93 protein-coding genes and 2 pseudogenes (1 of these 95 running past the window's edge) are annotated in these 115,343 nt (G+C 62.4%); 37 read left to right on the forward strand and 58 right to left on the reverse strand.

Translation table 11 applies throughout. The features are described from left to right. The first annotated feature begins 55 nt into the window (after window positions 1-55). From hslV to DMX11_RS14180, 7 genes are all read left to right on the forward strand, one after another. Window positions 56-586 carry an ATP-dependent protease subunit HslV gene (gene hslV / locus DMX11_RS14150; protein ID WP_003249309.1) on the forward strand — a complete coding sequence of 177 codons (531 nt, stop codon included), beginning with the start codon at window positions 56-58 and terminating at the stop codon, window positions 584-586. A gap of 76 nt (window positions 587-662) precedes the next feature. Further along, window positions 663-2,006, forward strand: a complete 1,344-nt coding sequence (hslU, locus tag DMX11_RS14155; RefSeq protein ID WP_110745087.1) for an ATP-dependent protease ATPase subunit HslU — start codon at window positions 663-665, stop codon at window positions 2,004-2,006. A gap of 158 nt (window positions 2,007-2,164) precedes the next feature. Next, window positions 2,165-2,542, forward strand: a complete 378-nt coding sequence (locus DMX11_RS14160) for a gamma-butyrobetaine hydroxylase-like domain-containing protein (protein WP_110745088.1) — start codon at window positions 2,165-2,167, stop codon at window positions 2,540-2,542. Between the two features lie 268 nt (window positions 2,543-2,810). Then, complete coding sequence (phaC, locus tag DMX11_RS14165) at window positions 2,811-4,490, forward strand: class II poly(R)-hydroxyalkanoic acid synthase (RefSeq protein ID WP_110745089.1); 1,680 nt, start codon at window positions 2,811-2,813, stop codon at window positions 4,488-4,490. A 61-nt stretch (window positions 4,491-4,551) separates the two neighbouring features. After that, on the forward strand, window positions 4,552-5,403 hold the full coding sequence (gene phaZ, locus DMX11_RS14170; protein WP_110745090.1) for a poly(3-hydroxyalkanoate) depolymerase: 852 nt from the start codon (window positions 4,552-4,554) through the stop codon (window positions 5,401-5,403). Window positions 5,404-5,455: 52 nt separating this feature from the next. Continuing rightward, a complete protein-coding gene (gene phaC, locus DMX11_RS14175; RefSeq protein ID WP_110745091.1) occupies window positions 5,456-7,138 on the forward strand; it encodes a class II poly(R)-hydroxyalkanoic acid synthase in 1,683 nt (560 codons plus the stop codon). A gap of 13 nt (window positions 7,139-7,151) precedes the next feature. After that, window positions 7,152-7,766, forward strand: a complete 615-nt coding sequence (locus DMX11_RS14180; protein ID WP_110745092.1) for a TetR/AcrR family transcriptional regulator — start codon at window positions 7,152-7,154, stop codon at window positions 7,764-7,766. Between the two features lie 121 nt (window positions 7,767-7,887). Here DMX11_RS14180 and DMX11_RS14185 read toward each other — a convergent pair whose 3' ends face one another. Then, the gene (locus DMX11_RS14185; RefSeq protein ID WP_110745093.1) at window positions 7,888-8,679 is read right to left on the reverse strand and encodes a phasin family protein; all 792 of its coding nucleotides are present in this window, start codon (window positions 8,677-8,679) and stop codon (window positions 7,888-7,890) included. Between the two features lie 10 nt (window positions 8,680-8,689). Continuing rightward, window positions 8,690-9,109, reverse strand: a complete 420-nt coding sequence (locus tag DMX11_RS14190) for a phasin family protein (protein ID WP_110745094.1) — start codon at window positions 9,107-9,109, stop codon at window positions 8,690-8,692. Window positions 9,110-9,284: 175 nt separating this feature from the next. Here DMX11_RS14190 and DMX11_RS14195 point away from each other — a divergent pair, with 175 nt between their 5' ends. After that, window positions 9,285-13,979, forward strand: a complete 4,695-nt coding sequence (locus DMX11_RS14195; RefSeq protein WP_110745095.1) for a DUF6543 domain-containing protein — start codon at window positions 9,285-9,287, stop codon at window positions 13,977-13,979. Window positions 13,980-13,991: 12 nt separating this feature from the next. On the opposite strand, the gene DMX11_RS14200 is transcribed toward DMX11_RS14195, so the two are convergent. Beyond that, window positions 13,992-14,267 (reverse strand): polyhydroxyalkanoic acid system family protein, encoded by a 276-nt coding sequence (locus DMX11_RS14200; RefSeq protein WP_003249289.1) that lies wholly within the window; start codon window positions 14,265-14,267, stop codon window positions 13,992-13,994. 124 nt (window positions 14,268-14,391) lie between these two features. Here DMX11_RS14200 and ubiE point away from each other — a divergent pair, with 124 nt between their 5' ends. From ubiE to DMX11_RS26480, 12 genes and pseudogenes are all read left to right on the forward strand, one after another. Beyond that, a complete protein-coding gene (gene ubiE / locus DMX11_RS14205; RefSeq protein WP_110745096.1) occupies window positions 14,392-15,162 on the forward strand; it encodes a bifunctional demethylmenaquinone methyltransferase/2-methoxy-6-polyprenyl-1,4-benzoquinol methylase UbiE in 771 nt (256 codons plus the stop codon). Further along, the gene (locus tag DMX11_RS14210; RefSeq protein WP_110745097.1) at window positions 15,162-15,785 is read left to right on the forward strand and encodes an SCP2 domain-containing protein; all 624 of its coding nucleotides are present in this window, start codon (window positions 15,162-15,164) and stop codon (window positions 15,783-15,785) included. Before ubiE ends, DMX11_RS14210 begins: the two co-directional genes overlap by 1 nt. Further along, the gene (ubiB, locus tag DMX11_RS14215; protein ID WP_110745098.1) at window positions 15,782-17,404 is read left to right on the forward strand and encodes a ubiquinone biosynthesis regulatory protein kinase UbiB; all 1,623 of its coding nucleotides are present in this window, start codon (window positions 15,782-15,784) and stop codon (window positions 17,402-17,404) included. Before DMX11_RS14210 ends, ubiB begins: the two co-directional genes overlap by 4 nt. 72 nt (window positions 17,405-17,476) lie before the next feature. After that, a complete protein-coding gene (hisI, locus tag DMX11_RS14220; protein ID WP_064490835.1) occupies window positions 17,477-17,869 on the forward strand; it encodes a phosphoribosyl-AMP cyclohydrolase in 393 nt (130 codons plus the stop codon). A 1-nt stretch (window position 17,870) separates the two neighbouring features. Then, window positions 17,871-18,206, forward strand: a complete 336-nt coding sequence (locus DMX11_RS14225; protein ID WP_016489563.1) for a phosphoribosyl-ATP diphosphatase — start codon at window positions 17,871-17,873, stop codon at window positions 18,204-18,206. Between the two features lie 25 nt (window positions 18,207-18,231). Further along, the gene (locus tag DMX11_RS14230) at window positions 18,232-18,504 is read left to right on the forward strand and encodes a twin-arginine translocase TatA/TatE family subunit (protein ID WP_110745099.1); all 273 of its coding nucleotides are present in this window, start codon (window positions 18,232-18,234) and stop codon (window positions 18,502-18,504) included. 3 nt (window positions 18,505-18,507) lie between these two features. Continuing rightward, entirely contained in the window at window positions 18,508-18,888 is a 381-nt protein-coding gene (gene tatB, locus DMX11_RS14235) for a Sec-independent protein translocase protein TatB (protein ID WP_110745100.1), read from the forward strand. Further along, window positions 18,885-19,673 carry a twin-arginine translocase subunit TatC gene (tatC, locus tag DMX11_RS14240; protein ID WP_110745101.1) on the forward strand — a complete coding sequence of 263 codons (789 nt, stop codon included), beginning with the start codon at window positions 18,885-18,887 and terminating at the stop codon, window positions 19,671-19,673. Before tatB ends, tatC begins: the two co-directional genes overlap by 4 nt. Continuing rightward, window positions 19,670-20,377, forward strand: a complete 708-nt coding sequence (locus DMX11_RS14245) for a 16S rRNA (uracil(1498)-N(3))-methyltransferase (RefSeq protein WP_110745102.1) — start codon at window positions 19,670-19,672, stop codon at window positions 20,375-20,377. The genes tatC and DMX11_RS14245 overlap by 4 nt, the downstream gene beginning before the upstream one ends. A gap of 101 nt (window positions 20,378-20,478) precedes the next feature. Further along, complete coding sequence (locus tag DMX11_RS14250) at window positions 20,479-22,056, forward strand: methyl-accepting chemotaxis protein (RefSeq protein ID WP_110745103.1); 1,578 nt, start codon at window positions 20,479-20,481, stop codon at window positions 22,054-22,056. Window positions 22,057-22,259: 203 nt separating this feature from the next. Next, window positions 22,260-23,348, forward strand: a pseudogene (locus tag DMX11_RS26475) (methyl-accepting chemotaxis protein); the annotation flags it as partial. Between the two features lie 150 nt (window positions 23,349-23,498). Next, window positions 23,499-24,203, forward strand: a complete 705-nt coding sequence (locus DMX11_RS26480; RefSeq protein WP_371921795.1) for a methyl-accepting chemotaxis protein — start codon at window positions 23,499-23,501, stop codon at window positions 24,201-24,203. A gap of 108 nt (window positions 24,204-24,311) precedes the next feature. On the opposite strand, the gene DMX11_RS14260 is transcribed toward DMX11_RS26480, so the two are convergent. The 14 genes from DMX11_RS14260 to hutC form a co-directional block, all read right to left on the reverse strand. Further along, window positions 24,312-25,046, reverse strand: a complete 735-nt coding sequence (locus tag DMX11_RS14260) for an amino acid ABC transporter ATP-binding protein (protein ID WP_003249271.1) — start codon at window positions 25,044-25,046, stop codon at window positions 24,312-24,314. After that, a complete protein-coding gene (locus DMX11_RS14265) occupies window positions 25,039-26,001 on the reverse strand; it encodes an amino acid ABC transporter permease (protein WP_110745105.1) in 963 nt (320 codons plus the stop codon). The genes DMX11_RS14260 and DMX11_RS14265 overlap by 8 nt, the downstream gene beginning before the upstream one ends. Window positions 26,002-26,080: 79 nt before the next feature. Beyond that, window positions 26,081-26,878 carry a transporter substrate-binding domain-containing protein gene (locus DMX11_RS14270; protein WP_110745191.1) on the reverse strand — a complete coding sequence of 266 codons (798 nt, stop codon included), beginning with the start codon at window positions 26,876-26,878 and terminating at the stop codon, window positions 26,081-26,083. Between the two features lie 250 nt (window positions 26,879-27,128). After that, entirely contained in the window at window positions 27,129-29,702 is a 2,574-nt protein-coding gene (gene mdoH / locus DMX11_RS14275; protein ID WP_110745106.1) for a glucans biosynthesis glucosyltransferase MdoH, read from the reverse strand. After that, window positions 29,695-31,434 carry a glucan biosynthesis protein G gene (locus DMX11_RS14280; RefSeq protein ID WP_218278962.1) on the reverse strand — a complete coding sequence of 580 codons (1,740 nt, stop codon included), beginning with the start codon at window positions 31,432-31,434 and terminating at the stop codon, window positions 29,695-29,697. The genes mdoH and DMX11_RS14280 overlap by 8 nt, the downstream gene beginning before the upstream one ends. A gap of 263 nt (window positions 31,435-31,697) precedes the next feature. Next, a complete protein-coding gene (gene dtd, locus DMX11_RS14285) occupies window positions 31,698-32,135 on the reverse strand; it encodes a D-aminoacyl-tRNA deacylase (RefSeq protein WP_110745107.1) in 438 nt (145 codons plus the stop codon). Next, entirely contained in the window at window positions 32,132-33,103 is a 972-nt protein-coding gene (gene pip / locus DMX11_RS14290) for a prolyl aminopeptidase (protein WP_110745108.1), read from the reverse strand. Before pip ends, dtd begins: the two co-directional genes overlap by 4 nt. A 227-nt stretch (window positions 33,104-33,330) precedes the next feature. Further along, a complete protein-coding gene (gene hutG, locus DMX11_RS14295; RefSeq protein ID WP_110745109.1) occupies window positions 33,331-34,134 on the reverse strand; it encodes an N-formylglutamate deformylase in 804 nt (267 codons plus the stop codon). Between the two features lie 10 nt (window positions 34,135-34,144). After that, window positions 34,145-35,350 (reverse strand): imidazolonepropionase, encoded by a 1,206-nt coding sequence (hutI, locus tag DMX11_RS14300; protein ID WP_110745110.1) that lies wholly within the window; start codon window positions 35,348-35,350, stop codon window positions 34,145-34,147. A gap of 15 nt (window positions 35,351-35,365) precedes the next feature. Beyond that, window positions 35,366-36,769 carry an amino acid permease gene (locus DMX11_RS14305; protein ID WP_110745111.1) on the reverse strand — a complete coding sequence of 468 codons (1,404 nt, stop codon included), beginning with the start codon at window positions 36,767-36,769 and terminating at the stop codon, window positions 35,366-35,368. A gap of 149 nt (window positions 36,770-36,918) precedes the next feature. Continuing rightward, complete coding sequence (gene hutH / locus DMX11_RS14310; RefSeq protein WP_110745112.1) at window positions 36,919-38,451, reverse strand: histidine ammonia-lyase; 1,533 nt, start codon at window positions 38,449-38,451, stop codon at window positions 36,919-36,921. Between the two features lie 108 nt (window positions 38,452-38,559). Beyond that, a complete protein-coding gene (hutU, locus tag DMX11_RS14315; protein WP_110745113.1) occupies window positions 38,560-40,233 on the reverse strand; it encodes a urocanate hydratase in 1,674 nt (557 codons plus the stop codon). 394 nt (window positions 40,234-40,627) lie between these two features. Then, window positions 40,628-41,200 carry a HutD family protein gene (locus DMX11_RS14320; protein WP_110745114.1) on the reverse strand — a complete coding sequence of 191 codons (573 nt, stop codon included), beginning with the start codon at window positions 41,198-41,200 and terminating at the stop codon, window positions 40,628-40,630. Beyond that, window positions 41,197-41,907, reverse strand: a complete 711-nt coding sequence (gene hutC, locus DMX11_RS14325; protein ID WP_177410746.1) for a histidine utilization repressor — start codon at window positions 41,905-41,907, stop codon at window positions 41,197-41,199. Before hutC ends, DMX11_RS14320 begins: the two co-directional genes overlap by 4 nt. Window positions 41,908-42,052: 145 nt before the next feature. Here hutC and DMX11_RS14330 point away from each other — a divergent pair, with 145 nt between their 5' ends. Next, the gene (locus DMX11_RS14330) at window positions 42,053-43,417 is read left to right on the forward strand and encodes a formimidoylglutamate deiminase (protein WP_110745116.1); all 1,365 of its coding nucleotides are present in this window, start codon (window positions 42,053-42,055) and stop codon (window positions 43,415-43,417) included. Between the two features lie 72 nt (window positions 43,418-43,489). On the opposite strand, the gene DMX11_RS14335 is transcribed toward DMX11_RS14330, so the two are convergent. The 5 genes from DMX11_RS14335 to DMX11_RS14355 form a co-directional block, all read right to left on the reverse strand. Continuing rightward, a complete protein-coding gene (locus DMX11_RS14335) occupies window positions 43,490-44,062 on the reverse strand; it encodes a lipocalin family protein (RefSeq protein WP_110745117.1) in 573 nt (190 codons plus the stop codon). Next, a complete protein-coding gene (gene bamE / locus DMX11_RS14340; protein WP_110745118.1) occupies window positions 44,059-44,313 on the reverse strand; it encodes an outer membrane protein assembly factor BamE in 255 nt (84 codons plus the stop codon). Before bamE ends, DMX11_RS14335 begins: the two co-directional genes overlap by 4 nt. 227 nt (window positions 44,314-44,540) lie before the next feature. Beyond that, the gene (locus tag DMX11_RS14345; RefSeq protein ID WP_110745119.1) at window positions 44,541-45,137 is read right to left on the reverse strand and encodes a DUF924 family protein; all 597 of its coding nucleotides are present in this window, start codon (window positions 45,135-45,137) and stop codon (window positions 44,541-44,543) included. Window positions 45,138-45,140: 3 nt separating this feature from the next. Continuing rightward, window positions 45,141-46,151, reverse strand: a complete 1,011-nt coding sequence (locus tag DMX11_RS14350) for a class 1 fructose-bisphosphatase (protein WP_110745120.1) — start codon at window positions 46,149-46,151, stop codon at window positions 45,141-45,143. 272 nt (window positions 46,152-46,423) lie between these two features. After that, window positions 46,424-48,874 (reverse strand): glycogen/starch/alpha-glucan phosphorylase, encoded by a 2,451-nt coding sequence (locus DMX11_RS14355; RefSeq protein WP_110745121.1) that lies wholly within the window; start codon window positions 48,872-48,874, stop codon window positions 46,424-46,426. A 184-nt stretch (window positions 48,875-49,058) separates the two neighbouring features. On the opposite strand from DMX11_RS14355, the gene DMX11_RS14360 reads away from it, so the two are divergent. Next, on the forward strand, window positions 49,059-49,463 hold the full coding sequence (locus tag DMX11_RS14360) for a YkgJ family cysteine cluster protein (RefSeq protein ID WP_003249225.1): 405 nt from the start codon (window positions 49,059-49,061) through the stop codon (window positions 49,461-49,463). Between the two features lie 108 nt (window positions 49,464-49,571). On the opposite strand, the gene typA is transcribed toward DMX11_RS14360, so the two are convergent. Both typA and thiI read right to left on the reverse strand, forming a co-directional pair. After that, window positions 49,572-51,392 carry a translational GTPase TypA gene (gene typA, locus DMX11_RS14365; RefSeq protein ID WP_027921032.1) on the reverse strand — a complete coding sequence of 607 codons (1,821 nt, stop codon included), beginning with the start codon at window positions 51,390-51,392 and terminating at the stop codon, window positions 49,572-49,574. A gap of 128 nt (window positions 51,393-51,520) precedes the next feature. Then, the gene (gene thiI / locus DMX11_RS14370) at window positions 51,521-52,975 is read right to left on the reverse strand and encodes a tRNA uracil 4-sulfurtransferase ThiI (RefSeq protein WP_110745122.1); all 1,455 of its coding nucleotides are present in this window, start codon (window positions 52,973-52,975) and stop codon (window positions 51,521-51,523) included. Between the two features lie 618 nt (window positions 52,976-53,593). Here thiI and glnA point away from each other — a divergent pair. The 3 genes from glnA to ntrC all read left to right on the forward strand — a co-directional run bounded on the left by glnA (window position 53,594) and on the right by ntrC (window position 57,882). After that, the gene (gene glnA, locus DMX11_RS14375) at window positions 53,594-55,000 is read left to right on the forward strand and encodes a type I glutamate--ammonia ligase (protein WP_110745123.1); all 1,407 of its coding nucleotides are present in this window, start codon (window positions 53,594-53,596) and stop codon (window positions 54,998-55,000) included. Between the two features lie 363 nt (window positions 55,001-55,363). Beyond that, window positions 55,364-56,449, forward strand: a complete 1,086-nt coding sequence (gene glnL, locus DMX11_RS14380) for a nitrogen regulation protein NR(II) (RefSeq protein WP_110745124.1) — start codon at window positions 55,364-55,366, stop codon at window positions 56,447-56,449. Beyond that, window positions 56,446-57,882: a nitrogen regulation protein NR(I) gene (ntrC, locus tag DMX11_RS14385; RefSeq protein WP_110745125.1), complete on the forward strand. Its 1,437-nt coding sequence runs from the start codon at window positions 56,446-56,448 to the stop codon at window positions 57,880-57,882. The genes glnL and ntrC overlap by 4 nt, the downstream gene beginning before the upstream one ends. A gap of 366 nt (window positions 57,883-58,248) precedes the next feature. On the opposite strand, the gene DMX11_RS14390 is transcribed toward ntrC, so the two are convergent. After that, the gene (locus DMX11_RS14390) at window positions 58,249-58,686 is read right to left on the reverse strand and encodes a hypothetical protein (RefSeq protein ID WP_110745126.1); all 438 of its coding nucleotides are present in this window, start codon (window positions 58,684-58,686) and stop codon (window positions 58,249-58,251) included. Between DMX11_RS14390 and trmL the strand changes: the two genes are divergently transcribed. After that, window positions 58,685-59,146: a tRNA (uridine(34)/cytosine(34)/5-carboxymethylaminomethyluridine(34)-2'-O)-methyltransferase TrmL gene (trmL, locus tag DMX11_RS14395; RefSeq protein ID WP_110745127.1), complete on the forward strand. Its 462-nt coding sequence runs from the start codon at window positions 58,685-58,687 to the stop codon at window positions 59,144-59,146. The genes DMX11_RS14390 and trmL overlap by 2 nt on opposite strands. 63 nt (window positions 59,147-59,209) lie before the next feature. Here trmL and secB read toward each other — a convergent pair whose 3' ends face one another. From secB to DMX11_RS14410, 3 genes are read right to left on the reverse strand one after another with little or no spacing between them, the layout of a single operon-like run. Next, window positions 59,210-59,695 (reverse strand): protein-export chaperone SecB, encoded by a 486-nt coding sequence (secB, locus tag DMX11_RS14400; RefSeq protein WP_110745128.1) that lies wholly within the window; start codon window positions 59,693-59,695, stop codon window positions 59,210-59,212. 39 nt (window positions 59,696-59,734) lie between these two features. Then, window positions 59,735-59,989: a glutaredoxin 3 gene (gene grxC / locus DMX11_RS14405; protein ID WP_003249204.1), complete on the reverse strand. Its 255-nt coding sequence runs from the start codon at window positions 59,987-59,989 to the stop codon at window positions 59,735-59,737. Between the two features lies 1 nt (window position 59,990). Next, window positions 59,991-60,404: a rhodanese-like domain-containing protein gene (locus DMX11_RS14410; protein ID WP_110745129.1), complete on the reverse strand. Its 414-nt coding sequence runs from the start codon at window positions 60,402-60,404 to the stop codon at window positions 59,991-59,993. A gap of 207 nt (window positions 60,405-60,611) precedes the next feature. Between DMX11_RS14410 and gpmI the strand changes: the two genes are divergently transcribed. The 4 genes from gpmI (at window position 60,612) to DMX11_RS14430 (ending at window position 65,775) form a co-directional block, all read left to right on the forward strand. Next, window positions 60,612-62,147, forward strand: a complete 1,536-nt coding sequence (gpmI, locus tag DMX11_RS14415; RefSeq protein WP_110745130.1) for a 2,3-bisphosphoglycerate-independent phosphoglycerate mutase — start codon at window positions 60,612-60,614, stop codon at window positions 62,145-62,147. A gap of 140 nt (window positions 62,148-62,287) precedes the next feature. After that, window positions 62,288-63,604, forward strand: a complete 1,317-nt coding sequence (locus tag DMX11_RS14420; RefSeq protein ID WP_110745131.1) for a murein hydrolase activator EnvC — start codon at window positions 62,288-62,290, stop codon at window positions 63,602-63,604. A gap of 78 nt (window positions 63,605-63,682) precedes the next feature. Then, on the forward strand, window positions 63,683-64,999 hold the full coding sequence (locus DMX11_RS14425; RefSeq protein WP_110745132.1) for a S41 family peptidase: 1,317 nt from the start codon (window positions 63,683-63,685) through the stop codon (window positions 64,997-64,999). An 8-nt stretch (window positions 65,000-65,007) separates the two neighbouring features. Continuing rightward, window positions 65,008-65,775: a divergent polysaccharide deacetylase family protein gene (locus DMX11_RS14430; RefSeq protein WP_110745133.1), complete on the forward strand. Its 768-nt coding sequence runs from the start codon at window positions 65,008-65,010 to the stop codon at window positions 65,773-65,775. Window positions 65,776-65,819: 44 nt separating this feature from the next. Here the strand turns inward: DMX11_RS14430 and DMX11_RS14435 are convergent, their stop codons facing one another. The 3 genes and pseudogenes from DMX11_RS14435 to DMX11_RS14440 all read right to left on the reverse strand — a co-directional run bounded on the left by DMX11_RS14435 (window position 65,820) and on the right by DMX11_RS14440 (window position 72,569). After that, window positions 65,820-70,505 carry a dermonecrotic toxin domain-containing protein gene (locus DMX11_RS14435; protein ID WP_110745134.1) on the reverse strand — a complete coding sequence of 1,562 codons (4,686 nt, stop codon included), beginning with the start codon at window positions 70,503-70,505 and terminating at the stop codon, window positions 65,820-65,822. Window positions 70,506-70,622: 117 nt separating this feature from the next. Continuing rightward, complete coding sequence (locus DMX11_RS26050; protein WP_172830944.1) at window positions 70,623-71,087, reverse strand: hypothetical protein; 465 nt, start codon at window positions 71,085-71,087, stop codon at window positions 70,623-70,625. Then, window positions 71,035-72,569, reverse strand: a pseudogene (locus DMX11_RS14440) (BCCT family transporter). Before DMX11_RS14440 ends, DMX11_RS26050 begins: the two are co-directional and overlap by 53 nt. Before the next feature lie 532 nt (window positions 72,570-73,101). On the opposite strand from DMX11_RS14440, the gene betI reads away from it, so the two are divergent. The 3 genes from betI to betA all read left to right on the forward strand — a co-directional run bounded on the left by betI (window position 73,102) and on the right by betA (window position 77,045). Continuing rightward, window positions 73,102-73,758 carry a transcriptional regulator BetI gene (gene betI / locus DMX11_RS14445; protein WP_110745136.1) on the forward strand — a complete coding sequence of 219 codons (657 nt, stop codon included), beginning with the start codon at window positions 73,102-73,104 and terminating at the stop codon, window positions 73,756-73,758. A 39-nt stretch (window positions 73,759-73,797) separates the two neighbouring features. Continuing rightward, a complete protein-coding gene (gene betB / locus DMX11_RS14450) occupies window positions 73,798-75,270 on the forward strand; it encodes a betaine-aldehyde dehydrogenase (protein WP_110745137.1) in 1,473 nt (490 codons plus the stop codon). Between the two features lie 77 nt (window positions 75,271-75,347). Beyond that, on the forward strand, window positions 75,348-77,045 hold the full coding sequence (gene betA / locus DMX11_RS14455; RefSeq protein WP_110745138.1) for a choline dehydrogenase: 1,698 nt from the start codon (window positions 75,348-75,350) through the stop codon (window positions 77,043-77,045). A 42-nt stretch (window positions 77,046-77,087) separates the two neighbouring features. Here the strand turns inward: betA and DMX11_RS14460 are convergent, their stop codons facing one another. After that, complete coding sequence (locus tag DMX11_RS14460) at window positions 77,088-79,238, reverse strand: dermonecrotic toxin domain-containing protein (RefSeq protein WP_110745139.1); 2,151 nt, start codon at window positions 79,236-79,238, stop codon at window positions 77,088-77,090. A 177-nt stretch (window positions 79,239-79,415) separates the two neighbouring features. Here DMX11_RS14460 and DMX11_RS14465 point away from each other — a divergent pair, with 177 nt between their 5' ends. The 3 genes from DMX11_RS14465 (at window position 79,416) to selO (ending at window position 86,089) form a co-directional block, all read left to right on the forward strand. Then, window positions 79,416-81,158 (forward strand): potassium/proton antiporter, encoded by a 1,743-nt coding sequence (locus DMX11_RS14465; RefSeq protein WP_110745140.1) that lies wholly within the window; start codon window positions 79,416-79,418, stop codon window positions 81,156-81,158. 35 nt (window positions 81,159-81,193) lie between these two features. Beyond that, a complete protein-coding gene (mscK, locus tag DMX11_RS14470) occupies window positions 81,194-84,502 on the forward strand; it encodes a mechanosensitive channel MscK (protein ID WP_110745141.1) in 3,309 nt (1,102 codons plus the stop codon). Between the two features lie 126 nt (window positions 84,503-84,628). Then, on the forward strand, window positions 84,629-86,089 hold the full coding sequence (selO, locus tag DMX11_RS14475; protein WP_110745142.1) for a protein adenylyltransferase SelO: 1,461 nt from the start codon (window positions 84,629-84,631) through the stop codon (window positions 86,087-86,089). A gap of 352 nt (window positions 86,090-86,441) precedes the next feature. Here the strand turns inward: selO and DMX11_RS14480 are convergent, their stop codons facing one another. Both DMX11_RS14480 and DMX11_RS14485 read right to left on the reverse strand, forming a co-directional pair. Further along, window positions 86,442-87,215 (reverse strand): ParA family protein, encoded by a 774-nt coding sequence (locus DMX11_RS14480; protein WP_110745143.1) that lies wholly within the window; start codon window positions 87,213-87,215, stop codon window positions 86,442-86,444. A 92-nt stretch (window positions 87,216-87,307) separates the two neighbouring features. After that, window positions 87,308-88,201, reverse strand: coding sequence for a LysR family transcriptional regulator (locus DMX11_RS14485; protein ID WP_110745144.1), 894 nt, complete (start codon window positions 88,199-88,201; stop codon window positions 87,308-87,310). Between the two features lie 164 nt (window positions 88,202-88,365). Between DMX11_RS14485 and DMX11_RS14490 the strand changes: the two genes are divergently transcribed. Then, window positions 88,366-89,553 carry an MFS transporter gene (locus DMX11_RS14490; protein WP_256590619.1) on the forward strand — a complete coding sequence of 396 codons (1,188 nt, stop codon included), beginning with the start codon at window positions 88,366-88,368 and terminating at the stop codon, window positions 89,551-89,553. Between the two features lie 36 nt (window positions 89,554-89,589). Here the strand turns inward: DMX11_RS14490 and DMX11_RS14495 are convergent, their stop codons facing one another. The 24 genes from DMX11_RS14495 to pilM form a co-directional block, all read right to left on the reverse strand. Further along, window positions 89,590-89,937 (reverse strand): YgiW/YdeI family stress tolerance OB fold protein, encoded by a 348-nt coding sequence (locus DMX11_RS14495; RefSeq protein ID WP_110745146.1) that lies wholly within the window; start codon window positions 89,935-89,937, stop codon window positions 89,590-89,592. A 70-nt stretch (window positions 89,938-90,007) separates the two neighbouring features. Continuing rightward, window positions 90,008-90,478 carry a type II secretion system protein GspM gene (gene gspM, locus DMX11_RS14500; RefSeq protein ID WP_110745147.1) on the reverse strand — a complete coding sequence of 157 codons (471 nt, stop codon included), beginning with the start codon at window positions 90,476-90,478 and terminating at the stop codon, window positions 90,008-90,010. Then, a complete protein-coding gene (gene gspL, locus DMX11_RS14505; protein ID WP_110745148.1) occupies window positions 90,475-91,584 on the reverse strand; it encodes a type II secretion system protein GspL in 1,110 nt (369 codons plus the stop codon). The genes gspM and gspL overlap by 4 nt, the downstream gene beginning before the upstream one ends. Then, window positions 91,577-92,383 (reverse strand): general secretion pathway protein GspK, encoded by an 807-nt coding sequence (locus DMX11_RS14510; RefSeq protein ID WP_146230361.1) that lies wholly within the window; start codon window positions 92,381-92,383, stop codon window positions 91,577-91,579. The genes gspL and DMX11_RS14510 overlap by 8 nt, the downstream gene beginning before the upstream one ends. A 47-nt stretch (window positions 92,384-92,430) precedes the next feature. Next, window positions 92,431-93,021, reverse strand: a complete 591-nt coding sequence (locus DMX11_RS14515; RefSeq protein WP_110745150.1) for a type II secretion system protein GspJ — start codon at window positions 93,019-93,021, stop codon at window positions 92,431-92,433. Next, window positions 93,008-93,391, reverse strand: coding sequence for a type II secretion system minor pseudopilin GspI (gspI, locus tag DMX11_RS14520; protein WP_110745151.1), 384 nt, complete (start codon window positions 93,389-93,391; stop codon window positions 93,008-93,010). Before gspI ends, DMX11_RS14515 begins: the two co-directional genes overlap by 14 nt. Continuing rightward, entirely contained in the window at window positions 93,369-93,833 is a 465-nt protein-coding gene (locus DMX11_RS14525) for a prepilin-type N-terminal cleavage/methylation domain-containing protein (protein WP_110745152.1), read from the reverse strand. The genes gspI and DMX11_RS14525 overlap by 23 nt, the downstream gene beginning before the upstream one ends. Continuing rightward, window positions 93,830-94,276: a type II secretion system major pseudopilin GspG gene (gene gspG, locus DMX11_RS14530; RefSeq protein WP_110745153.1), complete on the reverse strand. Its 447-nt coding sequence runs from the start codon at window positions 94,274-94,276 to the stop codon at window positions 93,830-93,832. The genes DMX11_RS14525 and gspG overlap by 4 nt, the downstream gene beginning before the upstream one ends. 1 nt (window position 94,277) lies before the next feature. Then, window positions 94,278-95,483, reverse strand: coding sequence for a type II secretion system inner membrane protein GspF (gene gspF, locus DMX11_RS14535; protein ID WP_110745154.1), 1,206 nt, complete (start codon window positions 95,481-95,483; stop codon window positions 94,278-94,280). 1 nt (window position 95,484) lies between these two features. Next, complete coding sequence (gene gspE, locus DMX11_RS14540; protein ID WP_110745155.1) at window positions 95,485-96,948, reverse strand: type II secretion system ATPase GspE; 1,464 nt, start codon at window positions 96,946-96,948, stop codon at window positions 95,485-95,487. Beyond that, window positions 96,945-98,786 carry a type II secretion system secretin GspD gene (gspD, locus tag DMX11_RS14545; protein WP_110745156.1) on the reverse strand — a complete coding sequence of 614 codons (1,842 nt, stop codon included), beginning with the start codon at window positions 98,784-98,786 and terminating at the stop codon, window positions 96,945-96,947. Before gspD ends, gspE begins: the two co-directional genes overlap by 4 nt. Next, window positions 98,783-99,271, reverse strand: coding sequence for a hypothetical protein (locus DMX11_RS14550; protein ID WP_177410744.1), 489 nt, complete (start codon window positions 99,269-99,271; stop codon window positions 98,783-98,785). Before DMX11_RS14550 ends, gspD begins: the two co-directional genes overlap by 4 nt. 5 nt (window positions 99,272-99,276) lie before the next feature. After that, window positions 99,277-99,789 (reverse strand): cytochrome b/b6 domain-containing protein, encoded by a 513-nt coding sequence (locus DMX11_RS14555; RefSeq protein WP_110745157.1) that lies wholly within the window; start codon window positions 99,787-99,789, stop codon window positions 99,277-99,279. 49 nt (window positions 99,790-99,838) lie between these two features. Next, window positions 99,839-101,302 carry an N-acetylglucosamine-binding protein GbpA gene (gene gbpA, locus DMX11_RS14560; protein WP_256590618.1) on the reverse strand — a complete coding sequence of 488 codons (1,464 nt, stop codon included), beginning with the start codon at window positions 101,300-101,302 and terminating at the stop codon, window positions 99,839-99,841. A gap of 172 nt (window positions 101,303-101,474) precedes the next feature. Then, window positions 101,475-102,539, reverse strand: coding sequence for a uroporphyrinogen decarboxylase (gene hemE / locus DMX11_RS14565; protein WP_110745159.1), 1,065 nt, complete (start codon window positions 102,537-102,539; stop codon window positions 101,475-101,477). A gap of 194 nt (window positions 102,540-102,733) precedes the next feature. Further along, window positions 102,734-104,152, reverse strand: a complete 1,419-nt coding sequence (locus tag DMX11_RS14570) for an FAD-dependent oxidoreductase (protein WP_003249156.1) — start codon at window positions 104,150-104,152, stop codon at window positions 102,734-102,736. A 106-nt stretch (window positions 104,153-104,258) separates the two neighbouring features. Continuing rightward, the gene (gene gltB, locus DMX11_RS14575; RefSeq protein ID WP_110745160.1) at window positions 104,259-108,704 is read right to left on the reverse strand and encodes a glutamate synthase large subunit; all 4,446 of its coding nucleotides are present in this window, start codon (window positions 108,702-108,704) and stop codon (window positions 104,259-104,261) included. A 374-nt stretch (window positions 108,705-109,078) separates the two neighbouring features. After that, on the reverse strand, window positions 109,079-110,692 hold the full coding sequence (locus tag DMX11_RS14580) for an AAA family ATPase (protein WP_110745161.1): 1,614 nt from the start codon (window positions 110,690-110,692) through the stop codon (window positions 109,079-109,081). Window positions 110,693-110,707: 15 nt separating this feature from the next. After that, on the reverse strand, window positions 110,708-111,805 hold the full coding sequence (gene aroB, locus DMX11_RS14585) for a 3-dehydroquinate synthase (protein ID WP_110745162.1): 1,098 nt from the start codon (window positions 111,803-111,805) through the stop codon (window positions 110,708-110,710). A 97-nt stretch (window positions 111,806-111,902) separates the two neighbouring features. Further along, complete coding sequence (aroK, locus tag DMX11_RS14590; RefSeq protein ID WP_003249147.1) at window positions 111,903-112,421, reverse strand: shikimate kinase AroK; 519 nt, start codon at window positions 112,419-112,421, stop codon at window positions 111,903-111,905. Between the two features lie 4 nt (window positions 112,422-112,425). Then, window positions 112,426-113,688, reverse strand: a complete 1,263-nt coding sequence (locus DMX11_RS14595) for a type IV pilus secretin PilQ (protein ID WP_110745163.1) — start codon at window positions 113,686-113,688, stop codon at window positions 112,426-112,428. Next, window positions 113,612-114,613: a pilus assembly protein PilP gene (locus DMX11_RS14600; RefSeq protein ID WP_110745164.1), complete on the reverse strand. Its 1,002-nt coding sequence runs from the start codon at window positions 114,611-114,613 to the stop codon at window positions 113,612-113,614. Before DMX11_RS14600 ends, DMX11_RS14595 begins: the two co-directional genes overlap by 77 nt. Window positions 114,614-114,624: 11 nt before the next feature. Beyond that, window positions 114,625-115,161: a PilN domain-containing protein gene (locus DMX11_RS14605; RefSeq protein WP_110745165.1), complete on the reverse strand. Its 537-nt coding sequence runs from the start codon at window positions 115,159-115,161 to the stop codon at window positions 114,625-114,627. After that, on the reverse strand, window positions 115,158-115,343 hold the 3' end of the coding sequence (gene pilM / locus DMX11_RS14610) for a type IV pilus biogenesis protein PilM (protein WP_110745166.1). The gene runs 696 nt beyond the window's last position; only the last 186 of its 882 coding nucleotides appear in the window; the start codon falls outside the window, past its right edge; it ends in the stop codon at window positions 115,158-115,160. Before pilM ends, DMX11_RS14605 begins: the two co-directional genes overlap by 4 nt.

Here is a 115,343-nt window from a genome sequence, read left to right on the forward strand (position 1 = left end):
CCCCCATATGAGTCTGCATCAGGCACTTTCGCCCCGCTGCGTGGAGACTCTCCCCTTGACCACCATCGTTTCTGTCCGCCGTAACGGCAAAGTCGTCATGGGCGGCGACGGCCAGGTATCTCTCGGCAACACCGTGATGAAAGGCAACGCCAAGAAAGTCCGCCGCCTGTACCACGGCCAGGTCATCGCAGGCTTTGCCGGTGCCACCGCCGACGCCTTCACCCTGTTCGAGCGCTTTGAAGGCCAGCTTGAGAAACACCAGGGTCACCTCGTCCGCGCCGCCGTCGAGCTGGCCAAGGAATGGCGTACCGACCGTTCCCTGAGCCGCCTGGAAGCCATGCTGGCTGTGGCCAACAAAGACGCATCGCTGATCATCACCGGCAACGGTGACGTGGTCGAACCTGAAGACGGCCTGATCGCCATGGGTTCCGGTGGCGCCTATGCCCAGGCTGCAGCCCGCGCCCTGCTGAACAAGACCGATCTCTCGGCCCGTGAAATCGCCGAAACCGCCCTGAACATCGCTGGCGACATCTGCGTGTTCACCAACCACAACCTGACCATCGAGGAGCAGGACCTGGCCGACTGATTCAGCTGTTCTGGCGCCCCATCCCGGTGACGGGGCTTTTCCACGCTGACTCACCTGCCCAAGGACCATTTTCATCATGTCCATGACCCCCCGCGAGATTGTCCACGAACTCAACCGCCACATCATCGGCCAGGACGACGCCAAGCGCGCCGTGGCCATTGCCCTGCGCAACCGCTGGCGGCGCATGCAGCTGCCAGCCGAGCTGCGTGCCGAAGTCACCCCGAAGAACATCCTGATGATTGGCCCTACCGGTGTCGGCAAGACTGAAATCGCCCGCCGCCTGGCCAAGCTGGCCAACGCGCCGTTCCTCAAGGTCGAAGCCACCAAGTTCACCGAAGTGGGCTACGTTGGCCGTGACGTCGAGTCGATCATCCGTGACCTGGCCGATGCCGCACTGAAGATGCTGCGCGAGCAGGAGATCATCCGCGTGCGCCACCGCGCCGAAGACGCTGCCGAAGACCGCATCCTCGACGCCTTGCTGCCGCAGGCCCGCGTCACCAGCTTCAGCGAAGAAGCCGCGCAGACCAGCAGCGACTCCAACACCCGCCAGCTGTTCCGCAAGCGCCTGCGCGAAGGCCAGCTGGACGACAAGGAAATCGAGATCGAAGTGGCCGATGCCGTAGGTGTGGAAATTGCCGCACCGCCAGGCATGGAAGAAATGACCAACCAGCTGCAAAGCCTGTTTGCCAACATGGGCAAAGGCAAGCGCAAGGCGCGCAAGCTGAAGGTGAAAGAAGCGCTGAAGATGGTTCGCGATGAAGAAGCGAGCCGCCTGGTCAACGAGGAAGAACTCAAGGCCAAGGCCCTGGAAGCGGTCGAGCAGCACGGCATCGTGTTCATCGACGAAATCGACAAGGTTGCCAAACGCGGCAACGTTGGCGGCGCCGATGTGTCCCGTGAAGGCGTGCAGCGTGACCTGCTGCCGCTGATCGAAGGCTGCACCGTCAATACCAAACTGGGCATGGTCAAGACCGACCACATCCTGTTCATTGCCTCGGGTGCGTTCCACCTGAGCAAGCCAAGCGATCTGGTGCCCGAGCTGCAAGGCCGCCTGCCGATTCGCGTGGAGCTCAAGGCACTGACCCCGGAAGACTTCGAGCGCATCCTGCAAGAGCCGCATGCATCACTGACCGAACAGTATCAGGCGTTGCTGAAGACCGAAGGCCTGAACATCGAGTTTGTCGCCGACGGCATCAAGCGTCTGGCCGAAATTGCCTACCAGGTCAACGAAAAAACCGAAAACATCGGCGCCCGCCGCCTGCACACCCTGCTCGAGCGCTTGCTGGAAGAGGTGTCGTTCAGTGCCGGTGACCTGGCCAGCACCCATGACGAAGCGCCGATCCAGATCGACGCGGCGTATGTGAACAGCCACCTGGGTGAGCTGGCGCAGAACGAAGACCTGTCGCGTTACATCTTGTAAGACCGGTTTCGCGGACAAGCCCGCGCCTGCACACGTCACCCCATCCCTTGGGCCTGCGGTGATCGGTGCAGGCGCGGGCTTGTCCGCGAAGAGGCCCCTTGAATCCCTCCACCATAAGCTGGAAGCTGTGCTTCATCAGCTCCCGAGAGATTCTGCCCATGGCCCGCCTGCCCACCGCCATCAACCTGCACAAAGCCTCGAAAACCCTCACCCTTACGTACGCCCCCGGCGAGGTCTACACCCTGCCCGCCGAATTCCTGCGCGTGCACTCCCCCTCCGCCGAGGTCCAAGGCCACGGCAACCCGATCCTCCAGTTCGGCAAGATCAACGTCGGCCTTAGTGGCCTTGAACCCGCCGGCCAATATGCACTGAAACTGACCTTCGACGACGGCCATGACAGCGGTCTGTTCACCTGGGAATACCTCGAGCAGCTGTGTTTGCGCCAGCAACAGCTGTGGGCCGAATACCTCGACGAGCTGCACAAGGCCGGAAAATCGCGCGATCCGGCCGAATCGGTTGTCAAACTCATGCTCTAGCGCAAGCCCTGCGGGGTTTAGAGCGCATTTTCTAAATACATCTGTTTGAATGACTTACAGACAGCCCAGTGACGGGCTGTCTTGCGCATTACATGAAAGTCGGGTAACCAATGGGTATGGCAAGATCCCTGCATCAACTTGCAGGCAGTCAGAGCCCCAGCAGCACCGCTGTTCCTTATCACTGGTCACCCGAGTAGCAGTACCGGGCTCAGGGCTGTGCGCCCGCCACAGCAACCGGTACTCGTCTCAGGACAACGGAGCGTCGTAGATGAGTAACAAGAACAACGATGAGCTGCAGCGACAGGCCTCGGAAAACACGCTGGGGCTGAACCCGGTCATCGGCATTCGCCGCAAGGACCTGTTGAGCTCGGCACGTACCGTGCTGCGCCAGGCCGTGCGCCAACCGCTTCACAGCGCCAAGCATGTGGCCCACTTTGGCCTGGAGCTGAAGAACGTGTTGCTGGGCAAGTCCAGCCTGGCCCCGGAAAGCGACGACCGTCGCTTCAATGACCCGGCCTGGAGCAACAACCCCCTGTACCGTCGCTACCTGCAAACCTACCTGGCCTGGCGCAAGGAGCTGCAGGACTGGATCGGCAGCAGCGACCTCTCTCCCCAGGACATCAGCCGCGGCCAGTTCGTCATCAACCTGATGACCGAGGCCATGGCACCGACCAACACCCTGTCCAACCCGGCAGCGGTCAAGCGCTTCTTCGAAACCGGCGGCAAGAGCCTGCTTGACGGCCTGTCGAACCTGGCCAAGGACATGGTCAACAACGGTGGCATGCCCAGCCAGGTCAACATGGACGCGTTCGAAGTGGGCAAGAACCTGGGCACCAGCGAAGGTGCAGTGGTGTACCGCAACGATGTACTGGAGCTGATCCAGTACAGCCCCATCACCGAACAGGTGCACGCCCGCCCGCTGCTGGTGGTGCCACCGCAGATCAACAAATTCTACGTGTTCGACCTGAGCCCGGAGAAAAGCCTCGCCCGCTATTGCCTGCGCTCGCAGCAGCAAACCTTCATCATCAGCTGGCGCAACCCGACCAAGGCCCAGCGCGAGTGGGGCCTGTCCACCTACATAGACGCGCTCAAGGAAGCGGTCGACGCGGTGCTGGCGATTACCGGCAGCAAGGACCTGAACATGCTCGGTGCCTGCTCCGGCGGCATCACCTGCACCGCGCTGGTGGGCCACTATGCCGCCATTGGCGAACACAAGGTCAATGCCCTGACCCTGCTGGTTAGCGTGCTGGACACCACGGTGGACACCCAAGTGGCACTGTTCGTCGACGAACAGACCCTGGAGGCGGCCAAGCGCCATTCCTACCAGGCGGGCGTGCTGGAAGGCAGCGAGATGGCCAAGGTGTTCGCCTGGATGCGCCCCAACGACCTGATCTGGAATTACTGGGTCAACAACTACCTGCTGGGCAACGAGCCGCCAGTGTTCGACATCCTGTTCTGGAACAACGACACCACACGCCTGCCGGCCGCCTTTCATGGCGACCTGATCGAAATGTTCAAGAGCAACCCGCTGACCCGCGCAGACGCCCTGGAAGTGTGCGGCACACCCATCGACCTGAAGAAAGTTCAGTGTGACATTTTCAGCGTTGCCGGCACCGCCGACCATATCACCCCCTGGCAGTCGTGCTACCGCTCGGCGCACCTGTTCGGCGGCAAGATCGAATTCGTGTTGTCCAACAGCGGCCATATCCAGAGCATTCTCAACCCGCCGGGTAACCCCAAGGCGCGCTTCATGACCGGTGCCGATCGCCCGGGCGACCCAGTGGCCTGGCAGGAAAATGCCACCAAACACGCCGACTCCTGGTGGCTGCACTGGCAAAGCTGGCTGTCCGAGCGTGCCGGCGAGCTGAAAAAGGCGCCAACCCGCCTGGGTAACCGTGCCTATGCCGCTGGTGAAGCCGCACCGGGCACCTACGTTCACGAGCGTTGAGTTGCAGCGCCGTGGCGGCCTGCGGGCGCCACGGTGTACATTTCACCCAAGAGTCACGCGCATGCCGCAACCCTATATCTTCAGGACCGTCGAGCTGGACGACCAGTCCATTCGTACCGCCGTCCGCCCGGGCAAGCCGCACCTGACGCCGTTGCTGATCTTCAACGGCATCGGCGCCAACCTGGAGCTGGTGTTTCCGTTCATCGAAGCACTGGATCCGGACCTGGAAGTGATCGCCTTCGATGTACCCGGGGTCGGAGGCTCATCCACGCCACGCCGCCCGTACCGCTTCCCCGGGCTGGCCAAGCTGACGGCACGCATGCTCGACTACCTCGACTACGGCCAGGTGAATGTCATCGGTGTCTCCTGGGGCGGCGCCCTGGCCCAGCAGTTCGCCCACGACTACCCCGAGCGCTGCAAGAAGCTGGTGCTGGCTGCCACTGCCGCTGGTGCGGTGATGGTGCCCGGCAAGCCCAAGGTGCTGTGGATGATGGCCAGCCCAAGGCGCTACGTGCAGCCATCGCATGTCATCCGCATTGCACCGATGATCTATGGCGGCGGCTTCCGGCGTGACCCGGACCTGGCCATGCACCATGCCGCCAAGGTGCGCTCTGGCGGCAAGCTGGGCTATTACTGGCAGCTGTTTGCCGGGCTGGGCTGGACCAGCATCCACTGGCTACACAAGATCCAGCAACCAACCCTGGTACTGGCCGGCGACGACGACCCGCTGATCCCGCTGATCAACATGCGCCTGCTGGCCTGGCGGATTCCCAATGCCCAGCTACATATTATCGACGACGGCCATTTGTTCTTGATTACCCGGGCCGAGGCCGTCGCCCCGATCATCATGAAGTTCCTCCAACAAGAACGTCAGCGCGCAGTCATGCACCCTCGCCCGGCATCGGGCGTATAGGAGCGGGCTTGCCCGCGAAGCGGCGCCATGGCCAGAACGAGGGAGTGTTGCCATGAAAGACAAACCGGCCAAAGGATCGACTACGCTCCCCGCCACCAGTATGAACGTGCAGAACGCCATGCTCGGCCTGCGCGGCCGCGACCTGCTTTCCACACTGCGCAATGTCGGCCGCCACGGCCTGCGCCACCCGCTGCACACGGCCCATCATCTGCTGGCCCTTGGCGGGCAACTGGGCCGGGTGATGCTGGGCGACACGCCCTACCAGCCGAACCCACGTGACGCGCGCTTCAGTGACCCGACCTGGAGCCAGAACCCTTTCTACCGCCGCGGCCTGCAGGCCTACCTGGCGTGGCAGAAGCAGACCCGCCAGTGGATCGACGAAAGCCACCTGCACGACGATGATCGCGCACGCGCGCACTTCCTGTTCAACCTGATCAACGATGCGCTGGCACCCAGCAACTCGCTGCTCAACCCACTGGCGGTCAAAGAGCTGTTCAACACCGGTGGTCAGAGCCTGGTGCGTGGCGTAGCGCACCTGCTCGACGACCTGCGTCACAACGATGGCCTTCCACGGCAGGTCGACGAGCGTGCCTTCGAAGTGGGCGGCAACCTGGCAGCGACCCCGGGCGCGGTGGTGTTTCGCAACGAACTGCTGGAGCTGATCCAGTACAAGCCGATGAGCGAAAAACAGCACGCTCGCCCGTTGCTGGTCGTGCCGCCGCAAATCAACAAGTTCTACATCTTCGACCTGAGCACGACCAACAGCTTCGTCCAGTACATGCTCAAGAACGGCCTGCAGGTGTTCATGGTCAGCTGGCGCAACCCTGATCCGCGCCACCGTGAATGGGGCCTGTCCAGCTATGTGCAGGCCCTGGAAGAAGCGCTGAATGCCTGCCGCAGCATCAGCGGCAACCGCGACCCCAATCTGATGGGCGCCTGTGCTGGCGGCCTGACCATGGCGGCCCTGCAAGGCCACCTGCAAGCCAGGAAACAGTTGCGTCGGGTGCGCAGTGCGACCTATCTGGTCAGCCTGCTGGACAGCAAATTCGAAAGCCCCGCCAGCCTGTTCGCCGATGAGCAGACGATCGAAGCCGCCAAGCGCCGCTCGTATCAACGCGGCGTACTGGACGGCGCCGAAGTGGCGCGGATCTTTGCCTGGATGCGGCCCAACGACCTGATCTGGAACTATTGGGTCAACAACTACCTGCTCGGCAAGACACCGCCGGCCTTCGACATCCTCTACTGGAATGCCGACAGCACTCGCCTGCCTGCCGCGCTGCATGGCGATCTGCTGGAGTTCTTCAAGCTGAACCCGTTGACCTACCCGGCCGGGCTTGAAGTGTGCGGCACGCCGATCGACCTTCAGCAAGTCAACCTGGACAGTTTTACCGTGGCCGGCAGCAACGACCACATCACGCCGTGGGACGCGGTGTACCGCTCGGCCTTGCTGCTGGGCGGCGAACGGCGTTTCGTGCTGGCCAACAGCGGGCATATCCAGAGCATCATCAACCCGCCCGGCAACCCCAAGGCCTACTACCTGGCCAACCCCAGGCTGAGCAGCGACCCGCGTGCGTGGTTCCATGACGCCAAGCGCAGCGAAGGCAGCTGGTGGCCGCTGTGGCTGGAGTGGATCACCCCGCGTTCAGGCCCGCTCAAGGCACCACGGACGGAGCTGGGCAACGCCACCTACCCACCGCTAGGCCCCGCGCCAGGCACCTATGTCCTGAGCCAATGAGCATGCTGACTGGATGAAGACCCGCGACCGTATCCTCGAGTGCGCCCTGCAACTGTTCAACCAACAGGGCGAGCCGAACGTTTCCACCCTGGAGATTGCCAACGAACTGGGCATCAGCCCAGGCAACCTGTACTACCACTTCCACGGCAAGGAGCCGTTGGTGCTGGGGCTGTTCGAGCGTTTCGAGGAGGCACTGATGCCTCTGCTCGATCCGCCTCTGGAGGTGCGCCTGGACGCTGAGGATTACTGGCTGTTCCTGCACCTGATCGTCGAGCGCATGGCGCAATACCGGTTTCTGTTCCAGGACCTGTCGAACCTGACCGGGCGCCTGCCCAAGCTGGCGCGGGGCATGCGCAGCCTGATCAATGCGCTCAAGCGTACGCTGGCGGCGTTGCTGGCCAGCCTCAAGAGCCAGGGGCTGGTGGAGAGTGACACCCCGGCGCTGGGGCAACTGGTGGAACAGATCACCCTGACCCTGATGTTCTCGCTGGATTACCAGCGGGTGTTGGGGCGCGAGGGGGATGTGGGGATTGTGGTGTACCAAGTGATGATGCTGGTGGCACCGCATCTTCAGGCTCAGGCCCGGGCGGCGGCGGAGCAATTGGCTGTGCGGTATCTGGAGGGGTAGGCCGGTTGATTCGGCGCTGGGGCCTTCGCGGGCATGCCCGCTCCCACAGTGCCTGCGCTGACCTGCTGATCTGCGCTGTGACTGTGGGAGCGGGCAAGCCCGCGAAGAAGGCGACGCGGTATCAGATCAGGGTACCGGTGCCGTTTGGTGCCGACGGAGCGCTGCTGGCCGGGGCAGTGGCAGGTGTCGGTGCTGCGGCAGTGGCCGGTGCGGCGCTGGCCGCAGGGGCTGCGGGTTTTGCGGCTGCTGGTTTGGCCGGTGCTTTCTTCACCGCAGGTTTCTTCGCTGCCGCTGGCTTGGCCGCCGCAGGCTTGGCGGCGGCAGGTTTGGCGGCAGCAGGTTTGGCCGCCGGCTTGGCAGCAGGTTTGGCCGCTGCCGTTTTAGCTGCAGGCTTGGCCGCCGCGGTTTTGGCCGCTGGCTTGGCTGCCGCTGCCTTGGCCAGCGGTTTGGCCGCAGTCTTGCTGGCTGCAGGCTTGGCCGCAGCGGCGCGCGACGAGATCGGCGTAACCGAAGCACCGGTCAGTTTCTCGATCTGCTTGGTCAGGCTGTCGACCTGCTGGTGCAGAGCCTTGATCTCGTTGCGGCTCGGCACGCCAAGGCGCGAGATGGCGCTGTTAAGGCGCTTGTCGAAGGCTTCTTCAAGTTCGCTCCACTTGCCCAGCGCACGGTCCTTCACGCCTGACACCCGCGAAGTGGTCGAAGACTTGGCAGTCTCGGCAACATCTTCAGCCGTCTTTTTCGCCTGCTTCTCGGCCTTCTCGCCATCCTTCACCAGCGAGTCGAACAGCTTCGGGCCGTCCTGGTCGATCTTCGAATAGATACCCAGCCCCGCCAGCCAGATCTTGCGGGAGTATTTCTCGATCCCGCCGACCCAGGAGCTGCCTTCTTTTTCGGTGTTCTTCTTGCCAGCCATCCTGCTCTCCTTATGGTTTGTGCGCGACGCGCTCAAGCAGCTCATGCAACTGTTCAAGCTTGATCGACAACGCCTCAACGTCATGTTTAGACGGAATACCCAGGCGATTCAAGGCGCGACCGACCCGTGCGTCGAAAGCTTTTTCGATCTTGTCGAGTTGAATTTCTACCTTGCCGCGTACGCGGCTGACTTCCTCGGCGGCTTCATCGAGCTGGTTGTTGGCAGCATCGAGCTCTTTGTCGATGCGCTTCTTGCCCCGCTTCTCGACCCCCTCGCCGGCCTTGACCAGCTCCTGGAAGTAGTCGGAGCCTTCCTGGCCGACGCGGGCGTAGGCGCCGATACCGGCCAACCAGATCTTGCGCGCGTAGCCGCGCACCTCACCAAGCGTGCCCAGGGCTTCGTCTTTTTTCTTCACATTCACTTTGGCCATGCTGTGTACCTCATGCTCATGAGTGGTGGAAAACCGCCCATTGAGGCTGGGCTTGAGCATAAGGTAGGGGCAGGATTTAGAATCTTCACCCTAAGATCGCCACACTGATGTATCTACCGCAGTGGCTGCAGGCCGGCATCCCAGAATTCTGCTCCCTTTTACTGGAGTCTTCGCCATGCCTCAGTCACCGACCTCGTCGGCTACATCGTTCAGGCAACGGGTAGCGATGCAGTTCGCCAACCGCCCAAGCTTGCGCGAGGTCATTGCCGCCGCTGGCTTCGACGCACTCGTCGCACGCTATCCGTGGATCCGCAAGAACCACCCAGAACTGCAATCGATAAAAAACTTTAGCATCCTGCCTGGCCAGGATGAAGAACCAGCAGCACAACCAGGCAACCTGGTCGACACCTTGCTTGAGCATTTCCTCACGGGCCATCCCATGGCACTCAAGCCCACGGACCAGTTCAGCCTGAACCCGCCGGCCATCTTTCGTCCTCAGAACGATGCGCCGACCATCGACATTCGCATGACCGACCTGAACACGGATTACGACAATGTCCTGGCGACCCTCTGCGAGACATTTCAGCAGGCACAGGTCAGTTTCTGGAACAGCCGCGAGGGTGACTCGGATGTGACCCGTCTGCACTGGATGCAGCAGATGCTGAAGGCCGCACTGCTCGGCACGCTCGAGCGCCAAGGCCTGGACGGTGACCAGAAGGCCTTGCTGTACGCCATGCTCGCTCAATCCGACACGTCGGCCAACGTGCAGGGTGTGCAAGCCTCACTCGGCAACCCGGGCAACACGGTTCATGTGGTATTGCCGGACCTGCTCATCACGGGCAAAAAAGAGGCGCGCGACCTGATTTTGTGGTGCAAGCCCTCTGGCACCGTACGTGGCTTCACCGGGCTCGCGGACTTTGCAGTCGCCCTGCGCGACGAGCTCTCCGAGCGCCATGTGTTCGACACGATGTCCTGGGCCAGCACGGCCCTGGCCGAAGACCCATTCGGCTATCAGGCCAGGCAACTGCTCAACGCCATGCTGCAACAGATTGACCGCGTACAACTTGATGCAATCGAACGGACAAGCGATCTGGAAGAGTCCTTCAGCCTGCTGAGCGATCCTTCATCGACATTCCCGGCATCCTTCAAGCTCGAGCAATCGACACCCGCGATCACCCTCCCTGACTGGCTGGAAAACGCCACGCCGACGGATCGGTTCCAGTACCACATGGCGTTGCTGGATCTGTCGGCACAGCAAATGCTGGTAAAGGGTGAGTCATCCCTGGATGGGATCGAAGACTTGCAGCAGTACACGGTTCGCCGTCTACGCGAGCAAATGCGCAATGACCACCCGGCCGAGCCGCCTTACCACCCTGACCAGGTGCAGATCACCGTTTCGCAAGTGGTGCAGGTGTCGTCCGAGGGGCCGGCGAGGCTTGAGTACCTGAAAACCATCAGCCTGACCGAACTGGCCATTTCACGCCTGCCCTTGGGCAGCGGCCAGGTAACCTCAGCCATCCAACTGACCGATCAACAGGCGCTGAGCAGCTGGATGGACCTTGACTACGTCGATGCGCTGATCGTTGCCGTGGATGTCGGTGGCCAGTATCCGTCCTTTGTCCACGACCAGTTGCAAAGGGGCAATGACACCGACAAACACCGCCAGCGGTTCGCCGAAGAATGGCGTGCAGCCTTGCTGCTGAGCGCGCTACAGGCCAAGATCGGTGGCCGGCTGAGCGAGCGAACCTGGCAGGTCGTTGCAGACTTTTGCCGCCGTGAAGCCCACGCCAGCACATCGCTGAGCGTGGCTCCGCTGTCATTCAACAGTGTCCCGGATGGCCCGAAGGCCAACCGGGTGCATGGCATGTTCGTCATCCACGTACCCGCCACAGAGGCCTGGATACTCTACCGGCCCATGAACGCCGCGCAGGCTGTCAGGCAGTTCGACAGCCAAGGGCACTTGATGGCAGCAATCCGGACTGAGCAGCGCCTGCAGCAGGACATTCTCGCCTGGATGGATGACGACGCCCGCCCCATTTATGCCAATGATGGCTTCACCCATCCGCACTTGCACAGTGGCCTGACTGAACTGGCGCACTTTCTGGGGCACGGTTCCGAGCTGACCGCTGAAGCGATCGAACGCCTGAGGGCACCTGCCACTTTGGCCTTCACGCCACCGTCCGGCGACCTGGACAGGTCGATGTTTCAGGCCAGGGCCGACGTGCTTCTGTTACTGGCTTCACGCCAAAGCACCTCGAATGCCCAACAACGCTGGGCGATGGTCGTGCAATTCGCGTGGCTGGCATTCAACACGGTCACACCGCTGCTGCGAGGGCCGGCAGGCGTGGTGGCCTGGCTCGTGGCAGCCCTGCTCAGCATCAAGGATGACCTGACAGCCTTGACCGAAGGAAGCAGCGGAGAAAAGGTGCTCGCCACCGCTGACCTACTGTTGAACCTGGCCATGCTGCTGGCCCACGGTTCCAGCCCCCACATCGAACCTGAGCTGGCGCTTCAGCCCAGGCCACGGCGTGGCTCAGGCGCGACCGCAACGCAGCAACCTGAGCAAAAAACCTGGCAAGCACCCATCGAGCAACCGAAGCCTGCAGCGCTCAACGTCAGCCAATGGGGCCGCGATCAGCGGCTCGGCAACCTGCCCCGCGACGCCCGTGCCACCCTCGACACGCTACGCGCCCATGTCAGCCTGAACGAACAAAGTGCGCTGACCACCGGCCGCATGCGCGGCCTGTACAAGGTGGACGACCGCTACTACGTAAAACTGCAGGATGTCGCCTATGAAGTTGAGGAGAGCTGGAGGGGCATGCGCATAATTGGCCCGGACGTCACCCAGAGTGAATGGTCGCAAACCTGGGGGGCGGAGCCTGACGGTTACTATATTGTCGGCCGCGAACGCAGCCGCGGTCCGTGGTTGGCGCGCTGGAACGGCGAATGGATGCTGGACCTGCATATGCCAGGCGGCATGCCAAAAACAGCCAAGGCGTTGATCGATGAAAAAAAGCAGGCCTTCAAGCAGATGCAGGAACGCCGAGTGGCGAATGACCGAGAACTCACCCGCACAGAAACGTTGGTCGAGCGCTGTCTTGAGCGGGTGAAACCGTATGACGAGGCACACTCGGCATTCGACCAGGCTCTGAACGATTACCCCGGTGTCGCCCCGGACGACCTGCCGGAAGATATGCAGATACGGCGGCAGGCACTACGAACCCTGCGCAACGAGGCACGGGACAACCTGGATTTACTGGCACGCACTTATGAAAAACAGGCCGGGCTGATAAAGGACCACATGCAGCTGTACGCCCGCATGAGCGACCCGAAATATGCCAGGTTCGATCCCAAGGGCGCAGCATCCTATGCCCGCGGCCAGTGGTCGGAACAGTTGTTGACCGCCGACGTGCAACAATTCCGCCGCCTGCTTGAAATGAATGACTACGACACACTCAAAAACCAGTCGCGTCAGCTTCAGCAACTGGAGTTCGGCCAGCAACAGGCAGCGCTGTATCTGGAGTACAGCAAGAAGGTCGAGGCAGCTTTGGGTGTCCATAGACGCATTTTCAACGTCAGCCAACGGCTTGACCAGGACCTCAGCGAGGCTCTGGCAGATGGGCAGATCCAGTTCCCGGGCAAACGCAAGTTGCTCGATCACATCATCAACACCCGACGATACTCGACACTCATCGTTCGAGCCCAGATCTTGAGCGACTTGCATCAGTTGGTGGTGAAGCGAGACCAGCTGACCGCGGAAAACTTCGAATCCACCCTGCTCTTGCAAGAGACCTTGCGCAGCAAACAACTCCACCAAGCGCTACTGAGCCACGACAGCCTGGCCGCTGCCCACCTGGAGCCGCAAGCGCAGAAGGAACCGCTGGAGAGCGCGCTGAGTGAATACAAACTGTCACGGAGCAATGCCGAATATGTGCTATCACGTGATCTTCCGGCAATAGACAGCAGCAGGCTAAATGAATACATCGCTGAACTGAATGCACTGATAACACTGGCCGAGAATGACCTTGCCCATGCTTCCGCTGCGGCGGATACGCAGGAGGCAGTGTTCGAGCCGCCATTGACGCACAAGGTGCGTCCAGTGAGACGCAAAATAATCCGCACCACTCGCGGCAGATCACTGGTCGTCGAGCAGACCGAGGAAGGCAGCGAAGCCGTGCAGATCGATCCGACGACAGGACAGACCATTGCGCGCTATCAGCCTGAAGGTGATCGCTGGAAAGCTGTAACGCAAAGCCCGCCAAAACCCGACTACGCTCGCCTGGGCCGCATGGGCGACGACCTTTTGGCTCAGCAGAATACCAGGGTCGCCCACGCCACCCGTCACCTGAAAGGCCCTAACGCCCTGGCAGACCAGCTTGATTTCTACATGCAGGACATGACCAAAACTGCCGGGGACTTGCGTGACGGCCCGAGTCAATGGCATTCACTCGCCACGAGGCTGGATCAGGCGATTGACGAGGTACAGGCAGAAAAGAAGCGGCTCTTGACCATCGCCTACCTTGGCACCCTGCAGCCGGATAGCAAAGCCTTGCGTTTCCTGGTGGAGGCGGGCGAAATCGAGATCAAGCTCACCCGACGCCGCAAGAAGCTCAAGGCCAACGACTTTCTGGATGTGTATGACGTTTATCGCCTGCAACCCAGGCAGAAGCTCTGGGAAGCGCATTTCCACTACACCACTGCCAATGCCGATGCCCGGCGCTTCGCCAAAGGCCATTTGAAGTTCCCGGACGCCATGAGTCGCGACGAGCGCTTGGAACGTGCACTGGCCCCAGCAGAGCGCAATGACATCTATCGAGGTGATCTACGCCTGGAGCAGATCGACGACCTGATCCCGTTCCCCGACAACTGACGGCAGCGGGCGTCAGGCCAGGGCCTTGTCCAGCGCCCGTTCGATCTCACCCTTGATGGTGCCGCTCATCATCGACAGCATCATGCCCAGCTTCAATTCGACGCGGATGCTGTCGTCGCCAATGTGCACGCTGCCATTGGCGCCACTGCGCGCCACATCGACCCGGTCACCGTTCCAGGTGGCCTTGAGGTCATATTCGCGGCTGAGCTTGTCGACCAACGCTTCGGCTTTGGCGCGGGCGGCATCGCGGCCTAGGGAGTGTTTACGTTCGACGCTGATCTGGGTCATGCGGGCGTTCCTGGAAATGTAGACATAATGGGCATTATGCCCGCGCCCGCCCCCTGGCACACCCCGCCAAGACAAATCCGCCCGTTCGCCCTAGAATGGCAGTAATTTTTTCCGGTGAAGCGATATGAACGACCAGCGCAAAGGCGAACACGCCGAACCCACCACCCATTTCGGCTACCAGGACGTGCCTGAAAGCCAGAAGGCGAAGAAAGTCGCCGAAGTGTTCCACTCGGTGGCCGCCAAATACGACCTGATGAACGACGTGCTGTCTGGCGGCATGCACCGCCTGTGGAAGCGCTTTACCATCGAGCTGTCGGGCGTACGCAGCGGCAACCGCGTGCTGGACATCGCCGGCGGTACCGGTGACCTGGCCGCCAAGTTCTCGCGCCTGGTAGGCCCGACCGGGCAGGTGGTGCTGGCCGACATCAACGATTCGATGCTCAAGGTTGGTCGTGACCGCCTGCTGGACCGCGGCGTGGCCGGCAACATCGAGTTCGTTCAGGCTGACGCCGAAAAGCTGCCGTTTCCAGACAACCACTTCGACTGCGTGACCATCGCTTTCGGCCTGCGCAACGTCACCCACAAGGACGCCGCCATCCGTTCGATGCTGCGCGTGCTCAAGCCCGGTGGCCGCCTGTTGATCCTGGAATTCTCCAAGCCGACCAACAAGCTGATGTCCAAGGCCTACGACGCCTACTCGTTCGCCTTCATGCCGCTGGCCGGCAAGCTGATCACCAATGACGCCGAGAGCTACCGTTACCTGGCCGAGTCGATCCGCATGCACCCCGATCAGGAAACCCTGAAAAGCATGATGGTCGAGGCCGGTTTCGACCGCGTCACCTACCACAACATGACCAGCGGCATCGTAGCCGTGCACCGGGGGATCAAGCCCTGATGCTGCTGGCCGGGCTGCTCGCCAGCGTCGAACATGGCCTGAATCGCGTCCTGCGCATGGACAGCACGGCCTTGCCGCGGCTGGCCGCGCTTGAGGGCAAGGTCATCGAGATCGACTGCCGCCAACCGGCCCTGCAGGTATTCATCCTGCCCGATGAAGAGGGCCTGATGCTGGCCGCCCATTGGGAGGGCGAGGTCGACTGCAGCCTGCGCGCCCCTGCGGGTAGCCTGGCGCAGCTGGCCTTGGTCAAGGACAAGACCGCTGTGCTGCACAGCCCGCAGGTCGAGCTACACGGCGACAGCGCCGTACTGCTCGACCTGTTCGGCGTGCTACAGGACCTGGAGCTGGACTGGGAACACGAGCTGCAACGCTGGCTTGGCCCGGTCCCCACGGCGATGCTGGCCGGCCATATCCGCCTGCGCGCTCGCTGGACTCGCCAAGGCCTGGCACGTTTCAGCCAGAACCTGTCCGAATACCTGGCCGAAGAATCCCGTACCCTTGTCGGCAAGCGCGAAGCGGAAGCCGCCTTCAGCGAGCTCGATGCCTTGAAGCTTGATACAGAACGCCTCGAAGCGCGCCTCAAGCGCCTCTCCCGATCCCTAGATACCAGCGATAACGCATGAAGCTGCTCGCCGTCCGACGTCTTTTTCGCATCCAGCGTGTGGTGATCCGCTACCGCCTCGATGACCTGCTGTTCGAACAACCCCTGCTGCCTTGGTGGCTGGCCAGCGTACGCCTGCTGATGCCGTGGCGCTGGCTGCCACGCAAGCCCACCGAACTCAGCCGTGGCGCACGCCTGCGTCTGGCGCTGCAGGACTTGGGGCCGATCTTCATCAAGTTCGGCCAGCTGCTGTCCACCCGCCGCGACCTGCTGCCACCCGACATCGCCGACGAGCTGATGCTGTTGCAAGACCGCGTGCCACCGTTCGACCCGAAAAAAGCCGTGGCCTTGATCGAGGAACAGCTCGGGGCGAAGGTCGGCGAGGTGTTCAGCCGCTTCGACGTCGAACCGCTGGCCTCGGCCTCGGTGGCACAGGTGCATGCCGCACGCCTGAAAACCGGCGAAGAGGTGGTGGTCAAGGTGGTGCGCCCGGGCCTGAAGCCGGTCATTGCCCAGGACCTGGCCTGGCTGTTCCTGATCGCCAAGGCTGCCGAACGCGCCTCGGCGGATGCCCGTCGCCTGCACCCGGTAGACATCGTCGGCGACTACGAAAAAACCATTTACGACGAGCTCGACCTGCTGCGCGAGGCTGCCAACGCCAGCCAGCTGCGGCGCAACTTCGAAGACTCCGAGCTGATGTACGTGCCCCAGGTGTACTGGGACCTGTGCCGCCCCAAGGTGCTGGTGATGGAGCGCATCTACGGCGTACCGGTGACCGACATGGCTACCTTGGCCGACCAGCGCACCGACATGAAGCTGCTGGCCGAGCGCGGCGTGGAAGTGTTCTTCACCCAGGTGTTCCGCGACAGCTTCTTCCATGCCGACATGCACCCCGGCAACATCTTCGTCAGCACGGTCAAGCCGTGGAGCCCGCAGTATATTGCCATCGACTGCGGCATCGTCGGCAGTCTCACCGCCGAGGACCAGGACTACCTGGCGCGCAACCTGTTTGCCTTCTTCAAGCGTGACTACCGCCGCGTCGCCCAGTTGCACATCGACTCGGGCTGGGTACCGGCAAACACCAAGGTGAACGAGTTCGAAGCAGCGATTCGTACCGTGTGCGAGCCGATCTTTGAAAAACCGTTAAAGGATATTTCTTTCGGCCAGGTGCTGATGCGTCTGTTCCAGACCGCACGGCGCTTCAACATGGAAGTGCAGCCACAGTTGGTGTTGCTGCAGAAAACCCTGCTCAACATCGAAGGCCTGGGTCGTCAGCTGTACCCCGACCTGGACCTGTGGAGCACCGCCAAGCCGTACCTCGAACGCTGGATGCGCGACCGCTACAGCCCCAAGGCCGTGTTCGGCAACCTGCACAGCCAAGTAGAACAACTGCCACACCTGGCCGGCATGACCCGCGACCTGCTCGAACGCCTGTCGCAGCCTCACCTGCACGATCCACAACTGCCGGAGCGCCGTCGTCAGGGCGACCGCTGGGCGCTGCGCCTGCTGGGCGCAGGCCTGCTGGGCGGTGGCGCAGTTCTAGCCGCAGGCGCTGCCGAAACCGCCAGCCTGGCCGCCCCGGCTGCCTGGCCAGCCTGGCTGATGCTGGCTGCGGGCCTTTACCTGATCGTGCGCCAATAGCCAGCCGCGCCTGTGGCTGGCACACTAGCGCAAATGGCCCGGTACAGGAGCGGGCCCGCTTTGGAGTCGACGATGAAAGACTGGCTGGACGAGATCAAGTGGAACAGCGATGGCCTGGTACCGGCGATCGCCCAGGACCACAAGACCGGACGCGTGCTGATGATGGCCTGGATGAACCGCGAATCGCTGGCCCTGACCGCCGCCGAGCAACGCGCCATCTATTGGTCGCGTTCGCGTGGCAAGCTGTGGCGCAAGGGCGAGGAATCCGGGCATGTGCAGAAACTGCATGAGCTGCGCCTGGACTGCGACGCCGATGTGATCATCCTGATGGTCGAGCAACTGGGTCATATCGCCTGCCATACCGGCCGTGAAAGCTGCTTCTATCGCGTCTTCGAAGACGGCCAGTGGAAAATCGTCGACCCGGTCTTGAAGGACCCGGATGCCATCTACAGCGCAGGACACTGACATGAGCGACACCCTCAACCGCCTGGCCGAAGTGCTTGAAGAACGCAAGCAAGCGGCACCTGACAGCTCTTACGTGGCCAGCCTGTACCACAAGGGCCTGAACAAGATTCTTGAAAAGCTTGGCGAGGAGTCGGTCGAAACGATCATTGCCGCCAAGGATGCCGCAGTCAGCAAGGATTACAGCGATGTCATCTACGAAACTGCCGACCTGTGGTTTCATAGCCTGGTGATGCTCAGCGCGCTGGGCCAGCATCCACAAGCCGTACTCGATGAGCTGGATCGCCGTTTCGGGCTGTCCGGGCACGATGAAAAGGCCGCTCGCCAGCCTTCGGCTTGAGCACAACGCATTCTAGGAGAGCACCATGGGTATTTTTGACTGGAAACACTGGATTGTCCTGCTGGTCGTCGTGGTTCTGGTGTTCGGCACCAAGAAACTGAAGAACTTCGGCAGCGACCTGGGCGAATCGATCAAGGGCTTCCGCAAGGCCATGAACGAAGAAGAGAGCAAGCCGGCCGAGCAGACTCCGCCGCCTGTCCAACCAGTGCCGCCGGTGCAGAACACCGCCCAGCCGCAGCAAGGCCACACCATCGAAGGCCAGGCCCAGACGGTCCAAGAGCCGCAGCGGAAAGACTGACCCATGTTCGGCATCAGTTTCAGCGAGCTGCTGCTCGTCGGCCTGGTCGCCCTGCTGGTGCTCGGTCCCGAGCGCCTGCCGGGTGCCGCCCGCACGGCTGGCCTGTGGATCGGGCGGCTCAAGCGCAGCTTCAACAGCATCAAGATGGAGGTCGAGCGCGAGATCGGTGCCGACGATATCCGCCGCCAGCTGCATAATGAGCACATCCTGCAGATGGAAGAGGAAGCCAAGCGCATCCTCAACCCGCTAGCGCCACCCGCACAGCCGCCAGTGACCACGGCCAGTGTGCAGCCACCTGCCGGGCTCGAAACCAGGCCGGTTGTCGAGCCAGCTGCCACCCCGGCCGCTTCTTCTGAACCGCCTCAACCGCCGCGAGCCCCATGAGCGAGAACCCGGAACACGACCAGCCAATGCCGCTGGTTTCGCACCTGACCGAACTGCGCACCCGCCTGCTGCGCTGCGTTGCTGTCATTTTCCTGATTTTTGCCGGGCTGTTCTCATTCGCCCAGCAGATCTACACCTTGGTCTCCGCCCCGCTGCGCGATCACTTGCCGGCCAATGCAACGATGATCGCCACCGACGTGGCCTCGCCGTTCCTCACGCCGTTCAAGCTGACCATGATCGTGGCGCTGTTCCTGGCCATCCCGTTCATCCTCCAGCAAATCTGGGGCTTTATCGCCCCCGGGCTGTACCGCCACGAGAAGCGCATTGCCATCCCGCTACTCGTGTCGAGCATCCTGCTGTTCTACGCCGGCATGGCCTTTGCCTATTTCCTGGTGTTCCCGCTGATGTTCAAGTTCTTCGCCGCTGCCACGCCGGCAGGCGTAGCGATGATGACCGACATCGCCAACTACCTCGACTTCGTGATGACGCTGTTCTTCGCCTTCGGCGTGGCTTTCGAAATCCCGGTAGCGGTCGTACTGCTGGTGTGGATCGGCGTGGTCGACGTGAAATATCTCAAAAAGATCCGCCCCTATGTGATCATCGGCTGCTTCGTGGTCGGCATGATCCTTACCCCGCCGGACATCTTCTCGCAGACGTTGCTGGCCGTGCCCATGTGGCTGCTGTTCGAGATCGGCGTACTGTGTGGCAGCCTGATCCGCAAGCGCAGCGCCCACGACGAAACCGCCGACGACCATAACGACCAGCCACCAGCGACCCAACCGTGAACCTGTTGCTTCTTGAAGAGGCCGACTTCGTCTCGGCCGACCGTGTCGTTCTTGCCGATCGGCGCTTCACCCACATGCAGGAAATCCACCGCGTGGCAGTGGGCGACAACCTGCGCGTGGGCCGCATCAATGGCCTGATGGGCAAGGCCACGGTGCTGCGCCTGGAAAAGCACGAAGCCGAACTGGAAGTGGCCTTCGACCAGCAGCCACCGGCCAAGCTGCCGCTGACCCTGGTGCTGGCGGTACCACGCCCGAAAATGCTGCGTCGACTGTTCCAGACCGTGGCTACCCTCGGCGTATCACGGCTGATTCTGGTGAACAGCTACAAGGTCGAGAAAAGCTTCTGGCAAACACCTTTTCTGCACCCCGAGAGCATTCGCGAAAACCTGATCCTCGGCCTGGAGCAGGCACGTGATACGGTGCTGCCCGAGGTAGTCATCGAGAAACGCTTCAAGCCGTTCGTCGAAGACCGCCTGCCTGCCATCGCCGCCGGCACCCTGGGCCTGGTTGGCCACCCCGGCCCCTACCCCGCCTGCCCGCGTGCAGTGGACCAACCCGTGACCTTGGCCATCGGCCCCGAGGGCGGCTGGATACCCTATGAAATCGAGCTGCTGGGCAAAGCTGGCCTGGCACCGGTACAACTGGGCGATCGCATCCTGCGGGTAGAGACCGCCGTCACCGCGTTGCTTTCGCGTATTTTCTGACGCAAACACCCTTTTTCCGCCCATCAAGTTTCCTACTCCCAAGCCGATGGCCTTGGCAACACAACAACTATTTGTGCTGCCAAGCCGCCGGGGAGTCGTACATGTATCAATGGTTAGCCCAATCGATGGGCAATGTGAGCGTCAATCGCAAACTGGGGCTGGGCTTTGGCCTGGTGCTGCTGTTGACCCTGGCCATTACCCTTACGGGGTGGATGGGTATGGATAGCATCATTGATCGAGGTGACAAGCTGGGCAATATCTCGGTGATTCATCAGTACACCCAGGAATTGCGCATTGCCCGCCAACACTACGAACGCAACCGTGGCAATGCAGCCGTAGCAGAGCTGGAAAAGGCGTTGAACAACCTTGAGCGCCAGGTCCAGTTGATGCTTGGCCAGATCGAAAAAACCGAGGACCAGCAACGCCTTCGGCAGCAAATGACAGCGGTAAGCGGATATCGGCAGGCTTTCGCTGACCTCAAGCAATCTGCGGCGGATCCCGACGCCACAGAGCAAGCCCTGCGGCGCATGGCCGAACAAGGCACGGTGCTGCTGCAAACCAGCCAGGCGATGACCACCTCACAAACCGAAGTGCGCGATGCTGGCGCAGCCAACGCCAAGACCCTGCTGGCTGCGGCTACCGCGTTGGCACTGGTTCTCGGCTTGCTGGCAGCCTGGGCCATCACCCGGCAGATCATCATCCCCTTGCGCCATACCCTGCGCGCTGCTGAACGCGTGGCCAGTGGCGACCTTACCCTGAACTTGCAGGTGGACCGCCGCGACGAGCTAGGCCAGTTGCAAGCCAGCATGCAGCGCATGACCCAGGGCCTGCGCGAACTGATTGGCGGCATTGGCGACGGCGTCACACAGATCGCCAGCGCTGCCGAGCAGCTGTCGGCCGTTACCGAGCAGACCAGCGCTGGGGTCAATAACCAGAAGGTCGAGACCGACCAGGTGGCGACCGCCATGAACCAGATGACCGCTACCGTCCACGAGGTGGCCCGCAACGCCGAGCAAGCCTCGGAAGCCGCCTTGATGGCCGACCAGCAAGCCCGTGAAGGTGACCGTGTAGTGGGTGAGGCCGTGGCGCAGATCGAGCGCCTGGCGGGTGAAGTGGTCAATTCCAGCGAAGCCATGAACCAGCTCAAGGCCGAAAGCGACAAGATCGGCAGCGTGCTCGACGTGATCAAGTCAGTGGCCCAGCAGACTAACCTGCTGGCCCTGAACGCGGCGATCGAGGCCGCCCGCGCCGGCGAGGCCGGGCGTGGCTTTGCCGTGGTCGCCGATGAAGTGCGCAGTTTGGCTCAGCGCACCCAGCAATCGACCGAAGAGATCGAAGAACTCATTGCCGGCCTGCAAAGCGGTACCCAACGGGTGGCCAGCGTGATGGACAACAGCCGCCAGCTGACCGACAGCAGCGTCGAGCTGACCCGCCGTGCTGGCAGCTCGCTGGAAACCATCACCCGTACGGTGTCGTCGATCCAGGCGATGAACCAGCAGATTGCAACGGCGGCAGAGGAGCAGACGGCGGTGGCCGAGGAGATCAACCGCAGCGTGATGAATGTGCGGGATATTTCCGACCAGACCTCGGCGGCCAGTGAGGAGACAGCCAGCTCCAGCGTGGAACTGGCGCGGTTGGGCACCCATTTGCAAGGGCTGGTTGGGCGGTTCAGGCTGTGATCTGACCCAATCATCGCCCGGCCGGGCCTCTTCGCGGGTAACCCCGCGAAGAGGCCGGTACAGGACGAAATACATCCTACTGTTCGCGGCGAAATTTCCTACCTTATTATCAGGTCAAGTCCTACAGCTCCGCTGCCGATGGGCAGGGATGTGATGCCAGCAATACGCCTGCATCCTCTCTCTCACTCGCTCGGAGATTCCCCATGCTTGGCTCCCTCAACCGCAAGCTCGGCAACATCAGTGTCGCCGCCAAGCTGGCCCTCGGCTTCGCCGTGGTCCTGCTGCTTACCCTGGCCACCACCATCAGCGGCTGGCGCGCCCTCGATGATGCCATCGTGCGCTCGCAGCAACTCAGCGAAATAGGCCTGATCAACGACCTGACGAAGGACCTGCGCGCGGAACGCATCACCTATCGCGTGCTCAACGATGATGCCAGCAGAGCGCGCATCACCAACATTCTCGACCAGCTCAACAAGATGCTGACTACCCTGCAGCAGCGCAGCAGCGTCGATGAGTCACGGCAGTTGCTGACGGAAAAAATGGCATTGTTGCAGCACTTGCGCGACAACTTCAGCGAACTGCAACGCAGCGTCACCAGCCGTGTAGCCCTGCGCGAAGCACTGCAATCGCAGGAGCATGAACTCAACGAGGCGATTGACGAACTGCAGACTCAGGCCTTGCTGAAAATGCCTGACAGTAGCCTGCAGAGTGGTGTGCTGAGCCTCATGGATACCCTAGGCCGGCATGTCGATGGAGCCAACCAGCAAAGCCTGGTTCCAGCCTACACTTTCGTCCCGATCGAGGACTTTGCCAACGTTGGCGATAACGCCCTGGACGCCGCCGACAGTAGCCTTGCGCGACTGCTTGAAGGCCTTGCGTCGTTGGGCTTGCCACAGCCCATCCGCGAACGACCCGGTGTCGAGCTGCGCAAGTACCGCGCCAGCCTGGATGAGTACCGCCGCGCCGCAGTACGGGTCGAGCAGTTGCAGAACAACATGGAAAACATGGGCAACGAGCTGCGGACCGTAAGCCTCGAACTGGGCAAACGCAAGGTCGAACAACGCGACAGCGAGGCCCTCGCGGCCCGATCATTGTTGACCAGTGTGGCGGTGCTGGCACTGGCAGTGGGGGTGCTGGCTGCATGGCTGATCACCTTGCAGATCACCCAGCCGTTGCGCCAGACGCTGGCCGTGGCCGCCCGCATCGCCAAGGGCGACCTGAGCCAGGCTGACACCGTGCAACGCCGCGACGAAATGGGCCAGCTGCAAACCAGCATGCACGAGATGACCTTGAGCCTGCGCGAGCTGATCGGCGGCATTGATCAGGGTGTCGGCCAGTTGTCACAGGCGGCCACGCAGCTGGCGGTCAGTAGCGAAGACACCAAGTTGCGCATCAATCAGCAGCGCGAGGAAACCGACCAGGTGGCCACGGCCATGAACCAGATGAGTGCCACTGTGCAGGAAGTGGCACAGAACGCCGAGCAAGCCTCGCTGGCCGCGACCAACGCTGACCAGCAGGCTCAGGTGGGGGACCAGGTAGTCGCCGAAGCCATCGGCCGTATCGAACAACTGGCCGGGCAGATGGACCATTGCCTGGCGGCCATGCAGCACCTGGCAGGCGAGAGCCAGCGCATCGGCAGCATCCTCGATGTGATCAAGTCGGTGTCCGAACAGACCAACCTGCTGGCGCTGAACGCAGCGATCGAAGCGGCACGGGCCGGTGAAGCGGGGCGTGGCTTTGCCGTAGTGGCCGATGAGGTACGCGGCCTGGCCCAGCGTACCTCGACAGCTACCGAGGAGATTGGCCAACTGATCGACAGCCTGCACAACGGTACCGACGAGGTGACCCGCTTGCTGGACAACAGCAAGAGCCTGACCGAACAGAGCGTAGAGCTGAGTCGCAGAGCCGGGCACGCACTGAGCCAGATCACCGACACGGTCTCGAGCATCCAGGGCATGAACCAGCAGATTGCCACGGCCAGCGAAGAGCAGAGTGTGGTAGCCGAGCAAATCAACCGAAGTGTGATCAATGTGCGGGATGTTTCGGATCAGACCAGTGCCGCCAGTGAGCAGACAGCAGCCTCGAGTGGAGAGCTGGAACGCTTGGGGCAGCAATTGCGGGGGATGGTTGGGCGGTTCAGCATCTGACATCACGTCGCCCTCTTCGCGGGCAGCCTGCCCCTACAGGTGCAGCACTCCCTGCAAGGGAGCGGCGCACATGCGCAGGCGGGCTTGCCAGCGAAGAGGCCGGTGCGCTTACAGCACCTGGCGTAGGAATGCCTGCGCGCGCGGGTCTTTCGGCGCAGCGAAGAAAGCGGCCGGGGCCGAATCTTCCAGCAGTTTGCCGTGGTCGAAGAACAGCACCCGGTCAGCCACTTCGCGGGCAAAGCCCATTTCGTGGGTGACACAAACCATGGTCATGCCTTCCTGGGCCAGGGTCTTCATCACGTCCAGCACCTCACCGACCATTTCCGGGTCAAGCGCCGAGGTGGGCTCGTCGAACAGCATCACTTTCGGGTCCATTGCCAGCGCGCGAGCAATCGCTACCCGTTGCTGCTGGCCGCCAGACAGCCGGGACGGGAATTCATTGGCCTTCTGCGCAATGCCGACCTTTTCCAGCAGCGCCCGGGCCTTGGCCTCGCGGTCAGCCTTGTTGCGCTTGCGCACCACCTTCTGCGCCAGGCACAGGTTTTCCAGCACAGTCATGTGCGGGAACAGGTTGAAGTGCTGGAACACCATGCCGACCTCGCGGCGGTAGGCATTGATGTCGGTCTTGGGGTCGGCCAGTTGCAAGCCGTCGATGGCCACATGGCCTTGGTCGAAATGCTCCAGGCCGTTGAGGCAACGCAGGAAGGTCGACTTGCCCGACCCAGACGGGCCCAGCACCACCACCACCTCGCCCTTGGCGACCTGCGTGGTGACGTTATCCACAGCCCTGACCACCTGGCCACGGGTGTCGAAGACTTTCAGCAAATCACGGACTTCAATCACTTTGCGCAAGCCTCCGCTCAAGCCGGCTGGCAATGTGCGACAGCGGCAGGTTGATCAGCAAGTACAGGCCTGCCACGCAGAACCAGATCTCGAAGGTAGAGAACGACGTAGTGATGGCCTCACGGCCGCTCTTGGTGAGCTCGGTGATGGCGATCACCGACACCAGCGAGGTGTCCTTGACCAGGCTGATGAACTGCCCGGCCAGCGGCGGCAGCACGCGCTTGAACGCCTGCGGCAGGATCACGTGGCGCATCGACTGGCTAGCGTTCAGGCCAAGCGAACGGGCAGCTTCATTCTGGCCCTTGGCTATCGACTGCACGCCAGCCCGAACGATTTCGGCCACGTAGGCACCGGTGAACAGCGCCAGCGCCGCCACCCCGGCGAACTCACGGGACAGGTTGAGCACGGTACCGATGAAGAAGTAGAAGATGAATATCTGCACCAGCAGCGGTGTGCCGCGCACCAACTCGACATACACGGTCGAGAGGTCGCGCAGGGTCGGGTTGTTCGACAACCGGCACAGGCCCGCGAACAGGCCGATCACCAGGCCGAACGCGCCGGATACCACCGAGATCCACAATGTGGTCCACAGACCCCAGGCTAGCGGACCTGCCGCCCAATGGCGGGTTACACCAATCTGGTCGCCTTCGGCAACATCGTCGCCACGGCTCAGTTGCAGGCTGTCCTTGTCCACATCGAGCACTTGCTCGGCACCGCTTTCGTCCTTCAGCGTGACGCGGGCGCTATCGCCGGAAATGACGATTTCCTGCACGGTACCGTAGCCGGCGGCGCGTTGGGTTTCCTCAGCCTTGTACGCGAAGTACTGGGGTACGCGGTTCCAGCGCCACTCGTAGGAAATCATCGAGGTGGCCATGTACAGGCTGAACGCCAGGCCCACCAGGACCAGGGCGGTCAACCCATGCCAGGGCCACTGGGCTTTCTTGTGTTTGATCACGTGGGGTACTTCCGTAAATGCGAACGCGCAGGGTTTGCCTGCGCGTCGGGGTCATAAAGCCGGGCTTGTGGCCTTGGCCTTATTCCATTTCCTTCAGCCAGTCCTTGTTCTTGAACCACTTGTCGTGAATACGATCGTAGGTCCCGTCGTGCTTGATCTGGTGCAGGAAGTTGTTGATGAAGTTGATGCTGTCGTAGTCGCCTTTTTTCAGGCCGAAGGCCAGCGGCTCGTAGGTGAAGGGTTCTTCGAGGAACAGCAGCTTGCCAGCACCGGCTTTGTCTACCGCCACCACGTTGTACGGCGCGTCATAGACAAAGGCGTCGGCCTTGCCATTGACCACATCCATCACGGCTTCCTGTTCGTTGTCGTAACCGTGGTACTTGGCTTTGCTGATCAGCTTCTTGGACACCATTTCGCCGGTGGTGCCAAGCTTGGAGGTCAGGCGGTACTTCTCGTTGTTCAGGTCCTTGTACGACTTGATCTCGCCAGCCAGCTCCTTGCGGATCAGCAGGGTCTGGCCAACCACGATGAAAGGCTCGCTGAAGTTCAGGCGCAGGTTGCGTTCCTGGGTAAGGGTCATGCCGCTGCCGATCATGTCGAACTTGTCGGTCAGCAGGGCCGGGATGATGCCGTCATAAGCAGTGGAAACTGCCTCGAACTTCACGCCCATGGACTTGGCCATGGCTTTGAGGATATCGACTTCGAAGCCGATGATCTCGCCACGTTTGTTGGTCATCTGGAACGGCATGTAGGTTGGGTCCATGCCCACCCGCAAGGTGCCGCGCTTGACCGCGTCATCGATGGCGCCCGCTTGAGCCGCCGTCACGGCGACCAGTGCGGTGACACCGACCATTAGCCGCGAAAGGTATTTCTTGATCATCACCAAGTCCCCTAGCAAGAAAAGTAGCGAATCTTATTGTTGGCACGGCCGTACTGGCCGATGAGTCATATCGGAGAGGGATGCTAACGCATGGCGGCCCGGGGACCTAGAGCTGGGGGGGACTTTGTTGGCCAAAATCGGCGGGCGCCCTGGAAAGCTTCGCGGGCAAGCCCGCCCCTGCCAGAACACCACCTGCCTCAAGGGCGGTGATGTACTGCAAGAGCGGGCTTGCCCGCGAACAGCCCTGTCAGGCGCCGACGAGGGTCGGCTGGCCTTCATTCTCCGGATGCAGCGGCAACAGCGGCGAATGTGGGTCGTTCTTGATCGACGCGCGCCACACATCGATCCACGCCGCATTGTGCCCGGCCCAGACCTGTTCATGCAGACGGCTCAATGCCACCGGGTCGCTGAGCAGGGCCAGGCGGGTATTGAGGTCCAGCCCTTTCGGCCCGACTTCGATCGCCTTGGCAATGCGTTCGGCACGCAGTGCCTCGATCGGCGCAGCCTGGCCATGCCGGGCGGTGGCCATGGCGCAGGCCAGGGCGTTCTGCCGTGGGTCGACCACCGCACGCACGAAGCCGTCATGCAGGGCATGCCAGCGGTTCTCGTGGGTGTACTGGTCGGTGGCCAGCAGCTCCTGCGGGGTGGCGTATTCCTCGGGGATGAGGAATAGCTTCTCGTCTTTCGCCGCCAGGCCCAGACGGGTACGGCTGGAAATCACCGACACCGGGATCGACAGCACCAGCGAGCCAACGATGGGCGCCAGCCACCACAAGAAACTCGGGTTCAGCCAGGCCACCAGGCCTGCCCAGGCAATGCCCAGCAGGGTTTGTGGGCCATGCCGACGCACGGCTTCGCCCCACGGGGTGGAGTCGTCGTCACGCTGTGGCGAGTTCCAGGTTGCGGCCCAACCCAGAAATGCCGCCAGTACGAAGCGGGTGTGGAAGATCATGCGCACCGGGGCAAGCAGCATGGAGAACAGCATTTCCATGAGCATCGACAGGGTGACCTTGATCCGCCCACCGAACTCGATGGCCCCCTTGGCCCAGATCAATATGACGCTGAGCAGCTTGGGCAGGAACAGCAGCACGATGGTGGTGGAGAACAGCGCCACGGCCTTCTCCGGATGCCACTGCGGCCACAGCGGGTAAAGCTGGTACGGCTCGATGAAATACTGCGGCTCCATCAGCGTGTTGGTCGCCAGCAGCGCGGTCGACAGCACCAGGAACAGGAACCACAGCGGCGCCGACAGGTACGACATCACCCCGGTGAGGAACACCGCACGGTGTACCGGGTGCATGCCCTTGACCAGGAACAGGCGGAAGTTCATCAGGTTACCGTGGCACCAGCGGCGGTCGCGCTTGAGCTCGTCGAGCAGGTTCGGCGGCAGTTCTTCGTAGCTTCCCGGCAGGTCGTAGGCGATCCACACGCCCCAGCCGGCACGGCGCATCAGCGCGGCTTCGACGAAGTCGTGGGACAGGATTGCCCCGGCGAACGCGCCCTTGCCCGGCAACGGCGCCAGGGCGCAGTGCTCGATGAACGGCTTCATGCGGATGATCGCGTTGTGGCCCCAGTAGTGCGACTCGCCCAACTGCCAGAAGTGCAGGCCGGCGGTGAACAGCGGGCCGTACACGCGGGTGGCGAACTGCTGCATGCGCGCGTACAGGGTATCCATACCCGAGGCTTTCGGCCCGGTCTGGATGATGCCGGCGTCCGGGTTGGCCTCCATCAGGCGCACCAGGCTGCTCAGGCACTCGCCACTCATGACGCTGTCGGCGTCGAGCACGACCATGTACTTGTACTCGCCACCCCAACGACGGCAGAAGTCGTCGAGGTTACCGCTCTTGCGCTTCACCCGGCGCCGGCGGCGGCGGTAGAAGATGCGGCCAAAACCTTTGGTTTCGCGGCACACGTCCAGCCAGGCCTGTTGCTCGGCCACGGCGATGTCGGTGTCGTTGGTGTCGCTGAGCACGAAGAAGTCGAAACGGTCGAGGTTGCCGCTGGCGGCTACCGACTCGAACGTCGCCCGCAGGCCGGCGAACACCCGAGGCACGTCTTCGTTGCAGATCGGCATGACCAGCGCGGTACGCGCCTCGGGCGCAATCGGCTCATTGCCGGCGCTGCTGCCGGAAATCTTGTACTTGTCACGCCCGGTGAGCAACTCGAGGAAGCCCATCAATGCGGTCCAGAAGCCCGCCGACACCCAGCAGAACAGGATACCGAAGAGGATCAGGATGGACGTCTGCAAGGCATACGGCCACACCTGCACCACGGTGTCCCACAGCGGCTGGCTGAGGACCTCGTCGAGGTCTACGAATGACCAGCCCTGGTACGGCAGGATCCCCTTCATGTACCAGCCGGCAACGATGGTCTGGCCGATCATCAGGGCCAACAGGATATAGCGGCGGATCGAACCGACCGTGCGCCAGCGCGCCGGCGGCAGCTCGCGCTTGGGCGGCTGCGGCGGATTCGAGCGCCCGGTCATGCGCCGCCACATGCGGATCAGCACGTTGGTGCGCCACGGCTCGGGCACGACCTTGGTGCGCTTGATCGGCGGGGCAATCTTCAGGCACAGGCGGCCGCTGCCATCGACGCCGAGCATTTCGGCATCCTCCAGCTCGGCAGCGCTGCCTACGGTAAGGCGCGGGCCCACCGAAGCCTGCACGGCCTCGGCGGAGTTGGCGGCCGGGTTGGCCGCCAGGCGTTGGTGCAACTCACCGAACGACGTGCAACTGGCAAGCTCTGCCCGTTGCTCGTCACTCAGTGGTAGGTGAGCCAGGTACTCGCCAAGCGAGACTGGCCTTGCGCTTGAGTTACTCATCGGCAGGCAACTGATAGCTCCAGGTCTCGGTCAGCACCTGCTCGGTGGTGGCCGGGGTCCCGTTGGTGGATGCCGCATCGGCGGCGGGTTGTTCGGCCTTGGCAGGCTGCTCGGCCTTGGCGGTTTTCTCGGCCTTGGCGTGCTTGGCTGCGGCCTTGTCCTGCTTGGCGTCCTGGGCAGGCTTGGCAGGTTCGACCGGCACGTCACGTACCAGCGCGGCACGCATTTCGGTCGACTTGTTGGCTTCCTTCACCTTCAGCCGCAGGGTCAGGCGCCAGCCCTTGGTCTCTGGGTTATAGCGCAGATTGTTCTCGACCACCTCGGCGTTGCCATCAACGCTGATCTGGCTGCGCAGGGCGGTATCTTCCGGCAGAGCGGCCAGGGCCGGGCCGGCGAAGTCGACCAGGAAGGCCACGCTGCCGTCTGGCTGGCGGATCAGGTTGGACTGTTTGACGTCACCGGTGGAGCGCAGGGTCTGCTTGACCCAGCCCAGCTCGGAGGCCTGGAACTTCGGCTCGTCGATGGTCCAGTGCAGGCGGTAGGCGTACTCGATCGGCTTGCCAGCCTCCGGCAGCTTTTCAGGGCTCCAGAAGGCGACGATGTTGTCGTTGGTCTCGTCGGCGGTCGGGATCTCGACCAGATCGACGGTACCCTTGCCCCAGTCACCCTTCGGCTCGATCCAGGCGCTTGGGCGCTTCTGGTAGTTGTCGTCGAGGTCTTCGTAGTCGCTGAAGGCGCGCTGACGCTGCATCAGGCCGAAACCACGCGGGTTCTCGACGCTGAAGTTGCTCACGGCCAGGTGTTTCGGATTGTTCAGCGGGCGCCACAGCCACTCGCCGTTGCCGGCATGAATCGACAGGCCTTCGGAGTCATGCAGGGCCGGACGATAGTTGAGGACCTTGGATGGCTGGTTGGGGCCGAACAGATACATGCTGGTCAGCGGGGCAATGCCCAGGCGGCTGACGTGGTCACGCAGGAACACACGCGACTCCACGTCCACCACGGTGTCGTTGCCCGGGCGCAGGGTCAGCTTGTAGGCACCGGCCGAGCGCGGCGAGTCGAGCAGGGCGTAGATCACCAGGTGCTTGTCGGCCGGCTTGGGTTTTTCTACCCAGAACTCGGTGAAGCGCGGGAACTCCTCGCCCGATGGCAGCGCGGTGTCGATGGCCAGGCCACGAGCCGACAGGCCGTACACATGACCCTTGCCGACCACGCGGAAATAGCTGGCGCCAAGCAGGGTCATGATCTCGTCCTGCTTGTCGGCCTTGTTGATCGGGTAAAGCACGCGGAAACCGGCGTAACCCAGGTTCTTGGTGGTTTCCGGGTCGTGTGGCACGTCACCGAACTCGAAGCGGCTCGGGTCGTACTTGATTTCTTCCACCTTGGTGGCGGTCACTTCGTTGATTTTCACCGGGGTGTCGAAATGCATGCCCTGGTGATAGAAGGAAAGCTTGAACGGGGTCTTGTCCTTGGCCCACTCCGCTTTGTCTTGGAGGAAGCGGATTTTCTGGTAGTCGGCGAATTTCATGTCACGGAAAACCGCCGGCAGATTGCTTTTCGGTGCTTCGTACTTCTGGCCGGCCAGATCCTTTGCCTTGGCTGCAACATCGTCAAGATTGAATGCCCACAGCTGGCCCGCGCTCATCAGGCCGACCAGTGCCACACTGGCGATCAGGGCCTTGCGCAGCCGGATGCCGGGGATTCTTGATGCTTTATGGGGACTAACAATCACGAGCAACCCTCGCCGAAAACAGATCATGAAACCAACGGCCAGCGACAAATGCCGGGTTGGCGAGCACTGTTCGGACCCCGTGAGGGCGTAATGATTCCCCAAACGGATCCAGACAATGCTCGAGTCAGAGTGAAACGAACCTGCGAACGCAGGTCCATGCAGCGCGCGATTATCCAGCAGGTCGCGTGACAACGCATCAGGCTGGAACAACTATTTATCGTACAAAACCCCTTGTTTTCCCAGAAACGAGGGGTTTTTCGAGCTCAAATTTGTAACATAAAAGTCACGGGGCCATCATTGACCAGGTGCACTTGCATATCTGCACCGAATTGTCCGCTGGCCACGTCGGTGTGCCGCGCCTTCGCTTGCTGCAAAAGATAGTCGAACAAATCGGCGCCGAGGGCCGGTGGCGCAGCCGTCGAAAAGCTCGGGCGCATGCCGTTGCGGGTGTCCGCCGCCAAGGTGAACTGCGACACCAGCAACAAACCACCCCCGACATCCTTGAGCGACAGGTTCATCTTGCCCTGCTCGTCGCTGAATACCCGGTAGTTCAGCAGCTTGTGCAACAGCTTGTCGGCCTTTTCGCGGGAATCTTCAGGCTCGACCGCCACCAGCACCAGCAAACCCTGGTCGATGGCGCCGACCACCTCTCCCCCCACTTCGACCCGCGCACCACGCACGCGCTGCAACAAACCCCTCATGCTTCTTCCAGCGGCAGGTCGAGCAGGCGGCGGGCCATCTGGTCGGCGGCACGCACCAGGGCGTCGGTAATGCCAGGCTCGGAAGCCGCGTGGCCAGCGTCTCGGATCACTTTGAGTTCGCTGTTCGGCCAGGCCTGGTGCAGCGCCCAAGCGTTGTCCAGGGGGCAGATCACGTCGTAGCGGCCGTGCACGATAACCGCCGGCAGGTGGGCGATCTTCGGCAAGTCGCGAATCAGCTGGTCCGGTTCGAGGAACGCGTTGTTCATGAAGTAGTGGCATTCGATACGCGCAATCGACAGCGCTCGTTGTGGCTCGGAGAAGCGGTCGACCACCAGCGGGTTGGGGCGCAGGGTGGCGGTACGGCCTTCCCAGGTGGACCAGGCCTTGGCTGCGTGCATCTGGGCGATCTGGTCATTGCCGGTAAGGCGCTTGTGGAAGGCCTTGACCAGGTCACCGCGCTCTTCCGGGGGAATCGGTGCAATGTAGTCCTGCCAGTAATCCGGGAACATGCGACTGGCGCCTTCCTGGTAGAACCACTCGATTTCCTGCGGCCGGCACAGGAAGATGCCACGCAGGATCAGGCCATGCACTCGCTCGGGGTAGGTCTGGGCGTAGGCCAGGGCCAGGGTCGAGCCCCACGAGCCGCCGAACAGCACCCACTTGTCGATCCCCAGGTGCTCGCGGATGCGTTCCAGGTCTTCGACCAGGTGCCAGGTGGTGTTGTTCTCCAGGCTGGCGTGCGGCGTGGAGCGGCCACAGCCGCGCTGGTCGAAGGTGATGATGCGATACAGCGTAGGGTCGAAGTAGCAACGGCTCTGGGCGTCGCAACCGGCGCCTGGCCCACCGTGGATGAACACCACCGGCAGACCTTCTGGCGAGCCGCTTTCGTCGACATACAGCACATGCGGCGCTTCCACGGCCAGATCGTGCCGGGCGTAGGGTTTGATCTGCGGGTACAGGGTCTGCATTGCGCACTCCGTGTGAGGTTTGGTTCGACCGTTGGCCATCATAAACCTGAATTGCCCTTAGAGCATGTGTCTAAGCAACATCATCTTATGAGCAGCTCAGGGACAGGGCCCAATGACACCGGAGAACCCATCAACAGGTGATCCCCCGACGCCCGACCCGGCCAAACCTGCAACCTCCGAACCTGACCAGCACCTGCAGGCGCTGTACCCGCCTTGAGAGCGGCGCTTTATCGCCCGTAGCGTTCATGCCCCCACTGCAGGGTCGTTTCCAGCAGGCGGCGCAAAACCGACTGGGTAGGCTGCGCCAATGGTTCGCGATAGGTGAACGGCGCCACTTCATCCATGTAGGTGCTCTGCGCCAGCTCCAGTTGTACCGCGTGGATGTTGTGGTCCGGATCACCGTAGTACCGGGTGATATGCCCACCCTTGAATCGACCATTGAGCACATGGCTGTAGCCCTGTGCTTCGGCACATACGGCCTGCAAGCGCTCGGCCAGTGCCGGGTCACAACTGGCGCCGTTGAAGGTGCCGAGGTTGAAGTCAGGCAGCTTGCCGTCGAACAGGTGCGGGATCACCGAACGGATCGAGTGCGCATCCCACAGCAACGCATAGCCAAATTGCTCACGCAGGCGCTCCAGCTCGTTGCGGAGGGTGTCGTGGTAAGGGCGCCAGATCTGCTCCAGGTACTGCTTGCGCTGGTCGTCGCTCGGCGCCTGCCCGGCCTTGAACAACGGTTCGCCCTCGAACAACGTGGCCGGATACAGGCCGGTGGTAGCCCCGGCATAGAGTGGCTTGTCATCATCCGGGCGGTTCAGGTCGATGACGAAGCGCGAGTACTCCGCCGACACCACGCTAGCGCCCATGTCACGGGCAAAATCGTACAACCGGGGGATATGCCAGTCAGTGTCCGGCAGGCTGCGCGCTGGCTCGACCAGGCCGTCACGCACCGCGTCGCTCAGGCGCAGGCCGGCGTGCGGCATGCTGATCAGCAGCGGCAGGCGGCCTTGGTGAAAACTCAGTACCTTGTCCATCGTGCCTCGCTCATTTAAAAATTTCATGGCCCTTGCGCACTACGCGCTTGGGCAGGTCGCCGCCCAGCCAATAGGCCAGGTCGGCGGGGCGTTCGATCTGCCAGGCGACGAAGTCGGCAACCTTGCCTACCTCCAACGAGCCGTGGCTGTCGCCCAGGCCCAGCGCCGTGGCAGCGTGCACGGTAACGCCGGCAAGGGCCTCTTCCGGGGTCAGGCGGAAGCAAGTACAGCCCATGTTCAGCATCAAGCGCAGCGACAGCCCTGGCGAGGTGCCAGGATTGAGGTCGCTGGCGAGGGCAATCTTCACCCCGTGACGGCGCAACGCATCCATCGGCGGCAACTGGGTTTCGCGCAAGAAGTAGAACGCGCCCGGCAGCAGCACAGCGACCGTGCCGGCTGCAGCCATGGCGATGGCGTCTTCTTCGGTCATGAATTCCAGATGGTCTGCGGACAACGCCTGGTAGCGCGCCGCCAGGCTGGAGCCGTGCAGCGACGACAGCTGTTCGGCGTGGAGCTTGACCGGCAGGCCCAGTTCGCGCGCCTTGACGAACAGCCGCTCGACCTGCGCGGGTGAAAACGCCAGGTGTTCGCAGAACGCATCCACCGCGTCCACAAGGCCTTCAGCGGCCAGCGCTGGCAGCATTTCATCGCAGATATGCGCAATGTAGTCGTCGGCGCGGCCGGCGTATTCCGGTGGCAGAGCGTGCGCGGCCAGGCAGGTTGCGCGCACCGCCAGCGGCAGCTCGTCGGCAAGCCGCCGGGCCACACGCAGCATTTTGCGCTCGTTGGCCAAGTCCAGGCCGTAGCCGGACTTGATCTCGAGCGTGGTCACGCCATCACGCATCAAGGCCTGGACCCGCTGGCGCGCACTCGCGAACAGCTCGTCCTCGCTGGCCGCACGGGTGGCCCGCACGGTACTGGCGATGCCGCCGCCGTTAGCCGCGATTTCGGCATAGCTGACGCCCTGCAGGCGTTGCTCGAACTCGCCGCTGCGGTTGCCACCGAACACCGCGTGGGTGTGGCAGTCGATCAGCCCCGGGGTGACCCAGGCGCCGCCCAGGTCCACCGTGCGCTCAGCGTTGACCGGCGCCAGCCCGGCGCGTGGGCCGATCCACTCGATCAGCCCGGCGTTGGTGACGATGGCCGCGTCTTCGATGGCCGAGTAACGGCCATCGGCCATGGTTGCCACATGGCAATGCTGCCACAGGGTTCTCATGCACAGTCTCCTTTGCTAGCGGTGCAGCTCGGCCGGCGCTGCTGCCGGGGTGCCCTGCCCTGCACGCGGCTTGCACCACAGCAGGTAGGACGCCACCAGGAACACCACCCAGACCACACCGACGATCAATGCCGCCTGAGTGTCCGGGAAGTAGCCGAGTACGCCAAAGATGAACACCATGAACGCAATGGCCATGGCCGGGCCATATGGCCAGAACGGTACCGGGAACTTCAGCTGGGCCGCTTCGTCACGGCTCATGCTGCGCCGCATGGCCACCTGGGTCACCAGGATCATCAGCCAGACCCATACGGTGGCGAAGGTAGCGATCGAGGCAATCAGCAGGAATACGTTTTCCGGGATCAGGTAGTTCAGCAGCACGCCGATGAGCAGCGCGGCGCCCATCACCAGCACGGTCATCCACGGCACGCCATGCTTCGATAGCTTGCTGAAGCCGCGCGGGGCGTGGCCTTGCTGGGCCAGGCCATACATCATGCGGCCGGCGCCGAAGATGTCGCTGTTGATAGCGGAGATCGCCGCAGAAATCACCACGACGTTGAGCACGGCGGCGGCCGAGCCGATACCCAGGTTGCCGAAGATCTGCACGAACGGGCTGCCCTGGCTGCCGATCTGCGGCCATGGGTACAGGCACATCAGCACGAACAGAGTGAGCACATAGAACAGCAGGATGCGCAGCGGCACCGCGTTGATCGCCTTGGGAATCACGCGCTGCGGGTCCTTGGCTTCACCGGCAGTGACACCGATGATCTCGATGCCGCCGAAGGCGAACATCACCACGGCAAACGACGCGATCAGGCCGCCTACGCCATTGGGCATGAAGCCGCCATGGTCGAACAGGTTGCTCACGCCCACGGCATGCCCGGTACCCACCTGGCTGAAGCCGAAGGCCATGATGCCGAGGCCGGCCAGGATCATTGCCACGATGGCGCCGACCTTGAGCAGCGACAGCCAGAATTCCATTTCGCCGAACACCTTGACGTTGCACAGGTTGAGGCCACCGATCACGAAGACGATGCCCAGCACCCAGATCCAGCGGGCCACCTCCGGGAACCAGAAGCCCATGTAGATTCCAAAAGCGGTGACGTCGGCGATGGCGACGATGACCATCTCGAAGGCATAGGTCCAGCCGAGGATAAAGCCGGCCATGGGGCCGAGGTAGGTCGTGGCGTAGTGGCCGAACGAGCCGGCCACCGGGTTGTGCACGGCCATTTCGCCCAGGGCGCGCATAACCATGAACACCGCTGCGCCGCCGATCAGGTAGGCCAGCAACACGGCCGGGCCGGCCATCTGGATAGCCGAGGCGGAGCCGTAGAACAGCCCGGTACCGATGGCGGAGCCGAGTGCCATGAAACGGATGTGGCGGGCACTTAGCCCGCGCTTGAGACCTTGAGCTTGTTGCATGTCACGTCCTTAAATTGTTTTTGTGGTCGTGAGATCGAGGGGCTGCCTTGCAGCCGGCTCGCAGGCAAACCCGCTTCTACACAGGCAACGCGTTGACGTGCAGGAGCGAGCTTTGCTCGCGAAGGGGCGCACAACGGCCCCGGGAGGCATTACAGGCTTGGCAGCACACCTGCCGGCAGCAAACCGGTCAAACTACCCTTGGCCAACAGTTCCACAGCCTTTTCGATGTCTGGGGCAAAGAAGCGGTCACGGTCGTAGTGCGGCACTTCACTGCGCAGCGCCTGGCGCGCTTTCTCCAGTTTGGTCGACGTTTTCAGGCCTTTGCGCAGGTCCAGGCCCTGGCAGGCGCCCAGCCATTCGATGGCCAGCACACCGCGGGTGTTTTCGGCCATTTCCCACAGACGCTTGCCGGCGGCCGGGGCCATCGACACGTGGTCTTCCTGGTTGGCCGAGGTCGGCAGGCTGTCGACGCTGTGCGGGTGCGACAGGGCCTTGTTCTCGCTGGCCAGGGCAGCAGCGGTAACCTGGGCGATCATGAAGCCCGAGTTGACCCCACCGTTTTCCACCAGGAACGGCGGCAGCTGGGACATGTGCTTGTCCATCATCAGCGAGATGCGGCGCTCGCTGAGCGAACCGATTTCGGCAATGGCCAGGGCCAGGTTGTCGGCGGCCATGGCCACGGGTTCGGCGTGGAAGTTGCCGCCGGAGATCACATCACCTTCGGCAGCGAATACCAGCGGGTTGTCGGATACGGCATTGGCCTCGATGCCCAGTACCTCGGCGGCCTGGCGCAGTTGGGTCAGGCAGGCGCCCATGACTTGCGGCTGGCAGCGCAGCGAGTACGGGTCCTGGACCTTGTCGCAGTTCTTGTGCGACAGCGAGACTTCGCTGGCATCGCCCAGCAGGTCGCGGAAGCAGGCGGCGGTGTCGATCTGACCGCGTTGGCCACGTGCTTCGTGAATACGTGCATCGAACGGCGAACGCGAGCCCAATACGGCTTCGACGCTCAGACCACCGCAGGCGATGGCCGCAGCGTACAAGTCTTCGGCATGGAACAGGCCACGCAGGGCATAGGCGGTGGACGCCTGGGTGCCGTTGAGCAGGGCCAGGCCCTCTTTTGCAGCCAACGTAAGCGGTTCCAGCCCTGCAACCGCCAGCGCTTCGGTGGCCGACAGCCACTGGCCCTTGTAGCGGGCCTTGCCTTCGCCCAGCAGCACCAGCGACATGTGGGCCAGCGGCGCCAGGTCACCGGAAGCACCCACGGAGCCTTTGAGCGGGATGTGCGGATAGACTTCGGCGTTGACCAAGGTGATCAGTGCGTCGATGACTTTGCGACGAATACCGGAGAAGCCACGGCTGAGGCTGTTGATTTTCAGCACCATGATCAACCGCACCAGGTCGTCATCCAGCGGCGCGCCGATACCGGCGGCGTGGGACAGCACCAGCGATCGCTGCAGGTTTTCCAGGTCGTGGCTGGCGATGCGGGTCGAGGCCAGCAGGCCAAAACCGGTGTTGATGCCGTAGGCAGTGCGGTCTTCGGCAATGATCCGCTCGACACAGGCAACGCTGGCGTCGATGGCCGGCGCGGCGCTGGCATCCAGTTGCAGGCGCACGGGCGCGGCATGGATCGCGCGCAGCTGGGCCAGGGTCAGGGTGCCGGGCTTGAGGGTGAGTTCGGTCACGTTACTACTCCAAATCGCGTGGAGCCGCAGGCCCGCTAATGGGTGCCTGCGCGCTCCTTCTTGTTGTTCAGTATCACCCCTTGCAGGGTGCGATCCAAAGGGTGGTGATCAGCCAGTGATCATCGGCAGGTCCAGGCCCTGCTCCTTGGCGCAATCGATGGCAATGTCATAACCGGCATCGGCGTGACGCATGACGCCAGTCCCTGGGTCGTTGGTCAGTACCCGGGCAATACGCGCGGCGGCTTCATCGGTACCGTCGCAGACGATGACCATGCCCGAGTGCTGCGAGAAGCCCATGCCCACGCCACCGCCATGGTGCAGCGATACCCAGGTGGCGCCGCCTGCGGTGTTCAGCAGGGCGTTGAGCAGCGGCCAGTCGGAGACAGCGTCCGAACCATCACGCATGGCCTCGGTTTCGCGGTTCGGGCTGGATACCGAGCCGGAGTCGAGGTGGTCACGGCCGATCACCACCGGTGCCGACAGTTCGCCGCTGCGGACCATTTCGTTGAACGCCAGGCCCAGCTTGGCGCGCAGGCCCAGACCAACCCAACAGATACGCGCCGGCAGGCCCTGGAAGCTGATGCGCTCGCGGGCCATGTCCAGCCAGCGGTGCAGGTGGGCGTCGTCGGGGATCAGTTCCTTGACCTTGGCGTCGGTCTTGTAGATGTCTTCGGCATCGCCGGACAGTGCCGCCCAGCGGAACGGGCCAATACCGCGGCAGAACAGGGGGCGGATGTAAGCCGGGACGAAGCCGGGGAAGTCGAAGGCATTGGCTACGCCCTCTTCCTTGGCCATCTGGCGGATGTTGTTGCCGTAGTCGAAGGTCGGGATACCCTGCTTCTGGAAGTCGAGCATGGCCTGCACGTGCACGGCCATCGACTGCTTGGCGGCCTTGACCACTGCCGCCGGTTCGGTCTGCGCGCGGTCGCGGTACTGTTCCCAGGTCCAGCCTGCTGGCAGGTAGCCATTCAGCGGGTCGTGGGCGCTGGTCTGGTCGGTGACCATGTCCGGGCGCACGCCCCGCTTGACCAGCTCGGGCAGGATTTCGGCGGCGTTGCCGTGCAGGGCGATGGAGATGGCCTTGCCTTCGGCGGTGTACTTGGCGATGCGTGCCAAGGCGTCGTCGAGGTCAGTGGCCTGCTCGTCGACGTAGCGGGTTTCCAGGCGGAAGTCGATACGGCTCTGCTGGCATTCGATGTTCAGCGAGCAAGCCCCGGCCAGGGTCGCGGCCAGTGGCTGGGCGCCGCCCATGCCGCCCAGGCCAGCGGTGAGTACCCACTTGCCTTTCAGGCTGCCGCCGTAGTGCTGGCGACCGGCTTCGACGAAGGTTTCGTAGGTGCCCTGGACGATGCCCTGGCTGCCGATGTAGATCCAGCTGCCGGCGGTCATCTGGCCGTACATGGCCAGGCCCTTGGCATCCAGTTCGTTGAAATGTTCCCAGTTGGCCCAGTGCGGCACCAAGTTGGAGTTGGCGATCAGTACACGGGGGGCGTTGCTGTGGGTCTTGAACACACCGACCGGCTTGCCCGACTGCACCAACAGGGTTTCATCGTCTTCCAGGCGGGTCAGGGTTTCGACGATCTTGTCGTAGCAGGCCCAGTTGCGCGCGGCGCGGCCGATACCGCCGTATACCACCAGTTCCTTGGGGTTTTCCGCGACCTGCGGGTCGAGGTTGTTCATCAGCATGCGCAGTGGCGCTTCGGTCAGCCAGCTTTTGGCGGTCAGCTTGTTGCCACGTGGGGCACGGATTTCAACGTCACGGTATTTGTTGTTGTCAGTCACGGGAAAGGTCCTCTGCGGTCGTCCGCGGGCGGGTATGTCGTGGTCAATATACAAACACACCTTTACTTGTATGTACAAGCACGGACAACCAAAATAATCGGAACTGTGCGCTCCTGGCTTGGGTTTCCGGGTGGGGCCCATATCGAGCGCCGCCCGCGCGGCGCATCGCGAGCTGCGCTCGCTCCTACATTTGTTTCGGGCCAATTATTCCTGGGGGATTTGCGCGCGTACGCCTTGGCGCATGTCGCGATATTGCGTCGGACAAACAAGGCGGTCGCGCGCGCCTGTCACAAGCGTTATTGGCCCGAAACAAATGTAGGAGCGAGCGCAGCTCGCGATGCGCCGCGCGGGCGGCGCTCGATCTCACAGGCGGCAAAAATCTACCGCCGAACCTTCAGCGCCCATCAAGTTCGATCAGGCAGCACCGCCCCTGCACCACTAGCCCCAGCAATTCATCATTGCCTTCCAGCCGCAAGCAATCGAACAACCCCAACCGCTGCGTCTCGCGCCCGGCAATAGTGCATTCGACCAGGCTGCTAGCAGCAAACAACAAAACCGTCGACGCCGAGCTGTACACCCGGCTGGAGCCATTCAGCCACTGCAACCGCGCCCGATACCGCTGCGGTGCATAGATCAGGTTGAAATCGCGAATCGCCCCACCCAGCAACTTGCAACTGACCTGGCTCTCGCCGCTGAAGGCAAACGCATCGAACGCCAGCAATGGCCGACTGGCTTGGCCATCGACCAGCAGGCGCATGCCGTCGCCCTGCAGCACGGTGATGATCCGCTGGTAACCGGCGAACGTGGAAAAGCCCCCCGACTCCTCGATATCGGCAATCGACAGGCGCCAGCCAAAACCGTCCAGGCCCTCGCCACTGTCGCGGGTAATTTCTTCGGTGAAACCGCCACCGTTCTTCCACGGCATGCGCGGGTAATTCTGCGCACGCAACAACTGCAGCTGATTCATTTGCTGAAACGTCCTTCAAGGCGATGACGGGAGCCGGGGTGGATCAACCGTGCAGCGGTCACCGGCTGGCGACCGGACCAGGTACGACGGCGAATCAGCAGGCAAGGCTCGCCGCGCTCGATCTGCAGAAGCCGGCACTCCTCCGGCTCGGCGAGAATCGCTTCGACCACGTGCTCGCCCTCGGTCAGCGGCGCCACCTGGGACAGATAGGCATACGGCGTCTGCCGCGTGAAATCCTGCTTGAGATAGTCAGGGGCGATGGCTGAATTGACGTAGCGGTCCTCGATCTGTACGGGCACGCCGTTCTCGAAATGCACGATCAGCGAGTGGAAGACCCGCTGGCCTTCACGCATGTCCAGAGCCAGAGCCCGTTCGGAGCCGGCCGCTTCCTCGGTGAGCGTGATCACCTGGCAGCTATGCTGATGCCCGCGCGCGGCGATTTCGTCAGCAATGTTGTTGACCTCGAACAACGCCGAACGGCCCTTGGGCTCGGCTACGAAGGTACCGACCCCTTGCATGCGCACCAACAGGCCTTCGGCGGTGAGTTCGCGCAGGGCGCGGTTGATGGTCATGCGGCTGAAGCCCAGTTCGTTGACCAGTTCACTCTCCGATGGCACCCGGTGATGTGGCGGCCAGCTGCCATTATCGATCTGCTGGATGATCATCTGTTTGACCCGAGCGTATAGCGGCGCCGGGCCCTCGCCCATTTGGGCAACCAGCGCGGAGACAGGAGGTGTCGGCACGGCGGTGGATCCTTGTGCAAATGGAATGAGCGGTAGCTTGCCGCAGTTTACCCGGCAGGCAAACGGCTGTATATGTATATACAAGTTAACGATAACAGGATTTGTACCGATGCCCGCCTACTTCGCCGAACGCGCCCTGCTGCCTACGGGCTGGGCCAGCCACGTCCGCATCGAGGTCGCCAGCGATGGTCATGTGACGAGTATCCAGGCAGACGCCTCGGCTGAAGGTGCCGAGCGTCTGGCCGGGCCACTGCTACCGGGCATGCCCAACCTGCACTCGCATGCCTTCCAGCGTGCCATGGCGGGGCTGGCGGAAGTCGCCGGCAACCCCAACGACAGCTTCTGGACCTGGCGCGACCTGATGTACCGACTGGTCGGGCAGATCAGCCCGGAGCAGTTGCAAGTCATCGCCCGCCAGCTGTACATCGAGATGCTCAAGGCCGGCTACACCTCGGTCGCCGAATTCCATTATGTGCACCATGACCAGGCCGGCAAGCGCTACGCCGACCCGGCCGAGCTGTCGCGCCGTATCAGCGCCGCTGCAGCCGACAGCGGCATCGGCCTGACCTTGCTGCCGGTGCTGTACAGCCATGCCGGCTTTGGCGGCCTGCCACCGAATGACGGGCAGCGTCGCTTCATCAATTCCACCGAACACTACTTGCAGTTGCAGGCACAGCTCGGCCCCGTGCTGGCCGCGCAACCCGCGCAGCAACTGGGCCTGTGCTTCCACTCGCTGCGGGCAGTGACACCCGGGCAGATCACCGAGGTACTGGCGGCAAGCGACAAGCACTGCCCGGTGCATATCCACATCGCCGAACAGCAGAAGGAAGTGGACGACTGCCTGGCCTGGAGCGGCCTGCGCCCGCTGCAGTGGCTGTACGAGCATGTGGACGTGGACCGGCGCTGGTGCCTGGTGCACGCCACCCATGCCGAAAGCGATGAAGTAACGGCCATGGCTCGCAGCGGTGCGGTGGCCGGGCTGTGCCTGACTACCGAGGCCAATCTGGGCGATGGAATTTTTCCGGCCGTGGACTACTTGGCGCAGGGCGGGCGCATGGGCATTGGTTCGGACAGCCACGTGTCGTTGAGCGTGGTGGAGGAGCTGCGTTGGCTGGAATATGGCCAGCGCCTGCGTGACCAGCGGCGCAACCGCCTGTACCGCAGCGATCAGCCGATGGTCGGGCGCACGTTGTATGACGCGGCGCTGGCCGGTGGTGCGCAGGCGCTGGGGCATGCGGTCGGCGAGTTGGCGGTGGGCAAGCGTGCCGACTGGCTGGTACTCGACGGGCAAGACCCATACATCGCCATGGCGGATGGCGATGCCATTCTCAACCGCTGGCTGTTTGCCGGCGGCGATCGCCAGGTGCGCGACGTGATGGTGAATGGCCGGTGGGTGGTGCGCCAAGGGCGGCATGGGCAGGAAGAAGAAAGCGGGCGCGCGTTTGCCCAGGTGTTGCGCCAGCTTTTGGGCTGAGTGTACCGGGGCTGCGTTGCAGCCCTTCGCGGGCTTTTGCCCACGAACGGTTGCAACACGACCCCAGAAAACTCAGTGCATTTTTACTATTTGCTGATCGGACGCCCGCCAGATCAAGCGGCTGGTGTCATAACCCTGCTGCCGCGCCCTGGACAGCAGGTTCTCGCGTTGCCAGGCCGGCAATGTCGGCGTGCGCGATAGAATCCAAAGGTATTTGCGGTCCGGGCTGCCAACGATGGCCGTACGGTAGTGGTCGTCCACATAAAGAATCCAGTACTCACCCCGGGCCACGCCTGGCACCAGCTTGGTAAACCAGTTATCGAACTCGACCCACAGCTTGTCGGTGTGCCCTGGCTCCTGGATATTCGCATGCCCTTCGGCGCGCAGCCATTCGTCACCCATGGTGCGGCAGCGGTTAAGCACGCCGTAGCTGCCATCGGGCTTGAGGTTGTAATGGGCCTCGGACTGCTCGCAGCCTTCCTGGTAGCGCATGGGCAGGCGCGCCAATTCGTACCATTTGCCTTGGTAACGCTTGAGGTCGACATTGCCGGCGGTTTTCGGCGCCAGCGGGTCGTGCACGGAGCCTGCACAACCGCCCAGCAGCAACGCCAGGCATACCCCGATCAGCAGGTACGCACGCCTCATTTGAGACCCTGCCCTGAATACATCAGTACCTTGTCAGCTGCGTACTGCACGCTGATGAAGCTCTTCTCGTCCCCCCAGGTGCAGCTGCTCATGCCCAACGCACCGGAACACTCGGTCGGCGTGCCGAGCAACTGCTCGACCTCGGCCTTGCTCATACCGGCCTTGATCTTGGAATAGTTTTCCTGGTTGATCTTGCTGCAGGCAGTCAGGAAGACGCACAGCGACAACAGGGCGAGGGAACGCAACGACATGAAGGACACTCCTGGAGAGATGAAGACAGGCGAGTGGCCTGCAGTGACCTTCGACGTGAAAATCCCTCCCGGGTTCCCTTCTCCACCCTCTTTACCCCTACACCATTGGTCGGATGGCCACTACTGTGCGATTAATCACAAAGCATTAGTCATACGCCCAATAAAAAGCCGCCCCATATAGGGGCGGCCTTGTGTCACGACGGCCTGCGCACCAGGCCCCTGCAACCTCAGAACCGGGAGCCGGGCTCCAGCAGAAAATCCATCTCTTCGCTGGTACTCGGGCGCTCCAGCACCAGGTTGCGATGCGGAAAACGCCCGAACCGGGCAATCACCCGCTGGTGCTGCTCGGCATAGTCGAGAAAGCCTTCGAACAGCCGGCGGTTGGCCTCGGGCTGCTCGTCCAGCAGGGTCTGGTAACGCTCGACGCACAGGTTCTGCCAGTCCAGCACCTCGGCATGCTCCAGCACCAGCAATACGAAAACCCGCTGGATCGGCAGCAACTGGTAATCCCAGTTCTTCTGCAGGCCTTGCATGGCCACCACCTGGGCACGCCGGTCGCCCTCGAAGGCGCGCGGCGTGTCGCGGTAGATCATGCGTGGCAGCTGGTCCAGCAAGATGAGCAGGCCCAGCCAGCCCTGCGGGGTTTGCTGCCACTCATCGAGCCCGCCCGCCAGGGCTTGCTCGACTAGGTCGCCAAACAACGCATGGGCATCGGCATCGTGATGCTTGCCGAACCACAGCGTGCTCTTCTCGTCAGCCACGGCCTGGGCACTGGTGCCCCAACCGAACCACCATTCCAGCAACGGCTGCCAAGGTGCGAGCATGACTTACTCCTTGTGGTACGCGGTTGCGCGCTCTACCTCTTCCTTCGAACCAAGGAAGACTGCCACGCGCTGGTGCAGGCCCTCTGGCTTGATGTCGAGGATGCGATTGTAACCGTCGGTAGAGGCGCCACCGGCCTGTTCGATGATGAACGACATCGGGTTGGCTTCGTACATGAGGCGCAGCTTGCCCGGCTTGCTCGGCTCGCGCGCGTCACGTGGGTACATGAACAGGCCGCCACGGGTCAGGATGCGGTGGACGTCGGCCACCATCGAGGCGATCCAGCGCATGTTGTAGTTCTTTTTCAGCGGGCCGGTCTCGCCTGCCAGCAGTTCGCCCACGTAACGCTGTACCGGGGCTTCCCAGTGGCGCTGGTTGGACATGTTGATGGCGAACTCGGCGGTGGTTTCTGGCACGCGGATGTTTTCGTGAGTCAGCACGAAGCTGCCCAGCTCGCGGTCCAGGGTGAAGCCCTTGACACCATTGCCCAGGGTCAGGATCAACATGGTCTGCGGGCCATAGATGGCATAGCCGGCGGCGACCTGCTGGGTGCCTGGCTGCAGGAAGGCGTTCTCGTTCAGGGTTTCGTTCTGGCTCAGGTACTCGTTAGGGCAACGCAGTACCGAGAAGATGGTGCCGACCGACACGTTCACGTCGATGTTCGACGAACCGTCCAGTGGGTCGAAGACCAGCAGGTAGGCGCCTTTCGGGTACTTGCCCGGGATCTGGTAGGCATTGTCCATTTCTTCGGACGCCATGCCGGCCAGGTGGCCGCCCCACTCGTTGGCTTCCAGCAGGATATCGTTGGAAATCACGTCCAGTTTCTTCTGGACCTCGCCCTGCACGTTTTCAGTGCCCATGCTGCCCAGCACACCGCCAAGGGCGCCCTTGGACACGTGATGGCTGATTTCCTTGCACGCACGCGCCACCACCTCGATCAGGAAGCGCAGATCGGCAGGGGTATTGTTGCTGCGGGTCTGCTCAATCAGATAGCGACTCAGGGTAACGCGGGACATGTATGGCTCCGAATGGATGGGGGAGATAAAAAACCCCCGCAGTTTACAGGGAGAGTTGCAGGCTAGCGAGTGATGAGACTCGCCACGGCTCTCAGACGGCACAATAGGTCGGTAGTTCAGCCTTCGCCAGGCCGGCTGTCGAGTGGGAGGCTTTGCAGTCCATTCGCGCGGCGAGCTCGCTGCCACAGGTTTTTTGCGCTGCCTTCAAGGCAACGGAGATGCTGTGGGAGCGGGCTTGCCCCGCGAATGGGCCGCAACGCGGCCCCGCACGCTCAATCCAAAGCCTTCCAGATATCGGTCGCATACTCGCGAATGGTCCGATCCGACGAGAACCAGCCCATCCGCGCGGTATTCAACACTGCCATGCGCCACCACTCCTGCGGTGTGTGCCACAGTTCCTCGACCCGGCGCTGGGCATCCCAGTAGGCATCGAAGTCGGCGCACACCAGGAAGCGGTCATACGCCACCAGTCCATCGATCAACCCGCTGTAGCGCGACGGGTCGTCCGGCGAAAACACCCCGCTGCGAATGGCCTGCAGCACGTCGCCAAGACGGCTCGATGCCGCAATCGCTGCACTGGCACCAAAGTCCCCGGCCTTGCGCCGCGCCTCCACCTGCTGCGCGGTAAGGCCGAAAATGAACATGTTGTCAGCCCCCACCTGCTCGCACATCTCGACGTTGGCGCCATCGAGGGTGCCAATGGTGAGCGCGCCATTCAGGCCGAACTTCATGTTGCTGGTACCGGAGGCTTCGTAACCTGCAGTGGATATCTGCTCGGAAAGGTCTGCCGCCGGGATGATGCTCTCGGCCAGACTGACGTTGTAGTTGGGCAGGAATACGACCTTCAGCAGGCCGCGCACAGTCGGGTCGTTGTTCACCACCCGGGCGATATCGTTGGCTAGCTTGATGATCAGCTTGGCCTGGTGGTAACTGGCAGCAGCCTTGCCGGCGAAGATCTTCACCCGCGGCACCCAGTCGGTGCCCGGGTCGTTGCGCATGGCCTGGTACAGCGCCACGGTATGCAGCAGGTTGAGCAGCTGGCGCTTGTACTCGTGGATGCGCTTTACCTGCACATCGAACAGCGCTTCGGGGTTTACCGTTACGCCAATGCGGTCCTGGATGATGCTGGCCAGGGCGCGTTTACTGTGCAGGCGCTGGGCGGCGAACTGCTTGCGGAAACCGGCCTTGTCGGCGAACGGCACCAGGCCGGCCAGGCGCCCTTCCGGGTCGTCCTTCAGCTCGGGGCCCAGCGCTTCGACCAGCATCTCGGTCAGAGGCGGGTTGGCCTGGTACAACCAGCGGCGGAAGGTAATGCCGTTGGTTTTGTTGTTGATTCGCTGCGGGTAAAGCTTGTGCAGTTCGGCGAACACCGTGCTTTTCATCAGCTTGCTGTGCAGCGCCGATACGCCGTTGACGCTGTGCGAGCCAAGAAACGCCAGGTTGCCCATGCGCACCCGGCGACCATTGTCTTCCTCGATCAGCGACACTGCCCGCAGCACGTCGAAGTCGTGCAGGCCTTTGGCGCGCAGGCTGTCAATGTGGTAGGCGTTGATCAGGTAGATGATTTGCATGTGCCGCGGCAGCATGCGTTCCATCAACGCCACCGGCCAGGTTTCCAGGGCCTCGGGCAGCAAGGTGTGGTTGGTATAGGCGAGCGTGCCGACGGTCAGCTCCCAGGCTTTGTCCCAGGGGATTTCATGCTGGTCGACGAGCAGGCGCATCAGCTCGGCGACGGCAATCGACGGGTGGGTATCGTTGAGCTGGATGGCCGCCGCATCGGGCAGGTTGAGCAGGCTATCGTGCATGTTGAGGTGGCGGCGCAGCAGGTCCTGCAACGATGCCGAGACAAAGAAGTATTCCTGGCGCAGACGCAGCTCCTGCCCCGCTTCGGTACTGTCAGCCGGGTACAGCACCCGCGAAATACTCTCGGCCCGCGCCACTTCAGCCACGGCGCCAAGGTGGTCACCTGCGTTGAAACGCTCCAGATGAAGCTCTTCCAGCGCCCGTGCTCGCCACAGGCGCAAAGTGTTGACGCTGGAACCACGCCAGCCAACCACGGGTGTGTCGTACGCCACCGCCCGCACCGTTTCACCCGGCCACCACACCTGGCGCTGGTTGCCCTGGCTGTCGTGCACCGTTTCGACACTGCCACCAAAGCTGATCGGGTAGATCACCTCGGCACGTTCGAATTCCCAGGGGTTACCGAAGTCCAGCCAGTTCTCGGTCTGCTCCTGCTGCCAGCCATCGACCACCGCCTGGCGAAACAGCCCGTGCTCGTAGCGGATGCCATAGCCGTGGGCAGCAATGCCCAAGGTCGACATGCTCTCCATGAAGCACGCGGCCAGACGCCCCAAGCCGCCGTTGCCTAGCGCGGCATCCGGCTCGAGCAAGCGGATACGCTCCAGGTCCACATCCAGACCTTCCAGAGCATCGCGGGCGATGTCCAGCAGGCCCAGGTTGCTCAAGCTGTCGTAGAGCAACCGGCCAATGAGAAATTCCAGGGAAAGGTAGTAGACCCGCTTCTGGCTACGTCGATAGGCTCGGCGGGTGTGGTCCATCCAATGGTCGACCATGTGATCGCGCGCGGCCAAGGCAATGGCTTCGAACCAGTCATGGTCGAAGGCATGCTCCGGATCCTTGCCGACCGCGTAGGTCAGCTTGTTCAGTACAGCAGCGCGAAAATCCGCGACTTCGGCGTCACGTGCTTTGGGTTCCTGGGACATGCGGCATCCTCGGGCAAGTTGACGAAAGCGGAGGGAGAGTGTTGAGACTAGACCCTTCGACAGGGAGCGACAGTTACGGTTCGCAGTTTTCATGCCCACTCTGCGATTCCGGCAAAAGGTTGTTCATAAATTGAACAATTCCGGTATCATCGCGCGCCCCAAGACCGTGATCCACCCTATAAAGATGAAAACGACCCTGATCGCCGCGGCCGAAGTCGACCGCCTGGAGACCTGGCAGCGCTACACCAGCAACATGTGCCATGGCTGCCATTCGACCTGCTGCACCCTGCCGGTAGAGGTGAAGATCAAGGATCTGATCCGTATCGGCGTGGTCGACGAGTTCGAAAAAGACGAACCCCCCAAGAACGTGGCCAAGCGCCTGCAAAAAGAAGGCATCATCGAGCGCTTCAACCAGAAGTCCGGGATCTTCACCCTGACCCGGATGAGCAACGACGACTGCATGTATCTGGATCGTAAAAGCCGCCTGTGCACCATTTATGACAAGCGCCCGGATACCTGCCGCAACCACCCCAAGGTCGGGCCGCGGCCGGGCTATTGTGCTTACAAGCCCAAGGTGGTGGGGCGCTGACCTATTGTCTGCAGCCTAAAGAGGCCGGTACCACCGGCACAAAAAACCCAGACAAAAAAACGCCCCCGGCCTTTCGACCGGGGGCGTTTTCATTCAGCCTGAGCTAACTCAGTTCTTGGCTTTCTTGGCTGCGCGGGTACGCTCGCCTTCGTCCAGGATCTTCTTGCGCAGACGGATCGACTTAGGTGTCACTTCGCACAGCTCGTCGTCCTGGATGAATTCCAGAGCCTGTTCCAGCGTGTGGCGAACTGGCGGTACCAGGGCGATGACTTCGTCCTTGCCCGAAGCACGCATGTTGTCGAGCTTCTTGCCTTTGGTCGGGTTCACGCCCAGGTCGTTGTCGCGGCTGTTCAGGCCGATGATCTGACCGTTGTAGATTTCCTGGCCGTGCTCGACGAACAGCTTGCCGCGAGCCTGCAGGGTTTCCAGCGAGTAGGTCAGGGCCTTGCCGGTCTCGACCGAAACCAGAACACCGTTCAGACGGCCGGACATCTGGCCCGACTTCATGGTGTCGTAACGATCGAAGATCGAGGTCAGGATGCCTGCACCGTTGGTCAGGGTCAGGAACTGGTTACGGAAACCGATCAGACCACGGGCTGGAATGTTGTATTCCAGGCGAACACGGCCCTTGCCATCCGGCACCATGTTGGTCAGGTCGCCTTTACGCAGACCCATCTCTTCCATGACCTTGCCCTGAGATTCTTCAGGGATGTCGATGGTGACGTTCTCGAACGGCTCCTGCTTGACGCCGTCGACTTCGCGGATGATCACTTCAGGACGGCCTACAGCCATCTCGAAGCCTTCACGACGCATGGTTTCGATCAGCACCGACAGGTGCAGCTCGCCGCGGCCCGATACCTTGAACTTGTCAGGGGAATCGGTTTCCTGAACGCGCAGGGCAACGTTGTACAGCAGCTCTTTGTCCAGACGGTCCTTGATGTTGCGGCTGGTGACGAACTTGCCTTCTTTACCGCAGAACGGCGAATCGTTGACCTGGAAGGTCATGGATACGGTTGGCTCGTCAACGGTCAGCGGCTTCATCGCTTCTACCGCGTCTGGGGCGCACAGGGTGTCGGAGATGAACAGCTCGTCGAAACCACTGATGCAGACGATGTCGCCAGCCTGGGCTTCCTCGACGTCCACGCGGTGCAGACCGTGGTGGCCCATCAGCTTCAGGATACGGCCGTTACGCTTCTTGCCGTTGGTGTCGATGGCGACAACCGGGGTGTTCGGCTTGACGCGACCACGGGCGATACGGCCAACACCGATAACACCGAGGAAGCTGTTGTAGTCCAGAGCGGAGATCTGCATCTGGAACGAGCCGTCACGGTCAACGTCCGGCGCCGGTACGTTGTCGACGATCGACTGGTACAGCGCGGTCATGTCTTCGCCCATGGCGGTGTGGTCCAGACCGGCGATGCCGTTCAGGGCCGAGGCGTAGACGACTTTGAAGTCCAGCTGTTCGTCGGTGGCACCGAGGTTGTCGAACAGGTCGAAGATCTGGTCCAGAACCCAGTCAGGACGCGCGCCCGGGCGGTCAACCTTGTTGATCACGACGATTGGCTTCAGGCCGGCTTCGAACGCCTTCTTGGTTACGAAGCGGGTTTGCGGCATTGGGCCGTCCTGGGCGTCGACCAGCAGCAGCACGGAGTCGACCATCGACATTACACGCTCAACCTCGCCACCGAAGTCGGCGTGGCCGGGGGTGTCGACGATGTTGATGTGGTAGCCGTTCCAGTTGATGGCGGTGTTTTTCGCCAGAATGGTAATACCGCGCTCTTTTTCCTGGTCGTTGGAGTCCATGACGCGCTCGTCGTTGAGCTCGTTACGCTCCAGAGTGCCGGACTGACGCAGGAGTTTGTCGACCAGGGTGGTTTTACCATGGTCAACGTGGGCGATGATGGCGATGTTACGCAGATTTTCGATCACAAGTGTATCTCGATCAGAGGATTTGGTTGCCGCCCAGTGTAGGCGGCCAATATGTACTGTTTAAGGCTCAGCGGGCCCGGCGGTCGGGAGGGCGATGGCGGATACTGCCGCCATACAGCCCCGGCGTCTTATGTCGGACGATAAACACGCACATTGGCATGTCCCTCACTGAGCAGGTGGTGTGCGTGCAGACGGCTCATCACACCCTTGTCGCAATACAGCAAGTACTGGCGCGTGTGGTCCAGGTGCTTGAACTTGCTGTTGATGGCGTAGAACGGCATGGCCTGGACTTCGATACCGTCCAGCACCAGAGGTTCGTCTTCCTGGGCATCGGGGTGGCGAATGTCGATGACGATCTGGCCGGGCAGCGCCTCGGCCACTTCTTCGATTTCGATGTCCTTGCCCAGCTCATCGATCACATGGTCGATGGAAATGAACTTGGCGCGCTCGAGCGCGCGCTCCAGCACGGCCATGTCGAACTGCTTTTCTTCGTGCTCCATGCGGTGACGCTTGGCATGGGTGGTCGGGTTTACCGAGATCACGCCGCAGTATTCCGGCATGTGCTTGGCAAAGTCCGCGGTGCCGATTTCGGTGGCTTGGTCGATGATGTCCTGCTTGTGGCTGGCCAGCAGCGGGCGCAGTACCAGCTTGTCGGTGGCCGAGTCGATGATCGACAGGTTCGGCAGGGTCTGGCTGGACACCTGGGAAATCGCTTCGCCGGTCACCAGCGCGTCGATCTGCAGGCGGTCGGCCATATGGGCAGCGCCGCGCAGCATCATGCGCTTGAGGGTCACGCCCATGTAGCTGTTGTCGACCTTGTTGAGGATTTCACCAACCACTTCTTCGAACGGTACGCTGATGAACAGTACCCGCTGGCTGCTGCCGTACTTTTTCCACAGGTAGTGGGCCACTTCCATCACGCCCAGCTCGTGGGCGCGGCCGCCGAGGTTGAAGAAGCAGAAGTGGGTCATGAGGCCACGGCGCATCATCTGGTAGGCCGCGACGGTAGAGTCGAAGCCGCCGGACATCAGCACCAGGGTCTGCTCAAGGGCACCCAGAGGGTATCCGCCGATGCCGTTGTGCTGGTTGTGAATCACGTACAGGCGCTGGTCGCGGATCTCGATGCGCACCATCACTTCGGGGTTTTTCAGCTCGATGCCGGCGGCACCGCACTGCTGGCGCAGCTGGCTGCCGACGTAACGGTCGACGTCCATCGAGGTGAAATCGTGGTGGCCACCGCGCTTGCAGCGCACGGCGAAGTGCTTGCCGGCCAGCAGGTGACCGAAGTGGTGCTTGCACTTGGCGACGATGTCGTCGAAGTCACCCAGCGGGTATTCCTCTACCTGCAGGAAATGGGTGATACCCGGGGTGCAGGTAAGGCGTTCGATCATCTCGCGCTGCACTTTCTCGTCTTCGACGCGGGTGACCACTTCGAGATTGTCCCAGACACCATCGACCGCGAGCTCAGGGTCGAGATCCTTGAGCACGTTGCGGATGTTCTTGCCGAGCTGACGGATGAAGCGCTTGCGCACCGGCCGGCTCTTGATGGTGATTTCTGGGAAGACTTTGACGATAAGTTTCATTGGTTAACAGCGCGCGCCTGGCCTGCCGAAAAATGAGGGGCGCGAATTATAGCGGAAATTGCTCAGGATTTGACCAACTTTTGATCAGAAGCTTTCAGATAAATGCACAGCCGGATTTTGTGGTGCCCGGGAGATCGCGCGCCGCCCGCGCGGCGCATCGCGAGCTGCGCTCGCTCCTACGTTTGTTTCGGGCCAATTATTCCTGGGGGATTTGCGCGCGTACGCCTTGGCGCATGGCGCGATATCGCGTCGTACAAACAAGGCGGTCGCGCGCGCCTGTCACAGGCGTTACTGGCCCGAAAAAAACGTAGGAGCGAGCGCAGCTCGCGATGCGCCGCGCGGGCGGCGCGCGATCTCACGGGCACCACAAAAAACCAAGGCGCGCACCTTATTGGTGCATCACCGCCAAATACCGCATCTTAAAGGTGCACTTTCCCAGCCTGCCCCACCGCCAAATGCCCGCAAACGCCTTCTTTTATCCCGCCCTCGCCATTTTCGGGCACTGGCATGCAATTTGCTCCCTTGTGAGGCAGGTAAGCTTGGCCGACTATCCGCGCCCGGCAACACCCTTTTTCCAGGGCAGCGGCCCACCGCGCTCTAGACCATCCGGAGGACAACATGTCGAAGTCGGTTCAACTCATCAAAGATCATGACGTCAAGTGGATTGATCTGCGTTTCACGGACACCAAAGGCATTCAGCACCACGTGACCATGCCGTCGCGTGATGCGCTGGACGAAGACTTCTTCGAAGTCGGCAAAATGTTCGACGGTTCCTCCATCTCTGGCTGGAAAGGCATCGAAGCTTCCGACATGATCCTGATGCCGGTCGACGAGACCGCCGTTCTGGACCCGTTCACCGAAGAACCAACCCTGATCATCACCTGCGACATCGTCGACCCGTCGAGCATGCAGGGCTACGATCGCGACCCACGCGCCATCGCCAAGCGCGCTGAAGAGTACCTGAAGAGCACCGGCATCGGTGACACCGTATTCGCCGGCCCAGAGCCAGAGTTCTTCATCTTCGACGAAGTGAAGTTCCACTCGGATATCTCCGGCTCGATGTTCAAGATCTTCTCCGAGCAAGGCTCGTGGATGACTGGCGCTGACGTGGAAGGCGGCAACAAAGGCCACCGTCCAGGCGTGAAAGGCGGCTACTTCCCAGTTCCACCGTTCGACCACGACCACGAAATCCGTACTGCCATGTGCAACGCTCTGGAAGAAATGGGCCAGACCGTTGAAGTTCACCACCACGAAGTGGCGACTGCCGGCCAGAACGAAATCGGCGTCAAGTTCAACACCCTGGTGAAGAAGGCAGACGAAGTACAGGCCCTGAAATACGTCGTGCACAACGTTGCCGACGCTTACGGCCGTACCGCTACCTTCATGCCGAAGCCACTGTACGGTGACAACGGCTCGGGCATGCACGTACACATGTCGATCTGGAAAGACGGCAAGAACACCTTCTCGGGTGAAGGCTATGCCGGCCTGTCCGACACCGCCCTGTACTTCATCGGCGGTATCATCAAGCACGGTAAGGCCCTGAACGGCTTCACCAACCCGTCGACCAACTCGTACAAGCGTCTGGTACCAGGCTTCGAAGCCCCGGTAATGCTGGCCTACTCGGCCCGCAACCGTTCCGCCTCGATCCGTATTCCATACGTCGGCAGCCCTAAAGCCCGCCGTATCGAAGCACGCTTCCCGGACCCATCGGCCAACCCGTACCTGGCCTTCGCGGCCCTGCTGATGGCTGGCCTGGACGGCATCCAGAACAAGATCCACCCAGGCGACGCGGCCGACAAGAACCTGTACGACCTGCCGCCAGAAGAAGCCAAGAACATCCCGCAAGTGTGCGGCAGCCTGAAAGAAGCTCTGGAAGAGCTGGATAAAGGCCGTGCGTTCCTGACCAAGGGCGGCGTGTTCTCCGATGACTTCATCGACGCCTTCATCGAACTGAAGAGCGAAGAAGAAATCAAGGTCCGTACCTTCGTACACCCGCTGGAATACGAGCTGTACTACAGCTGCTGATCTGACCGGCGCCCCGCGCCGGTAACATGATCGAACGGCCTCCCTCGGGAGGCCGTTTTCGTTTGTGCGCCCCATGCCCATGCACTGCAACCCGCCCGCCGCGCTATGCTCTAACTTGGTGCACAATTTAGCGCCATGCCCTGAATTGCTCCCCAATCTGGTTCAAGTTAAACGTTTCACCAAGGGTTTCTGATCCGAATTTGCGCAGATACAGGCCTTTATGGGCAAATCCCGCTTCTTTTCGGAGCTTTGGTTTGTTTCTTGCATTTTCTTCTGCAGAGTCTCGCATCAGCGGACCCAACCCGTGTCCGGCCCTGGCCAAAGCAGTGCCAGGCAAGCGCCAAAAGAGGTCAACGACGCCCTATGACCATCAGCGATGCACAGCACCGTCTGCTTCTGGACAACCTGACCACCGCCACACTGCTGCTCAATGCCGAGCTGCGCCTGGAGTACATGAACCCGGCCGCAGAAATGCTGCTGGCGGTCAGTGGCCAGCGCAGCCATGGGCAGTTCATCAGCGAACTGTTCACCGAGTCGACCGAAGCGCTCAGCTCGCTGCGCCAGGCGGTAGAGCAGGCGCACCCGTTCACCAAGCGTGAAGCGCAGCTCACTTCGCTGACCGGGCAGACCATCACTGTCGACTACGCGGTAACGCCGATCCTGCATCAGGGCCAGACCCTGCTGCTGCTGGAGGTACACCCGCGTGATCGGCTCCTGCGCATCACCAAGGAAGAGGCCCAGCTGAGCAAGCAGGAAACCACCAAGATGCTGGTGCGCGGCCTGGCCCACGAAATCAAGAACCCCCTCGGTGGCATCCGTGGCGCGGCCCAGCTGCTGGCCCGCGAGCTGCCCGAGGACGGCCTGCGCGACTACACCAACGTGATCATCGAAGAGGCCGACCGCCTGCGTAACCTGGTCGACCGCATGCTCGGTTCGAACAAACTGCCGTCACTGGCCATGACCAACATCCATGAGGTGCTGGAGCGGGTCTGCAGCTTGGTCGAGGCCGAGAGCCAGGGCTGCATCACTTTGGTGCGCGACTACGACCCAAGCCTGCCGGACGTGCTGATCGACCGCGAGCAGATGATCCAGGCGGTATTGAACATCGTGCGCAATGCCATGCAGGCGATCAGTTCTCAAAACGAACTGCGCCTGGGCCGCATCACCTTGCGCAGCCGAGCCTTGCGCCAGTTCACCATCGGCCACGTGCGCCATCGCCTGGTCGCCCGCGTTGAAATCATCGACAACGGCCCGGGCATCCCGCCGGAACTGCAGGACACCCTCTTCTATCCCATGGTCAGCGGCCGCCCGGACGGTACCGGGCTGGGCCTGGCCATTACCCAGAACATCATCAGCCAGCACCAGGGCCTGATCGAGTGTGAAAGCCACGCCGGGCACACTGCCTTCTCGATCTACCTGCCCCTGGAACAAGGAGCCACCGCCTCATGAGCCGAAGTGAAACCGTATGGATCGTCGACGATGATCGCTCCATCCGCTGGGTCCTGGAAAAAGCCCTGCAACAAGAAGGCATGGCCACCCAGAGCTTCGACAGCGCAGACGGTGTAATGGGCCGCCTGGCGCGCCAGCAGCCGGACGTGATCATTTCCGACATTCGCATGCCGGGCGCCAGCGGCCTCGACCTGCTGGCACAGATTCGCGAACAGCACCCGCGCCTGCCGGTGATCATCATGACCGCGCATTCCGACTTGGACAGTGCGGTGGCCTCGTATCAGGGCGGCGCCTTCGAGTATCTGCCCAAGCCGTTCGATGTCGACGAGGCGGTGTCGCTGGTCAAGCGCGCCAACCAGCACGCCCAGGAGCAACAAGGCCTGGATGTACCGCAGAGCCTGGCCCGCACCCCGGAAATCATCGGTGAAGCCCCTGCAATGCAGGAGGTGTTCCGCGCCATCGGTCGCCTCAGCCACTCCAATATCACTGTATTGATCAACGGCGAGTCCGGTACCGGTAAAGAGCTGGTGGCACACGCACTGCACCGCCATAGCCCGCGTGCGGCGTCGCCGTTCATTGCGCTGAACATGGCCGCCATCCCCAAGGACTTGATGGAGTCCGAGTTGTTCGGCCATGAGAAAGGGGCCTTCACCGGGGCTGCCAACCTGCGCCGCGGCCGTTTCGAGCAGGCGGATGGCGGTACGCTGTTCCTCGACGAAATCGGTGACATGCCTGCCGACACCCAGACCCGTCTTCTGCGGGTGCTGGCCGATGGCGAGTTCTACCGCGTGGGCGGCCACGTGCCGGTCAAAGTCGATGTGCGCATCATCGCCGCCACCCACCAGAACCTGGAATCGCTGGTGCAGGCCGGCAAGTTCCGCGAGGACTTGTTCCACCGCCTGAACGTCATCCGCATTCATATCCCGCGCCTGGCCGACCGGCGCGAAGACATCCCCGCCCTGGCCCGTCACTTCCTCGCTCGTGCCGCCCAGGAATTGTCAGTCGAACCGAAGATTCTCAAGCCGGAGACCGAGGAGTTCATCCGCAACCTGCCATGGCCGGGCAACGTGCGGCAGATGGAGAACACCTGCCGCTGGATCACGGTGATGGCTTCCAGCCGCGAAGTACTGATCGGTGACTTGCCGCCCGAACTGCTGAACCTGCCGCAGGACGCTGCGCCCGTGACCAACTGGGAGCAGGCCCTGCGCCAGTGGGCCGACCAGGCGTTGGCGCGCGGCCAGACCAACCTGCTGGACAGCGCAGTGCCGAGCTTTGAGCGGATCATGATCGAGACGGCACTCAAGCACACCGCCGGTCGCCGTCGCGATGCGGCACTGTTGCTGGGTTGGGGGCGCAATACCCTGACGCGCAAGATCAAGGAGCTGGGGATGAATGTGGCCGGAGGGGATGATGAGGAAGGTGATGACCACTGAGCTCTGAATTAGACTTTTAGATTACTGGGGCCGCTTTGCGCCCCAGTCATTTCAGCCTTCTGAATGCACCGTTCCTGTGCCGGCTGCACCTCTCGAAGGCACAAATCCCCTCAAAACCCGGCCAAATCACCCGCAAAACCCAGTATTCATGGGTTTTGCAAAACTGGCACGCCCCCTGCAATACCTAATACATACCCAGTTTCGGGGGCCCTGGTACAGGCAGGCCGGGTGAACCCCTCTTTTATTCGCAGCACCGCCGCTTTTGGGGACCTCGGTACAGGCAGGCCGGGCCATCCCCCCTTTACACGCAATACGCCGTAGCCCTTTTGGGGACCCTGGTACAGGCAGGCCGGGAAATCCCCTCTTTTATTCGTGCAGTTTCACCTGCACACGCCAGCGCCCCGCGTCCTCTGCACCCGACCACTCGCCGTGCAGGGGGCGCGCCGCCACCACCGTCAGCAACAAGCCTTCCTTACTGTTCTGCACCCGCCAGCTCACCGGCTTGCCCTGGAGGCTCAATTGCCCCTGCTGGGCCTTGCCCTGGGCCTGGAACAGCAGCGCCACCGTCCCTTCTACGTTCTCGCCGTGCAGCTTGGGCTCTTCGTTGAACCACAGCTCAAGGCCTTCCTGCACCACCTGCACCTGCTGCAACTCGCGCACGTCTGGCGTGGTCAGGCGGCCAATCATCAGCCCCACCATCACACCGACGATTGCCAGCGAAAGCATCATTCGCGGCATCGCCTTCGAACGCACGTCCGGTTCGGGGGTAGAATGCCCGTCATCTTCACGCTTGGAGCCGTGCATGTTTCACGTCATCCTTTTTCAACCAGAGATTCCGCCGAATACCGGCAATATTATTCGCCTGTGCGCCAACAGCGGCTGCCACCTGCACCTGATCGAACCCATCAGCTTCGAACTGGATGACAAGCGCCTGCGCCGTGCGGGGCTGGATTACCACGAGTATGCCACGCTCAAGCGCCACGAGAGCCTGGCCGCATGCCTGGAAAGCCTGGGCAACCCAAGGCTGTTCGCCTTTACCACCAAGGGCTCGCACCCGTTCCATGAGGTGGCCTACCAGCCGGGCGATGCGTTTCTGTTCGGGCCGGAGAGCCGCGGTTTGCCGGTCGAGGTGCTGGACAGCCTGCCCGCCGAGCAACGCCTGCGCCTGCCGATGCGGCCCGGGTGCCGCAGCCTGAATCTGTCCAATACCGTAGCGGTGACGGTATACGAGGCGTGGCGGCAGAACGGGTTTGCCGGGAGTTGATGCACTGGCCGGAACAGGCAATAAAAAAGCGCCCCGAGAGGCGCTTTTCTGATACCGGTGCGATTACTGAACGGTCGGCGCTTCGCCGGCTTCCTGCATGCGCTGCATTTCTTGCGCGTACAGGGCGTCGAAGTTGACCGGGGACAGCATCAGCGCCGGGAACGAACCGCGGGTCACCAGGCTGTCCAGGGTCTCACGGGCGTACGGGAACAGGATGTTCGGGCAGAACGCACCCAGGGTGTGGCTCATCGAAGCCGCATCGAGGTTGGCGATCAGGAAGATACCAGCCTGCTGCACTTCAGCGATGAATGCCACTTCGTCGCCGTTCTTGACGGTAACCGACAGGGTCAGCACCACCTCGTGGAAGTTACCTTCCAGGGCCTTTTGCTTGGTGTTCAGGTCCAGGGCAACGCTCGGCTCCCACGTCTGACGGAAGATCTGCGGGCTTTTCGGGGCTTCGAACGACAGGTCGCGCACGTAGATGCGCTGCAGGGAGAACTGAGGGCTGTTGTCTTCTGCAGCAGCGCCGTTGGTCTGTTGGTCAGTCATGGCAGATCCTTATCCTAATGTTTTTGAATGCAGTGCAAATCAGGCCGCCAGCAGCGCGTCGAGCTTGCCGGCACGCTCCAGGGCATAGAGGTCATCGCATCCACCGACATGGGTGCTGCCGATCCAGATCTGCGGCACCGATGTACGGCCGGCCTTCTGGCTCATCTCGGCGCGAACCTGCGGTTTGCCGTCGACCTTGATTTCCTCAAAGGCCACGCCCTTGCTCTCGAGCAGGTACTTGGCGCGCATGCAGTAGGGGCAGTAGTCGCTGGAATAGACGATGACGGGCTTCATATCACTTCACCAGGGGCAGGTTATCGGCTTTCCAGCTGGAAACGCCACCGCTCAGTTTGGCGGCGTTGTAACCAGCCTTGAGCAGCTCGCGGCAAATGGTGCCGGACTGCTGGCCCATGGCGTCGACGACGATCAGGGTCTTCTCTTTGTGCTTGTCCAGCTCGGTCATGCGGTTGGCCAGCTTGTCCTGCGGGATGTTCACCGCACCGACGATGTGGCCGGCGGAGTACTCCTTGGCCGGGCGGATGTCGATCACCAGCGCCTTCTCGGCATTGACCAAGGCAGTCAGCTGGCCATTGCTCAGGCTCTGGCCGCCACGGCGGATTTCATTGATGAGCAGCAAGACCAACAGAATGAAGAAGATCGCAACCAGGATGTAGTGATCTGTCGCGAATTGAATCAGGTGAGCAACCATCAGCGGTGTTCCAGGCGATTGAAAATGCCGGCCAGTATACACAGCCCCTTGGTGCCACCAAAGCCCGGCTGGCCGGCCACAAAGCCAGCTTCATGTTGATGCCGCAGGCACGCCGGTCGGGGGAATGGGACGATTATTCGCCGCAGGTGGCGTATTTGCCCTAAAATGCGTGTCTTTATCATCTTTGAACAACCGTGAGTTTGATTGATGACGAGCACGCCCAAACCCCTGGTCCTGGTTATCCTGGATGGCTTCGGCCACAGCGAAATCCCCGAACACAACGCCATCTTTGCCGCCAAGACACCGGTCTACGATCGCCTGCGCGCTACCCAGCCGCACGGCCTCATTTCCGGTTCAGGCATGGATGTCGGCCTGCCGGACGGGCAGATGGGCAACTCTGAAGTCGGTCACATGAACCTCGGTGCAGGCCGCGTCGTCTACCAGGACTTCACCCGGGTGACCAAGGCCATCCGCGACGGCGAGTTCTTCCAGAACCCGGTGCTGACCGGCGCTGTGGACAAGGCCGTAGGTGCAGGCAAGGCTGTGCACATCCTTGGCCTGCTGTCCGACGGCGGCGTACACAGCCACCAGGATCACCTGGTGGCCATGGCCGAACTGGCCGCCCAGCGCGGTGCCGAGAAAATCTACCTGCATGCCTTCCTCGATGGCCGCGATACCCCGCCACGCAGCGCGCAGTCGTCCATCGAACTGCTCGACGACACCTTCGCCAGGCTGGGCAAGGGCCGCATCGCCAGCTTGATCGGCCGCTACTACGCCATGGACCGCGACAACCGCTGGGACCGCGTCAGCGCCGCCTATAACCTGATTGTCGACAGTGCTGCCGAATACACCGCCGACACCGCCCTGGCCGGCCTGGAAGCAGCCTACGCCCGTGACGAGAGCGACGAATTCGTCAAAGCCACACGCATTGGCGAAGCGGCCAAGGTGGAGGACGGCGACGCCGTGGTGTTCATGAACTTCCGCGCCGACCGCGCCCGCGAGCTTTCGCGTGCATTCGTCGAGCCGGACTTCAGCGAGTTCAGCCGCGCGCGCCTGCCCAAGATGGCGGCCTACATCGGCCTGACCCAGTACTCGGCTAAAATTGCAGCGCCGGCAGCCTTTGCCCCGTCCAGCCTGAACAACGTGCTGGGCGAGTATCTGGCAAAGCACGGCAAGACCCAGCTGCGCATCGCCGAAACCGAGAAGTACGCCCACGTTACTTTCTTCTTCTCTGGCGGCCGCGAAGAACCCTTCGAAGGCGAAGAGCGCATCCTGATCCCGTCGCCAAAGGTCGCCACCTACGACCTGCAGCCGGAAATGAACGCCCCGCAAGTGACCGACCGCATCGTTGAAGCCATCGAGCAACAGCGTTTCGACGTGATTGTGGTCAATTATGCCAACGGCGACATGGTCGGCCACACTGGCGTGTTCGAAGCTGCAGTGAAAGCCGTGGAAGCCCTGGACACCTGCGTCGGCCGCATTGTCGAGGCGCTGGGCAAGGTCGGCGGCGAAGCGCTGATCACCGCTGACCACGGCAACGTCGAGCAGATGGAAGACGAGTGCACCGGCCAGGCGCACACCGCGCATACCACCGAGCCGGTACCGTTCATCTATGTGGGCAAGCGCAATCTCAAAGTGCGTGATGGCGGCGTACTTGCTGACGTGGCGCCGACCATGCTGAAGCTGCTGGGGCTGGAAAAGCCGGTTGAAATGACCGGCACCTCGATTCTGGTCGACGCCTGAATGTCGAAAGGGGCTGCGTTGCAGCCCCAATTGCACATGAATTCCAGACAAACGCCCCCCTGCATCCGCAGCGAGGCGTTTTTTTTGCCTGCCCAGGCGGGCATACTAGGCTAGTCTCCATCCTTGGTACGCCAAACCCCATGCTTCGCGCCCTGATCCTCCTAGCCCTGTCTTGCCTGCTCAGCCCGGCCTTCGCCGATGAGCGTGCGCAGACCCAGCAGCAACTGGACGCCACCCGCCAGGACATTGCCGAGCTCAAGAAGACGCTGGGCAAGCTCCAGGAAGAAAAGGCCGGTGTGCAAAAGGACCTCAAAGCCACCGAGACCGACATCGGCAACCTCGAAAAGCAGGTAGAGGGGCTGCAGCAAGAACTAAAAAAGACCGAGGGCGAGCTGGAGCGCCTTGATACCGAGAAAAAAAAACTCCAGAGCGCCCGCGTTGAACAACAGCGACTGATCGCCATCCAGGCCCGTTCGGCCTACCAGAACAACGGCCGCGAGGAATACCTCAAGCTGCTGCTCAACCAGCAGAACCCTGAAAAATTCGCCCGCACCCTCACCTACTACGACTACCTGAGCAAGGCGCGCCTGGAACAACTGCGCACCTTTAACGAGACCTTGCGCCAACTGGCCAACGTCGAGCAGGAGATTTCCAGCCAGCAAGAACAGCTGCTCGCCCAACGCGCCGACCTCGACAGCCGCCGCCAGGAGCTGGAAACCGAACGCGGCAAGCGCCAGCAGGTCCTGGCCAAGCTCAACAGCGATGTGAAGGACCGCGACCAGAAGCTGCAGGCCCGCGAGCAGGACCAGGCCGACCTGGCCAAAGTGCTCAAGACCATCGAGGAAACCCTGGCGCGCCAGGCACGCGAAGCTGAAGAAGCACGCAAGAAGGCCTTGCTGGCCCGGCAAGAGGCAGAAAAACGCCGTCAGCAGGAAGCCCTGGCCGCTGCCGCTGCCCGCGAGCAGGCCCGTGAGCCCGCCGAGCCTGTGGAACCGCCGAAAAAGGCCCGCACTACCCTCGGGCCGATGGTTTCCAGCGACGGCGCCAACTACGGCGGCGCTTTTTCTGCTGCACGGGGCAAACTTCCATGGCCGGTCAATGGTCGATTGTTGGCACGCTTCGGCGATGCGCGCGGCAGCGATGCCCGGGCCAAGTGGGACGGGGTGATGATCAGCGCCAACCCTGGTACGCAGGTTCGAGCAGTACACGGCGGGCGCGTGGTGTTCGCCGACTGGTTGCGCGGTGCCGGGCTTCTCGTCATTCTCGACCATGGCAACGGTTACCTGAGCCTGTACGGCCACAACCAGAGCCTGCTCAAGAGCGCCGGTGATATCGTCAAGGCCGGTGATGCCATTTCCACCGTTGGCGACAGCGGTGGCCAGGACGCGGCAGGCTTGTACTTCGCCATTCGCCAGCAGGGCCGGCCGACCGACCCTTCCCAGTGGTGCCGAGGCTAATCAAATTTCTACGGCGTAGCCTGAATGCTGCGCCGCTGCTCCCCAGGGAGCTATTACAGGATCAGGAGTTCGTTCGACATGCTGCACTCGCCTCGCCTCACCCAGCTGGCCCTGTCCATCGCCCTGGCGGTCGGCGCGCCCCTGGCCACAGCCGCAGAGCCGGCCAAGCCAGCCGCAGTACCCGCCACCGAGGTGACCGCCAAGGCGCCGCTGCCGCTGGAAGAACTGCGCACCTTCGCCGAGGTCATGGACCGCATCAAGGCCGCTTACGTCGAGCCGGTGGACGACAAGACCCTGCTGGAAAACGCCATCAAGGGCATGCTCAGCAACCTCGACCCGCACTCCGCCTACCTCGGCCCTGAGGACTTCCAGGAGCTGCAGGAAAGCACCAGCGGCGAATTTGGTGGCCTGGGCATCGAAGTGGGCCAGGAAGACGGCTTCATCAAGGTGGTGTCGCCAATCGACGACACCCCGGCTTCGCGTGCCGGCGTGCAGGCCGGCGACCTGATCGTCAAGATCAACGGCGCGCCGACCCGTGGCCAGACCATGACCGAAGCGGTCGACAAGATGCGTGGCAAAGTCGGGGAGAAAATCACCCTGACCCTGGTGCGCGATGGCGGCAACCCGTTTGACGTGACCCTGGCCCGTGCGGTCATTCAGGTCAAGAGCGTGAAGAGCCAGCTGCTGGAAAACGACTACGGCTATATCCGTATCACTCAATTCCAGGTCAAGACCGGTGACGAGGTGGGCAAGGCCCTGGCCAAGCTGCGCAAGGACAACGGCAAGAAGCTGCGCGGCGTGGTGCTGGACCTGCGTAACAACCCCGGTGGCGTGCTGCAGTCGGCTGTGGAAGTGGCCGACCATTTCCTGACCAAGGGCCTGATCGTCTACACCAAGGGCCGTATCGCCAACTCCGAACTGCGCTTCTCGGCCGACCCGGCCGACGCCAGCGAAGGCGTGCCACTGGTCGTGCTGATCAACGGCGGCAGCGCATCGGCCTCGGAAATCGTCGCCGGCGCCCTGCAGGACCAGAAACGTGCCGTGCTGATGGGCACCGACAGCTTCGGCAAGGGCTCGGTGCAGACCGTACTGCCACTGGCCAACGACCGAGCGCTGAAGCTGACCACCGCGCTGTACTTCACCCCCAACGGCCGCTCGATCCAGGCCCAGGGCATTGTCCCCGACATCGAAGTGCGCCCGGCCAAACTGACCGCCGAAGTCGATACCGACAACTTCAAGGAAGCCGACCTGCAAGGCCACCTGGGCAACGGCAACGGCGGTGCAGACCGCCCGACCGGTAGCAGCAAGCGCAAGGAGCGCCCGCAGGATGACGACTTCCAGCTGAGCCAGGCACTGAGCTTGCTCAAGGGCCTGAACATCACCAAGGGCGACTGATCCCCCCAATGCGTTATCTGTTGTGTCTGCTGTTCTGCCTGATGGCCGGGGTCGCGCAAGCGGGAACGGCCGCCAAGGTCTACATGAGCATCATCATCGACGACCTGGGCCAAAGCCCGGAGCGCGACAGCCGGACCCTGGCCTTGCCCGGGCCGGTGACCATGGCAATCATGCCCGACACCCCGCATGCCAGCGACTTCGCCCGCCAGGCGCACAAGGCCGGCAGGACGGTGATCCTGCACATGCCCATGGACCCGGCCACAGGGCCTTATGCCTGGCACCCAGGCATTGCCATCGAAGAGCTGGCCAGGCGCCTCGACGCCGCCCTGCTCAAGGTGCCCTACGCCGCCGGCATCAACAACCACATGGGCAGCCGCATGACTGCCCAACGTGAGCCGATGACCTGGTTGATGGGTGAGTTGCAGCGCCGCCACCTGTTCTTTGTCGACAGCCGCACCAGTGCGGCTACGGTCGCGGCAGCCGAAGCGCAAGCACAGGATGTCGCGCATGTGTCGCGGGATGTATTTCTGGATGACGTGCGCACGCCGGAAGCCATCGACGCTCAGCTGCAACAGGGTATCGAGCTGGCCCGAAAGCAAGGCTCGGCCGTGTTGATCGGCCACCCCTACCCGCAAACGCTAGCGGTGCTGGAAAGGCAAATTCCACGGCTCAAGCAGTTGGGTGTCGAACTGATCACGCTGCAACAGATGATCGCCACACGTGGCAACCAGGCCATGCCTGCTCACGGCAAGCATGGCCGTTACAGCAATCGCTAGCGTTTGCCGGTCGCGGCCTGCCGCGAGGCGGACAATGCGACTGTTCAGAGGTTGAACGGGATTACATCCTTGGACTGTGCGTAGGTCAGGTTACCCCGGTAAATACTCAGGACCTGCCCCTCGCTGGCCGCTTTCATTTGCTCGCGATAGCCCATCTTGCGCTGGCTCCACAGTTTCAGATGGCCTTTGCCAAACGCCGTCGGCGCCGCCTGCGAGTCGGCAAAATGGAAATGTGCGGCCCACAAGGGTTTACCTCGACCCTCACCGGGTGCACGCAACAGGCTGATCCGGTACTCGTCCAGATAGCCATCGGAAACCACCTGCCGAGGTCCGACATATTCCACGGCGAGCAAACCCTGCTGATGGAGAAAGTTCAGCCCTCTGGAACCTGGATAGCGCGTCTTGCTGTAAAGCGCTACCAAACAGTCGCGGCGGGCCTGACGCAACTGAATCAGCGCATCGTCCATGCCCGCCAGCAGCGCGTGCTCTGCGTTGGCATCGCTGAGCTGTTCACGAAGCTCGGCCACTTCGTTGATCTGGCCGTCCAGCATCGCCATCAGGCCCATGTCGTCAGCATCCTTGGCAACCAGGGCTCTGGCTTGAGCGATGACATTTTCGTTCTGTGCCAACATGGCCTCGGCCAGCTCCCGGTTGTTCCTTTCGGACTCCGGCGTAGAAGTCCGCGACTGCTGTTCCGGTTCGCCCGCGGCTACCTCTTCAACCCAGGTGTTTCCCTGCTTCCGGAAGCGATGCAGCGCGCTCTTGTTGAAAGCCGCTACAACTTGCAGCACAGCCTGCCCGTCGACCACCGATTCGCTGCCAATGACTATCTGACCAGCCCGCGTATGGGCCACCTGCAGGCTTTTTCGTGAATAGACCGCACGACGTGTGTCACGGACCTGCCCGTCTGCCTGCTCGCGCATGGCCTCGACCAACGCCTCACCGGCTATGGTTTTCAGTTCCACCATCTGTTGCTTGTAGGCCTCAAGGCGCTGGACATCGATGAGCTTGCTGCCGAGTGTCTTGATCCGTTCGGCGTTGAGAATCGCCGCGAGGTATTCGTCCCACGCACTTTGCAGCACCTCGATTCGTTCGGCGACAGGCAGGTCACAGAACATCAGCAGATGATGGGTTTGTGCAGCCACCCGCAAACGCTGGCTGGCGAGCGCATGGCGGAAGATCATGTAGTGCTGGGTAGGCGTGCCTTTGTGCCACTGCAGGGCCAGCTCGACCAGGCCCATGGCCTGGAAAAACCGGATGTTGATCGTGGTCGTCTTGCGGCTCTCGATAATGCTCGAAACGGTCAGCGTGGTATTGACGTAAGGCACTTGCATGTCGATGTCGGTGATGGCCAACAGGCGATCCAGCTGGCTGGAGACATTGATGATCCTGGGCTGCTCTTCAAGCAACTTCTCCAACATCGTCCGGAACCTGGCATACAACTCGGCCTGTTTCTCTGGCGGTGCGTCATTGAGCGCATTGGTGAGTTGGTCGTATTCCCTGAACCCACCCAAGGCCAGGAGCTCATCAATGAAGAACATGCCAAAGCTGATCAGGTTCTTGCGAACTTGGCCCAAGAGTATCCGTTGATCTCTCACGCTGCCGACGTGCGTCGAGGCGCTCGACTTGTCAAGCACGTAGGTAATGTTGCGTTCGGCCTCTAGATAATCAAGGAACAATTTCTCGTTCAAGGGCAGGCGCTGGTTGCGCAGCGTATTCGTCTGCTCTTGCAACTGCTGGAACTTAAGCTTGAACAACTCGGTAGCCTGCTCGAATTGCGCACGTTCGCCTGGGTCGGTGGGTGGCGCCTTTTGCAACCTATCCTCGACCTTTCTTACCGGATCACGCAAACCGACAATCTGCTCGCTCAACGCGTTGAAATCCTTCGTGGCATCCTCCGCGGCCAAGATAAGCCGCTCTATCTCGGCCTGAGCCTTGGCGATCGGCCCGTCAAGCTTCTTGCGCAGTCGCTCGCGGGCCAACTCGCCGGAGCGATCATTGCCACCGTGCAAGTGCGAATTATTGAGGTGCCAGACATCGCCGTCGCGCATCAGGTATGGCCCAACCGTGCCGTCCGGACCGATGATGCGAAACGCTGCGTTATCAAGGCTGACTCGGTAGACATTACCATCCAGAGATACATAGAAATCTTCCCCAATCCGCACCAGCCCCGCAGCCACGCCCTGCGTCTGCGGTTCACGCCCCTCCAGCGAAACGCTGGCCGCCAACGCCCGCATTTGGTCGCGCTGGGCACTCGACAGGCCGTTGAGTCCCCCAGCCCCACGCCAGGAAAAGTCCAGGTGGGTGTTGGCCATCGCCTGCAGCCTGTCGACCGAGGCGCTGGGCTCCCGGGTTGCTGCGGAAAGGTTCGCCAGCTCGACCCCAGTGCCTGCAGGTGGCCCCTGGAGCAGCGCTGGCGGCAGGTCGCCAGAAACGGGCGGCACTGCGAGTTTCGGGGTCTGCAGGTGTGTCAGCACCAGCAAGGTGTTGTTCAGCACATCGACCATCGCCTGGATGCGCTCGTCGAGATGCGAGCTGGCCAGTCCTTGCACATCGTTGATCAAGCTGCACATGCCGATGTAGAGCCAGGCAACGGAGGTGAGCGGCCCTGGTAACACCGGAAACACAACATTCAGCAGTTCCCAGGAAAATGCCGTGACCAGCCGCCAGCGCACCTCGCTGTTGCTCATGGCGCTGCGATCAGCCAGCTCCAGCAACATCCGGCCCTTGGCTTCGAACATCTGCCGATCCACGTCCTGCGCCCAGAATTGCAGCGCCAACTGAACAGGCTGCGGTTTCTCCGGGAGGGTGTAAGGGTCGAGCAGCCATTGGGGCAGGTGCGGCTCCCGGAAGCCGCCATTGTCGTAGACCGCGCGCTGAGCTTGCTCGATCCACAGCAACACGCTGTCCTGCAGCGCCCCCGGGCGGCTGATCGCCTCCAACAGTGCCTGAGCGCTGCCGAACTGAATCAGCGCCTTTTCGGTGTACAGCGGGCAGTACAACAGATGAACACCCAACTCGATGATTTCGATCACGTAGAAACCATGCGCCACGTCGACCCTCTCTGATGTCGGCGAGCGTTTGAACGAAAGCGGTGCAATCCGCACAGCGGCTGCCCCTTCTTGGCCGCTACGGCAGAACTCTGCCAGGGCGCCGTAGGCGAACTTGTCGAGCCGCTTGACCGCACGCGCCCGCGCGGCATCGAACATCAGGGTGATACGCCAGCGTATGGCGAATGCCGAAATGTGTTCGGCGCGGCTCGCCGAGCGATCGAGCATCGACTGAACATGCCGTGGATAACTGCCGCCGATATCGACTCGCTGCACCAGCTCACGGACGTAATCAATGGTCATCCACTTCATGATCAGCTGGTTTTCCCGGTGCGCGATGTGTGTCACCACCCCTCCTGCGGTGGCATCCAGGCGGCCGATCGCCAACTGCGTCAGGGTCAACGTCTTTTCACCGGTCTTCTGGCCGAAGCCCAGCCCGTGACCGTCACTGACAAAGGTCTCGACCGTGAGGATAAGGTCATCAGGAAAATAATTGGCGTCTACCGGGTGGTCATGCAGCATCGCTTCGCGCAGGCGCGTCGCCGCATAGGTGTGCAAGTCCGGCAGACCGTCCTGAATGCCCTGGGCTGGGCTGCGCTGTTGCAGTAGCGACAAGTCGAGCATGGCTTGGAGGTAGGCGGTCTGGCTATCCGTATCGGCTCGCGACAGGCCCTTGGGAAGCGCCAGGCCCAGCCCGCCGGTGCCATGGTCACTGAACTCGGCGAAGAATGATGCGGGGTCGCAGGCCAAATGGCAGTAGTGCTCCAGTTGGTCGACGCTGTCGATCGCACTCCAGCGCAGGCGGGCCACGCGCTCGAGCAAGATTTCCAGTAACGAGGCGCTGTACAGGGCGAAAGCGTCGCCCTCCACAGTCAGGCCCTGCCAGCTCAACTCATCAAACCGGTAACGTCCAGCCATCTGTATCTGCAACGCCGCGCCGAATGCAGCCTGGGCGTCGAAACTGCGGACCAGGCCTTCGGGAGAACACCAGAGTGTCAGTTCGCGAACTTCACTGGAGGCGGTAATCAGCAAACCGGGCAACAGCTCATGGAAAGTGTCTTCGCCCTCACGTAACGCTACCCGCACCAGTTGCACATCGAGCCCGGTACGGTTACCCATCATCAGGTCACGCAGCAGCTTGCGTTGTTCGTCGTCCAGCGCTTCGTCTTTCAGGCCATCGAGCAGGTTGGCGCGCAACAACTGTTGCAACCACAGGTCCCGGTCGATAGTGCCGTCGCCGTTCCAATAGTCGATCTGCGCTTGCTGGAAGTGCCAAAGCAGCATTGGCAGCAATGCATTGAGGCCATCGGCCAGGCGCGCGGGCTCGATCAAATCGCCCTCAGCAGTTTCGAAGCTCGACTCGATGGCAAAAAAGCGCCGGGGCGGGTTCAGGCTAAGGCGGTAGTCACCCGCTGGGGTGAGGTCCAGTGGTTTAGCCTCAAGCAGGGCCTGCAGCACAACATCCACCAACGGCTGAGGGTGCCAGACACCATCCGGCTGCATGGACATCAGGTACAGCGGTGCAGCCGAGGTCATTTCAGGGCGATGCACGCCAACCAGAGGATAGTGCTCCAGGATCACCTTCATGATCTGTTCACCTGCGACCTGCCGGAATGTAGGGCGGCTGGCGAACTGGGCGGCGACTGCGTGTTTGAGGTTGTGCGCGTGAGTGGCGGACATGACCAGGACTCGTTGTGGAATGAACCACAAAGCGTCCTGGAGATGTTATCTAATGAGGTGCTACATATTGCTGCTGGCAAGCCGCGACACCTGGCAGTGCGGCGGCCTGCCGGGAAGTCAGCTATAGACGCGGCCAAGCACCTGGCGATGGCTCTCGAACTGATCGAGCACATCACGCACGATCTGGTCTGGGGCAAAGCCCATCAGGTCGTACTCCTGACTGCCGTCATGCAGGTAGACCTCAGCGCGGTAGAAGCGCTGGCGCAGTTCAGGCTCACCCTCGACCGGCGCCTCGCTCGGCGCGGCCATATAGCCGTCAAGGCTCACTTCGTAGACGAACGGGTTGCCTTCTTCCATCATCACCCGCAAGCCCATCAGGTTGCGCGACTGGCCAACGCGGGTTTCCACCTCGAAGCCCTGCGTCTGCAGCTGTGCAGCGGCTTCTTTCAACGCCGGGCTGACCTGCTTGTCCATGAAGCGCTGCACCACGGCCTGGGTCGGCTGCAGTTCCAGCTGAGTCAGGCGCTCGCTAAAGCCGCGACGGCCACGGGCGGCCAGTTCGGCGCGTTCCTGCTCGATCACCACGTCCTGCTTCATGGCCTTGTACAGGCCGAACATGAACAGCACCAGCACCACCGAGAACGGCAGGCCCGCCAGCACGACCATGGTCTGCATGGCTTCGAAGTTACCGGCAAACAGCAGGCCGATGGTGACCAGGGTAATGACCACGGACCAGAACACCACCATCCAGTGCGGGGCGTCTTCGTCGACCTTGCCGCCTTTGCACGAAAGGTTGGCCATCATCACCGCGCCGGAGTCGGCCGGGGTGAGGAACAGCACGAAACCGACGAACACCGCCACGCCGATCACGATCTTGGCCGCCGGGAAGTATTCCAGCAGTTGGTAGATCGACATCGATGGCTGTTCCAGCGCAGTCTTGCCCAGCTCCACGGCGCCCTGGTTGATCACCAGGTCCAGCGCGGTGTTGCCGAAGATCGACAGCCAGGCCAAGGTGAAGCCCAACGGGATCAGCAGCACACCCATCACCAACTGGCGAACGGTGCGGCCCTTGGAAATTCGGGCAATGAACATGCCGACGAACGGGCCCCAGGAAATCCACCAAGCCCAGTAGAACACGGTCCACAGGCCCAGCCAGCGCTCGGACTTGCCGGCTTCGCCTTCATACACATAGAGGTCGAAGGTTTTCAGCACGATGCCGTTGAGGTAGTCGCCGACGTTCTGCACGAAGCCGTTGAGCAGGTGCAGGGTTTCGCCGCCCAGCAGCACGAAGATCAACAGGCCGCTGAACAACATGATGTTCAGGTTGGACAGGCGGCGGATGCCGTTTTCCACGCCCGATACCGCTGCCACGGTGGCCACGCCGGCCATGACCAGGATCACCATCAGCAGGTTGGTCTTGCTGTGGTCCATGCCGAACAGGTATTCCAGGCCAGACGATACCTGCATCGCGCCAATGCCCAGGTTGGTCACCAGGCCCAGCAGGGTGACGAACATGCCGAAAATGTCGACGGCGTTGCCGGCAGCGCCCTTGACCCAACGCTCGCCCACCAGCGGGTACAGCGCCGAACGCAGTGCCAGCGGCTGGTTGTGGCGGTAAGCGAAGTAACCCACGGCCAGGCCGACCAGGGCATAGATCGCCCAGCCGTGCAGCCCCCAGTGCAGGAAGGTCAGTTGCAGGCCCTGGCGCGCGGCCTCGAGGCTGGCAGGAGTGCCCTCCGGTGGGTTGAAGTAGTGGTCCAGGGGCTCGGAGGCGCCGAAGTACAGCAGCGAAATACCGATACCGGACGAGAACAGCATGCCGGCCCAGGCACCGTAGCTGAAGTCAGGCTGGTCGTCCTTGCCACCCAGCTTGAGGCTGCCGTAGTCGGAGAAAGCCAGGTAGACGACGAACAGCAGGTATCCGCAGATGACCAGCATGTAGTACCAGCCAAAGGTGCGCGTCAGCCACTTCTGGGCCACGCCCAGCACCTGGCCGGCGGTTTCGGGTACAGCGATCAGCAAGGCAGTCAGAACAAGGATCATCAGCGCGGAGGTGAAGAACACCACGCGATTGACCCGTACCCTCTCGGCGGGGGGCTTGGTAAGTGAGGCAGAACTCATTGCACGAATGCTCCGGGCAGTACGGCTGTGGAGGCTAATCAGTCTTTCCCGAGCAATTGGTGGAATATCCCCACTGCATCAGGTGTTATAAAAGAACCCTGGAAACCGTGATCCCGAATCGATACGTTGCCAAAAACAGACAGGTGGCCTGCTGAAAATGCCACGCCTCAACGGAGGTGCGCGCATTCGTCACAGATCAGCCCGCCCGCTCCAAGGGCCTGTCGCAGGGCCAATGGCCGTACGGCAGAATCTGCATTTCGCATCGCTCATGCCCGTCAACACCTTGTATTCCGGGGGTTACGCGATTTCCTGGGGTGTCAATCCGTGCCGTCTCGACCGCCTGAAAAACTGTCAATGGCACAAATTGTCGCAGAGCTTATTCTTTATTGATTGAACGTTCAATCAAAACAAAATAGACTGGCCTTCGCCGAGTCAGCCGCCTGTCGTCTGCTCGCAGGCCTGAGGAGATAGCAAGATGCCCAAGGTCGGTATGCAACCCATCCGGCGCCAGCAGTTGATCGAAGCCACATTGCAGGCGGTCGATCAGGTCGGACTGGGGGACGCCAGCATTGCGCTGATTGCCCGTTTGGCCGGTGTGTCGAACGGCATCATCAGTCACTACTTTCGGGACAAGAACGGCCTGATCGCAGCGACGATGGGTTACATCATGAGCATGCTCAACGAAGGCGTCAGAGCACGTCGTCAGGCCCTGAAAGACGACAGCCCGCGCGCCCACCTGAAAGTGATCATCGAGGGCAACTTCGATGCCAGCCAGGTAAACGGCCCGGCAATGAAAACCTGGTTGGCCTTCTGGGCTTCCAGCATGCACCAGCCCGATTTGCACAGGTTGCAGCGGATCAACGACCACCGCTTGTATTCCAACCTGTGCTGCCAGTTCCGCCGCGCCCTGCCGCTTTACCATGCGCGCAAGGCAGCCCGCGGCCTGGCAGCCCTGATCGACGGTTTGTGGCTGCGTGGCGCCCTGTCGGGTGATGCATTCGACACCGACCAGGCGATACGGATTGCTTACGAATACATGGAACTACAACTGGCCAAGCAGCACACCCTGGGCACAAACGACCAGGCTGCTGACCATGCGCGCACGGCACTTGCCAACCCGGCAGGAGCGTGACGCGCAGGCCAAACCACACACTGCACTTGCGAGGACACTATGGCCCGTTTCGGAACGCAAAAACTCTACATTGATGGCGCTTACGTCGACGCTGGCAGCGATGCCACTTTCGAAGCCATCAACCCGGCTACCGGCGAAGTCCTCGCCCACGTGCAACGTGCTACCGAGGCTGACGTCGAGAAAGCCGTCGAAAGCGCCGAGCGTGGCCAGAAAGTCTGGGCGGCGATGACTGCCATGCAGCGTTCGCGCATCCTGCGCCGCGCCGTCGACATCCTGCGCGAGCGCAACGACGAGCTGGCCATGCTGGAAACCCTGGACACTGGCAAGTCGTACTCGGAAACCCGTTACGTCGACATCGTCACCGGCGCCGACGTACTGGAGTACTACGCTGGCCTGGTACCGGCCATCGAGGGTGAACAGATCCCACTGCGCGAATCGTCCTTCGTCTACACCCGCCGCGAGCCGCTGGGCGTGACCGTGGGTATCGGTGCCTGGAACTACCCGATACAGATCGCCCTGTGGAAGTCCGCCCCGGCCCTGGCCGCTGGCAACGCGATGATCTTCAAGCCATCGGAGGTCACCTCGCTGACCACCCTGAAACTGGCCGAGATCTACACCGAAGCCGGCCTGCCGAATGGCGTGTTCAACGTCCTGACCGGCAGCGGCCGCGAAGTCGGCACCTGGCTGACCGAGCACCCACGCATCGAAAAGGTTTCGTTCACCGGCGGCACCACCACCGGCAAGAAGGTCATGGCCAGCGCCTCGAGCTCGTCGCTCAAGGAAGTCACCATGGAACTGGGCGGCAAGTCGCCACTGATCATCTGCGCCGACGCCGACCTGGACAAGGCCGCCGACATCGCCATGATGGCCAACTTCTACAGCTCGGGCCAGGTCTGCACCAACGGCACCCGCGTGTTCATCCCGGCTGACATGAAGGCTGCCTTCGAAGCCAAGATCGCCGAGCGCGTTGCCCGCATCCGCGTTGGCAACCCGGAAGACGAGAACACCAACTTCGGTCCGCTGGTCAGCTTCCAGCACATGGAGAGCGTGCTGGGCTACATCGCCAAGGGCAAGGAAGAAGGTGCCCGCGTGCTGTGCGGTGGCGAGCGCCTGACCGCCGGTGACTTCGCCAATGGTGCCTTCGTTGCGCCGACCGTGTTCACCGACTGCACCGACGACATGACCATCGTCAAGGAAGAGATCTTCGGCCCGGTGATGAGCATCCTCACCTACGAAACCGAGGAAGAAGTGATCCGCCGTGCCAACGACACCGACTACGGCCTGGCTGCCGGTGTCTGCACCAACGATATCACCCGCGCCCACCGGATCATCCACAAGCTCGAAGCCGGCATCTGCTGGATCAACGCCTGGGGTGAGTCGCCGGCCGAAATGCCGGTAGGTGGCTACAAGCAGTCGGGCGTCGGCCGCGAAAACGGCGTCAGCTCGCTGGCTCAATACACTCGCATCAAGTCGGTCCAGGTCGAGCTGGGCGGCTACAACTCGGTTTTCTAAAACCGATCTAGCCACGCCCGTGCTGCCTTGCACGGGCGCTTCCGCTCCCTGATCACCGCCAACACGAGGGTACTTTCATGTCCCAAGAATTCGATTACATCATCGTCGGTGCCGGTTCGGCCGGTAACACCCTGGCTACCCGCCTGACCGAAGACGCCGGCGTCACCGTACTGCTGCTGGAGGCCGGTGGCCCCGACTACCGCTTCGACTTCCGTACCCAGATGCCAGCCGCTCTGGCCTTCCCGCTGCAGGGCCGCCGCTACAACTGGGCCTACGAGACCGACCCAGAGCCGCACATGGACGGCCGTCGCATGGAATGTGGCCGCGGCAAGGGCCTGGGTGGCTCGTCGCTGATCAACGGCATGTGCTACATCCGGGGCAACGCCATGGACTTCGACGGCTGGGCGGAACTGCCAGGCCTGGAAGACTGGACCTACCTCGACTGCCTGCCGTACTTCCGTAAAGCCGAAACCCGCGACATCGGCCCTAACGACTACCATGGCGGCGAAGGCCCGGTCAGCGTTGCCACGCCGAAGGCTGGCAACAACCCGCTGTTCCACGCCATGGTCGAGGCCGGCGTTCAAGCCGGTTACCCGCGTACCGAAGACCTCAACGGCTACCAGCAGGAAGGTTTCGGCCCGATGGACCGCTCGGTGACCAAGAACGGCCGTCGCTCCAGCACCGCCCGTGGCTACCTGGACCAGGCCAAGAAGCGCCCGAACCTGACCATCGTCACCCATGCCCTGAGCGATCGCGTGCTGTTCGACGGCAAGCGCGCCGTAGGCGTAACCTACCTGGTCGGCGACAGCGAAGAACGCGTTGAAGCCCGCGCCCGCAAGGAAGTGATCGTCAGCTCTGGCGCCATCGCTTCGCCGCAGCTGCTGCAGCGCTCCGGCGTCGGCCCGCGCGCCCTGCTGGAAAGCCTCGACATCCCGGTTGTGCACGACCTTCCGGGCGTTGGTGAAAACCTTCAGGACCACCTGGAACTTTACCTGCAGTACGCCTGCACCCAGCCGGTATCGCTGTACCCATCGCTGCTGTGGTGGAACCAGCCGGCCATCGGTGCCGAGTGGTTGTTCAATGGCACCGGCATCGGCGCCAGCAACCAGTTCGAGGCCGGTGGTTTCATTCGTACCCGCCCTGAGTTCAAGTGGCCGAACATCCAGTACCACTTCCTGCCGGTTGCGATTAACTACAACGGCTCAAATGGCGTGAAGGAACATGGCTTCCAGGCGCACATGGGCTCCATGCGCTCGCCTGCCCGTGGCCGCATCCAGGCCAAGTCGAAAGATCCGCGCCAGCACCCGAGCATCCTGTTCAACTACATGTCCACCGAGCAGGACTGGCAGGAATTCCGTGACGGCATTCGCCTGACCCGTGAAATCATGGCCCAGCCGGCGCTGGACCCGTACCGTGGCCGCGAAATCAGCCCGGGCGCCCACGTGCAAACCGACGAAGAACTGGACAAGTTCATCCGCGAGCACGCCGAAACCGCCTTCCACCCGTCTTGCTCGTGCAAGATGGGCACCGACGACATGGCAGTGGTCGATGGCGAAGGCCGCGTGCATGGCATGCAGGGCCTGCGCGTGGTCGACGCGTCGATCATGCCGCTGATCATCACCGGTAACCTCAATGCCACCACGATCATGATTGCCGAAAAGATTTCGGACAAGATCCGTGGTCGCAAACCACTGCCGCGCAGCACCGCCAAATACTACGTGGCGGGGGATGCACCAGTGAAAGGCAAGCCGATGCGTGAAGTGAAGCAAGGCTGAGGCCTTGATCAGGGGCCGCGCAGCGGCCCCTTTCACGTTTGCTCAGGCGGGCGGCGCAAAGAATGTGCGCATCAACGAGTCATCCTCGACTCCCAGTCGCCCCGCCAGTGCCTGGCGATCGAACAACTGTCCTGTGCGCATTTCACGCACGGCCTTCCCGCCTGGCGCCTGCGCCAGTGCCTTCAGGCACACCTCGGTAAAGCGATAATTGTGCCCTTGAACGGCCGTCACCTTTTCCACTTGCAGGTAGCGCCCGGGCATCATCAGAGACTCCGCTTCATCAGGTCGCCTTGAAAAGGGCCCGATGGGCGTCGCCTGCATGTCTTCGCCAGGTTCCAATACATACACTAACGCATTTTCATCAAAAGCCCCCCTGCCGCTGACCTGGGTCTGCGGGTCGTTGAAAACCTCCCAGAGGGCATAGGGGTTTTCCGTGAATGACGTGAAGTCGGTGGTTACCAGCACATCACCCAATTCAATGGCACCCTCACCAACTGCCTGTAAACCCGTGCCCCGCAGGCTGGAGGCAGCCCGATAAAGCCTTACCTGATTACTGACGCCAATCTGCCCAAGTGCGCGGGCAAGGTCATGGCTGCGCTGGATATTCTCGGCGCGAGTGCCCTCCAGCGGCATACCCCGCCACAGGTTGTTGTAGCGCTCCGGCGAGCTGGTGTACTCGGCAATGGCGGGCGAACCAAACCCGAGCTCATCGCGGTAGACGGGGTAGGGCTCACCGAATGCATCCAGATACTCGCCATTGGGCCCTACGGCATCGAGATCAGCCCACGGCACCGCGCCCAACAGGGCTTCCTGCCGCGCCAGCGCCTTATCCGACATAGCCAGCAATTCGTCTGCCGCCGGGGCCATGTAAAGCCCCCAGTCGACCTTGGCGGCAGAGGCTTGCGCCTGACCAGCCACACGCGGGGGGACGTGGCCATCAGTGAACAGCTCGCTGGCACGCATCATGGCTATATCAAGCAGAATGAACAGAATATCCGTCAGTACTGACCACCATGCTGCTGTGCGCCAGGCCTGCTTGCCATTGATTGCCCGGTCCAGGTGCAGAGCCAGGCTTGCGGTGCCCAGACCGAGCGATGCCAATATCACTGGCCAGCCAAGCGGCGTCATCGGCGCAATTATAAAACTCGCTGCTTGCAAGCCCGCCAGCCAATCGGCCTTGCGCAGTTGTGCGTTGGTAGTCAGCCGCTCATGAGCATCGCTGGCCAGATCATCCATGACCGCATCGCGCACATGGACGAACAGGTCCCCTTCAATGGCTGGCCCGGAAATCATGGTGTCGCCCCGCGACTGCGCGAGCAACCTGAAGTAATTGCGTAAACGCGGGCGTAGCGACTGCGCCAGTACCCCATCCCCGACGAACAGCCTGACCAGCCGCTCTCGCCCCACCGTCGTGGCGGCCTGATCAACCATCCACTCCTGAAGCGCATGGCGATCGTCGAATACCCGCACCACAGCCTGTGCATCGGCAAGATAGAGGCACAACCTGCCAGTCTTCAGCTTGTGCAAGAACATGAGCTTGGCGCTGATACCGCCGATGACAAGTGCATTCCATTCAGATTGGGCATTCGCTTGCCTGGCCTGTCGCAGGCCTTGCACGGTACTTGGCAGTGCGGGTACAGCGACCGTCACCGCCATCAGCGCCTGGCGCTCGGGTTTGCTCAACGCAGATTGGCCCACAGCAGCAATGAAGCGGGAGCGGGCCAGGACACAGTAGTCTTCGCCATACCGTGACCGAAACTTGCTCAGTGCCTCGGTATAGCGCCCCGCAAAATCCAACCGCCAGAACGCCTCCAGTACTTGCCGTGGGTCGAGCCGCACTTCGTTGCGCTCGTCATAGACTGTGTGGCTGGCATCCACCCGGTAGAAGCCACCATAAATACTCAACTCGTCAGCACTGGCCTGCTGCTGCGGGCTGAATCGCTGGATGACCAGTTCGGTAAGGCTCAAAGAGCGTCGTGGCGGTCCACTGTGGCGCCAGCCGGTGAAGCTCAACGAACTGCTGACCGCCGACTGGAACTCGTGCCAATAGAGCCCGTCCGGATCCAGCCAATACCCCAGTTGGCGGCGAAGCACATGGCCCGCCGCCTGGCGCGCCAGGTTGTGCAAATCAGGAAATTGCCCGAGCAGGCGCTGGGCCACCTGGGCGAGAGAAATGGTTTCTTTGACATTCATGTCACTTGGCTGCCTGACAGTGGGCAAACCATTACAGCCGCAAGCCGCAGCGACGATGCGGTATCGCTTTACAGCCTGCGTCGGCCTCAGGTTAGAATCGATTGGCACGCGACCTGCTAGCTTTTGCTGGAAAATGCGCTACCACGTCCCTTCCCCGCTGTCTCGGAGTACCTGCCTTTGGATGCAAGCACCATCAACAGCCTGTTCTTGATCGGCGCATTGCTGGTGGGCGCAAGTATCCTGGTCAGTTCGCTATCGTCGCGGCTGGGCATTCCTATTCTGGTCATCATCCTCGCCGTCGGCATGGTCGCCGGTGTCGATGGTGGCGGCATCATCTTCAACAACTACCCGACCGCCTATTTGGTGGGCAACCTGGCATTGGCCGTGATCCTGCTCGACGGTGGCCTGCGCACGCGGGTGGCAAGCTTCCGCGTGGCGTTGTGGCCGGCGCTGTCGCTGGCCACGGTCGGGGTGATGATCACCACTGCCCTCACCGGCCTGGTTGCCGCCTGGCTGTTCAACCTGAGCCTGATCCAGGGCTTGCTGATCGGTGCCATCGTTGGCTCCACCGATGCCGCTGCGGTGTTCTCGCTGCTGGGCGGCAAAGGGCTGAACGAACGGGTTACCGCCACCCTGGAGATCGAGTCGGGCAGCAACGACCCGATGGCCGTGTTCCTCACAGTCACCCTGATCGACATGATCGCCAGCGGCCAGACCGGCCTGCACTGGAGCCTGCTGGGCCACTTGCTGCGCGAATTCGGCATCGGCGGGCTGCTCGGCCTGGGTGGCGGCTGGCTGATGCTGCAATTGGTCAACCGCATCAACCTGGCCGGTGGCCTGTATCCGATTCTGGTGGTGGCCGGCGGACTGGTGGTGTTCTCGCTGACCAACGCCCTGCACGGCAGTGGCTTCCTCGCCGTGTACCTGTGCGGCCTGGTGCTCGGCAACAAGCCTATCCGCAGCCGCCACGGCATCCTGCACATGCTCGACGGCATGGCCTGGCTGGCGCAGATCGGCATGTTCCTGGTGCTCGGGCTGCTGGTCACTCCGCACGATTTGCTGCCCATCGCCCTGCCTGCGCTGGGCCTGGCGCTGTGGATGATTCTGGTGGCGCGGCCGCTGTCGGTGGTTGCCGCCCTGCTGCCGTTCAAGGCCTTCCACGGTCGCGAGAAAGGCTTCATTTCCTGGGTCGGGCTGCGTGGCGCGGTACCGATCATTCTGGCAGTGTTCCCGCTGATGGCCGGCCTGCCAGACGCCCAGCTGTTCTTCAACCTGGCGTTCTTCATCGTGCTGGTGTCACTGCTGGTGCAAGGCACCAGCCTGCCGTGGATGGCCAAGCTGCTGAAAGTGACCGTACCGCCAGACCCGGCGCCAATTTCCCGCTCTGCCCTGGAGGTGCATATCACCAGCGAGTGGGAAATGTTCGTCTACCGCCTGGGCGCCGAAAAGTGGTGCATCGGCGCCGCCCTGCGCGAGCTGAAAATGCCCGAAGGCACGCGGATTGCCGCCCTGTTCCGTGGCGAGCAACTGCTTCACCCGTCTGGCAGCACCGTGCTGGAAGTGGGCGACATGCTCTGCGTGATCGGCCACGAGCACAACCTGCCGGCCCTCGGCAAGTTGTTCAGCCAGGCGCCACAGCGTGGCCTGGACCTGCGTTTCTTCGGCGACTTCGTGCTCGAAGGCGATGCCGAACTGGGTGCTGTGGCAGCGTTGTATGGCCTGAAACTGGATGGTCTGGACGCGAAAATGCCGCTGGCACAGTTCATCCGACAGAAGGTCGGAGGCGCTCCAGTAGTAGGTGACCAGGTCGACTGGCATGGCACGATCTGGACCGTGGCGACCATGGACGGGAACAAGATCCAGAAAGTAGGCGTCAGATTCCCCGAAGGAACGCGACCCGGACCAGGATTGTTCCTCTAAACTTCGTTTCTGCCGGATCCACAAGTAGTCTGCCTATGTCCCTGCGCGTGTACCTTCGCACAGCCCTGCTCGGGCTGTGTCTGTCCCTTCCTTTTGCCGCCAACGCGGCAGAAGCCCCGAGCACCGCCAGCATCCAGAACAGCCTCGACAAGATCGCCGAGCGCAAGCTGCCCGAAGCTGACCAGAAGGCCTTGCAGCAAGTGCTCGAACAAACGTTGAGCCTGCTGGCCAGCAAGGAAGACAACGAGAAGAAGCTTGCCGCGCTGAAGCAGCAACTGGCCGGCGCCCCCAAGGAAACCAGCGACAGCCAGAAAGAACTCGCCAGGCTCAAGGAAAGCAAGGCGCAGCCCGTGCCGCAGCGCTACGCCAACCTCAGTGTGCCGCAGCTGGAACAGATGCTCAGCGAGCGCAACACCCAGCAGGGTGAGCTACAGAAAGCGCTGTCCGAAGCCAACAGCCTGATCATCAACTCGCAAACCCGCCCCGAGCGCGCCCAGGCCGAGATCAGCAGCAGCCAGACCCGCACCCAGCAGATCAACAACATCCTCAAGACCGGCAAGGACGGCGGTAAATCGATCAACGCCGACCAGCGCAACCAGCTGAACGCCGAACTGGCCTCGCTCAACGCGCTTACCCTGCTGCGCCGCCAGGAACTGGCCGGCAACAGCCTGCTGCAAGACCTGGGCAATGCCCGTCACGACCTGCTGATCGAGCGTGCCGCGCGCCTGGAACAGGAAATCCAGGACCTGCAGACGCTGATCAACGACAAACGCCTGGCCCAGTCGCAAGAGGCGGTCACCCAGCAATCGATCGAGGCCCAGAAAGCCGGAGGCAGCAGCCTGCTGGCCAGCGAGAGCGCGGCCAACCTCAAGCTCTCCGACTACCTGCTCAAAAGCACCGACCGCCTGAACGAGCTGACCCAACAGAACTTGCGCACCAAGCAGCAACTCGACAGCCTTACCCAGGCCGATCAGGCGCTGGACGAGCAGATCAGCGTACTCAAGGGCAGCCTGCTGCTGTCGAAGATCCTCTACAAACAGAAGCAGGCGTTGCCGCACCTCAAGCTCGACCGTGACCTGGCCGATCAGATCGCCGATATCCGCCTGTATCAGTTCGAGATCAACCAGCAACGCGAACAGATGAGCAGCCCGGTCACCTACGTCGACAAACTGCTGGCCAGCCAGCCGCAGGCAGACGTCACCCCAGCCTTGCGCAAAGCCCTGCTGGAGGTGGCGATCACCCGCAGCGATCTGCTCGAGCGCCTGAACCGCGAACTGTCGGCACTGCTCAACGAGTCGATCACCCTGCAACTCAACCAGAAGCAACTGCTTGGCACCGCACAGGGTTTGCGCACCACCCTCGACGAGCAGATGTTCTGGATACCCAGTAACAAGCCGCTGGACTGGGACTGGTTGACCTATGTTCCAGAGCGCTTGGCCAAACAGGTTGCCGACCTGCCATGGGGCTCCGGCCTGAAAGAGCTGGCCGACGGCCTGAGCCAGCGTCCATTGCTGTTTCTGCCCCTGCTGCTGGTTATCGGCGCGCTGCTGTGGCGCCGCAAATACCTGTATGAGCGGCTAAGCAAGGTACATCAGGATATCGGCCACTTCCGCCGTGACAGCCAGTGGCACACGCCGCAGGCGATCCTCATCAACATCCTGCTGGCCATGCCGGTCAGCCTGGGCCTGGCCTTGTGCAGCTACGCGTTGCAGATCGACGCGCGCGGGCAGAACGCCAACCTGGGCGCCGCGCTCTGGCAACTGGCCCAAGCCTGGCTGGTGTTCTACACCGCTTACCGCATCCTCGCCCCCGGCGGCGTAGCAGAAATCCATTTCCGCTGGCACAAGCCGCAAGTCGAGTTCCTGCGCGGCTGGGTGCGTCGCCTGGGCACCGTGGTGCTGGCATTGGTCGGCGTGGTGGCGGTTGCCGAGCACCAGCCTTCAGCACTGGCCGATGACGTGCTGGGGATCGGCGTGGTGCTGACCTGTTACGCGTTGATGGCCTGGCTGCTCAGCCGCCTGCTGCTGAGCAGCCCGGCGCACCGCGACACCTCGCTGTTCCGCAAGGCGGTAGGCGTGGCCTTCACCGCATTGCCAATCGCCTTGTTCGTGGCGGTGTGCTTCGGCTATTACTACACCGCACTGAAACTCACCGACCGGCTGATCTACACCCTGTATCTGCTGCTGTTCTGGCTGGTAATCGAAGCTGCATTCGTGCGCGGCCTGTCGGTAGCGGCGCGGCGGCTGGCCTACCAGCGCGCGCTGAGCAAGCGGGCGGCGGCCAAGGAAGGGCTGGACGGCGAGGTCATCACCGAAGAGCCGACCCTGGACATCGAACAGGTCAACCAGCAGTCGCTGCGCCTGATCCGCCTGGCCCTGCTCGGCGGTTTCATCGCCGGCCTGTACTGGGTGTGGTCCGACCTGATATCGGTGTTCGCCTACCTCAACAATTTCGTCCTCTACGAATACACCAGCGGCACCGGCGCCGCCGCCAGCATGGTGCCGATCAGCCTTGGCGACCTGCTGGGCGCGCTGGTGATCGTCGGCATCACCTTCGCCCTCGCCGGCAACTTGCCGGGCCTGCTGGAAGTGCTGGTGCTGTCTCGCCTGAACCTGGCCCAGGGCAGCGCGTACGCCACCACCACGCTGCTTTCGTACACCATTGTCGGCATCGGCATCGTCAGCACCCTGTCGACCCTCGGGGTGAGCTGGGACAAGCTGCAATGGCTGGTGGCCGCGCTGTCGGTGGGCCTGGGCTTCGGCATGCAGGAGATCTTCGCCAACTTCATCTCCGGCATCATGATCCTGTTCGAGCGCCCGGTGCGCATCGGCGACACCATCACCATCGGCAACCTGTCGGGCACGGTAAGCAAGATCCGCATCCGCGCCACCACCATCACCGATTTCGACCGCAAGGACATCATCGTCCCCAACAAGACCTTCATCACCGGCCAGCTGATCAACTGGTCGCTGACCGACACGGTCACGCGGGTGACGCTGAAGCTGGGCATCGACTACGGCTCCGACCTTGACCTGGTGCGTGACCTGCTGCTCAAGGGGGCGCATGAAAACCCACGGGTGCTCAAGGACCCGGAGCCGATCGTGTACTTCCTCAACTTCGGCGAAAGCTCGCTGGACCATGAGCTGCGCATGCATGTACGCGACCTGGGCGACCGCAACCCGACGCTGGACGAGCTCAACCGCTACATCAGCCGTGAATTCAAGGCGCATGACATCAAGATCTCGGTGCGCCAGGTCGAGGTGTTCTTGATAGACCCCAAAGGCGGCAAGCAGCAGTTGATTCCCGTGGAGCAGCCAAAACCCGATGGCACTGCTTCGGCCTGAGTGGGTTCGAATACTTTATTCTGTGCAGACCCCCTGCGAGGGCTTCGCCCTCGTTCGCGTCGGGACGCCGAACAGCCGCGAAGGGCCGCCAAGCGGCCCCAGCCAATCAATCTCAGGAGCCGGCTCGTGAAAACCCTCGACCAACTCACCTTCGACAACCGCTTCGCCCGCCTGGGCGATGCGTTCTCCACCCAGGTGCTGCCCGAACCCATCGCAGACCCGCGCCTGGTGGTAGCGAGCGAATCGGCCATGGCCCTGCTTGACCTCGACACGGCCCAGGCCGAGCAGCCGGTATTCGCCGAGCTTTTCAGCGGCCACAAGCTGTGGGAAGAAGCCGACCCACGGGCAATGGTGTATTCCGGCCACCAGTTCGGCTCGTACAACCCACGGCTGGGTGATGGCCGCGGCCTGCTGCTGGCCGAAGTGCTGAACGACGCTGGCGAACACTGGGACCTGCACCTCAAGGGCGCCGGCCAGACCCCGTACTCGCGCATGGGCGACGGCCGCGCCGTGCTCCGCTCGTCGATCCGTGAATTCCTCGCCTCCGAAGCCCTGCATGCCCTGGGCATCCCTACCAGCCGGGCACTGTGCGTCATCGGCTCAAGCACTCCGGTGTGGCGCGAAACCCGCGAGAGCGCCGCCATGCTCACGCGCCTGGCGCAGAGCCACGTGCGCTTCGGCCATTTCGAGTATTTCTACTACACCAAGCAGCCGGAACAGCAACGTGTTCTGATCGACCACGTGCTACAGCAGCACTACCCCGAATGCCGCGATGCCGAACAACCTTACCTGGCCATGTTCCGCACCATCGTCGAGCGCAATGCCGAGCTGATCGCCCGCTGGCAAGCTTATGGCTTCTGCCACGGGGTGATGAACACCGACAACATGTCGATCCTCGGCATCACCTTCGACTTCGGTCCGTACGCCTTCCTCGACGACTTCGACGCCAACTTCATCTGCAACCACTCAGACGACCGTGGCCGTTACAGCTACGCCAACCAGGTGCCCATCGCCCACTGGAACCTCAGCGCGCTGGCCCAGGCACTGACCACGGTGATCGAGGTTGAGCCGCTCAAGGAGGCGCTGGGGCTGTTCCTGCCGCTGTACCAGGCCCATTATCTGGACCTGATGCGCCGGCGTCTGGGCCTGACCACTGCCGAGGATGACGACATGGCGCTGGTCGAGCGCCTGCTGCAGTGCATGCAGCGTGGTGGCGTCGACTACAGCCTGTTCTTCCGCAAGCTGGGTGAGCAGCCGGTGACCGAGGCCCTGAAGGTGGTGCGCGACGACTTCATCGACCTGGCCGGCTTTGATGCCTGGGGCGCGGATTACCTGGCCCGCTGTGAACGCGAACCCGGCAATGCCGAAGGCCGCCGTGAACGGATGCAGGCGGTGAACCCGCTGTATGTGCTGCGCAACTACCTGGCGCAGAAAGCCATCGAAGCGGCCGAGGCAGGGGATTACAGTGAAGTACGCCGATTGCATCAGGTACTGACCAGCCCCTTCGAGGAACAGCCCGGCATGCAGGCCTACGCCGAGCGACCGCCGGAGTGGGGCAAGCACCTGGAAATCAGTTGTTCTTCCTGAGTAACGCCGCGTCTACAAGAAATTTAGGGGGTACGCGTGACCGGGTTGGGGCGACCAAGCGTACGCCTTGAGGGGGGTGCGCCTGTGAGACCGAGCGCCGCCCGCGCGGCGCATCGCGAGCTGTGCTCGCTCCTACGTTTGTTTCGGGCCAATAACGCCTGTGACAGGCGCGCGCGACCGCCTTGTTTGTACGACGCGATATCGCGCCATGCGCCAAGGCGTACGCGCGCGAATCCCACAGGAAAAATTGGCCCGAAACAAACGTAGGAGCGAGCGCAGCTCGCGATGCGCCGCGCGGGCGGCGCTCGATCTCATAAGCGAAGAAAATCCCCCGCCAACCGCCCGGGGCTATTCAACCGTTCTCTTCGAGCAACGAATGCAACTCGACAAACTGCTGGGTCAACTTGTGCTTGGGCTCCAGGTGAATCAGCGGCAGGCTGGCGTGGTGCGATTCACGCATTTTCACTGAGCTGCCCAGGTACACCGGTAGCACCGGGAGCCCCTCTGCCAGCAGTTCGTCGAGCATCTGCTGCGGCAGGCTGGCACGTGACTGGAACTGGTTGACCACGATGCCCTCGACCAGCAGGTCTTCGTTATGGTCTTCCTTGAGGTCTTCGATCTCGGCCAGCAGGCCATACAGGGCCTGGCGCGAGAAACTGTCGCAGTCGAAAGGAATCAGCACGCGATCGGCAGCAATCAGCGCCGAAACCGCATAGAAGTTGAGCGCTGGCGGGGTATCAATGTAAATCCGCTCGTAATCCTCATCCAGCTCGTCGAGCAACTTACGCAGCTTGTTGATCTTGTGCTTGGCCTCGAGCTTGGGTTGCAGGTCGGCCAGCTCTGGGGTGGCGGTAACCACATGCAGGTTGTCGAACGGGGTTTCGTAGATGTCGACCTTGTTCTTTTTGCTGAATGGCCCACTGGACAGGCTTTGCTTGAAGAAGTCGGCAATGCCCATGGGGATGTCCTCACCCGTGAGGCCGGTGAGGTACTGAGTTGAGTTGGCCTGGGCATCCAGGTCGATCAACAGGGTCCGATAGCCTTCATTGGCACTGACCGCCGCCAGGTTGCAGGCGATGCTCGACTTGCCTACGCCACCTTTCTGATTGAACACCACGCGCCGCATGATTGACCTCCGTGTTTCAACGAATGACCGAGTATGTGGCGCTGCCGCAGCAATGGCCAGTGCCATTTGCCGGGTATGGATGGACCTGCTCCTCAGCCATAGGCCTGGCCGATGACCAGCTCGGCAAACGCCTTGGCCATGGCCGAGCCGCCACGCTCGCGTTGCACCAACCATACCGCTGACATCGCCCCCTCATCGAGCAGGGTGCGATACACCACACCTTCAATGCGCATGCGCTGGAACGAGGCCGGCAGCACCGATACCCCGAGCCCCGCCGATACCAGGCCGATAATGGTCATCGCCTCCCCTGCCTCCTGGGCAAAATGCGGGCTGAAGCCCGCCTGCCGCGCCAGGCTCAGCAACTGCGCATGCAACCCGCTGCCGTAACTGCGCGGAAAGAACACGAACGGCTCATGGGCCAGCGCCGCCATATGCACCCCCTCCTCCGTGCCTTCAGCCAGTGGATGCGAAGCGTTGATTACCGCCACCAGTGGCTCACGGAACAGTTCGGTGGCCAGCAACCCCTCAGGCAACGGCATCGGCCGCATCAGGCCCACTTCGATGGATTCGTCGAACACCGCCTCGGCGACATCCCGGCTGCTCATTTCCTGGAGGTTCAGATGCACCGCCGGAAACCGCTGCCGGAAGGCGTGGATGGCCTTGGGTATCTTCGAGGTGAAAGGTGCCGAAGAAGTAAAACCAATCTTCATTTCGCCCAGCTCGCCCAGCTGTGCACGCCGAGCGACATCCGCGGCCTTCTCGACCTGCGCCAGCACCTGGCGTGCCTCTTCAAGGAACAGCCGGCCCGCCTCGCTCAGTTCGACCCGACGATTGGTACGCTCGAACAGACGTGCGCCCAGTTCCTGCTCCAGCGCCTGGATCTGCTGGCTCAGGGGTGGCTGAGAAATGCCCAACTGCTGAGCGGCGCGGCCAAAGTGCAATTCTTCGGCAACAGCGATGAAATAACGCAGATGGCGCAGTTCCATGATCGGCTCCAAACAAGTCGCAGTACGTCTTAAATAGGTCGAACAATATATTGGATCTAATCATTAGCTAGCTATATGCTTTTTTCATTGCGCCAGAGGTACCCACCGTGAAAACTGCTGTAGCCCCCCTTCCTGCCGAGCCAGAGCCTGCTCCCCTGAACGAAATGTGGATCGAAAAAGGCACCCCCGCCTTCATGAAAACCGTGCTGGCCCTGTTCAGCGGCGGCTTTGCCACCTTCGCCCTGCTGTATTGCGTGCAGCCGATGATGCCGCTGCTGTCGAAGGAGTTTTCCATCAACGCGGCGCAGAGCAGCCTGGTGTTGTCGGTAGCAACTGCCATGCTGGCGTTCGGCCTGTTGATAACCGGGCCCGTCTCTGACCGCATCGGGCGCAAGCCGGTGATGGTGTTCGCCCTGGTCTGCGCCGCCCTGTCCACACTGGCCAGCGCAGTGATGCCGAGCTGGGAGCTGGTGCTGGCCACACGTGCGCTGGTGGGCCTGTCGCTGAGCGGCCTGGCGGCAGTGGCAATGACCTATTTGAGCGAGGAAATCCACCCACAGCACATCGGCCTGGCCATGGGCCTGTACATTGGTGGCAACGCGATTGGCGGCATGAGCGGGCGGCTGATAACCGGCGTATTGATCGACTTCGTGAGCTGGCATACCGCGATGCTGACCATTGGCGGCCTCGCCCTGGTGGCTGCGCTGGTGTTCTGGAAGGTGCTGCCGGAATCACGTAACTTCCGCCCACAGACGATGAACCCGCGCAACCTGCTGAATGGTTTTGTCATGCACTTCAAGGATGCCGGCCTGCCTTGGCTTTTCCTGGAAGCCTTCCTGCTGATGGGCGCCTTCGTCACCCTGTTCAACTACATCGGCTACCGTCTGCTCGCCGAGCCCTACCACATGAACCAGGCGCTCGTCGGTTTGCTGTCGGTAGTGTACCTGTCCGGTATCTACAGCTCGGCGCAAGTCGGTGCCCTGGCGGACAAGCTGGGCCGGCGCAAGGTGTTCTGGGCCAGTATCGTGGTGATGGCGGGTGGCTTGCTGATGACCCTGGCCAGCCCGCTGGCGATGGTGATCGTGGGCATGCTGGTGTTCACCTTTGGCTTCTTTGGCGCGCACTCGGTGGCCAGCAGCTGGATCGGCCGCCGGGCGCTGAAAGCCAAGGGGCAGGCATCGTCGCTGTACCTGTTCAGCTATTACGCAGGGTCCAGCGTGGCCGGTACGGCGGGCGGGGTGTTCTGGCACCAGTGGGGCTGGAACGGCATAGGGCTGTTCATTGGCAGCTTGCTGGCCGTGGCGTTACTGGTGGCGTTGCACTTGAGCAAGTTACCACCCAAATCGATGTGAGGCGTTCGCGGGCATGCCCGCGAACGGGCCCTTGGATCAGTTGATGATCTCGACCATATCCACATCGACCTCCCGGCTCATCAGGTGTTTCTCCACCTCACCGGTCAGCTTGACCTTGGTCTTTTCGTTGAACGGGGTCGGCGGCAAGTCTTCATCATCAATTTCTACGCTGAGGGTGCCGGTGTTGTCCTTGAATTCGTACTTGTCGTCGTTGTTGATCTTCTTGGTCACGAAGCCCTGCAGTACCACCGGGGTGTCATCGGCGGCATCGTTGGCCGCGGCAACGGTGGTAACCGGCTGAGCACCGGGGCCGGTGTAGCCCGCAGCCAAGGCGGCAGTGCTGAATAGCGGGGCAAGGATCAGGGCGAGGTAGCGAGCTTTCATGGTGGCAGGTCCTGTTTCGTTTTCGATGGGAACAGCCTACCCAAGCTGGCTGAAGCGAATCTTAATTGGCTCAGGCTCCGTCCAGCTCCAGTACCAGTTGCGCTTGCAACTGTTCGCCGGTCACCTGCAACTGCAAACTGCGGAACTGCACGCCATCACCTTCCAGCGCGTGTAGCCAAACCAGCAGTTTCGCAGGCTCGCCCTCCAGGCTGACGTCCACCTGAGCGGCACGCGTCTGCAACCCGGTGATTCGCAGCCCAGCAGCCAGCGCTCGCGCATTCAGCCCGGCGGGCGTCAGTGCCTGCACAGCTTCCAGGGCCATGGCTGGGCCTGCCGCAACCCTCTGCAGGTGCCCGGCCAGCTCCAGGGCTCGCGCATGATCACGCTCGGCCTGCTGCAAGCGCTGCTTGCCGGGGCTCCAGGCAACGTGCCAGAGAACGACCAAGGCCAGGCTCCAGAGAGTGGCCACTATCAATCCTCGCCGCGCACCGGGTATCGATTGCCATTGGCGTAGGCAGGCCTGCCCAAACCACCGCATCATAGAGCACCCTGCCACGTCAGGGTCGCCCGCACGCCTTGCCCGGCCTGGCGCGCCTGGTCCATCAGCACCGCAGGCGTCCGTTGACGCAAGCGCTCAAGGTCAGCGAACCCCTGCGCTACCACTTCCATGCGCCACCCTTCTGTGGGGCTGGACACAGCCCGTTCAACGGTGATGTTCCCGGCTTCAACCAACCGCTCGCTGAATGCTGCCAGTGCCTCGACAGTGGTCATTGCCCGGGGGCGGAACTCCAGCGCCCTGACCTGCGCAACCAGGTCGCCAGTGACAGGCTGCCCTGGCGCCCAGCGCTGAAATGCCTGAACGTTCTCGGCATCCAGCTGTGTCGTGCGGTGCGTCAACCACGCGATACGCTGATGATCCGCCAGGCACACCATTGCCATTGCCAGCAGCACCCCGCCCGCCAAGGCGGACCAAGGCAAGGCCGATCCGGGTCGCCGGAATGCCCCCTGGCGCAGGTCCAGGGCCGTGGCTCGCCCTTGCACCAGGGTGTGGACGGCGCTATCGACTGTGTGGTTGCAGAGCACCTCCCCTGCATGAGCAGGTTCGGCCTGCCACGCCATCGGCGGCAACTGCTGCGCCAGGACCTCGGCGGCCTGCGGACTGGCGACCAGGCATAGACCATTCGTACCCCCCAGCAGCCAGCGGCCCTCGAACCACAATGCGCAGGGCTGCCCGGCCCCCAGCAGGTCGGCATCGGCGTAGATGCCAAGCGGGTCGATACCCTGGGCTTGCAGCAGGGCCATCAGGTGGGCCATGACCTGAAGCTCTATCACCAACGCGCGGCGATGCCCTTGCGCACAGGGCGGACCAAACACCAAATGCAACGTTTCCAGCGGCGCTGCCAACTGATCCTCGGCGGCGTACGCCAATGTTTCCGGTTTCGGCCGTTTACCCGGTACAGGGCCGATCTCACAGCTGCCCAGCATTTCCATGGGCACCACCACGATCACCGGGCCCGACAGGGTCGAGGCCAGCTCACCCAGGCGCGCCTTGCTCAGGTTGCCGTCCCCCGAACGCAACCATACCGGCCACTGCGCATCAGCTGCCACAATCCCTTCGGGCAACAGGTACAACCAGTTCTCACTCATCCGCACTTCGCTCCCGCCTTGCCGAAAACACACGCCGCACCACACGAACCTGGTGCGTGTTCAAATCGATCTCCAGATCGCTGTACAAGTACATGCGCCGGCCTGCCAGCTCCGCCTGTACCTCCAGGCGAAACCAGCGGCTGCTCACTGCCAGCCCACGCCTGTCCAGGCCCTGGCCCTCCAGCTGGGGCTGGGCAAGAAAGCGCTCCACGGTGGGGTATCCCGCTTCGGGGCGCGCCCTTGCCAGCTCCGCGGCCACCGTCGGTGACAGCTCGGCGAACGCCGCCAGCAAGCGCGGCGGGGCCGTATTGATGTTGAGCCGCGCCTCCTTGGGCAGTACCACTACCCACGGTCGCAACCGCGTCATCACCTCGGCGGTTACCCCAGGCAATGCGCGCAACTGGGTTGGATCGAGCATTGGCTGGCCAACGAGCCCGTCCAATGCCGGCGGCTCCAGCTGCAATGAATGGCATAGGCGTTCCCAGCGCTCGAGCAGCAACGGGTCGGGCGCCTTTCCGGTAATCAGGGCTCCCAGGTTCAGCCGACCCGAAAGGTCTTCCAACTGCAGGGTTACCTGCCCTTGATCGAGGTTCAACGCCCGGGGCTGGGCCCAGGCTTGCCGATCATGGGTGACCTGCAAGACCTCGCCCAGCTCGCGGCGCAGGCTCACCAGACCCTGCTGCTCGCCTGCATGGGCCAGGCGCAATAAACGCGTACCCTCGGTCTGCCGGGTAACCCCGCCAACCAACAGTTGATGGCTGTGCAACATGCCGGCTACCAGCATCGTGAGCAGCGCCATGACCAGCAGCACGGTAACCAACGCGAGCCCCGTTTGCCGTTGCCCCCTCACTGGCTGGCGCCCCCCAGTGGCAGTACCCGCCGCACCTGCTCAAAGCGCTTGGTCGACAGCGTCACCTCCAGCGCCTGTGGGGGCACCGGCCGCCGCTGGGCCATGGGCCAGCTCGCCTGCCAGCCGCTTCCGGGCACATGTACACGCCAATGCAGCTCGCGTACACCTTCGAGCAAGCGCTGCGGCCGAAGCTGGTCTTGCCCCTGCGTGCGCCGTTGACGCCACAGCACCCCTTCCTCGAGCCAATACTCGACAACCCTCAACTCGCTGCGTTTAAGCGCCTGGTTGTCTTGCTCCCTGGCCAACCAATGCGCCCGTGCGCCGTGCAGCAGTACACCGTAACCGCCCTTGCCGAGACTCGCAGGCTGGTAACCCAGCAGGGCATCGCGTTGCATCAGGCTCATGGCCCTGGCCAACGCTCGCAGCTCATTGGCCTGCATCTGCCGTGCGCTTTCGGCACGCATGAACACATCGAGCACGCGCGCGCTGCCCACCGCCAGCGAGGCAAAGATGGCGATCGCCAGCAGCAGCTCGATCAAGGTGAAGCCCCCCTGCCCGGGCAACCTGCCTGGCCTAGCGTGGCGCATCGAACAGCCCCAACCACCCCGTGGCCTGATGCAGTACTTGGCGGTCCGAAGCAAGGCCTACCCGTACGTGTACTTCCAGCAGGGCACTCCCAGCCAGGCGGCGGCGGGTTTCCTCCAGGGTCCAGCGACGCTGGCCGAACATGACATCCAGGGTGCGCTCGCCAGGACCCGGTGCAGGTTGCAGGCGCATCTCCATCAAGTGGTTGTCAGCGACCCAGCTGGCGAGCAAGCGCTTCTCAAGCCCCTGCGATTGCACCAGCACATGCTGGCTGGCCGAGGTAACCGCCACGGCCAGTACCGCGAAGATCACCAACGCCACCAACACTTCCAACAAGGTGAAGCCGCGTTCAGCGCAGGAAACTGGGGTCATTGATGCCATCGCTCGACACAGAAACAAGGCGTACATCGTTCACCCCGAAATGAAGAGCAAACGGCGTGTGCTCGTCGTTGCCGTACATCACCAGTTGCGGAGCCCTCCCAGGCACACCGGGAGGCACCGGAACCCCATCGATCTCCACGTGCAGGTCCAGGTCGATATCTCGGTGCTTGCCCGCAATCTCCCAGCTGTGCCCGGCGGCTTTGAGCAGTTGATAGCCCCGGGCATCAATGCGAATACCCACCGCCAATCCTTCCAGCACCGCCTGTTGCCGCGCGTGCTGCACCAACTGAAAGAAAAGGCTGGCTTCCTGATTGGCCATACGTTGCGGGTCGCGCCCGAACATGAACCCTGCCATGCTCATCACGATGCCCAGCAGCAGCATGACCAGCAGCAGCTCCAGCAGCGTAAAGCCTTGAGAACAGCGCTGTTTCATTCGGGCCAGTTACCAATATCGGCATCCATCTCATCACCACCCGGCTGACCATCGGCCCCCAGGGAGTAAAGGTCATAGCCTTGGGCAGAACGGGTGCCCGGGCTTGCAAACTGGTAAGGGGAGCCCCAGGGGTCGATGGGTGTACTCTTGAGATAGTCTTGGGCACTCCATTGACGCGGCAGGGGCGCTACGGTTGGTCGCGTCACCAAGGCTTCCAGGCCTTGCGAGGTGGTCGGATAGCGGCCGTTATCCAGGCGGTAGATTTCCAACGCGGTGGAGATCGACTGGATATCGGTACGGGCTGCGGTCAGCTTGGCATGGTCAGGACGGCTCATCACGTTGGGCAGCACCAGCGCGCCAAGCACCCCCAGGATGATGACCACCACCATGATTTCGATGAGGGTGAAGCCGCGTTGCGCACGGCGTGCTGAACGTATGGACATATCAGTTGACCAGTTGGTTGAGGTTGAGAATCGGCAGCAGGATGGCGAGCACGATGAACAGCACGATGCCGCCCATCACCAGCAGCATCAGTGGCTCGCACAGGCTCACCAGCAACGAGATGCGCCCCGCCAGTTGCCTGGCCTGAAGGTCTGCGGCACGTTCAAGCATGGTGTCCAGCTCACCGGCGCGTTCGCCACTGGCGATCATGTGCAGCATCAGTGGCGGTAAGGTGTCGCTGCGTGCCAGGCAATTGGCCAGCGAGCTGCCCTCGCCCAGCTCGCGAGCGGCCTGCAACAAACGCTCGCGCAGAATCAGGTTGCCCATCACCGCTGCGCCGATGTTCATTGCCTCGACCAGGGCGACCCCGCTGCGCCCCAGGATGGCCAAGGTACCGATGAAGCGTGCCGCTTCACTGGCCCGGACAAACTCGCCATAGCCCGGCAGGCGCAGTGAAAAGCCATGCCATTGCCTGCGCAGTGCCGGTTGGCGAAGTGCCCAGGCAATCAGCGCAGCAGCTACCACCAACAGCGCCAGCGCTGCCAAGCCGTAATGCTGGGTGGCATCGCTCAGGGCGATCAGCACTTGCGTTGCCAGCGGCAGCTGCGCTTGGTCGCGCGAAAAGGCCTGCACCACATCGGGCACCACATAACCGAGCAGAAACCCCACCACCAGTAACGAAACAACCAGCAGGATCACCGGGTAAACCATGGCCAGTTGTACCTTCTGGCGCAGGGCCTGCTGGTTCTCGCCATGCTCGGCCAAGCGTTCGAGTACGGCCGCCAGGTGGCCGGAGCGTTCGGCGGCGGCCACGGTCGCCCGGTAAACCATGGGGAACGCCTGAGGGTAGTGCGCCAGGGCTTGGGCCAGCGCGAGGCCTTCGGCAACCCGCTCAACCACGCCCCTCAGCACCAGCCTTACCTGGCGCTGGGTGCTCTGGCCGGCAACTGCCTGCAAGGCCTCGGTCAACGGCACCCCAGCATGCAGCAGCGTCGCCAGCTGGCGGGTGAGCAACGAGCGTTGGGCCAGGCTCATGCCTTTACCTGTGCGCCAGGCGGCCATTGGCGATGCCCCTACCGGGGCCAGCTTCAGCACCAGCAAGCCTTGCTCGCGCAAGGTTTGCCGGGCCTGACGCGCCCCCGGTGCCTCCAGCGTTCCTCGCTGGCGCGCCCCCTGCGCATCCTGGGCCTGGTAGCGGAACACCGGCATGTCAGCCCTGCCCCGTCACACGCAGCAGCTCTGCCACGCTGGTCTGCCCCAGGCAGACCCGCTGGACGCCATGCTGGAACAGGCTCGGTGTGGCCCCGCGGATCACTGCGGACATGTCAGCCAGGGACGCACGGGCGTGGATCGCCTGGGCCAAGGCAGGCGTCACCACCACCATCTCGTGCAAGGCCAGGCGCCCGCTGTAACCCTGCAGGCATTCGCTACAGCCCTGCGCTTCGTAGAGCTGCGACGGCAACCCGGCAGGGTGGCCCAAAGCGCTGGCCGTGGCCTCGTCCACCTCATAGACGACCTTGCAGTGGTCGCAAAGCCGCCGCACCAGCCGCTGGGCCATCACCCCGGCCAGCGATGAGGCAAGCAAACACGTATCGATGCCCATGTCGGCAAGGCGCGTGATAGCCCCCAGCGCACTGTTGGTATGCAGGGTGGACAGCACCAGGTGGCCGGTCAGCGAGGCCTGCACCGCGATGTCTGCAGTCTCCCGGTCACGGATTTCGCCCACCATGACCACGTCCGGGTCCTGGCGCAGGATGGCGCGCAGGCCACGGGCGAAGGTCATGTCGACCTTGGTGTTCACCTGGGTCTGGCCGATGCCGGGCAGGTGATATTCGATCGGGTCCTCGACGGTGAGGATATTGCGGGATACCTGGTTTAGGTATGACAGCGCGGTGTACAGCGTCGTGGTCTTGCCGGACCCGGTGGGCCCGGTGACCAGAAAAATGCCGTGCGGTTTTTCCAGCATGTGCATGAAGCCAGCTCGCACCGAGCTCTGCATCTGCATGTGGTCGATGTCCAGGCGTACTGCCTGCTTGTCCAGCAAGCGCAGCACCACCCGCTCGCCATGGGCGGCAGGCAAGGTCGACACCCGCACGTCCACTTCATGGCCGGCAAGGCGCAGGCTGATCCGGCCATCCTGGGGCACGCGCTTTTCGGCGATATCCAGGCGCGCCATGACCTTGATGCGCGAAACCAACAGGGCAGAAAGTCCCCGCGGCGGCGTCAGTACTTCGCGCATGACGCCGTCGATGCGCATGCGCACGCGCAGCTGCTGCTCGAAGGTTTCCAGGTGGATATCCGAGGCCCGCGATCTCACCGCCTCGCTGAACAAGGCGTTGAGCAGGCGAATGATCGGCGCGTCGTCTTGTTGCTCAAGCAGGTCGCAGGTCTGCGGCAGGGCTTCGGCCAACCGCGACAGGTCGATTTCCTGGTCGAGGCCCTGGACCACCGCCTGCGCGGCATCCTGGCCTGGGCCGTAGCATTGGGCCAGGCGCTCGGCAAAGTGGGCGTCGCTCACGCGACGCAGAGGCCAGGTACTGCCCACTCGCCTGCAGGCCTCAGCCATGGCGGCCAGTGAAGCGCCTTCACGCATCAGCAAAGCAGGCTCGGCTGCCTGGCGGTCGAGCAGGATGCCGTGACGTCGGGCAAAGCTGAACGGTAGGGCGATGCTCATGGGCGCGGCCGGAGCGCGTCGGGCAGACGCCGCGTATCGAACATCCGCGGGGCATCTTCCGGCAAGGTCGAATCATCCGCATGGCGCAACCCTTCGTAGGCACGCCCCCCCGCCTCGACCCGGTCGGCCTGGCTGCGCAAGATGGTCGGGCGCAGGAACACCATGAGGTTGGTTTTTTCCTGGGTGTCGCTGCGCCACCGGAACAAGCCACCCACCCAGGGAATACGGCTGAGCAGCGGCACGCCGCGCTCTACCTGGCGCACGCTGTCCTTGATCAGGCCACCAATCACGATGATCTCGCCATCGGATGCCAGTATGGTGCTCTTGAGCGTGCGCTTGTTGGTGATCAGGTCATTCTCGGCCGCGCTGGGCGCAATTTCCGAGCTTTCCTGCTCGACCTCGAGGCGCAGGCTGTTGCCTTCGTTGATGTGCGGGCGCACCTTCAGGCTGATACCGATGTCCTTGCGCTCGACCGTGGTGAAGGGGTTTTCCGAACCACTGCCGGGGGTCACGTAAGAGCCTGTCTTGAACGGCACGTTCTGCCCAACCAGGATCTGCGCCTCCTGGTTATCCAGCGTCAGCAGGCTAGGCGTGGACAACAGATTGCTGCGGCTGTTGCTGGCCAAAGCCGATACCAGGACGGCAAAACGATCAGATCCGATGGCCAGGGCGGCGCCCCCCGGCAGCTTGGCCTCCTTGCCCAGCAGGTCGGCCAATGTAGCGCCGCTTTCGCTGTAGGTAATGCCACCTTTGAGGCCACCCTTGTCCATGCCCCATTGCACGCCCAGCGCCTCCTCGATGCTGCCGCTCACTTCAACGATTGCCGCATGAATAAGCACCTGCGCCCGCGGCTGGTCCAGTTGCAGGACGATCTGTTCCACACTGGCCAACGTCTGCGGCTCGCCCAGCAGCACCAGCGCGTTCTGGCTGGCATCGGCCTTGACGATGGCTTCGCCGGCGATGCCGACGCCCGGAGTGTTTGTGCCCGGCGTGCCATCCAGGCGTTTGCCCACCTCGCCCAGCACCTCGGCAAGCTGCTCGGCGTTGCTGTGTTGCAGGCGCACCACCCGCCAGTTCTGTGAGGTAGCTGGTGCTGGTACATCCAGCGTGCGTGTCAGTTGCGCCAAGCGTTGCCTGGACTTGGCCGGGCCAAGGATCAGCAGGCGGTTACCGCCCGCATCGACCAGCACCCGCACGCCGCTGTCGGGCCCTCCGGCGGCTGCTTCAATCACTGGGAACACCGCATCGGCGCGGGCTTGGCGCAAGCTCACCAGCTCATGGTCATGCCGCTGGCCGCTGTCGAGTTGCAAAACCAGGTGCTCCAGGCGGTCAAGGTTGGCTGCGGAGTCGGTCACCACCAAGGCATTGGCCGAACTGGACGGCCCAATGTAGCCACTGCTGGAAACCAGTGGCCGTAACAACCCGGCCAGGTCGGCAGCCACACTGCCCGACAGGTTGAAAACCCGCGTCGTGAACGCTGCCGGTATCGCCTCCACCTGCTGGTTGGCCCAGGCCTTGGCCTCACTGGCCGGCAGCACCAGCAAACGGTCACCGTCGTTCACGGCGGCAAAGCCTTGGGCATTGAGCACCGAGTAGAACAGCCGGCGGATCCCTTCGCGGTCCAGTGCTTCGTTGGAAAGGACTGTGATACGGCCCTGCACGCGCGGGTCGAGGATGATCGTCTGGTCGAGGATCGCGCCCACTTCGCGTACCACCTCGCGTACATCGGCATCGCTCATCGCCAGCTGCCAGGTGGGCGCCTCAGCCAGCGCCAGGGAAGAGTTCAGGGTAAGACAGGCGCCGAACGAGGCGGCGCGCAGATATCGCTTGAGAGTCATTGCACCTCCCGCAACACGCGGGATGAAGGGTCGGGAGTGTGGTGCGGGCGAACGGCAGCACCTGCAGGCAGGAACACGGAGGGAGCGGGCGCGGACATCGACACGACTTCCTCGCGGCCTTCGGACCACAACACGATGGAACGCACATCGATACGGCGCAGCACGCCGCGTCCCGGTATGCGGTCACCGACGCGGTAGATAGCCTCACCGTCATGGCTTTTCACCAGGGCACGAGCCTCGCCCTGGCTGGAAACGAAACTGGCCTTGAGGGCGACATCCGCTTGGCCCGACTGCTGCGGGCGCGTTGCTTTGAAGCCGAACGCCAGCGCCACGGTGGCCGCCGGCAACGCTTTTGTCGGCAGCTGGGGTGTCTCCAACGGCACTGCCGGCGGGGCAGCGACGGGATAAGTCCTTTCCCGCCATGCCAGCCAGGCAAGCGTTGCCACCACGCACGCCAGCCAGGTCAAATGCGAACTGCGCTTCATCCGGGTCAGGGCAACACCCGCCGCAGCACGCGTCGCCCGCTCAGCTCATGCAACACCACGGCAGCGATATGCAGCGCTACCCCCGTGGCCAGCAGCAGGCAGGCAGCAATGTGAATGTAGAACCAGACGCGGTGCCAGAACGGCTCGCTCAGCAGTGGCGAAATGGAGAGCCAGCCGAACACGTCTATAACCCTGTCCATCATCAACAGGCCGGACGCCAATACGATCGCCGTGCTCCAGTACAAGCCCTCGTGCACGACATGCGCAATGCGCTGGCCCTGAGGGTCATCGTGCAGGCTAGGTGGCTTGAGACGGGTCAGGCGCAACAGCCAGCGCAGCAGAAATACCGGGATGAACAACGTAGTCATGGCGACGTTGATGAAGGCGACCAGGTGAAGCGTGGCGGGGGTGACATCCATGTGCGCCACGTAAAAACCGCTGATCAGCGCCCAAAGGATGACCATTGCAGAGACCCAGTGCAGGAGGATCTGCTGCCAGCAATACTTTTGTACTTGCATTTGGAGTACTCGAAGAGCCTGGCCCCCTCAAGGGGCCAGGTTTGATGCCTTATTTCTCGGTCCAGGCCATGTTCCAGTGAGAGCCAGTACCTGGCTCGAACTGGCCAGCGGCTGGGGAGTACTGCACGCAGTAACCCGAGGCAGGGAATGGCTGGCACTCGTAGACCTTGCCATTCTTGGGCTGCAGTACCTTGGTACCCGCTTTGTAGTTGGAGAGCGATTCAGGGAAGACAAAGTCGTAAGAGGCATCGCCTGCCGCTTTGAGCTGCAGCGTCTTCTGGTCCTGCAGCAGCACCCGATCGAGCTTGTCCACGCCCACGACCTTGAGGGTGTGCATACCCTCGCCACTCACGACATTCAGCGCGAACGGTTCCGTACCGTTAACGTTCTGGCGCGAGTAAGAGACCTGCTTGTTATTGCTGTCGAACAGCCGCGCCGTCACGGTCAAGGCCTTGTTGGTCATGACGCTGAAGTCCACGCCACCTTTGCCATCCACGATCGTGTACTCGGGTTTGACATCATGCAGGTGCATCGTGGTCGGATCGCCAGCGGCGGTTTCAAAGTCCAGAATGTAGTTGGTCAGGCCGCTTTCGGCTTTGGCGAAGATGCTGTTGGAGCCCTGCACGGGCTCGATGTTGCCGTCCGTGTCCATCTGCCCGGCACGTACCAGCGTCTGGGTTTCATTGATCTGCCTGGCCAGCTTGTAGGCCCAGTTGGCAGCGATGCCCTCTTCGGCGCTATCGACCGTGATGCTCACATGGTGCGAGGTACGCTCGCCATTGGCATCGAATGCGCGTGCAGTCACTTTATCGCCAACTTCAAGGTCACGATTGGCACTGATTTCAGCCAGGCGCGGCCATTCCGGGGCGGGGCCGCCATCGAGCTGGATATCGACGTCAGCAACGCTATGGAACGCCTTGTCGGTATCGCCAACTTTCCAGACGCCAAGAATCACATGTTGGCCGGTGCGGTCAGTCGGCAATGTGCAGCTGTGCTTCGGGTTGGTACCTGTACCAGCAGTGGGTATCTGATGCTTGCCATCTACCACGCAGAACGGGGTGGCATCGAAAGCGGCACGCGTCAACGCTGCGTTGGGGTTCCAATCCGCCTTGGTAATGAAGTACTCCCACGAGGTAACCGGATGCGGGGCCTCATAATGCCAGTCGAACTGCATGTTACGGTCAGTGACCGGGGTCAGGTGCCAACGGTTGGCCGATTGCTCATCCAGGGCGCCGAAGTCGCCACGCGCACCGCCACTGGCAATTTTTCCGTCAACAGGACCAGCACTTGGAAAACGCCCAATCGCCTCACCGACCGACCACGGTTCGTACTGAGCGCCACCACAGTTGGTGTTGAGGTTTTTCTGGTTCGCATGGCAGAGCGCCGCGCGAGAAGGTGGATCTGCCAGGTTGCCATGCGCATTGGCAAGTTGAGCTTGTAAAGCTGTGCCTGCAATCGCCATCCACACACCTGTGGCGACAACGCTTTTTCGCAGGGTCTTTGTTGTATTCATCACGAACTCCGAACGCATTGCTGGTGAAATGCGCAAGGGCGCACTTACTGGAAGCGAATGCGCCTTCTGCGCAAGGGGAGTCCGGACTTTAGAGAAAAGCAGTTTGCCTTAATGTAGGAATAAACCTGTCTAGCTCCCCGATTCGCAACCTTTGCGCTCGGGGAGCTTGGAATCAGCCGTGGTACTGCGCAGACAGCTCGTGAACGGCATTGATGAATACACCGGCATGCTCCGGGTCGACTTCCGGGGTAATGCCGTGGCCCAGGTTGAACACATGGCCGGTGCCGTGGCCGTAGCTGGCCAGGATGCGCGCCACTTCCTGGCGGATGGCTTGCGGCTTTGCGTAAAGCACAGTCGGGTCCATGTTGCCTTGCAAGGCTACTTTGTCACCCACGCGGCGGCGGGCATCGCCGATTTCGCAGGTCCAGTCCAGGCCCAGTGCGTCGGCACCTGCGTCGGCGATGCTTTCCAGCCACAAACCACCATTCTTGGTGAACAGGATCACCGGCACCTTGCGCCCTTCGTGCTCGCGGATCAGGCCGCTGACGATCTTGCGCATGTAAGCCAGGGAGAATTCCTGATAGGCAGCCGCAGACAGGTTGCCGCCCCAGGTATCGAAGATCTGCACAGCCTGGGCGCCGGCAAGGATCTGGCCGTTGAGGTAGCTGGTAACCGACTGGGCCAGTTTGTCCAGCAGCAGGTGCAAGGCTTGCGGGTTGTCGTAGGCCATGGCTTTGGTCTTGCGGAAGTCCTTCGACGAGCCGCCTTCGACCATATAGGTGGCCAAGGTCCACGGGCTGCCCGAGAAGCCGATCAGCGGCACGCGGCCGTTCAGTTCGCGGCGGATGGTGCTGACTGCATCCATGACATAGCCAAGGTCTTTCTGCGGATCGGGGATCGGCAACGCTTCGATGTCGGCAGGGGTGCTGATGACCTTCTTGAAACGCGGGCCTTCGCCGGTTTCGAAGTACAGGCCCAGGCCCATGGCATCGGGGATGGTGAGAATGTCCGAGAACAGGATCGCCGCGTCCAGCGGGTAACGGTCCAGCGGCTGCAGGGTAACTTCGCAGGCGAACTGAGGGTTCATGCACAGGCTCATGAAATCACCCGCCTTGGCCCGGCTGGCGCGGTACTCCGGCAGGTAGCGGCCGGCCTGGCGCATCATCCACACCGGGGTGACGTCTACGGGTTGCTTGAGCAGTGCACGCAGGAAACGATCGTTCTTCAGGGCAGTCATGTCGGCATCCGGAAAAATAGTGCGGGCATTTTCTCAGACGCCAGCGCAAAAGGCACGGCCGTGGCCATGCGTTTTGTCTATTGGGTGCCACAGATCAAACGATTTTGTATACAAAAGCTTCGCGGGCGTGCCTGCCCCCACAGGTTCTGCGTTGAACCCTGTGGAAGCGGGCACGCCCGCGAGCAGGTCGAAGATCAGACTTCGAGGTAGTCCAGGATACCTTCGGCAGCCGTACGCCCTTCGAAGATCGCCGTCACCACCAGGTCCGAACCACGCACCATGTCGCCACCGGCAAACACTTTCGGGTTGCTGGTCTGGTGCTTGAACTTGCCCTTCTCCGGCGCTACCACGCGGCCCTGGCTGTCCAGCTGGATGCCATGCTGCTCGAACCATGGTGCCGGGCTTGGGCGGAAGCCAAAGGCGATGACCACGGCATCGGCCGGCAGGATCTCTTCGGAGCCTGGAATCGGCTCAGGGCTGCGGCGGCCACGGGCGTCCGGCTCACCCAGACGGGTCTCGACCACCTTCACCCCTTCGACCTTGTCCTCGCCGACAATAGCGATGGGCTGGCGGTTGTAAAGGAACTTCACGCCTTCTTCCTTGGCGTTCTTCACCTCTTTGCGCGAACCCGGCATGTTGGCTTCGTCACGGCGATAGGCACAGGTCACTGCCTTGGCGCCCTGGCGGATCGAGGTGCGGTTGCAGTCCATCGCGGTGTCACCACCGCCCAGTACCACCACCTTCTTGCCCTGCATGTCGACGAAGTCTTCCGGCGACTTCTCGAAGCCCAGGTTGCGGTTGACGTTGGCGATCAGGAAGTCCAGTGCGTCATGCACGCCCGGCAGGTCTTCGCCCGGGAAGCCACCCTTCATGTAGGTGTAGGTACCCATGCCCATGAACACCGCGTCGTACTCGGCGAGCAGCTGTTCCATGGTCACGTCCTTGCCCACCTCGGTGTTCAGGCGGAACTCGATACCCATACCGGTGAACACTTCACGGCGGTTGCTGAGGACGGTCTTTTCCAGCTTGAACTCGGGGATACCGAAGGTCAGCAGGCCACCGATCTCAGGGTTTTTATCGAACACCACCGGGGTTACCCCGGCGCGCACCAGCACGTCGGCGCACCCCAGGCCAGCCGGGCCGGCGCCGATGATGGCGACGCGCTTGCCGGTGGGCTTGACCTTGGACATGTCCGGGCGCCAGCCCATGGCGAAGGCGGTATCGGTGATGTACTTCTCCACCGAGCCGATGGTCACCGCACCGAAGCCGTCGTTCAGGGTGCAGGCGCCCTCGCACAGGCGGTCCTGTGGGCATACGCGGCCGCACACTTCCGGCAGGGTGTTGGTCTGGTGCGACAGCTCCGCCGCCGCCAGGATGTTGCCTTCGGAAACCAGCTTCAACCAGTTGGGGATGAAGTTGTGCACCGGGCACTTCCACTCGCAATACGGGTTACCGCAGCCCAGGCAGCGGTGCGCCTGCTCCACGGACTGCTGCGGCTTGAACGGTTCGTAGATTTCCACGAACTCCTTCTTGCGCTGGCGCAGCAGCTTTTTCTTCGGGTCCTTGCGACCCACTTCGATGAACTGGAAGTCGTTGTTCAGACGTTCAGCCATTTTTCAAAACCTCTTTACCGCAGTTGCCAGCCTCAGGCTGCAAGCTGCAAGACGATCACTTGAGCACGACAGGCCCCGCGCACGGGGCCGTCACTTGCAGCTGTTGTTACTGCGGGTTGGCACGTGTGCTGGACAGCAGTTGCTTCAGGTTGGCCGCCTTTGGCTTGACCAGCCAGAAGCGCCGCACGTAGTCGTCCAGGTTCTCCGAGAGCTCACGCCCCCACTCGCTGCCGGTCTCTTCCACGTACTCGCCCAGGACCCGCGCCAGGTGGCTACGGTAGGCTTCCATCGCTTCACCACTGATACGCTGGATTTCCACCAGCTCGTGGTTCAGCTTGTCGACGAAGCTGTTGTCCATGTCGAGCACGTAGGCGAAGCCGCCAGTCATGCCAGAACCGAAGTTGTAACCGGTCTTGCCCAGAACGCAGACAAAGCCGCCGGTCATGTATTCACAGCAGTGATCGCCAGTGCCCTCGACAACAGCGTGGGCGCCGGAGTTACGCACAGCGAAGCGCTCGCCCGCAGTACCCGCGGCAAACAGCTTGCCGCCAGTGGCACCGTACAGGCAGGTGTTGCCGACGATGGCGCTGTTCTGGGTTGCGAACGGGCTGCCGGCAGGCGGCACGATGGTGACCTTGCCACCAGTCATGCCCTTGCCGACGTAGTCATTGGCGTCGCCTTCCAGGTGCAGGTTCAGGCCACCAGCGTTCCACACGCCGAAGCTCTGGCCCGCAGTGCCCTTGAAGCGGAAGGTGATCGGCGCCGCGGCCATGCCCTGGTTGCCGTGCAGGCGGGCGATTTCGCCTGACACACGCGCACCGATGGAACGGTCGCAGTTGCAGATGTCCAGGCTGAACTCGCCACCGGCCTGGTCGCGAATGGCCGGCAGGGCCATGTCCACCATCTTCTCGGCCAGATGGCCTTCGTCGAACGGCGGGTTCTTGTCGACTTCGCAGAACTGCGGCTTGTCCGCCGGAATGTGCGAGCTGCCCAGCAGCGGCGACAGGTCCAGGTACTGCTGGCGCTCGGTGTCGCCTGGCAGCACGTCGAGCAGGTCGGTACGACCAATCAGCTCGCCGAGGCTGCGTACGCCCAGTTTGGCCAGCCACTCACGGGTTTCTTCGGCGACGAAGGTGAAGAAGTTGATCACCATGTCGACGGTGCCGATGTAGTGGTCCTTGCGCAGCTTGTCGTTCTGAGTGGCCACGCCAGTGGCGCAGTTGTTCAGGTGGCAGATGCGCAGGTACTTGCAGCCCAGGGCAATCATGGGTGCGGTGCCGAAGCCGAAGCTTTCGGCGCCGAGAATGGCTGCCTTGATCACGTCCAGGCCGGTTTTCAGGCCACCGTCGGTTTGTACCCGGACCTTGCCGCGCAGGTCATTGCCGCGCAGGGTCTGGTGGGTTTCGGCAAGACCCAGCTCCCACGGGGCGCCGGCATACTTGATCGAGGTCAGCGGCGATGCGCCGGTGCCACCGTCGTAGCCGGAGATGGTGATCAGGTCGGCATAGGCTTTGGCCACGCCAGCAGCAATGGTGCCGACGCCGGCCTCTGCCACCAGCTTGACCGATACCAGCGCTTGCGGGTTGACCTGTTTGAGATCGTAGATCAGCTGGGCCAGGTCTTCGATCGAATAGATATCGTGGTGCGGCGGCGGCGAGATCAGAGTCACACCCGGTACCGCATAGCGCAGCTTGGCGATCAGGCCGTTGACCTTGCCACCTGGCAGCTGGCCGCCCTCTCCCGGCTTGGCGCCCTGGGCAACCTTGATCTGCAGCACTTCGGCGTTGACCAGGTATTCCGGCGTCACGCCAAAGCGGCCAGTGGCCACCTGCTTGATTTTCGAGCTGCGGATGGTGCCGTAGCGCGACGGGTCTTCCCCGCCCTCACCGGAGTTGGAACGCGCGCCCAGGCGGTTCATGGCCTCGGCCAGCGCTTCATGGGCTTCCGGCGACAGTGCGCCCAGCGAGATACCGGCAGAGTCGAAGCGCTTGAGGATGGCCTCCAGCGGCTCGATCTGCTCCAGCGCCAGCGGCTGTTCGGCCACTTTCACCTTCAGCAGGTCGCGGATCATCGACACCGGGCGCTGGTCGACCAGCGTGGTGTATTCCTTGAACTTGGCGTAGTCGCCCTGCTGCACTGCAGCCTGCAGGGTGTTGACCACATCCGGGTTGTAGGCGTGGTATTCGCCACCGTGGACGAACTTCAGCAGGCCACCTTGCTGGATCGGCTTGCGCGCGCTCCAGGCTTCGGCTGCCAGCAGCTTCTGGTCGCTTTCCAAGTCTTCGAAGCGTGCACCCTTGATGCGGCTGGACACGCCTTTGAAGCTCAGGCCGACCACTTCTTCGGACAGGCCGATGGCTTCGAACAGCTGGGCACCCCGATACGAAGTGATGGTGGAGATACCCATCTTCGACAGGATCTTCAGCAGGCCCTTGGAAATGCCTTTGCGGTAATACTTGAAGACCTCGTCCAGATCGCCCAGCACTTCGCCGGTACGGATCAGGTCAGCCAGGACTTCATACGCCAGGTACGGATAGACGGCCGACGCACCGAAGCCCAGCAGCACGGCGAAGTGGTGCGGGTCACGGGCAGTGGCGGTTTCCACCAGGATGTTGCTGTCGCAACGCAGGCCCTGCTCGGTCAGGCGGTGGTGCACTGCACCAACGGCCAGCGAAGCGTGCACCGGCAGCTTGCCCGGAGCGATGTAACGGTCGCTCAGCACCAGCTGGGTTTTGCCCGCGCGGACGGCCTCTTCAGCCTGGTCGGCGATGTTGCGGATGGCCGCTTCCAGGCCGACACCCTGCTCATAGTTGAGGTCGATCAGCTGGCGGTCGAAGCCTTCACGCTCCAGGTTCATCAGCGAACGCCATTTGGCGGGCGAGATGACCGGCGAGCTGAGGATGACCCGCGAAGCGTGCTCCGGGGACTCCTGGAAGATGTTGCGCTCGGCACCCAGGCAGATTTCCAGCGACATCACGATCGCTTCGCGCAACGGGTCGATTGGCGGGTTGGTAACCTGGGCGAACTGCTGGCGGAAGAAGTCGTACGGCGAACGCACGCGCTGCGACAGCACGGCCATCGGCGTGTCGTCACCCATCGAACCAACGGCTTCCTGGCCCTGCTCACCCAGCGGGCGCAGCACCTGGTCACGCTCTTCGAAGGTGACCTGGAACATCTTCATGTATTGCTTGAGCTGGTCAGCGTCATAGCTGGCCACGCCTTGGTCATCGGTCAGCGTCGCCTGGATGCGGGTGGCGTGCTGACGCAGCCAGCGCTTGTACGGGTGGCGCGACTTCAGACGGTTGTCGATGGCATCGGTGTCGAGAATCTGGCCGGTTTCGGTGTCCACAGCAAGGATCTGACCCGGGCCGACACGGCCCTTGGCCAATACTTCCTCAGGCTGGTAACCCCATACACCGATTTCCGAGGCGATGGTGATGTAGCCATTGGTGGTGGTCACCCAACGCGCCGGGCGCAGGCCGTTGCGGTCGAGCAGGCACACCGCGTGGCGGCCTTCGGTCATGACGATACCGGCCGGGCCATCCCACGGCTCCATGTGCATGGAGTTGTATTCGTAGAAGGCACGCAGGTCGGCGTCCATGGTCTCGACGTTCTGCCAGGCTGGCGGGACCAGCATGCGCACGCCGCGGAACAGGTCGATACCACCCGTGACCATCAGCTCCAGCATGTTGTCCATGCTCGACGAGTCGGAGCCGACGCGGTTGACCAGCGGGCCGAGCTCTTCCAGATCCGGGATCAGGTCGTTGGCGAACTTGGTGCGACGGGCCATGGCCCAGTTGCGGTTGCCGGTGATGGTGTTGATCTCGCCGTTGTGGGCGAGGAAGCGGAACGGCTGCGCCAGCGGCCATTTCGGCAGGGTGTTGGTGGAGAAGCGCTGGTGGAACACGCAGATCGCGGTTTGCAGGCGCTCGTCGCCCAGGTCTGGGTAAAACGCCGCGAGATCGCGCGGCATCATCAGGCCTTTGTAGATGATGGTCTTGTGCGAGAAGCTGCAGATATAGTGGTCGGCGTCGTGGGCGTTGGCTACCGACGAACGGCGACGGGCACTGAACAGCTTGATGGCGAATTCCTGGTCGCTCAGGCCTTCACCGCCGATGAACACCTGCTCGATCTGCGGCAGGCGCTCCAAGGCCAGGCGGCCAAGCACGCTGGTGTCGATCGGGACCTTGCGCCAGCCGACCAGCTTCAGGCCGGCAGCCAGGATTTCGCGGTCCATATTGGCGCGGGCAGCTTCGGCTTTGACCGGGTCTTGGTTGAAGAACACCATGCCGACGGCGTACTGCTTGGGCAGCTCAACGGCGAAGTGCTCCTGAGCCACGGCACGCAGGAATTGATCGGGCTTCTGCATGAGCAGACCGCAACCGTCACCGGTCTTGCCGTCGGCGTTGATACCACCGCGGTGGGTCATGCAAGTCAGCGCCTGCATGGCGGTTTGCAGAAGGTGGTGGCTGGGCTCGCCCGTCATATGGGCGATCAGGCCAAAACCACAGTTGTCCTTGAATTCTTCGGGATGGTACAGACCTGTTTTCATAGACACATTCTCACCAGGTTCACCTCTCTACCGGAGGTAAATCTCTTTTTTAACAACCACTTACCATCCACGCCGATCAAATGCCAGCTTTTTTGCGGTGGCCATGGAAAACCATTGTTGCACAGCGACAGCGATGCCCACAAATTTTCATGTCTCACCATTGAAAATTTATGTCGCAATTTTGAATGTTTTTACGCCATGCGCCGTGATAGCGGCTTGGCTTGAGTCTGAAGCGTTTCAGCCATGACTGCAACTCGGGGCTTGTGGCCGGCAGCCTGGGACAGAAAAGCCTGCCGCGCTCAGGCGCAGCAGGCTAGTCGAAATTCAGTAGTCGCTCAGCAACTGGGCGGCGGGGTGGTGCCGCCCGGCAGGTATCAGCGGGCCGAGGCCAGCTCTTGTTGGACGCTGGCGACGGTACGTGGCCAAGGTTTACCAGCCTGGACCTTCGCTGGCAAGTTCTTGATTGCCGCAACCGCTGCATCACGGTTGGCGAAGCTGCCGTAAGTCACTACGTACAGTGGCTTGCCCTGCAGGTTTTTCTTGAAGTAGCGATAGTCGCCACCCTGGGCCTTCACGTAGGCCTGGGCCGAAGCCTCGGAGCTTGTACCGAGGATTTGCACCACATAATTGCCCGGTTTTTGGCCGGCGTACCAGCCACCATTGGCACCCCCAGCGGCGGCTGGTTTTTCAGCAGGCTTGGCGGCCGGCTTGGCCACCGCGACCTGAGTGGGCGCGGGTGCAGGCTTGGCCGGTGCAACCGGCTTGGCAGGCTGGGTTGCAACAGGCTTCGACGCTGGCGCAACCGGCTGCACCGGCTGTGCCGGCGCACTCGCGACTGGCTGGGCCGGTGCAGGTGCAGGGCCAGCCGGCACGCCTTGCGGTGGCGCGATGGTTGTCACGGTGGGTGGCGGGTTGCCAGGCTGCAGGTCGGTTTCACCGGCCGGGCTGCCTTCTTCACCTTCGCCCATGCTTGCTGCCTGGGCCAGCGGCTCGCGCATTACCGGCTGCGACTGGCCAACCAGGGGCAACGGCATCGGCTGGGACGAGCCAGAGAACTCGATGTTGGCGCCCTGCTTGCCGTCGCCCAGCGGCAACTGGGCCTGGGCGGCCGGCGCATCGGCAGGGGCTTTCTCGCCTTTCTTGGGCATCAACACCGCGGCCGCAACGGCGACCACGACCACAGCGGACAGCGCGAGCACATGTTTTTTAGGCATCTTGAACCCCATGGTTGGTCGCTTGACCGTCGAGCGGCTGGCGATCATGGCTTCGATCAAAGTGTCACGGGCAACCTGGTTGATGTTGCCAGGCCAGCCGTCGGAGTTTTCATGGATATCGACGATCTGTTCACGGCTGAACACCTCGATGCCCCGGCCAGCCCCTTCCAGGCGCTGCTCCAGGTACTCGCGGGTCTCCTCTTCACTGTAGGGGGCAAGCTCGATGATGTGGAAGCGCTCTTCCTCGACATTGAGCTCGTCCAGCCCGGCAATCAGCGATGGTTCACCGAACAGGAACACGTGCGGGCGCCCTTCCGGTACCCCCGCCGCCAATTCCAGCAACGCTTGGAGTGCCGACTCGTCGAGTTGTTCCGCATCGTCCACCAGCAAATACACTTCCTGACCGGTCAGCGCCAGCTGCACCACCTTGGACAGGATCGCCTGCACCTCAGGCTGGTCCACATCCAGCTCCTGAGCAACCTGGGCCAGCATGGCCGAGGCATCGCTGGCACTGCGGGCAGACACCACCACACTCTTTACAGCTTGCTTGTTGGTGCTGGCCACCAGGGCCTGGCGCAGCAGCGACTTGCCACTGCCCAACGGGCCGCTGACCACCAGCATCAGCTGGCTGTAACGTGCCAGATGGTGCAGCTGGCCAAGCACGGGCTTGCGCTGGGCCGGGAAAAACTTGAAGCCGGGCACGCGGGGCGCGAACGGATCGTGGCTCAACTGGTAATGGTCGAGAAAGGCCTCATCGGCATGCAAACTGGTCATTGCGCTGTCACAACCTCAAAGCTGGGCCACGATCGCGCGGTAATCCGCCGACAGCGTGGCCTGTAGAATCTCTTTCGGATAGTCGTCGGTCACAACGGCCTCGCCCATCTGGCGCAGCAGCACCAGACGCAGACGACCGTCGAGCACCTTCTTGTCGACCGCCATGTGCTCCATGAAATGCGCCGGGGTCATTTCCTGTGGTGGCACCACCGGCAAACCTGCATCCTGCAACAGGCGGATACCGCGATCGCGCTCGGCCTGGTCGATCCAGCCAAGGCGCATGGACATCTCCAGTGCCATCACCGTGCCCGCGGCCACGGCTTCGCCGTGCAACCACACGCCATACCCCATGTGGGTCTCGATGGCATGCCCGAAGGTATGCCCCAGGTTCAGCGTGGCCCGCACACCAGACTCGCGCTCATCAGCACCCACCACTGCGGCCTTGGCTGCACAGGAGCGGCGGATGGCCTCGGTCAGGGCCGCCGAATCGAGGGCGCGCAGGGCCTGCATATTATCTTCAAGCCAAGCGAGGAACGGCTTGTCGCAGATCAGGCCGTACTTGATCACTTCGGCCAGGCCTGCCGACAGCTCGCGCGCGGGCAGGGTCTGCAGACTGGTGGTGTCGATCAGCACCGCGTTGGGCTGGTAGAAGGCGCCGACCATATTCTTGCCGAGCGGGTGATTGATGCCGGTCTTGCCACCGACCGAGGAGTCGACCTGGGACAACAGGGTGGTCGGTACCTGGATAAAGTCGACGCCGCGCTGGTAGCAGGCGGCGGCGAAGCCAGCCATGTCACCGATCACGCCGCCACCCAAGGCGACTACCGTGGTACGGCGGTCATGCCGCGCCGTCAGCAGGCCGTCGAAGATCAGCTGCAGGGTTTCCCAGTTCTTGTAGGCTTCGCCATCGGGCAACACCACCGGCAGCACCGCGTAGGCACCCAGGGTCTTGGTCAGGCGTTCGAGATACAGGGGCGCGACGGTCTCGTTGGAAACAATGGCAACCTGCCGCCCGGCAATGTGCGGCGCCAGCAGTTCGGCCTGATCCAGCAGGCCTTCGCCAATGTATATCGGGTAGCTACGCTCGCCCAGGTCGACCTTCAGTGTCTGCATGTATCCCCACAATGTGCTTGGGCGCGGCGCCGTTCGGGCAACCTGCGCGATAACGTAGAGCCTCGACTCGGCGCTGGTCGCCGAGGATAGTCCCGGGTTAACGGGGCGGCAACTGCTGCAAGCGCTCGAGAATATCGATCACCACCATGCGTGGTGGCCGCTCGTCGGTTTCTACCACCACGTCGGCGATCTCCCGGTAGAGCGGGTCGCGGGTTTCCAGCAAGGTCCGCAAGGTGGCCTCGGGATTGGCGGTGCGCAGCAACGGCCGGTTGCGGTCGCGCGCGGTGCGGCCAACCTGCTGCTCTACCGAAGCATGCAAGTAGATGACCCGGCCACCCTGGTGCAGCGCCTGGCGGTTGGCTTCACGCATGACTGCACCGCCGCCCGTCGCCAGGACCACGCCGTCGAGGGCGCACAGCTCAGCGATCATCGCCTGCTCGCGATCACGGAAACCCGGCTCGCCTTCCTTGTCGAAAATCCACGGGATGTTGGCGCCGCATCGCAGTTCGATTTCCTTGTCGGAATCCTTGAACAGCAGGCGCAGCTCTTTGGCCAATAGGCGTCCAATGGTGCTTTTACCAGCGCCCATGGGTCCCACAAGTATCAAATTTCGCACAGAATCAACGACTCACAGCAATCGCCTGGTCACTCATGATACGCGGAGTCAGGAAGACCAGCAGCTCGGATTTTTTCTCTTGTAATGCATCGCGTCGAAACAGCCGCCCAACATACGGCAGATCGCCCAAAAATGGCACCTTGTCGACCACATTGTTTTGCGCAGTCGAGTAGACGCCACCGATCACGATCGTTTCACCGTCTGCCACACGAACCTTGGCATTTACCTCGTTCTTGCGGATCGGCGGCACGTTGTTCAAGGCATTGACGTAATCCGGCTCGTCCTTGGTCACCCTCACCGTCATGATCACCTTATTGTCCGGGGTAATCTGCGGGGTCACCTCCAGCGACAGCGAGGCCTCGCGAAAAGACACCGAGGTGGCGCCACTCTGGCTGGTTTCCTGGTACGGCACCTCGGTACCCTTGAGGATCCGCGCGGTCTCCTTGTCGGCCGTGACCACCTTGGGCTGCGAAATGATCTCGCCATTGCCGCTCTTTTCCATGGCGCTGAGTTCCAGGTCAAGCAACACGTCTCCACGCAGCAGCCCAAGCCCGACACTGCTGGCGGCACGCTCCACCCCGAGGTCGACGAACAGCTCTTTGCCGGGGCGCAACCTGTCACCGTAGAGCGGCCCACCCCAGCGCACCCCCAGGCTTTTCTCGTAATCGACATTGGCCTCGACGATACGCGCCTCGATCGCCACCTGGCGGACTGGGACGTCCAGCTGCACCACCAGCTGCCGCAGCTCGGCAAGACGGTCAGCTGGCAGGTGCGCCACCAGGGTATTGGTACGCTCATCGGCGCTCAGGCTACCCGTGTGCATGCCGTCGCCCGCCAGGCTCGCCAGCAGCAGCTCTACCAGCTCGGCCGCCTTGGCGTGGTGAATGGGCAACAGCTGTCGATGCAAAGGCTGCAGGTGTGCTTCCAATGCTTGTTCCACACGGCTGTCGGCTGACTGCGCGGCAAAATCAGCTGCCGGCGCCACCAGCAGCACGTTGCCCTCCTGGCGCCGGGCCAGGCCCTTGCTGCGCAACACCAGATCAAGGGCCTGCTCCCACGGCACATCCTGCAAACGCAAGGTGACATTACCTTGCACCGCGTCGCTGGCAACCAGATTGATGCCGGCGTAATCCGCCAGTACCTGCAACACAGCGCGCACCTCAACATCCTGGAAGTTCAGCGAAAGGGGTTCACCCTGGTGGGGAGTCGCCGACGCCAACGGTATCCACAGCAGGGCTGCCGGCAGGTATTTCATCCACTTCTTCATGCTTGTCCGGGGCCTCCTTGCCCAAGCGCCCGGCGAGGGTGATGAACGCCGCGCGTTCGTACCACTCTCCCGCCATGAACAACCGTTCACGCACTTCGACCTGTTGTGGGTCGATGTGCCTCACCACACCCTGATCGCGCCCTAAGCGGTCACCGGGGCGCACGCGATAGAGCTTGCCAGCGCCCATCAGCAACGCTTCATGGAAGGCTCCCCGTGCCAGGCTGCCAACCATTCGCAACTGCGCCAACGGCACACCCACCAGGCCGGAGCCAGACGATCGCGTGGTAGCGGGGGCGAACGGATCTACTGAGGGCGCTGCCATGGCCGCCCGTGCCGGCACGTGGGCGAGCATTGCTGGCGCTGACAGGGGCCCAGGCGAGTGATAGGCATCGAGCCGCAATTGCAGGCGCAAAAGCCCAGCCTCGCGATCAGCCGCTGTCAGGCGCATGTCGCCGCTACGTAGCACCCGCGCCTGGCCCAACCATTCGTCCAGCCACAGCCGCAAGGCCGGGTAATGCCCAACCACCTGCAGCTCGAGCGGTACCCTGTGGAAACCGGTTTGTAGCTCACCTTCCTGGACGTCGAGGCGCTCGACATGCAGGCCATGCGCATGCCCCGAAACCGTCAGGCGCTCAAGCAGGTCGCTCATGCTCTCCCCCGCAGCCAGCTGCCAGCGCGCTGCCTGTAACCGCTGCTCGGCAACCGCCACAGCCGCCTGCAGTCGCTGCAGCTCGGCCAACTGCGATGCGCCGCTCGCCTGCAGCTGATTCAGTTCCGCACGCCTGACATCCTCCTGCGCTTGTTGCTGCAAAAGCGCCGGCAAGCGTAACGCGCAGCCCACACTGAATAGCCCAACAGCCAGCAACACTGGCGCCAGCCGCCGAAAGCGAGCGGAGCGCTCAGCCACACTCAGCCAGGCAAGCAATGCTGCGCTATTCACGACCAGAACGCCGAAACGCGCGCGATCAGCAGAAACTCATCGCCGCCCGGCAGGCTTCTCATGTGTTTGAGCTCCAGGTCGAGCAATACGCTCGAGCGGCTCAAATCACGCATGAACTGTGCGACCACAGCCCCGGAGGCTGCCAGCCCAGTCATCTGTAAGCGGCCGCTTTCCAGGCTGAGGTCCAGTAACTGCAACCCCTCTGGCAACGCCCCCTCTAGGTCAGCGAACACCCCGGCCAGCACACCCTGGTGTGCACGCAATCCCTCCAGCGCCGCAGCTCGGACGAGCAGCGTGTCATGCTGTGCACGCACATCGGCCAGCGGTTGCAACTGCTCGCCCAGCAAATCGAGGGCTACCTGCTGCCTGGCATTGGCCAGCGCCTGTTGCTGCCCGCGCTGGCGGGCCAGCTGATCCACCAACGTCACCGCGCACAATGCCCACAATGCGCCAGCAACCAGCTGGCCGCGCCAGCGCCGCAATGCCGCCTGACGCTGCCGTTCACGCCACGGCAGCAGGTTGAGCCGCATCATGGGCGCAACCCCCCGACAGCCAAGGCGCATGCCAGCAGCATCGAGCCGTCGACGTGTTCAAGCCCCGCCAGGCCAGGCAAGTTTCGACACGGCACGCCCAGCCGGCTGCCGAGGTCTTGCAGCCAGACCGGGTCGATCGACGCGCTGCTTGTGACCCACAGCTCTGCAGGCAGACGTTCTTT

Source organism: Pseudomonas sp. LB-090624, from assembly GCF_003205205.1.
Lineage (GTDB): Bacteria > Pseudomonadota > Gammaproteobacteria > Pseudomonadales > Pseudomonadaceae > Aquipseudomonas.

What these genes read in the sequence shown, in the direction of transcription:
- hslU (WP_110745087.1), top strand. Translation starts at nt 663, where the DNA reads ATGTCCATGACCCCCCGCGAGATTGTCCACGAACTCAACCGCCACATC.
- DMX11_RS14160 (WP_110745088.1), top strand. Translation starts at nt 2,165, where the DNA reads ATGGCCCGCCTGCCCACCGCCATCAACCTGCACAAAGCCTCGAAAACC.
- phaC (WP_110745089.1), top strand. Translation starts at nt 2,811, where the DNA reads ATGAGTAACAAGAACAACGATGAGCTGCAGCGACAGGCCTCGGAAAAC.
- phaZ (WP_110745090.1), top strand. Translation starts at nt 4,552, where the DNA reads ATGCCGCAACCCTATATCTTCAGGACCGTCGAGCTGGACGACCAGTCC.
- phaC (WP_110745091.1), top strand. Translation starts at nt 5,456, where the DNA reads ATGAAAGACAAACCGGCCAAAGGATCGACTACGCTCCCCGCCACCAGT.
- DMX11_RS14180 (WP_110745092.1), top strand. Translation starts at nt 7,152, where the DNA reads ATGAAGACCCGCGACCGTATCCTCGAGTGCGCCCTGCAACTGTTCAAC.
- DMX11_RS14185 (WP_110745093.1), bottom strand. Translation starts at nt 8,679, where the DNA reads ATGGCTGGCAAGAAGAACACCGAAAAAGAAGGCAGCTCCTGGGTCGGC.
- DMX11_RS14190 (WP_110745094.1), bottom strand. Translation starts at nt 9,109, where the DNA reads ATGGCCAAAGTGAATGTGAAGAAAAAAGACGAAGCCCTGGGCACGCTT.
- DMX11_RS14195 (WP_110745095.1), top strand. Translation starts at nt 9,285, where the DNA reads ATGCCTCAGTCACCGACCTCGTCGGCTACATCGTTCAGGCAACGGGTA.
- DMX11_RS14200 (WP_003249289.1), bottom strand. Translation starts at nt 14,267, where the DNA reads ATGACCCAGATCAGCGTCGAACGTAAACACTCCCTAGGCCGCGATGCC.
- ubiE (WP_110745096.1), top strand. Translation starts at nt 14,392, where the DNA reads ATGAACGACCAGCGCAAAGGCGAACACGCCGAACCCACCACCCATTTC.
- DMX11_RS14210 (WP_110745097.1), top strand. Translation starts at nt 15,162, where the DNA reads ATGCTGCTGGCCGGGCTGCTCGCCAGCGTCGAACATGGCCTGAATCGC.
- ubiB (WP_110745098.1), top strand. Translation starts at nt 15,782, where the DNA reads ATGAAGCTGCTCGCCGTCCGACGTCTTTTTCGCATCCAGCGTGTGGTG.
- hisI (WP_064490835.1), top strand. Translation starts at nt 17,477, where the DNA reads ATGAAAGACTGGCTGGACGAGATCAAGTGGAACAGCGATGGCCTGGTA.
- DMX11_RS14225 (WP_016489563.1), top strand. Translation starts at nt 17,871, where the DNA reads ATGAGCGACACCCTCAACCGCCTGGCCGAAGTGCTTGAAGAACGCAAG.
- DMX11_RS14230 (WP_110745099.1), top strand. Translation starts at nt 18,232, where the DNA reads ATGGGTATTTTTGACTGGAAACACTGGATTGTCCTGCTGGTCGTCGTG.
- tatB (WP_110745100.1), top strand. Translation starts at nt 18,508, where the DNA reads ATGTTCGGCATCAGTTTCAGCGAGCTGCTGCTCGTCGGCCTGGTCGCC.
- tatC (WP_110745101.1), top strand. Translation starts at nt 18,885, where the DNA reads ATGAGCGAGAACCCGGAACACGACCAGCCAATGCCGCTGGTTTCGCAC.
- DMX11_RS14250 (WP_110745103.1), top strand. Translation starts at nt 20,479, where the DNA reads ATGTATCAATGGTTAGCCCAATCGATGGGCAATGTGAGCGTCAATCGC.
- DMX11_RS26480 (WP_371921795.1), top strand. Translation starts at nt 23,499, where the DNA reads ATGAGTGCCACTGTGCAGGAAGTGGCACAGAACGCCGAGCAAGCCTCG.
- mdoH (WP_110745106.1), bottom strand. Translation starts at nt 29,702, where the DNA reads ATGAGTAACTCAAGCGCAAGGCCAGTCTCGCTTGGCGAGTACCTGGCT.
- dtd (WP_110745107.1), bottom strand. Translation starts at nt 32,135, where the DNA reads ATGAGGGGTTTGTTGCAGCGCGTGCGTGGTGCGCGGGTCGAAGTGGGG.
- pip (WP_110745108.1), bottom strand. Translation starts at nt 33,103, where the DNA reads ATGCAGACCCTGTACCCGCAGATCAAACCCTACGCCCGGCACGATCTG.
- hutG (WP_110745109.1), bottom strand. Translation starts at nt 34,134, where the DNA reads ATGGACAAGGTACTGAGTTTTCACCAAGGCCGCCTGCCGCTGCTGATC.
- hutI (WP_110745110.1), bottom strand. Translation starts at nt 35,350, where the DNA reads ATGAGAACCCTGTGGCAGCATTGCCATGTGGCAACCATGGCCGATGGC.
- DMX11_RS14305 (WP_110745111.1), bottom strand. Translation starts at nt 36,769, where the DNA reads ATGCAACAAGCTCAAGGTCTCAAGCGCGGGCTAAGTGCCCGCCACATC.
- DMX11_RS14320 (WP_110745114.1), bottom strand. Translation starts at nt 41,200, where the DNA reads ATGAATCAGCTGCAGTTGTTGCGTGCGCAGAATTACCCGCGCATGCCG.
- hutC (WP_177410746.1), bottom strand. Translation starts at nt 41,907, where the DNA reads ATGGGCGAGGGCCCGGCGCCGCTATACGCTCGGGTCAAACAGATGATC.
- DMX11_RS14330 (WP_110745116.1), top strand. Translation starts at nt 42,053, where the DNA reads ATGCCCGCCTACTTCGCCGAACGCGCCCTGCTGCCTACGGGCTGGGCC.
- DMX11_RS14335 (WP_110745117.1), bottom strand. Translation starts at nt 44,062, where the DNA reads ATGAGGCGTGCGTACCTGCTGATCGGGGTATGCCTGGCGTTGCTGCTG.
- bamE (WP_110745118.1), bottom strand. Translation starts at nt 44,313, where the DNA reads ATGTCGTTGCGTTCCCTCGCCCTGTTGTCGCTGTGCGTCTTCCTGACT.
- DMX11_RS14345 (WP_110745119.1), bottom strand. Translation starts at nt 45,137, where the DNA reads ATGCTCGCACCTTGGCAGCCGTTGCTGGAATGGTGGTTCGGTTGGGGC.
- DMX11_RS14350 (WP_110745120.1), bottom strand. Translation starts at nt 46,151, where the DNA reads ATGTCCCGCGTTACCCTGAGTCGCTATCTGATTGAGCAGACCCGCAGC.
- DMX11_RS14355 (WP_110745121.1), bottom strand. Translation starts at nt 48,874, where the DNA reads ATGTCCCAGGAACCCAAAGCACGTGACGCCGAAGTCGCGGATTTTCGC.
- DMX11_RS14360 (WP_003249225.1), top strand. Translation starts at nt 49,059, where the DNA reads ATGAAAACGACCCTGATCGCCGCGGCCGAAGTCGACCGCCTGGAGACC.
- thiI (WP_110745122.1), bottom strand. Translation starts at nt 52,975, where the DNA reads ATGAAACTTATCGTCAAAGTCTTCCCAGAAATCACCATCAAGAGCCGG.
- glnA (WP_110745123.1), top strand. Translation starts at nt 53,594, where the DNA reads ATGTCGAAGTCGGTTCAACTCATCAAAGATCATGACGTCAAGTGGATT.
- glnL (WP_110745124.1), top strand. Translation starts at nt 55,364, where the DNA reads ATGACCATCAGCGATGCACAGCACCGTCTGCTTCTGGACAACCTGACC.
- ntrC (WP_110745125.1), top strand. Translation starts at nt 56,446, where the DNA reads ATGAGCCGAAGTGAAACCGTATGGATCGTCGACGATGATCGCTCCATC.
- trmL (WP_110745127.1), top strand. Translation starts at nt 58,685, where the DNA reads ATGTTTCACGTCATCCTTTTTCAACCAGAGATTCCGCCGAATACCGGC.
- DMX11_RS14390 (WP_110745126.1), bottom strand. Translation starts at nt 58,686, where the DNA reads ATGCACGGCTCCAAGCGTGAAGATGACGGGCATTCTACCCCCGAACCG.
- secB (WP_110745128.1), bottom strand. Translation starts at nt 59,695, where the DNA reads ATGACTGACCAACAGACCAACGGCGCTGCTGCAGAAGACAACAGCCCT.
- grxC (WP_003249204.1), bottom strand. Translation starts at nt 59,989, where the DNA reads ATGAAGCCCGTCATCGTCTATTCCAGCGACTACTGCCCCTACTGCATG.
- DMX11_RS14410 (WP_110745129.1), bottom strand. Translation starts at nt 60,404, where the DNA reads ATGGTTGCTCACCTGATTCAATTCGCGACAGATCACTACATCCTGGTT.
- gpmI (WP_110745130.1), top strand. Translation starts at nt 60,612, where the DNA reads ATGACGAGCACGCCCAAACCCCTGGTCCTGGTTATCCTGGATGGCTTC.
- DMX11_RS14420 (WP_110745131.1), top strand. Translation starts at nt 62,288, where the DNA reads ATGCTTCGCGCCCTGATCCTCCTAGCCCTGTCTTGCCTGCTCAGCCCG.
- DMX11_RS14425 (WP_110745132.1), top strand. Translation starts at nt 63,683, where the DNA reads ATGCTGCACTCGCCTCGCCTCACCCAGCTGGCCCTGTCCATCGCCCTG.
- DMX11_RS14430 (WP_110745133.1), top strand. Translation starts at nt 65,008, where the DNA reads ATGCGTTATCTGTTGTGTCTGCTGTTCTGCCTGATGGCCGGGGTCGCG.
- DMX11_RS14435 (WP_110745134.1), bottom strand. Translation starts at nt 70,505, where the DNA reads ATGTCCGCCACTCACGCGCACAACCTCAAACACGCAGTCGCCGCCCAG.
- betI (WP_110745136.1), top strand. Translation starts at nt 73,102, where the DNA reads ATGCCCAAGGTCGGTATGCAACCCATCCGGCGCCAGCAGTTGATCGAA.
- betB (WP_110745137.1), top strand. Translation starts at nt 73,798, where the DNA reads ATGGCCCGTTTCGGAACGCAAAAACTCTACATTGATGGCGCTTACGTC.
- betA (WP_110745138.1), top strand. Translation starts at nt 75,348, where the DNA reads ATGTCCCAAGAATTCGATTACATCATCGTCGGTGCCGGTTCGGCCGGT.
- DMX11_RS14460 (WP_110745139.1), bottom strand. Translation starts at nt 79,238, where the DNA reads ATGAATGTCAAAGAAACCATTTCTCTCGCCCAGGTGGCCCAGCGCCTG.
- mscK (WP_110745141.1), top strand. Translation starts at nt 81,194, where the DNA reads ATGTCCCTGCGCGTGTACCTTCGCACAGCCCTGCTCGGGCTGTGTCTG.
- DMX11_RS14480 (WP_110745143.1), bottom strand. Translation starts at nt 87,215, where the DNA reads ATGCGGCGCGTGGTGTTCAATCAGAAAGGTGGCGTAGGCAAGTCGAGC.
- DMX11_RS14485 (WP_110745144.1), bottom strand. Translation starts at nt 88,201, where the DNA reads ATGGAACTGCGCCATCTGCGTTATTTCATCGCTGTTGCCGAAGAATTG.
- DMX11_RS14490 (WP_256590619.1), top strand. Translation starts at nt 88,366, where the DNA reads ATGTGGATCGAAAAAGGCACCCCCGCCTTCATGAAAACCGTGCTGGCC.
- DMX11_RS14495 (WP_110745146.1), bottom strand. Translation starts at nt 89,937, where the DNA reads ATGAAAGCTCGCTACCTCGCCCTGATCCTTGCCCCGCTATTCAGCACT.
- gspM (WP_110745147.1), bottom strand. Translation starts at nt 90,478, where the DNA reads ATGATGCGGTGGTTTGGGCAGGCCTGCCTACGCCAATGGCAATCGATA.
- gspL (WP_110745148.1), bottom strand. Translation starts at nt 91,584, where the DNA reads ATGAGTGAGAACTGGTTGTACCTGTTGCCCGAAGGGATTGTGGCAGCT.
- DMX11_RS14510 (WP_146230361.1), bottom strand. Translation starts at nt 92,383, where the DNA reads ATGGCGCTGCTCACGATGCTGGTAGCCGGCATGTTGCACAGCCATCAA.
- DMX11_RS14515 (WP_110745150.1), bottom strand. Translation starts at nt 93,021, where the DNA reads ATGCGCCACGCTAGGCCAGGCAGGTTGCCCGGGCAGGGGGGCTTCACC.
- gspI (WP_110745151.1), bottom strand. Translation starts at nt 93,391, where the DNA reads ATGACCCCAGTTTCCTGCGCTGAACGCGGCTTCACCTTGTTGGAAGTG.
- DMX11_RS14525 (WP_110745152.1), bottom strand. Translation starts at nt 93,833, where the DNA reads ATGAAACAGCGCTGTTCTCAAGGCTTTACGCTGCTGGAGCTGCTGCTG.
- gspG (WP_110745153.1), bottom strand. Translation starts at nt 94,276, where the DNA reads ATGTCCATACGTTCAGCACGCCGTGCGCAACGCGGCTTCACCCTCATC.
- gspF (WP_110745154.1), bottom strand. Translation starts at nt 95,483, where the DNA reads ATGCCGGTGTTCCGCTACCAGGCCCAGGATGCGCAGGGGGCGCGCCAG.
- gspE (WP_110745155.1), bottom strand. Translation starts at nt 96,948, where the DNA reads ATGAGCATCGCCCTACCGTTCAGCTTTGCCCGACGTCACGGCATCCTG.
- gspD (WP_110745156.1), bottom strand. Translation starts at nt 98,786, where the DNA reads ATGACTCTCAAGCGATATCTGCGCGCCGCCTCGTTCGGCGCCTGTCTT.
- DMX11_RS14550 (WP_177410744.1), bottom strand. Translation starts at nt 99,271, where the DNA reads ATGAAGCGCAGTTCGCATTTGACCTGGCTGGCGTGCGTGGTGGCAACG.
- DMX11_RS14555 (WP_110745157.1), bottom strand. Translation starts at nt 99,789, where the DNA reads ATGCAAGTACAAAAGTATTGCTGGCAGCAGATCCTCCTGCACTGGGTC.
- gbpA (WP_256590618.1), bottom strand. Translation starts at nt 101,302, where the DNA reads ATGAATACAACAAAGACCCTGCGAAAAAGCGTTGTCGCCACAGGTGTG.
- hemE (WP_110745159.1), bottom strand. Translation starts at nt 102,539, where the DNA reads ATGACTGCCCTGAAGAACGATCGTTTCCTGCGTGCACTGCTCAAGCAA.
- DMX11_RS14570 (WP_003249156.1), bottom strand. Translation starts at nt 104,152, where the DNA reads ATGGCTGAACGTCTGAACAACGACTTCCAGTTCATCGAAGTGGGTCGC.
- gltB (WP_110745160.1), bottom strand. Translation starts at nt 108,704, where the DNA reads ATGAAAACAGGTCTGTACCATCCCGAAGAATTCAAGGACAACTGTGGT.
- DMX11_RS14580 (WP_110745161.1), bottom strand. Translation starts at nt 110,692, where the DNA reads ATGACCAGTTTGCATGCCGATGAGGCCTTTCTCGACCATTACCAGTTG.
- aroB (WP_110745162.1), bottom strand. Translation starts at nt 111,805, where the DNA reads ATGCAGACACTGAAGGTCGACCTGGGCGAGCGTAGCTACCCGATATAC.
- DMX11_RS14595 (WP_110745163.1), bottom strand. Translation starts at nt 113,688, where the DNA reads ATGAAGAAGTGGATGAAATACCTGCCGGCAGCCCTGCTGTGGATACCG.
- DMX11_RS14605 (WP_110745165.1), bottom strand. Translation starts at nt 115,161, where the DNA reads ATGATGCGGCTCAACCTGCTGCCGTGGCGTGAACGGCAGCGTCAGGCG.